The 112,635-nt window shown below is 73.8% G+C and carries 103 protein-coding genes, 1 tRNA gene and 1 pseudogene (1 of these 105 only partly in view); 47 read left to right on the plus strand and 58 right to left on the minus strand.

From position 1 onward, the window contains the following. Both GA0070560_RS29245 and thrB read right to left on the minus strand, forming a co-directional pair. A partial coding sequence (locus tag GA0070560_RS29245) for a Rho termination factor N-terminal domain-containing protein (protein WP_245675297.1) occupies positions 1–542 on the minus strand: 542 nt, incomplete at its 3' end. A gap of 298 nt (positions 543–840) precedes the next feature. After that, positions 841–1,785 (minus strand): homoserine kinase, encoded by a 945-nt coding sequence (gene thrB, locus GA0070560_RS00180; protein ID WP_091289777.1) that lies wholly within the window; start codon positions 1,783–1,785, stop codon positions 841–843. 105 nt (positions 1,786–1,890) lie between these two features. Here thrB and GA0070560_RS00185 point away from each other — a divergent pair, with 105 nt between their 5' ends. Continuing rightward, positions 1,891–2,379 carry a hypothetical protein gene (locus GA0070560_RS00185; protein ID WP_091289779.1) on the plus strand — a complete coding sequence of 163 codons (489 nt, stop codon included), beginning with the start codon at positions 1,891–1,893 and terminating at the stop codon, positions 2,377–2,379. A 10-nt stretch (positions 2,380–2,389) separates the two neighbouring features. Here the strand turns inward: GA0070560_RS00185 and GA0070560_RS00190 are convergent, their stop codons facing one another. The 6 genes from GA0070560_RS00190 to argS all read right to left on the minus strand — a co-directional run bounded on the left by GA0070560_RS00190 (position 2,390) and on the right by argS (position 12,922). Beyond that, a complete protein-coding gene (locus tag GA0070560_RS00190; protein ID WP_091289781.1) occupies positions 2,390–3,634 on the minus strand; it encodes an MFS transporter in 1,245 nt (414 codons plus the stop codon). A 163-nt stretch (positions 3,635–3,797) separates the two neighbouring features. Then, entirely contained in the window at positions 3,798–7,061 is a 3,264-nt protein-coding gene (locus GA0070560_RS00195) for an efflux RND transporter permease subunit (protein WP_091289783.1), read from the minus strand. Positions 7,062–7,297: 236 nt separating this feature from the next. After that, complete coding sequence (gene thrC / locus GA0070560_RS00200) at positions 7,298–8,347, minus strand: threonine synthase (RefSeq protein WP_091289786.1); 1,050 nt, start codon at positions 8,345–8,347, stop codon at positions 7,298–7,300. Between the two features lie 115 nt (positions 8,348–8,462). After that, positions 8,463–9,776: a homoserine dehydrogenase gene (locus GA0070560_RS00205; protein WP_170839248.1), complete on the minus strand. Its 1,314-nt coding sequence runs from the start codon at positions 9,774–9,776 to the stop codon at positions 8,463–8,465. A gap of 8 nt (positions 9,777–9,784) precedes the next feature. Continuing rightward, a complete protein-coding gene (lysA, locus tag GA0070560_RS00210) occupies positions 9,785–11,197 on the minus strand; it encodes a diaminopimelate decarboxylase (RefSeq protein WP_091289790.1) in 1,413 nt (470 codons plus the stop codon). Between the two features lie 60 nt (positions 11,198–11,257). Then, entirely contained in the window at positions 11,258–12,922 is a 1,665-nt protein-coding gene (argS, locus tag GA0070560_RS00215; RefSeq protein ID WP_091289792.1) for an arginine--tRNA ligase, read from the minus strand. 100 nt (positions 12,923–13,022) lie between these two features. On the opposite strand from argS, the gene GA0070560_RS00220 reads away from it, so the two are divergent. The 4 genes from GA0070560_RS00220 (at position 13,023) to GA0070560_RS00235 (ending at position 15,615) form a co-directional block, all read left to right on the plus strand. Next, positions 13,023–13,838 carry a thioredoxin-like domain-containing protein gene (locus tag GA0070560_RS00220; RefSeq protein WP_091289794.1) on the plus strand — a complete coding sequence of 272 codons (816 nt, stop codon included), beginning with the start codon at positions 13,023–13,025 and terminating at the stop codon, positions 13,836–13,838. 9 nt (positions 13,839–13,847) lie between these two features. Then, positions 13,848–14,504: a DUF305 domain-containing protein gene (locus GA0070560_RS00225; protein ID WP_091289796.1), complete on the plus strand. Its 657-nt coding sequence runs from the start codon at positions 13,848–13,850 to the stop codon at positions 14,502–14,504. 168 nt (positions 14,505–14,672) lie between these two features. Further along, entirely contained in the window at positions 14,673–15,368 is a 696-nt protein-coding gene (locus GA0070560_RS00230; RefSeq protein ID WP_091289799.1) for a winged helix-turn-helix domain-containing protein, read from the plus strand. A gap of 175 nt (positions 15,369–15,543) precedes the next feature. Continuing rightward, a tRNA-Arg gene (locus GA0070560_RS00235) sits at positions 15,544–15,615 on the plus strand. A 223-nt stretch (positions 15,616–15,838) separates the two neighbouring features. On the opposite strand, the gene ligD is transcribed toward GA0070560_RS00235, so the two are convergent. Together ligD and GA0070560_RS00245 are read right to left on the minus strand one after the other, a co-directional pair. Further along, positions 15,839–16,798, minus strand: a complete 960-nt coding sequence (gene ligD / locus GA0070560_RS00240; RefSeq protein ID WP_091289801.1) for a non-homologous end-joining DNA ligase — start codon at positions 16,796–16,798, stop codon at positions 15,839–15,841. Positions 16,799–16,846: 48 nt separating this feature from the next. Beyond that, complete coding sequence (locus GA0070560_RS00245) at positions 16,847–17,593, minus strand: isocitrate lyase/PEP mutase family protein (protein WP_091289803.1); 747 nt, start codon at positions 17,591–17,593, stop codon at positions 16,847–16,849. A gap of 53 nt (positions 17,594–17,646) precedes the next feature. Here GA0070560_RS00245 and pdxR point away from each other — a divergent pair, with 53 nt between their 5' ends. The 3 genes from pdxR (at position 17,647) to GA0070560_RS00260 (ending at position 22,001) form a co-directional block, all read left to right on the plus strand. Beyond that, positions 17,647–19,053 carry a MocR-like pyridoxine biosynthesis transcription factor PdxR gene (gene pdxR / locus GA0070560_RS00250; protein ID WP_091289805.1) on the plus strand — a complete coding sequence of 469 codons (1,407 nt, stop codon included), beginning with the start codon at positions 17,647–17,649 and terminating at the stop codon, positions 19,051–19,053. A gap of 178 nt (positions 19,054–19,231) precedes the next feature. Continuing rightward, a complete protein-coding gene (locus tag GA0070560_RS00255; RefSeq protein ID WP_091290786.1) occupies positions 19,232–19,810 on the plus strand; it encodes a TetR/AcrR family transcriptional regulator in 579 nt (192 codons plus the stop codon). A gap of 13 nt (positions 19,811–19,823) precedes the next feature. Then, complete coding sequence (locus tag GA0070560_RS00260) at positions 19,824–22,001, plus strand: MMPL family transporter (protein ID WP_091289807.1); 2,178 nt, start codon at positions 19,824–19,826, stop codon at positions 21,999–22,001. A 51-nt stretch (positions 22,002–22,052) separates the two neighbouring features. Here GA0070560_RS00260 and GA0070560_RS00265 read toward each other — a convergent pair whose 3' ends face one another. Then, positions 22,053–23,309: an erythromycin esterase family protein gene (locus GA0070560_RS00265; RefSeq protein ID WP_091289809.1), complete on the minus strand. Its 1,257-nt coding sequence runs from the start codon at positions 23,307–23,309 to the stop codon at positions 22,053–22,055. A gap of 105 nt (positions 23,310–23,414) precedes the next feature. On the opposite strand from GA0070560_RS00265, the gene GA0070560_RS00270 reads away from it, so the two are divergent. Further along, positions 23,415–23,606, plus strand: a complete 192-nt coding sequence (locus GA0070560_RS00270; RefSeq protein WP_091289811.1) for a DUF2795 domain-containing protein — start codon at positions 23,415–23,417, stop codon at positions 23,604–23,606. Between the two features lie 118 nt (positions 23,607–23,724). Here the strand turns inward: GA0070560_RS00270 and erm are convergent. Beyond that, a pseudogene (gene erm, locus GA0070560_RS00275) lies at positions 23,725–24,516 on the minus strand (ErmE/ErmH/ErmO/ErmR family 23S rRNA (adenine(2058)-N(6))-methyltransferase); the annotation flags it as partial. 472 nt (positions 24,517–24,988) lie between these two features. Beyond that, positions 24,989–25,888 carry a Gfo/Idh/MocA family protein gene (locus GA0070560_RS00280; RefSeq protein WP_170839249.1) on the minus strand — a complete coding sequence of 300 codons (900 nt, stop codon included), beginning with the start codon at positions 25,886–25,888 and terminating at the stop codon, positions 24,989–24,991. Between the two features lie 175 nt (positions 25,889–26,063). Between GA0070560_RS00280 and GA0070560_RS00285 the strand changes: the two genes are divergently transcribed. Further along, on the plus strand, positions 26,064–26,459 hold the full coding sequence (locus GA0070560_RS00285) for a hypothetical protein (protein WP_170839225.1): 396 nt from the start codon (positions 26,064–26,066) through the stop codon (positions 26,457–26,459). Then, positions 26,452–26,868: a hypothetical protein gene (locus tag GA0070560_RS00290; RefSeq protein ID WP_091289817.1), complete on the plus strand. Its 417-nt coding sequence runs from the start codon at positions 26,452–26,454 to the stop codon at positions 26,866–26,868. Before GA0070560_RS00285 ends, GA0070560_RS00290 begins: the two co-directional genes overlap by 8 nt. A gap of 191 nt (positions 26,869–27,059) precedes the next feature. Here the strand turns inward: GA0070560_RS00290 and fabG are convergent, their stop codons facing one another. Together fabG and GA0070560_RS00300 are read right to left on the minus strand one after the other, a co-directional pair. After that, on the minus strand, positions 27,060–27,818 hold the full coding sequence (gene fabG / locus GA0070560_RS00295) for a 3-oxoacyl-ACP reductase FabG (RefSeq protein ID WP_091289819.1): 759 nt from the start codon (positions 27,816–27,818) through the stop codon (positions 27,060–27,062). A 69-nt stretch (positions 27,819–27,887) separates the two neighbouring features. Next, positions 27,888–29,540, minus strand: coding sequence for an alpha-amylase family protein (locus GA0070560_RS00300; protein ID WP_091289822.1), 1,653 nt, complete (start codon positions 29,538–29,540; stop codon positions 27,888–27,890). 205 nt (positions 29,541–29,745) lie between these two features. On the opposite strand from GA0070560_RS00300, the gene GA0070560_RS00305 reads away from it, so the two are divergent. Further along, positions 29,746–30,411, plus strand: a complete 666-nt coding sequence (locus tag GA0070560_RS00305; protein WP_091289824.1) for a DedA family protein — start codon at positions 29,746–29,748, stop codon at positions 30,409–30,411. Between the two features lie 62 nt (positions 30,412–30,473). Here GA0070560_RS00305 and GA0070560_RS00310 read toward each other — a convergent pair whose 3' ends face one another. The 3 genes from GA0070560_RS00310 to GA0070560_RS00320 form a co-directional block, all read right to left on the minus strand. After that, positions 30,474–31,877, minus strand: coding sequence for a chitinase (locus tag GA0070560_RS00310; RefSeq protein WP_091289826.1), 1,404 nt, complete (start codon positions 31,875–31,877; stop codon positions 30,474–30,476). Positions 31,878–31,941: 64 nt separating this feature from the next. Continuing rightward, entirely contained in the window at positions 31,942–32,730 is a 789-nt protein-coding gene (locus GA0070560_RS00315; protein WP_091289828.1) for a YidC/Oxa1 family membrane protein insertase, read from the minus strand. Between the two features lie 123 nt (positions 32,731–32,853). Continuing rightward, positions 32,854–33,168 (minus strand): DUF6412 domain-containing protein, encoded by a 315-nt coding sequence (locus tag GA0070560_RS00320; protein WP_245675298.1) that lies wholly within the window; start codon positions 33,166–33,168, stop codon positions 32,854–32,856. A 153-nt stretch (positions 33,169–33,321) separates the two neighbouring features. On the opposite strand from GA0070560_RS00320, the gene GA0070560_RS00325 reads away from it, so the two are divergent. From GA0070560_RS00325 to GA0070560_RS00335, 3 genes are all read left to right on the plus strand, one after another. Continuing rightward, positions 33,322–34,458, plus strand: coding sequence for a carboxylate-amine ligase (locus GA0070560_RS00325; protein WP_091289831.1), 1,137 nt, complete (start codon positions 33,322–33,324; stop codon positions 34,456–34,458). Between the two features lie 24 nt (positions 34,459–34,482). Then, the gene (locus GA0070560_RS00330) at positions 34,483–35,853 is read left to right on the plus strand and encodes an FAD-dependent oxidoreductase (RefSeq protein ID WP_091289833.1); all 1,371 of its coding nucleotides are present in this window, start codon (positions 34,483–34,485) and stop codon (positions 35,851–35,853) included. Positions 35,854–36,013: 160 nt separating this feature from the next. After that, positions 36,014–36,880 (plus strand): aminoglycoside phosphotransferase family protein, encoded by an 867-nt coding sequence (locus GA0070560_RS00335; RefSeq protein WP_091289836.1) that lies wholly within the window; start codon positions 36,014–36,016, stop codon positions 36,878–36,880. Positions 36,881–36,892: 12 nt separating this feature from the next. Here the strand turns inward: GA0070560_RS00335 and GA0070560_RS00340 are convergent, their stop codons facing one another. Beyond that, on the minus strand, positions 36,893–37,702 hold the full coding sequence (locus GA0070560_RS00340; RefSeq protein ID WP_091290794.1) for an Fpg/Nei family DNA glycosylase: 810 nt from the start codon (positions 37,700–37,702) through the stop codon (positions 36,893–36,895). 138 nt (positions 37,703–37,840) lie between these two features. On the opposite strand from GA0070560_RS00340, the gene GA0070560_RS00345 reads away from it, so the two are divergent. The 3 genes from GA0070560_RS00345 (at position 37,841) to rocD (ending at position 40,932) form a co-directional block, all read left to right on the plus strand. Beyond that, entirely contained in the window at positions 37,841–38,548 is a 708-nt protein-coding gene (locus GA0070560_RS00345) for a DMT family transporter (protein ID WP_245675299.1), read from the plus strand. 318 nt (positions 38,549–38,866) lie between these two features. Next, complete coding sequence (gene ddaH, locus GA0070560_RS00350) at positions 38,867–39,721, plus strand: dimethylargininase (RefSeq protein WP_342670409.1); 855 nt, start codon at positions 38,867–38,869, stop codon at positions 39,719–39,721. Next, on the plus strand, positions 39,718–40,932 hold the full coding sequence (gene rocD, locus GA0070560_RS00355) for an ornithine--oxo-acid transaminase (protein ID WP_170839226.1): 1,215 nt from the start codon (positions 39,718–39,720) through the stop codon (positions 40,930–40,932). The genes ddaH and rocD overlap by 4 nt, the downstream gene beginning before the upstream one ends. Before the next feature lie 137 nt (positions 40,933–41,069). On the opposite strand, the gene GA0070560_RS00360 is transcribed toward rocD, so the two are convergent. Both GA0070560_RS00360 and GA0070560_RS28975 read right to left on the minus strand, forming a co-directional pair. After that, positions 41,070–42,221 (minus strand): FHA domain-containing protein, encoded by a 1,152-nt coding sequence (locus GA0070560_RS00360; RefSeq protein ID WP_211565718.1) that lies wholly within the window; start codon positions 42,219–42,221, stop codon positions 41,070–41,072. Beyond that, positions 42,218–42,511 (minus strand): 4a-hydroxytetrahydrobiopterin dehydratase, encoded by a 294-nt coding sequence (locus GA0070560_RS28975; RefSeq protein ID WP_211565720.1) that lies wholly within the window; start codon positions 42,509–42,511, stop codon positions 42,218–42,220. Before GA0070560_RS28975 ends, GA0070560_RS00360 begins: the two co-directional genes overlap by 4 nt. Before the next feature lie 214 nt (positions 42,512–42,725). Here GA0070560_RS28975 and GA0070560_RS00365 point away from each other — a divergent pair, with 214 nt between their 5' ends. Then, positions 42,726–43,496 carry a hypothetical protein gene (locus tag GA0070560_RS00365; RefSeq protein ID WP_091289841.1) on the plus strand — a complete coding sequence of 257 codons (771 nt, stop codon included), beginning with the start codon at positions 42,726–42,728 and terminating at the stop codon, positions 43,494–43,496. Positions 43,497–43,600: 104 nt separating this feature from the next. On the opposite strand, the gene GA0070560_RS00370 is transcribed toward GA0070560_RS00365, so the two are convergent. Genes GA0070560_RS00370 through GA0070560_RS00385 form a run of 4 tightly spaced genes read right to left on the minus strand, consistent with a single transcriptional unit; the run spans position 43,601 to position 49,518 of the window. Next, positions 43,601–47,269, minus strand: coding sequence for an SCO7613 C-terminal domain-containing membrane protein (locus tag GA0070560_RS00370; protein WP_091289844.1), 3,669 nt, complete (start codon positions 47,267–47,269; stop codon positions 43,601–43,603). 48 nt (positions 47,270–47,317) lie between these two features. Beyond that, positions 47,318–47,635, minus strand: a complete 318-nt coding sequence (gene cutA / locus GA0070560_RS00375) for a divalent-cation tolerance protein CutA (protein WP_091289846.1) — start codon at positions 47,633–47,635, stop codon at positions 47,318–47,320. A 9-nt stretch (positions 47,636–47,644) separates the two neighbouring features. Further along, entirely contained in the window at positions 47,645–48,688 is a 1,044-nt protein-coding gene (locus GA0070560_RS00380) for a 1-acyl-sn-glycerol-3-phosphate acyltransferase (protein ID WP_091289849.1), read from the minus strand. After that, entirely contained in the window at positions 48,688–49,518 is an 831-nt protein-coding gene (locus GA0070560_RS00385) for a patatin-like phospholipase family protein (protein ID WP_091289851.1), read from the minus strand. The genes GA0070560_RS00380 and GA0070560_RS00385 overlap by 1 nt, the downstream gene beginning before the upstream one ends. A gap of 169 nt (positions 49,519–49,687) precedes the next feature. On the opposite strand from GA0070560_RS00385, the gene GA0070560_RS00390 reads away from it, so the two are divergent. Then, positions 49,688–51,142 carry a serine/threonine-protein kinase gene (locus GA0070560_RS00390; protein WP_091289854.1) on the plus strand — a complete coding sequence of 485 codons (1,455 nt, stop codon included), beginning with the start codon at positions 49,688–49,690 and terminating at the stop codon, positions 51,140–51,142. Between the two features lie 11 nt (positions 51,143–51,153). Here the strand turns inward: GA0070560_RS00390 and GA0070560_RS00395 are convergent, their stop codons facing one another. From GA0070560_RS00395 to GA0070560_RS00425, 7 genes are all read right to left on the minus strand, one after another. Further along, entirely contained in the window at positions 51,154–52,209 is a 1,056-nt protein-coding gene (locus GA0070560_RS00395; RefSeq protein ID WP_091290803.1) for a glycosyltransferase family 4 protein, read from the minus strand. A gap of 139 nt (positions 52,210–52,348) precedes the next feature. Then, positions 52,349–53,020, minus strand: a complete 672-nt coding sequence (locus GA0070560_RS00400) for a BON domain-containing protein (protein WP_091289856.1) — start codon at positions 53,018–53,020, stop codon at positions 52,349–52,351. A gap of 164 nt (positions 53,021–53,184) precedes the next feature. Further along, the gene (locus GA0070560_RS00405) at positions 53,185–54,738 is read right to left on the minus strand and encodes a S1C family serine protease (RefSeq protein WP_091289859.1); all 1,554 of its coding nucleotides are present in this window, start codon (positions 54,736–54,738) and stop codon (positions 53,185–53,187) included. A 62-nt stretch (positions 54,739–54,800) separates the two neighbouring features. After that, a complete protein-coding gene (locus GA0070560_RS00410; protein ID WP_091289862.1) occupies positions 54,801–56,357 on the minus strand; it encodes a sensor histidine kinase in 1,557 nt (518 codons plus the stop codon). Continuing rightward, the gene (locus GA0070560_RS00415; protein ID WP_088979374.1) at positions 56,354–57,055 is read right to left on the minus strand and encodes a response regulator transcription factor; all 702 of its coding nucleotides are present in this window, start codon (positions 57,053–57,055) and stop codon (positions 56,354–56,356) included. The genes GA0070560_RS00410 and GA0070560_RS00415 overlap by 4 nt, the downstream gene beginning before the upstream one ends. An 87-nt stretch (positions 57,056–57,142) precedes the next feature. Next, the gene (locus GA0070560_RS00420; protein WP_091289865.1) at positions 57,143–58,162 is read right to left on the minus strand and encodes a lysophospholipid acyltransferase family protein; all 1,020 of its coding nucleotides are present in this window, start codon (positions 58,160–58,162) and stop codon (positions 57,143–57,145) included. Continuing rightward, positions 58,159–58,938 carry a GNAT family N-acetyltransferase gene (locus GA0070560_RS00425; RefSeq protein ID WP_091289867.1) on the minus strand — a complete coding sequence of 260 codons (780 nt, stop codon included), beginning with the start codon at positions 58,936–58,938 and terminating at the stop codon, positions 58,159–58,161. Before GA0070560_RS00425 ends, GA0070560_RS00420 begins: the two co-directional genes overlap by 4 nt. A gap of 150 nt (positions 58,939–59,088) precedes the next feature. On the opposite strand from GA0070560_RS00425, the gene GA0070560_RS00430 reads away from it, so the two are divergent. The 7 genes from GA0070560_RS00430 (at position 59,089) to GA0070560_RS00460 (ending at position 69,200) form a co-directional block, all read left to right on the plus strand. Then, entirely contained in the window at positions 59,089–59,760 is a 672-nt protein-coding gene (locus tag GA0070560_RS00430) for a hypothetical protein (protein WP_091289869.1), read from the plus strand. A 149-nt stretch (positions 59,761–59,909) separates the two neighbouring features. Beyond that, positions 59,910–60,842, plus strand: a complete 933-nt coding sequence (locus GA0070560_RS00435) for an ABC transporter ATP-binding protein (protein WP_091289871.1) — start codon at positions 59,910–59,912, stop codon at positions 60,840–60,842. Next, entirely contained in the window at positions 60,839–61,663 is an 825-nt protein-coding gene (locus GA0070560_RS00440; protein ID WP_091289873.1) for an ABC transporter permease subunit, read from the plus strand. The genes GA0070560_RS00435 and GA0070560_RS00440 overlap by 4 nt, the downstream gene beginning before the upstream one ends. A gap of 259 nt (positions 61,664–61,922) precedes the next feature. After that, complete coding sequence (locus tag GA0070560_RS00445; protein ID WP_091289875.1) at positions 61,923–65,654, plus strand: multifunctional oxoglutarate decarboxylase/oxoglutarate dehydrogenase thiamine pyrophosphate-binding subunit/dihydrolipoyllysine-residue succinyltransferase subunit; 3,732 nt, start codon at positions 61,923–61,925, stop codon at positions 65,652–65,654. Between the two features lie 86 nt (positions 65,655–65,740). Continuing rightward, a complete protein-coding gene (locus GA0070560_RS00450; RefSeq protein WP_091289876.1) occupies positions 65,741–65,920 on the plus strand; it encodes a DUF6104 family protein in 180 nt (59 codons plus the stop codon). Between the two features lie 77 nt (positions 65,921–65,997). Next, the gene (gene pta / locus GA0070560_RS00455) at positions 65,998–68,082 is read left to right on the plus strand and encodes a phosphate acetyltransferase (protein WP_091289878.1); all 2,085 of its coding nucleotides are present in this window, start codon (positions 65,998–66,000) and stop codon (positions 68,080–68,082) included. After that, positions 68,079–69,200, plus strand: coding sequence for an acetate/propionate family kinase (locus GA0070560_RS00460; protein ID WP_091289880.1), 1,122 nt, complete (start codon positions 68,079–68,081; stop codon positions 69,198–69,200). The genes pta and GA0070560_RS00460 overlap by 4 nt, the downstream gene beginning before the upstream one ends. A gap of 13 nt (positions 69,201–69,213) precedes the next feature. Here the strand turns inward: GA0070560_RS00460 and GA0070560_RS28530 are convergent, their stop codons facing one another. Continuing rightward, positions 69,214–69,387, minus strand: a complete 174-nt coding sequence (locus GA0070560_RS28530; RefSeq protein ID WP_170839227.1) for a hypothetical protein — start codon at positions 69,385–69,387, stop codon at positions 69,214–69,216. A 207-nt stretch (positions 69,388–69,594) separates the two neighbouring features. On the opposite strand from GA0070560_RS28530, the gene GA0070560_RS00465 reads away from it, so the two are divergent. Further along, a complete protein-coding gene (locus GA0070560_RS00465) occupies positions 69,595–70,563 on the plus strand; it encodes an alpha/beta hydrolase family protein (RefSeq protein WP_091289882.1) in 969 nt (322 codons plus the stop codon). A 106-nt stretch (positions 70,564–70,669) separates the two neighbouring features. Here GA0070560_RS00465 and GA0070560_RS00470 read toward each other — a convergent pair whose 3' ends face one another. The 3 genes from GA0070560_RS00470 to GA0070560_RS00480 all read right to left on the minus strand — a co-directional run bounded on the left by GA0070560_RS00470 (position 70,670) and on the right by GA0070560_RS00480 (position 73,378). Further along, positions 70,670–71,632, minus strand: a complete 963-nt coding sequence (locus tag GA0070560_RS00470) for a zinc-binding dehydrogenase (RefSeq protein ID WP_170839228.1) — start codon at positions 71,630–71,632, stop codon at positions 70,670–70,672. A 75-nt stretch (positions 71,633–71,707) separates the two neighbouring features. Further along, entirely contained in the window at positions 71,708–72,886 is a 1,179-nt protein-coding gene (locus GA0070560_RS00475; RefSeq protein ID WP_091289884.1) for an NAD(P)-dependent malic enzyme, read from the minus strand. Positions 72,887–73,027: 141 nt separating this feature from the next. After that, positions 73,028–73,378 carry a S24 family peptidase gene (locus GA0070560_RS00480; RefSeq protein WP_091289886.1) on the minus strand — a complete coding sequence of 117 codons (351 nt, stop codon included), beginning with the start codon at positions 73,376–73,378 and terminating at the stop codon, positions 73,028–73,030. 84 nt (positions 73,379–73,462) lie between these two features. On the opposite strand from GA0070560_RS00480, the gene sodN reads away from it, so the two are divergent. From sodN to GA0070560_RS00495, 3 genes are all read left to right on the plus strand, one after another. Next, positions 73,463–73,867 (plus strand): superoxide dismutase, Ni, encoded by a 405-nt coding sequence (sodN, locus tag GA0070560_RS00485; protein ID WP_088975876.1) that lies wholly within the window; start codon positions 73,463–73,465, stop codon positions 73,865–73,867. A gap of 65 nt (positions 73,868–73,932) precedes the next feature. Further along, the gene (locus GA0070560_RS00490) at positions 73,933–74,388 is read left to right on the plus strand and encodes a GNAT family N-acetyltransferase (protein ID WP_091290808.1); all 456 of its coding nucleotides are present in this window, start codon (positions 73,933–73,935) and stop codon (positions 74,386–74,388) included. 32 nt (positions 74,389–74,420) lie between these two features. After that, positions 74,421–74,825, plus strand: coding sequence for an ATP-binding protein (locus tag GA0070560_RS00495; RefSeq protein WP_091289888.1), 405 nt, complete (start codon positions 74,421–74,423; stop codon positions 74,823–74,825). A 28-nt stretch (positions 74,826–74,853) separates the two neighbouring features. On the opposite strand, the gene GA0070560_RS00500 is transcribed toward GA0070560_RS00495, so the two are convergent. After that, positions 74,854–75,243: a hypothetical protein gene (locus tag GA0070560_RS00500; protein ID WP_091290811.1), complete on the minus strand. Its 390-nt coding sequence runs from the start codon at positions 75,241–75,243 to the stop codon at positions 74,854–74,856. A gap of 43 nt (positions 75,244–75,286) precedes the next feature. Here GA0070560_RS00500 and GA0070560_RS00505 point away from each other — a divergent pair, with 43 nt between their 5' ends. Then, a complete protein-coding gene (locus tag GA0070560_RS00505) occupies positions 75,287–76,237 on the plus strand; it encodes a diacylglycerol/lipid kinase family protein (RefSeq protein WP_091289890.1) in 951 nt (316 codons plus the stop codon). A gap of 445 nt (positions 76,238–76,682) precedes the next feature. Beyond that, complete coding sequence (locus GA0070560_RS00510; RefSeq protein ID WP_088975879.1) at positions 76,683–76,940, plus strand: WhiB family transcriptional regulator; 258 nt, start codon at positions 76,683–76,685, stop codon at positions 76,938–76,940. A 115-nt stretch (positions 76,941–77,055) separates the two neighbouring features. Here the strand turns inward: GA0070560_RS00510 and GA0070560_RS00515 are convergent, their stop codons facing one another. From GA0070560_RS00515 to GA0070560_RS00525, 4 genes are all read right to left on the minus strand, one after another. Beyond that, entirely contained in the window at positions 77,056–77,775 is a 720-nt protein-coding gene (locus GA0070560_RS00515) for a sirohydrochlorin chelatase (RefSeq protein ID WP_091290814.1), read from the minus strand. Positions 77,776–77,879: 104 nt separating this feature from the next. Beyond that, positions 77,880–78,641, minus strand: coding sequence for a phosphoadenylyl-sulfate reductase (locus GA0070560_RS00520; RefSeq protein ID WP_091289891.1), 762 nt, complete (start codon positions 78,639–78,641; stop codon positions 77,880–77,882). A gap of 53 nt (positions 78,642–78,694) precedes the next feature. Then, positions 78,695–78,853, minus strand: coding sequence for a hypothetical protein (locus tag GA0070560_RS28535; protein ID WP_170839229.1), 159 nt, complete (start codon positions 78,851–78,853; stop codon positions 78,695–78,697). Beyond that, positions 78,850–80,553, minus strand: coding sequence for a nitrite/sulfite reductase (locus GA0070560_RS00525; protein WP_091289893.1), 1,704 nt, complete (start codon positions 80,551–80,553; stop codon positions 78,850–78,852). The genes GA0070560_RS28535 and GA0070560_RS00525 overlap by 4 nt, the downstream gene beginning before the upstream one ends. A gap of 483 nt (positions 80,554–81,036) precedes the next feature. On the opposite strand from GA0070560_RS00525, the gene GA0070560_RS00530 reads away from it, so the two are divergent. Next, complete coding sequence (locus GA0070560_RS00530) at positions 81,037–82,767, plus strand: glycosyltransferase family 39 protein (RefSeq protein ID WP_091289896.1); 1,731 nt, start codon at positions 81,037–81,039, stop codon at positions 82,765–82,767. A 49-nt stretch (positions 82,768–82,816) separates the two neighbouring features. On the opposite strand, the gene GA0070560_RS00535 is transcribed toward GA0070560_RS00530, so the two are convergent. Further along, positions 82,817–84,364, minus strand: a complete 1,548-nt coding sequence (locus GA0070560_RS00535) for a PAS domain-containing sensor histidine kinase (protein WP_091289898.1) — start codon at positions 84,362–84,364, stop codon at positions 82,817–82,819. Positions 84,365–84,389: 25 nt separating this feature from the next. After that, entirely contained in the window at positions 84,390–85,421 is a 1,032-nt protein-coding gene (locus tag GA0070560_RS00540) for an SIS domain-containing protein (protein WP_091289901.1), read from the minus strand. Between the two features lie 188 nt (positions 85,422–85,609). Between GA0070560_RS00540 and GA0070560_RS00545 the strand changes: the two genes are divergently transcribed. Beyond that, on the plus strand, positions 85,610–87,427 hold the full coding sequence (locus GA0070560_RS00545) for a tetratricopeptide repeat protein (protein WP_091289903.1): 1,818 nt from the start codon (positions 85,610–85,612) through the stop codon (positions 87,425–87,427). Positions 87,428–87,531: 104 nt separating this feature from the next. Here GA0070560_RS00545 and GA0070560_RS00550 read toward each other — a convergent pair whose 3' ends face one another. Then, on the minus strand, positions 87,532–89,118 hold the full coding sequence (locus GA0070560_RS00550; protein WP_091289905.1) for an MDR family MFS transporter: 1,587 nt from the start codon (positions 89,116–89,118) through the stop codon (positions 87,532–87,534). A gap of 108 nt (positions 89,119–89,226) precedes the next feature. Between GA0070560_RS00550 and GA0070560_RS00555 the strand changes: the two genes are divergently transcribed. Continuing rightward, positions 89,227–89,838 carry a TetR/AcrR family transcriptional regulator gene (locus tag GA0070560_RS00555; protein ID WP_170839251.1) on the plus strand — a complete coding sequence of 204 codons (612 nt, stop codon included), beginning with the start codon at positions 89,227–89,229 and terminating at the stop codon, positions 89,836–89,838. On the opposite strand, the gene GA0070560_RS00560 is transcribed toward GA0070560_RS00555, so the two are convergent. Further along, positions 89,829–90,341 (minus strand): GNAT family N-acetyltransferase, encoded by a 513-nt coding sequence (locus GA0070560_RS00560; protein ID WP_091289908.1) that lies wholly within the window; start codon positions 90,339–90,341, stop codon positions 89,829–89,831. The two genes, GA0070560_RS00555 and GA0070560_RS00560, sit on opposite strands and share 10 nt — an antisense overlap. Beyond that, on the minus strand, positions 90,338–90,553 hold the full coding sequence (locus GA0070560_RS00565; RefSeq protein ID WP_088973021.1) for a biotin/lipoyl-binding carrier protein: 216 nt from the start codon (positions 90,551–90,553) through the stop codon (positions 90,338–90,340). Before GA0070560_RS00565 ends, GA0070560_RS00560 begins: the two co-directional genes overlap by 4 nt. A gap of 326 nt (positions 90,554–90,879) precedes the next feature. On the opposite strand from GA0070560_RS00565, the gene GA0070560_RS29990 reads away from it, so the two are divergent. Next, positions 90,880–90,954 carry a 50S ribosomal protein bL37 gene (locus tag GA0070560_RS29990; protein ID WP_369700219.1) on the plus strand — a complete coding sequence of 25 codons (75 nt, stop codon included), beginning with the start codon at positions 90,880–90,882 and terminating at the stop codon, positions 90,952–90,954. Between the two features lie 122 nt (positions 90,955–91,076). On the opposite strand, the gene GA0070560_RS00570 is transcribed toward GA0070560_RS29990, so the two are convergent. Beyond that, entirely contained in the window at positions 91,077–91,844 is a 768-nt protein-coding gene (locus GA0070560_RS00570; protein WP_139131425.1) for a helix-turn-helix transcriptional regulator, read from the minus strand. Between the two features lie 228 nt (positions 91,845–92,072). Between GA0070560_RS00570 and GA0070560_RS00575 the strand changes: the two genes are divergently transcribed. Beyond that, positions 92,073–94,034, plus strand: a complete 1,962-nt coding sequence (locus tag GA0070560_RS00575) for an AfsR/SARP family transcriptional regulator (RefSeq protein WP_091289914.1) — start codon at positions 92,073–92,075, stop codon at positions 94,032–94,034. Here the strand turns inward: GA0070560_RS00575 and GA0070560_RS00580 are convergent. The 6 genes from GA0070560_RS00580 to GA0070560_RS00605 all read right to left on the minus strand — a co-directional run bounded on the left by GA0070560_RS00580 (position 93,947) and on the right by GA0070560_RS00605 (position 98,869). Beyond that, a complete protein-coding gene (locus tag GA0070560_RS00580) occupies positions 93,947–95,266 on the minus strand; it encodes an FG-GAP-like repeat-containing protein (RefSeq protein WP_091289916.1) in 1,320 nt (439 codons plus the stop codon). The two genes, GA0070560_RS00575 and GA0070560_RS00580, sit on opposite strands and share 88 nt — an antisense overlap. A gap of 153 nt (positions 95,267–95,419) precedes the next feature. Then, a complete protein-coding gene (gene rsrA, locus GA0070560_RS00585) occupies positions 95,420–95,707 on the minus strand; it encodes a mycothiol system anti-sigma-R factor (RefSeq protein WP_091289919.1) in 288 nt (95 codons plus the stop codon). 1 nt (position 95,708) lies between these two features. Continuing rightward, positions 95,709–96,527, minus strand: a complete 819-nt coding sequence (locus GA0070560_RS00590) for a sigma-70 family RNA polymerase sigma factor (RefSeq protein WP_091289922.1) — start codon at positions 96,525–96,527, stop codon at positions 95,709–95,711. A 336-nt stretch (positions 96,528–96,863) separates the two neighbouring features. Then, complete coding sequence (locus GA0070560_RS00595) at positions 96,864–97,478, minus strand: alpha/beta hydrolase family protein (RefSeq protein WP_091289924.1); 615 nt, start codon at positions 97,476–97,478, stop codon at positions 96,864–96,866. Between the two features lie 94 nt (positions 97,479–97,572). Further along, positions 97,573–97,965 (minus strand): WhiB family transcriptional regulator, encoded by a 393-nt coding sequence (locus GA0070560_RS00600; protein ID WP_091289927.1) that lies wholly within the window; start codon positions 97,963–97,965, stop codon positions 97,573–97,575. 202 nt (positions 97,966–98,167) lie between these two features. After that, positions 98,168–98,869, minus strand: a complete 702-nt coding sequence (locus tag GA0070560_RS00605; RefSeq protein WP_091289930.1) for an SOS response-associated peptidase — start codon at positions 98,867–98,869, stop codon at positions 98,168–98,170. A 103-nt stretch (positions 98,870–98,972) separates the two neighbouring features. On the opposite strand from GA0070560_RS00605, the gene aroA reads away from it, so the two are divergent. Genes aroA through GA0070560_RS00625 form a run of 4 tightly spaced genes read left to right on the plus strand, consistent with a single transcriptional unit; the run spans position 98,973 to position 103,189 of the window. Continuing rightward, positions 98,973–100,274: a 3-phosphoshikimate 1-carboxyvinyltransferase gene (gene aroA / locus GA0070560_RS00610; RefSeq protein ID WP_091290820.1), complete on the plus strand. Its 1,302-nt coding sequence runs from the start codon at positions 98,973–98,975 to the stop codon at positions 100,272–100,274. A 19-nt stretch (positions 100,275–100,293) separates the two neighbouring features. Beyond that, positions 100,294–101,382 (plus strand): ribosome small subunit-dependent GTPase A, encoded by a 1,089-nt coding sequence (gene rsgA, locus GA0070560_RS00615; RefSeq protein ID WP_245675317.1) that lies wholly within the window; start codon positions 100,294–100,296, stop codon positions 101,380–101,382. A 58-nt stretch (positions 101,383–101,440) separates the two neighbouring features. Further along, positions 101,441–102,259 (plus strand): histidinol-phosphatase, encoded by an 819-nt coding sequence (gene hisN, locus GA0070560_RS00620; RefSeq protein ID WP_091289932.1) that lies wholly within the window; start codon positions 101,441–101,443, stop codon positions 102,257–102,259. A gap of 27 nt (positions 102,260–102,286) precedes the next feature. After that, on the plus strand, positions 102,287–103,189 hold the full coding sequence (locus GA0070560_RS00625; protein WP_091289935.1) for a hypothetical protein: 903 nt from the start codon (positions 102,287–102,289) through the stop codon (positions 103,187–103,189). A 9-nt stretch (positions 103,190–103,198) separates the two neighbouring features. Here GA0070560_RS00625 and GA0070560_RS00630 read toward each other — a convergent pair whose 3' ends face one another. Further along, positions 103,199–104,398: a glycosyltransferase gene (locus GA0070560_RS00630; RefSeq protein ID WP_091289937.1), complete on the minus strand. Its 1,200-nt coding sequence runs from the start codon at positions 104,396–104,398 to the stop codon at positions 103,199–103,201. Positions 104,399–104,596: 198 nt separating this feature from the next. Between GA0070560_RS00630 and GA0070560_RS00635 the strand changes: the two genes are divergently transcribed. From GA0070560_RS00635 to GA0070560_RS00645, 3 genes are all read left to right on the plus strand, one after another. Next, positions 104,597–105,598 (plus strand): SDR family oxidoreductase, encoded by a 1,002-nt coding sequence (locus GA0070560_RS00635; RefSeq protein WP_091289939.1) that lies wholly within the window; start codon positions 104,597–104,599, stop codon positions 105,596–105,598. A 56-nt stretch (positions 105,599–105,654) separates the two neighbouring features. Beyond that, a complete protein-coding gene (locus GA0070560_RS00640) occupies positions 105,655–106,392 on the plus strand; it encodes an ATP-binding protein (RefSeq protein ID WP_245675301.1) in 738 nt (245 codons plus the stop codon). 73 nt (positions 106,393–106,465) lie between these two features. Continuing rightward, a complete protein-coding gene (locus tag GA0070560_RS00645) occupies positions 106,466–107,038 on the plus strand; it encodes a DUF5709 domain-containing protein (protein WP_091289941.1) in 573 nt (190 codons plus the stop codon). A 4-nt stretch (positions 107,039–107,042) separates the two neighbouring features. Here the strand turns inward: GA0070560_RS00645 and GA0070560_RS00650 are convergent, their stop codons facing one another. Continuing rightward, complete coding sequence (locus tag GA0070560_RS00650; protein WP_091289944.1) at positions 107,043–107,708, minus strand: response regulator; 666 nt, start codon at positions 107,706–107,708, stop codon at positions 107,043–107,045. Next, the gene (gene macS / locus GA0070560_RS00655) at positions 107,705–108,832 is read right to left on the minus strand and encodes a MacS family sensor histidine kinase (RefSeq protein ID WP_091289946.1); all 1,128 of its coding nucleotides are present in this window, start codon (positions 108,830–108,832) and stop codon (positions 107,705–107,707) included. Before macS ends, GA0070560_RS00650 begins: the two co-directional genes overlap by 4 nt. A gap of 121 nt (positions 108,833–108,953) precedes the next feature. Between macS and GA0070560_RS00660 the strand changes: the two genes are divergently transcribed. Next, positions 108,954–109,412, plus strand: a complete 459-nt coding sequence (locus GA0070560_RS00660; protein ID WP_091289948.1) for an ATP-binding protein — start codon at positions 108,954–108,956, stop codon at positions 109,410–109,412. A 21-nt stretch (positions 109,413–109,433) separates the two neighbouring features. Here GA0070560_RS00660 and GA0070560_RS00665 read toward each other — a convergent pair whose 3' ends face one another. Beyond that, positions 109,434–110,372 carry a ribose-phosphate diphosphokinase gene (locus GA0070560_RS00665; RefSeq protein ID WP_091289949.1) on the minus strand — a complete coding sequence of 313 codons (939 nt, stop codon included), beginning with the start codon at positions 110,370–110,372 and terminating at the stop codon, positions 109,434–109,436. Between the two features lie 64 nt (positions 110,373–110,436). Here GA0070560_RS00665 and glpK point away from each other — a divergent pair, with 64 nt between their 5' ends. Continuing rightward, entirely contained in the window at positions 110,437–111,921 is a 1,485-nt protein-coding gene (glpK, locus tag GA0070560_RS00670) for a glycerol kinase GlpK (protein ID WP_091289952.1), read from the plus strand. Here glpK and GA0070560_RS00675 read toward each other — a convergent pair whose 3' ends face one another. Continuing rightward, positions 111,922–112,635 carry the 3' portion of a phosphoribosylaminoimidazolesuccinocarboxamide synthase gene (locus GA0070560_RS00675; RefSeq protein ID WP_091289954.1) on the minus strand. It continues 120 nt past the right edge of the window, so the window shows 714 of its 834 coding nt (coding positions 121–834); its start codon lies off the right edge, out of view; its stop codon occupies positions 111,922–111,924.

Consider the following 112,635-nt stretch of genomic DNA (forward strand, 5'->3'; position numbering starts at 1 on the left):
CCACGCTCGGCCCGGTCACCACGGTCGGCGCGCTCGCCACGCTCGGCCCGGTCACCACGCTCGGCCCGCTCGCCACGCTCGGCCCGGTCGGCCGTCTCGGGGGCGGCCTCCTCGGTCCGGGTCTCGGCGGCACGGGTCTCGGCTGCGGCAGCTCGGCTGCGGCGGGTGCGGGTACGCCCCTCGGGCTCGGCGGCAGCCGGAGCGGCCGGCGCCTGCTCAGCAGGTCGCTCCGGGGTCTCCCGTACCTCGGCGTGGACCTCTTCACGGACCGGAACGGTCGCGGCCGCGACCCCGGCCCGCGGTCGAGGGGTGCCGGTGGCGGCGGCGCCACCCTGCTGCCGCTCGGTGATCGCGCTGATCAGCTCGCCCTTGCGCATGCGAGCCGTACCGGAGATGCCGAGCGACGCGGCCAGGCTCTGGAGCTCCGGCAGCAGCATCGCCGACAGGCCGGTACCGCTGCGCCGACGACGGGCAGGGGCGGCAGTGGTGGCATCGCCAGCGACGTTGGAAACATCCGACGTCACGTCGGTGGTGTCGCTCAATGGATTCCTTCCCTCGATAGGCCGGGACTGCCCGGAGTCGACAAGCTCAGGTGGCCGGGCGGCCTCGGTGCACCCGCCTCGCATGGACGCGTCGCGGGAGTCTGTGGCACAGCAGCCGGGCGGTCTCCCGACTCACCAACCTCGGTGAGCAGGTCTCGCCGTCTGCGGCGACCTGTGGAAACTGCGGTGCGGCGTGGGCCTTTGGCAGGGGTGACGGGCTGACCGCCGAGAGCTTCGGGGGTGCGCCGACCCGCAGGGAGATCGCATGCGTCGCGGCTGTGCTGAGTCTAGAGCGTAATCAACTCTTCCGACCTGCGGCAACAGGGCCCCGCTCGGCGTGTCCCAGTCTACCCCGCGCGACGGTCGCACCGCTCGCCTCTATCGCCAACCGCCAGACCTGCCATTCTGTTCCCGGCGCGAAGTCGGCGGGCGGTTCGGTCAGGGCCAGCACGGTCGGCCCCGCCCCACTGACCACGGCCGCCACACCCGCCGCACGCAGGGCCGCGACCAGGGCCGCCGTCTGCGGCATGCCGGGGGCGCGATAATCCTGGTGCAGCCGGTCGACAGTGGCCGGCAGCAGCAGCGCCGGCGCGGCGGTCAGGGCGTGCACCAGCAGGGCGGCCCGGCCGGCGTTCACCGCGGCGTCGGCGTGCGGGACGGTGGGCGGGAGCGCCGCCCGCGCCGTCTCGGTGAGACCGTGCTCGGCCGGGACGAAGACGGTGGGCCGGATCCCCTCGGCGACGGGCAGCGAGACCGCGCCGGCCCCGGACGGCTCCGTCCAGGCGATCGTGAAACCGCCCAGCAGGCAGGGGGCCACGTTGTCCGGATGGCCCTCGATCTCGGCCGCCAGCCGCAGCGCCCCGGCGTCGTCGAGCCGCTCGACGCCGTCGGTCACCAACGCCCGGGCCAGCAGCACCCCGGCCACGATCGCCGCCGAGGAGGAACCCAGCCCGCGCGCCTGCGGGATCCGGTTGACGCACTCCAGCGCCAGCCCGGCCGGTTGCCCGCCGAGCACGTCGAAGGTACGGCGCATCGACCGGGCCACCAGGTGCCGGTCGTCCCCCGGCAGCTCACCGGCGCCCTCGCCGCGCACCACCACGCGTACGCCCCCGGAGGTCACCTCCGCCGCCACGTCGTCGTGCAGCCCGAGGGCGAGACCGAGGGCGTCGAAGCCCGGCCCGAGGTTGGCGCTGGTGGCGGGAACCCGGACCCGGACCGGCCCGGCGGCGAAAGTCAACGGCACCGGCTCATGCTAGGGCCCCGGGCCGCCGTCGCGGAGCGTCGCCCGGACCGTGGGACTTGATCGTCACGGCTAGCCTGGCCCCCGACATCGGCAGGCGGAGGCGGCATGCAGCGGTACGGTTTCTCGATCCTGACTCTCCTCATGGAGTTGCCCACCGTCGCGGTGCTCGTGACCGCCCTGGTGCTGGCCGCGACCCGCCGTGACCGGCTGCCGCGCCGGGCCCGGGTGCTGTTGTCGTACGGCACGCTCGTGCTGCTGGGGGCCGGGCTGGTCTCCCTGCTCTGGAGCCTCGCCTTTCCGCATGTGGTCGGCACCGACTGGATGCGCGAGGACGGCTACCAGCGAATCAGAATGATCAGCTACCTGGTGACCGCGGTGACCTCGGTGGGTTACCCGATCGGTATCGGGCTGCTGGTCGGCGCGGTGTTCGCCGGTCGCAGGCCCACCGCCGCGCCCGCCAACCCCTGGGGCTCATGGACCCCGTCGGCGTCCGCCGCGGTGCCCTCCGCCACGCCGGGCGCGGCCGGCCCCACGCCGCCCACCACCCAGTGGGGCGCCACCGACCTGCCGTCGCCCGCCCCTGACCGGGACTGACGCCGCCGGATCAGGTCGTCGCCGTCGGCTGCGGTTCGACGGTCGGCTCGGAGAGCGAGAGACGGCGGGTGGCGATCCGCCAGCCCACCGCGTACACCAGGGTCACCAGGCCGCAGCCGGCCAGCACCACCCGCTCGTCGACCACGTCCACCACCGAGGCGACCACGAGCTGGCTGACCGAGATGGCCAGCGTCGCCAGCATCATGTCGGTGGCGAAGACCCGGCCACGCAGCCGGTCCGGCACCTCGCCCTGGAGGGCGAAGTTGGAGAGCACCCAGTTGCTGCCACCACCGAAGTGGGCGACGAAGACCAGCAGCAGCACCAGTGGGAACCAGCCGGCCACCGAAGCGCCCAGGTAGGACAGGCCGTACAGGGACATCGACACCGCCAGGCCGGGCAGCAGCCAGGCCCGGTTGGTGAGTACCCGACGCATCAGGATCGGCCCGACCAGCGCCCCCGCGCCCCGGGCGGCGAAGAGCAGGCCGGTGCCGACGGAACCCGCCCCGTACACGGCGGCGAGCAGCGGGAAGACGGTGAGCACGCCGTTGCCCAGGCCGACCGCCGACTTCACCGTGACCAGCGCGAGCACCCGGGGGCGGTGCCCGATGTGACCGAGGGCCTCCCGGATCGCCGCCCAGGTGCGCGGCATCGGCCGGTCGGCCTCGCGGGATGCCTGCAACGGCCGGCGGATCAACGCGGCCAGGCCCGCCGCCAGCGCCAGGCCGACCGCGGCCACCCAGAAGCTGGTGTACGGCCCGGTGGCCGCGCTGAGCACGCCGCCGAGCGAGGCGCCGACCACGGTCATCGTGCCCCATGCCGAGCCGGCGACCGCGTTGCCGGCGGCCAGTTCCTCCGGATCGAGCACATTGGGCAGGGCGGCCTGGGCGGCGGGCGAGTAGAACGCCTTGGCGACCGCCATCACGGCGATGCCCGCCATCGCCAGCCAGGCGGTGCCGGCGTCGCGGACGCCGAGCAGGAGCAGCACGCCGGCCAGGGCGGCCAGGTTCGCCGCCATCATGATCTTCTTGCGGTCGAAGCGGTCCGCGATCGTGCCCGTGTACGGCAGCAGCAGCGCCACGACACCGGTGTCCAGAGCCAGCACGAGGGCGCCCCAGACGCCGCTGCCGGTCAACTCGGGCAGCAGCACGAGCAGCGGCACCATGACGAACCAGTCGGCCCCGAAGACCACCAGCTCGGCCAGGAAGAGGTTGCGGAAGTCCCGGTTACGGGTCAGGACCGAGAGGGTGGAGGACACGTGCCGAAACCCTACCCCGCCGGTCACCGCTCGACCCTCCTGCTCGAGCAGCGGCCGACGGTGCGGTCCCGCTCGCGCAGCCCGTGGACGCGCTGTCCGGCCGCCGGACGCACGCGCCCCCGGCCGGTCGTACCGGTCCGGGGGCGCGTCACGGCGCTCGGGGCTACTCCGTCGGGGGCAGCGGCGACTTGCGGCTCTTCGGCAGGCGCAGCACCTCGAACTGGTCGGTGCCGTCCACCAGCGCCGCCGAGGGCGTCGGCCGGGCCGGGGGCGGCGCGTCCGGCGCACCGTCGGCGGCGCCGGCACCCACCGGGACCGGGACCGCGGCGGGGGCCTCGACCCCGGCGGTGGCCTGCGGACCCGGCGCCGACCCGCCGGAGCGCCCGGCGCGGCGCTCCCGCAGCGACTCCTTGGTCCGCTCCACCATCGTGTAGAGCGTCGGCACCAGGACCAGGGTCAGCAGCGTGGAGCTGAGCAGACCGCCGATCACCACCACCGCGAGCGGCTGGGAGATGAACCCGCCCTGACCGGTCAGCCCGAGGGCCATCGGCAACAGCGCGAAGATGGTGGCGATCGCGGTCATCAGGATCGGCCGCAGCCGACGCCGGCCGCCCTCGACCACCGCCTCGGTCACGCCCATCCCCTGCGCCCGGTACTGGTTGACCAGGTCGAGCAGCACGATCGCGTTGGTCACCACGATGCCGACCAGCATCAGCACACCGATCAGCGCCGGCACGCCGAGCGGGGTGCCGGTGGCCAGCAGCAGGCCGATCGCGCCGGTCGCGGCGAACGGGATGGAGATCAGCAGGATCAGCGCCTGGGTGATGCTGCGGAAGGTCGCCACCATGATCAGGAAGACGATGGCGATCGCCGCGAGCACGGCCAGCCCCAGGTCGGCGAAGGCCTCCTGCTGGTCGGCGCTGGCGCCGCCGACGGTGACGGTCGCGCCCGGCACGTCGATCGCGTCCAGCCGCTTCTTCAGCTCGTCGGTGGTCGCGCCGAGGTTCGAGCCGGTGGCCGAGCCGGTCACCGAGACGCTGCGCGCACCGTCGATCCGGGTGACCTGCTGCGGCCCGGTGCCCTCGGTGACATCGGCGACGGCGTCCAGCGTGACCGGGCCGACCCGCAGCGCACGCAGCTGCTCCACGGTCAGCGGCGGGGTGGCCGCCGTACGCAGGACCACGTCCTGCTGACCACCGTCGAGCGTCACCTGCCCGAGCGGGGTGCCCCGGTACGCCTGGGCCACGAGCTGCCCGACCGCCGCCTCGCTCAACCCGGCCTGGGCCGCGGCGAGCCGGTCGACCACCACGTCGACCCGCGGCACCCGAGTCGCCAGGCTGGACTGCACGTCATCGACGCCGGGCGTGCCCTCCATCGCCGCGCGGGCGGCGTCGGCGGCCCGGGTCAGCGTCTCCTGGTCGGCGGCCTGGACGACCACCTCCAGCTTGTCGCCCTGCCCCTGCCCGAAGGTCAGCTCACCGACCTGGTCGCCGAGGGGTGCGAACTGCTTCCGGAGGACCTCCTTCATCTCCTTGGCGTCGGTGCCGTCGCCCAGCGCCAGCGACCAGCGGGCGAGGTTGTTGCCGCTGTCGCCCTCCCACGGCCGGTCGCTGCCGCCCACCGTCACCTGGTACGTCTCGACGCCGTCGGTGCGGGCCAGCACCTCCTCGACCGTGCGGGCGGCCTGGTCGGTGGCGGCCAGACCGGCGCCGGCCGGCAGCTCCTGGGTCATGGTGAGGGTGTCCTGGCCGGAGTCGTCGAGGAAGTTCGTCTCCAGCTGCCGGGAGAGGCCGAAGGTGCCGAGCAGCACCAGCAGCCCCACCGCCACGGTGATCCAGCGGGTCGCCCGGGACCGGATGGCGAACCCGATCGCCGGCAGGTACGCCCGCTGCAACGGGCTGCGCAGCTCCTTGGCCTCGGCGACCCGGCGCACCTCGGCGTCGTCCGCGCCGGTGCGGGGCTTCAGGAACCAGTACGCCAGCACCGGGATCACGGTCAGCGAGACCAGCAGCGACGCGAGCAGGGCCACCGTCACGGTGATCGCGAAGGGCGCGAAGAGCTGCCCGACGAAGCCACCCACCAGCGCGATCGGCGCGAACACGGCGACCGTGGTGAGGGTGGACGCGGTCACCGCGCCGGCCACCTCGCGGACCGCGGTGACGATCGCGTCCCGCTTCGGCTCGCCGTACTCCAGGTGGCGTTTGATGTTCTCCAGCACCACGATCGAGTCGTCGACCACCCGGCCGACCGCGATGGTGAGCGCGCCGAGGGTGAGCAGGTTGAGCGAGTAGTCGCCGATCCAGAGCGCGATCAGCGCCACCACCACCGACAGCGGGATGGAGACCGCGGTGACCACCGTGGAGCGCACCGACAGCAGGAAGACCAGGATCACCACCACGGCCATCACCAGGCCGAGCAGGCCCTCGGTGGTGAGGCTCTCGATCGACTTCTCCACGAAAGGGGCCTGGTCGAAGACGACGGTCAGCTCGGTGCCCGACTCGGCACGCAGGTCGGCCAGCCGGTCGCGGATCTCGTGGGAGATGCGGACCGCGTTGCCGTCCAGGGTGGCGGTGACCTCGACGCCGATGCTCTCCTTGCCGTTGGTCCGGGTGATCGCGTTGGCCGGGGCGGTCTGCTGTTCCACCGTCGCCACGTCGCCGAGGCGGACCGGGGGCGCCTTCGGCGCGGTCGGGGTCAGCACGATGCCGCGCAGCTCGTCCAGGGTGGTGACCGGGGCGCCGACCTGCACCGGGAGGGCCCGGGTGCCGTCGGTGACCGCCCCGGCGGGGACCGAGACGCCGTTGGTCTTGAGCGCCGTGCCGATCGCGGTGGGAGCGAGCCGGGCGGCGGCGAACTTCGCCGGGTCCGGGGTGATCGTCACGACCTGGTCGCGGGTCCCGGTCACGGCGACCGTGCGGACGCCGTCGATCCCCTCCAACTCGGGTACGACGGTGGCGCGCAGCTTCTCCGCCAGCGCCTGCTCGTCGCCGCCGCCGCTCGCGGCGAGCACCACCGCCGGCAGGTCGTCCGTGCTGCCGGTCAGCACCTGCGGGTCGACGCCCTCGGGCAGCTGTGCCTGGATCCGGCCCAGCGCGGTCTGCATCTTGTTGGCCGCGTCGTCGGTGTCGGTGCCGAAGGTGAACTCGACGGCGACCGTGGCCGAGCCCTCACGCGAGGTGGAGGTGACCTTCTCCAGCCCGGGCAGGCCCCGGAGGCTGTTCTCGATCGGCTCGGTGACCTGGGACTCGACGATCTCGGGGCCGGCACCGGGGTAGACGGCGACGACGAACGCCCCCGGGAACTCCAGGGACGGCAGGAGCTGCTGCTTGAGCGAGGGCACCGCGAACGCCCCGAACAGCGCGGTGACCACCGCGATCAGGGCGACGAGACCCCGGTTGGCGAGACTGGATCTGGCGAGCAACGACATCGGCGTGACTCACTCCTGGGAAGGCGACGACGAGTACGCAAAGTCTGCCCGACCGCCACTCCCCCACCCGCCCCCACCCCCGTACCCACCCTCCCACCCCATCCCACCACCCCATCCCGCCACCCCATCCCCCCTCAGGCGCCGTCGATCATGAAGTTACTGCCCCCGGAAAGCGCGCTCCGAGGCAGTAACTTCATGATCAACCCTCAGGCGGGGGTGGGGGTGGGGGTGGGGGGTCAGGTCAGGTCTAGGGAGCGGGCGGCGGCGAGGGGGTCGTTGGCGATGGTTATCGGGGAGGGAGCCGTGGAGATGGCCCACTCCGGGTCCTTGAGGCCGTGACCGGTGACCGTGCAGACGACCGTGGAGCCGGCCGGGATCCGGCCCGCCGCGCCCTGCTGGAGCAGGCCGGCGACGCTCGCCGCGCTGCCCAGCTCGACGAAGACCCCCACCTCACGGGCGAGCAGCCGGTACGCCGACAGGATCTCGCGGTCGGTGACCGCCGCGATCAGCCCCTGCGAGGCGTCCCGGGCGTCGACCGCCTTCGTCCAGCTGGCCGGGTTGCCGATCCGGATCGCGGTGGCGATGGTGGACGGCTCCGGCACCACCTGGCCGGTGACGATCGGGGCCGCCCCGGCGGCCTGGAAGCCGTACATCCTCGGGGCCCGGGTGGCGTTGCCCGCCGCCAAATCCTCCGAGTAGCCCATCCAGTAGGCGGAGACGTTGCCGGCGTTGCCGACCGGCAGGCAGTGGATGTCCGGGGCGTCGCCGAGCGCCTCGACGATCTCGAAGGCGGCGGTCTTCTGCCCGTGCAGCCGGTCCGGGTTGACGGAGTTGACCAGGGCCACCGGGTAGTCCTGGGCGAGCTTCGAGGCGAGCGCGAGGCAGTCGTCGAAGTTGCCCTGCACCTGGAGCAGTTTCGCGCCGTGCACCAGCGCCTGGGCCAGCTTGCCCAGCGCGATCTTGCCCTGCGGCACCAGCACCGCGCAGGTGATCCCGGCGCGGGCCGCGTACGCCGCGGCGGAGGCGCTGGTGTTGCCGGTGGACGCGCAGATGATCGCCTTGTCACCCGCCTCGACCGCCTTGGAGACCGCGACCGTCATGCCCCGGTCCTTGAACGAGCCGGTCGGGTTGGCTCCCTCGACCTTCAGCCAGACGTCGGCGCCGAGCCGGGCCGAGAGCACCGGCGCGGGCAGCAGCGGGGTGTTCCCCTCGTGCAGGGTGACGACGGGAGTCGCGTCGGTGACCGGCAGCCGGTCCCGGTACGTCTCGATCAGACCCCGCCACATGTCGCTCTCCTCGCCTTCGTCGCCCCGGGTCACGCCGGGCCCCTTCCCAGAGTGGACCAGCCGCCCGGACCGGCCGACGGCACACCCGCCCGTAACCACCAGGCGAGACGCCGTGCTACGCGCCGCCCTCGACCCGCAGCACGCTGGCCACCGACCGGACGATCTCCAGCCCGCGCAGCTCCCGCACGGTGGCGGCGAGCGCGGCGTCCGGGGCGACGTGGGTGACGATGACCAGCTCGGCGTCGGAGCCCCGACCGGCCGGGCCGCCGCCCGCCGGCCCCTGCCGGACGGTGGCGATGGAGACCTCGTGCCGGGCGAAGACCCCGGCCACCGCCTCCAGCACACCGGGACGGTCGGCCACGTCGAGGCTGATGTGGTAGCGGGTCAGCGCCTCCCCCATCGGCCGCACCGCCAGGTCGGCGTACGCGGACTCGCTGGCCGCGCGCGCCCCGGCGAGCCGGTTACGGGCCACCGCCACCACGTCGCCGAGCACCGCGCTGGCGGTCGGCGCGCCACCGGCGCCCCGACCGTAGAACATGAGCTGCCCGGCCGCCTCGGCCTCGACGAAGACCGCGTTGAACGCGTCGGAGACGCTGGCCAGGGGGTGGGTGAGCGGGATCATCGCCGGGTGCACCCGGACGCCGACGGTCTCCCGGCCCTCGGCGTCGGCGCCCCGGGCGGCGATGCAGAGCAGCTTGATGGTGCAGCCCATCGCCTTGGCGCTGGCCACATCCGCGGCGGTCACCTCGGTGATGCCCTCGCGGTGCACGTCGGCGGCGGTGACCCGGGTGTGGAAGGCGAGCGAGGCGAGGATGGCGGCCTTGGCGGCGGCGTCGAAGCCCTCGACGTCGGCCGTCGGGTCGGCCTCGGCGTACCCCAGCTCGGTGGCCTCCTCCAGCGCCTCGGCGAAGCCGGCGCCGGTGGCGTCCATGGCGGAGAGGATGAAGTTGGTGGTGCCGTTGACGATGCCGGTGACCCGGTTGATCCGGTCTCCGTGCAGCGACTCGCGCAGCGGACGCAGCAGCGGGATCGCCCCGGCCACGCTGGCCTCGTAGTAGAGGTCGGCGCCGCCCTCGGCGGCCGCGTCGTGCAGGGACGCGCCGTCCTCGGCGAGCAGCGCCTTGTTGGCGGTGACCACGCTCTTGCCGGCCCGCAGCGCCTCGACCAGCCAGCTCCGGGCCGGCTCGATGCCACCGACCACCTCGACCACGACGTCCACGTCCTCGCGCTTGATCAGCCCGAGCGGGTCGGTGGTGAAGAGCGCCGGGTCCACCGGCAGGTCGCCGCGGTCGCGCCCGACCCGGCGTACGGCGATGCCGGCGATCTCCAGCGGAGCGCCGATCCGGGCCGCGAGGTCGGCCGACTGCTCGTGCAGCAGCCGGACCACCTCGCTGCCCACGGTCCCGCAGCCGAGCAGCGCCAAACGCACAGGTGACGTCATCCCACATCCAAAGCGAGCAGGTCCTCTTCGGTTTCCCGCCGGACGATCAGCCGGGCCGCGCCCTCGCGCACCGCGACCACCGGGGGCCGGGGCACATGGTTGTAGTTGCTGGCCATGCTGCGGCAGTAGGCGCCCGTGCCGGGCACCGCCACAAGATCTCCGGGCTGCACGTCGGCGGGCAGGAATTCATCCTTCACCACGATGTCCCCGGACTCACAGTGCTTTCCCACCACGCGGGCGAGCCGCGGCTGGGCCGCCGAGGCCCGGTTGGCCACCGTCGCCGAGTACGAGGCGTCGTAGAGGGCGGTGCGGATGTTGTCGCTCATCCCCCCGTCCACGCTGACATAGGCACGACGGCCGTCGGCCGCATCACCGCCAGCGCCGATCGGCACGGACTTGACGGTGCCCACCTCGTACAGGGTGAAGACCGCGGGGCCGACGATGGCCCGGCCCGGCTCGATCGACAGGTGCGGCACGGCCAGCCGCTCGCTGGCACACTCCGAGTCGACGATCTTGCGCAGCCGCTTGGCCAGGTCCTGCGGGCTGGCCGGGTCGTCCTGCGTGGTGTACGCGATGCCGAATCCGCCGCCGAGGTCCAGCTCGGGCAGCTCCACCCCGCGCGCGTCGCGGATCTGCGCCTGCAGGGCGAGCACCCGGCGGGCGGAGACCTCGAAACCACTGGCGTCGAAGATCTGCGAGCCGATGTGCGAGTGCAGGCCGCGCAGGTCGAGCACGCCCTCGTCGAGGATCTTGAAAGCCGCCGCCGCGGCGGCCCCGCCCGCGAGGGAGAAACCGAACTTCTGGTCCTCGTGGGCGGTGGCGATGAACTCGTGGGTGTGCGCCTCGACGCCGACGGTGACCCGGATCAGCACGCCGGGGCGTACCCCGCGCTCGCGGGCGAGCGCGGTGAGCCGGTCGATCTCGGTGAACGAGTCGAGGATGATCCGCCCCACCCCGGCGTCCAGCGCCCGGGTCAGCTCCGCCACGGACTTGTTGTTGCCGTGGAAGCCGATCCGCTCGGGCGGCATCCCGGCAGAGAGCGCGGTGGCCAGCTCACCGCCGGTGCAGACGTCGAGGTGCAGGCCCTCCTCGGCGATCATCCGGACCACCGCGCGGCAGAGGAACGCCTTGCCGGCGTAGTAGACGTCCACGTCGCTGAAGGCGTCGCGGAAGTCGCGGCAGCGCGAGCGCAGGTCGTCCTCGTCGAGCACGTACACCGGGGTGCCGAACTCGGCGGCGATGTCGCGGACACCGAGGCCGGCGACGGTGAGCGCGCCGTCCGCGGCACGCGCGACGTTGCGCGGCCACAGCTGCGGCACCAGGGCGTTGACGTCGGCCGGGGGACGCAGCCACGCCGGCCCCCGGTGGCCGATGTCGCCGTGCAGGGCGCCTGCCTCGTGCGCGCGCATCAGCTGTCTCCGCTTCGCGACTGCGGGGCTCGCAAGCTCACTCCTCGGGCTCGCACGAGGTCACATCCTCTCCGGGGCGGAGACGCCGAGCAGCCGCAGGCCGTTGGCGATGACCACCCGGGTCGCGTCGTTGAGCCAGAGCCGGGCACGGTGCAGATCGGTGACCTCCTCCTCGCCGCGCGGCAGGATCCGGCAGTTGTCGTAGAACCGGTGGTACGCCCCGGCCAGGTCCTCCAGGTAGCGGGCCACCCGGTGCGGGCCCCGCAGCTCGGCCGCCGTGGCCACCACGTCGGGGAACTCGGCGAGCGCCTTGAGCAGCTCGTTCTCCTTCTCGTGCCCGAGCAGCTCGGCCCGGAAGTGCGCGCCGTCGCCCCGGTTCAGCCCGATCTCGGCGGCGTTGCGGCCGACGCTGGCGGTACGGGCCGCCACGTACTGCACGTAGTAGACCGGGTTGTCGCGGGTCGCCCTGGTCCACAGCTCGACGTCGATGTCGATCGGGGAGTCGCTGGAGTAGCGGGCCAGCGCGTACCGGGAGGCGTCCACGCCGATCGCGTCGACCAGGTCCTCCAGGGTGACCACGGTGCCGGCCCGCTTGCTCATCCGCACCGGGGCACCGTCGCGGACCAAGTTGACCAGCTGGCCGATGAGGATCTCCAGGTTGCGCTCCGGGTCGTCGCCGAAGCAGGCGGCCATCGCCTTCATCCGGCCGATGTAGCCGTGGTGGTCGGCGCCCAGCATGATCACGACCCGCTCGAAGCCGCGCTCGCGCTTGTCGAGGTAGTAGGCGCAGTCGGCGGCGAAGTAGGTCCACTCGCCGTTGGACTTGCGCAGCACCCGGTCCTTGTCGTCGCCGAAGTCGGTGGTGCGCAGCCAGGTCGCGCCCTCGGACTCGAAGACGTGGCCCTGCTCCCGCAGCCGGTTGAGGGCGAGGTCCAGCTCACCCCGGTCGTGCAGGTCCTTCTCGTTGAAGTACGTGTCGAACTCGACCCCGAAGCCGGCCAGCGAGGCCTTGATCTCGGCGAACATCAGCGCGACGCCCTCGACCCGGAAGACCTCCTGGGCCGCGGCGTCGGCCAGCTCCAGCACGTCGGGGCGGGTCCGCCGGACCGCCTCGGCGATCTCCGCGATGTACGCCCCGCCGTACCCGTCCTCGGGGGCGGGCTCGCCCTTGGCGGCGGCCAGCAGCGACCGGGCGAACCGGTCGATCTGGGAGCCGGCGTCGTTGAAGTAGTACTCCGTGCCGACCTGCGCGCCGGTGGCCCGCAGCAGCCGGCTGAGCGCGTCGCCGACGGCGGCCCAGCGGACCCCGCCGATGTGCACCGGGCCGGTCGGGTTGGCCGAGACGAACTCCAGGTTGATCTTCAGGCCGGCGAGCCGGTCGCTGCGGCCGTACTCCTCGCCGGCCTCGACGATCACCCGGGCGAGCTGGCCGGCGGCGGCCGCGTCGAGCCGGATGTTCAGGAAGCCGGGGCCGGCGATCTCCACCGACTTGACCCCGGCGGCCCGGCCGAGCTGCTCGGCCAGCGCGCTGGCCAGCTCGCGTGGCGGCACCCCCACCTTCTTGCTGAGCTGAAGCGCCAGCGTCGAGGCGTAGTCCCCGTGCTCGGGATTGCGCGGTCGCTCGACCGCGGTCTTCGCCGGGAGCGCGGCGGGGTCCAGCCCTCGCTCGGTGAAGACGGCGTGGGCTGCGGAGAGGACGACCTCGGCGAGTTCTGCGGGAGTCACCGAACCATGCTAGCGGGGGTAGACTCGGTCCCCGCGGCGGCGACCCAGCATGTGAACCCGGCCCGCCAGATCCCCTGACCGACCGACCTGACGAGGCACGATGAGCATCAGCACCCCGGGCGGCCCGGAGCGCCGCCCGACCGTGGTCAGCACCGGCAAGAAGCCGGCGGCAGGCCGGCCCGCGTCCGGCGCCAAGCCGGGGGCCGGCAAGTCGACGGGCACTCCCCGCCAGACGGCGGGCGGCAAGGGCCCCCGCAAGCCGATCACCCCGGTGAAGGTGAGCCAGGGCCGCTCCTGGGGCCCGATCGCGCTCTTCGTCGCCGTCGGCGTGCTCGCCGTGGCGATCGTCGGTGTGGCCGCCTGGGCGACCTTCCAGGGTTCCAAGCCGTGGGAGAAGCGGGCCGCCGGCATCGCCGGCGTCGTCGACTTCCGGGCGAAGGACGCCAAAATGGTCCAGGGCGGCCAGCACCAGCAGGGCCCGGTGAAGTACGACATCAACCCGCCGGTGGCCGGCGCCCACAACGCGGCCTGGCAGAACTGCATGGGTGACGTCTATGACGCCCCGATCGCCAGCGAGCACGCGGTGCACAGCCTGGAGCACGGCGCGGTCTGGATCACCTACCGCCCCGACCTGCCCGCCGACCAGGTGGCGAAGCTGCGCGAGAAGGTCCAGGGCAAGGAGAAGCTGATGCTCAGCCCGTTCGAGGGGCTGGACAAGCCGATCTCGCTGCAGGCCTGGGGTTACCAGCTCAAGGTCGACAACGCCGACGACGGCCGGATCGACGAGTTCATCAAGACGCTGCGGGTGAACGCCTCCGTCGAGGGCCCGAACGCCCTCTGCAGCCGTGGCATCACCGCCACCGGCACCACGCCGCGCGACGACCTCGGCAACCAGATGCCCGGCCAGCCCCAGTAAGGGATGACGATGACTGCACCCACGACGACGGAGGAGACCCCGGTCCCCGATCCCGGTGACCGGCGGCCGACCCGCCGCTTCGGCACCCTGGCGCTCGCGGCCGCCGTCGTGGTCGGCCTCCTGCTCGGGTACGCGGGCGGCCTGCTCACGCCGACGTTCACCCGCCCGGGTGACACCTCGGCGGAGGCGGGCTTCGCCCGGGACATGACCAGCCACCACGCCCAGGCCGTGGAAATGGGGCTGATCGCCTTCCAGCAGGGCACCGACTCCGAGGTACGCCAGGTCGGCGTCGACATCGCCACCGGCCAGCAGGGTGAGATCGGCACCATGCAGACCTGGCTGCGCTCCTGGGGGCTGGACCCGACCGGCTCCGAGCCGGCGATGGCCTGGATGCCGGACGGCAAGGCCGGCGTGCAGAACGGGCTGATGCCGGGCATGGCCACCCCGGACGAGATGGCGAAGCTGCGCGCCGCCCAGGGCACGGAGCTGGACCGGCTCTTCCTGCAGATGATGATCAAGCATCATCTGGGTGGGATCCACATGATCCAGGGCATCCTCGACGCCGGCGGCGAGGACGACGTGCTCAAGGTCGCCCAGACGATGAAGAACACCCAGCAGACCGACCTGGTCAACCTCCAGAACGCCCTCAAGCGCCTGGGCGGCTGACCGAGCCCTGCTGCACCACGAGGCCCGCGTACCGCTCCGGCGGACGCGGGCCTCGCCGCGTTCGGTGCGACCGAAGTCCGTTTAGCACTATCTGACCCATTGCGCTGGTTGGAGACTTTTCTACCCACATATCGTGACCAGTAGCGATTCGGGCTCGTTGCGCAGGACGTGGGGGTTGCACTGAGAGACGCGCGGCGTTCGGTCACCAGCTGGTGCCGACGCCACACCATCGGCGGTGACGGAGCGGTGGCAGCCGTCCGTCGCGGACACCGGCAGGGCGAGCCCGGAACGCTCAGCCGCGAACAGGAACTCGAACTGATCGACGTCCTGCGGGGCGTCCACCCCGACGCGTTCGGGCTGGACGAGGAGCTCTGGACGCGACAGAGCCTCACCACGCTGATCCAACGCCAGTTCGACCTGGCGATGGACGCCGGCACGGTCGGGGCGTACCTGCGGGCCTGGGGACTGGGTCCGCGGGAACCACGGGAGCGGGCCTGCGGGCTCTGTGTGGGCGCGGTCGAGCGCTGGGTACGCAGCGACTACCCGGCGATCACCCGGGCCGCCCAGGAACATTCCGCGGAGGTCTACTGGATCGGCCGGGTACGCCTGCGTGGCACCATGCCGGCCGCCGACGTGATCTCCGCGGTCTCCTCGCGGGGCCGGGTGCGGTTCATGGTGACCACGCCGAGCGTGGACCCGCCGCTCCCCCGCGAGTTCGTGCTGCGGCTCAGCGGCGCCGACGAGCGCACCGTGCACCTGATCGTCGACGGCTCGTGGCCCAAGAACGAGTGGCCCCGCCGGCTGCCCCGACGCATCGTCCTGCACCCGCTCCCCAGCTGCGGCCGCACCCTCCTCGCCGCCTGATACCCACCCCATCGGCCCCGGTGATCATGACGTTGGCCGCACTGGTGGCGATCCACCCCGCCGCCACCGTCATGATCACCGCAGGTCGTCGCGGGGGCGGGTGACACGGGTGGGCGTCGGGAGATACCGATTGGGTGATCGGGGAAGGGGTTTGCTACTCTTTCCGGGTCGCTGAGCCCCCGTAGCTCAGGGGATAGAGCACCGCCCTCCGGAGGCGGGGGCGCAGGTTCGAATCCTGCCGGGGGCACAGACACGAGAAGCCCGGGCCATCGGCCCGGGCTTCTCCGCATTCCCGACGGGTTCGGGAATGCGGAGAAGCCCGAAGAGGGCGCGGCCCGTTCCCCGACCGGCTGAACCGTCCCGCGATCCACCGCGGTCGCGGCGAACGGCGCTCCCGGCGGGCCGAAGAGTGCGAGCCCGGCGCGGCGCGAGCCGACGAGGCGCGGCGGGCGCCACCGTCACGCGCCGGATCAGCCGGCCTCGCGCCGGGCCCGGGCCCGGCGCTTCCCCTCGTGCATGGCCTGCACCCGGGCCACCGGGATGGCCCGGCCCTCGGTGACCAGGTCGGCCGGGAGTCGCTGCGGCGCCGGCATCGCCGCCGCCCACGGATCGCGGTCGGCCACCAGAGCGGGAACGGTCCGCACGGTGAAGTCGGCGGGGGTGACCGCGTCGAGGTCGTCCCAGGTCACCGGGAAGGAGACCGGCAGGCCGGGCCGCACCCGGGGGCTGTACGCGGCGACCACGGTCGCCCCGCCGGCCCGGGTCGGGTCGACGAAGACCCGGCCGCCCCGGTCCTCGCGGATGAAAGCGGTGGTGGCCAGCGCCGGGTCGAGCCGTTCGGTGTGCACGGCGAGCGCCCGGGTCGCGGCGGCCGCCTCCTCGGCGGTGGTCTCTCCGACCACGGGTACGAAGACGTGCAGCCCCTTCGCGCCGCTGGTCTTCACCGCCCCGGCCAGGCCCACGTCGGCCAGCGCCTGCCGGACCAACGCGGCCGTCCGGACGACCGGGCCGAACGCGTCCCCCTCCGGCGGGTCGAGATCGAGCACCAGGTGGGTGGGGTGCTCCGGCCGCGCCATCGTGGACAGCGTCGGGTGGTACTCGATCGCCCGCTGGTTGGCGAACCAGAGCAGGGTGCGCCGGTCGTCGCAGAGCGCGTACCACACCTGCCGGTGCGACGCCTCCGCCCACACCGAGGTGCGGCGCACCCACTCCGGCGTGTACTTCGGCAGGTTCTTCTGCATGAACGGGTCCTGACCGCGCAGCAGCCGGATCACCGACAGCGGCCGGTCGGCCAGCCCGGGCAGGATCCGCTCCCGGACCGCGTCCAGGTAGTCGACCAGGTCGCGCTTGGTGACGTCACCGCCGGCGAGCAGCGGCTGGTCCAGATTGGTCAGCCCGACCCCGTCCCGGGTCTCGTCCGCGTCCCCCATCCGACCACCCTCCCGGCCGGGCCGTCCCGCCGCAAGCCGGCGCGGCGGTCAACCGGGGAACGGGTCTTCGCCGGCGGCCAGCGCGGTCAGCATCGCGCCGACCCGGGCCCGGGCGGCGGCGTACACGCCGGAGCCGAGGCTGATCCGGGCCACCCCGAGCCGGGCCAGCTCGGCGACGGTCGGCGTACCGGGGCGGAGCAGCACGTTCACCGGGCCGCCGACCGCCGCCACGAACCGGCCGACCAGCGCCGGGTCGGCCAGCAGGATCGGGTAGACGCAGTCCGCGCCGGCCTCCCGGTACCGGCGGGCCCGGCGGACCGCCTCGTCGAGTCCGCCGGCACCGTGCAGGAAGACGTCGACCCGGGCGTTGACCACCAGGGCCTCCCCGGCCGCCGCGCGCACGGCCGCGAGCAGGTCGGCCTGCTCGTCCACGTCGCACATCCGCCCGGTACGCGGGTCGGAGTCCTCCAGGTTGAGTCCGGCCGCCCCGGTGGCGAGCACCCGCTCGACCAGCTCGGTCGGGCGCAGCCCGTACCCCCGTTCCAGGTCGGCGGTGACCGGGACCGCGACGGCCCGCACCACCCGGGCCACCGCGTCGAGCACCTCCCCCACCGGCGTGGCCTCGCCGTCGGCGTGGCCCAGCGACTCGGCCACGGCGGCGCTGCTGGTGGCGACGGCGGGGAAGCCGGCGGCGGTCACGGCGCGGGCCGAGCCGGCGTCCCAGGCGTTCGGCAGGAGCAGCGGATCACCCGGGCGGTGCAGGGCGCGCAGGGCGGCGGTGCGGGTCGGCGTCATGGCCCGATTCTCAGCTGGTGACCGGTCCACCCCTAAGCTCCAATCCCGTGCCGATGGACTGGGCCGGTTTCGGCGTCGACCTGCACCTGGAGCTGGACGCCACCGGCGGGCGCCGGGCCGGCCTGGAACGTGCCCTGCGGGCGGCGATCCGGGACGGCCGGCTGCCGCCGTCGACCCGGCTGCCCGCGACCCGCGCGCTCGCCGCCGAGCTGGGCCTGGCCCGAGGCACGGTGAGCGCCGCCTACGACCAGCTCGTCGCCGAGGGCTGGCTGGTGGCCCGGGTCGGCTCCGGCACCGAGGTGAGCCCGCTGCGGCAGGCCCCGCCGCCCTCCCCCGCCCGGCCGGCGGGCCCCGCCACGCCCCGGTACGACCTGCGGCCCGGCAGCCCCGACGTGGGGGCCTTCCCGGTCACCGCCTGGTTGCGGGCGACCCGCCGGGCGCTGGCCGTCGCGCCGGCCACCGCCTACGGGTACGGCGACCCGCGCGGACGGCCCGAGCTGCGCACCGCGCTCGCCGGCTATCTGGGCCGGGCCCGTGGCGTGCTCGCCGACCCTGAGCGGATCGTGGTCACCACCGGGTACGCGCAGGCGCTGGTCCTGCTCACCACCGTGCTCCGCCGGACCGGCCCGCCGGTGCTGGCGATGGAGGACCCGGGACTGCCCTTCCACCGGGAGGTGGTCCGCCGCCAGGGCGGCCGGGTGCTGCCGCTGCCGGTGGACGACCGGGGCGCGCGGGCCGACCTGCTCGGCGTCGGCGCGTTGGCGGACGTCGCCGCCGCCGTGGTCACCCCGGCGCACCAGTACCCGACCGGGGTGACCCTGCACCCGTCCCGCCGACACGCGCTGACGGGCTGGGCACGCGACGCCGACGCCCTGGTGGTGGAGGACGACTACGACGGCGAGTTCCGCTACGACCGGCAGCCGGTCGGCGCGGTGCAGGGCATGGCCCCGGAGCAGGTCGCCTACGTCGGCACCGCGGCCAAGACCCTGGGGCCGGGGCTGCGGCTGGCCTGGCTGGTGCTGCCGGCCCGGCTGGTCGAGCCGGTGGTGGAGGCCAAACGGCACCTGGACGTGCAGACCGAGGTGGTCGGGCAGCTCGCCCTCGCCGACCTGATCACCACCCACGGGTACGACCGGCAGGTCCGGACCGTCCGCCGCCGCTACCGGCAGCGTCGCGACCTGCTGCTGGAGCGCCTGGGCGGGTGGGCGGCCGTGGGTGGGGTCTCCGCCGGGCTGCACGCCACCGTGGCGTTGCCGCCGGACGGGCCGGCCGAGGTGGAGGTACTGGCCGAGGCGAGCGCCCGAGGGCTGGCGCTGGCCGGCCTGGACGCGCACCGGCACCATCCCGGCGACGGCCCGCCCGGGTTGGTCGTCGGGTACGCCACCGCACCGGCGCACCGGTACCGGGCCGCCCTGGACGTGCTCGCCGACGTGCTGCGTACCACCGGCGGCCGGGGCTGACCGCGACCCCGGCAGCCGCGCGGCGGCCCTCGGCACCGGATGGCGATCAGCGCGGCGCGTGCGGCGTTCGACCGGCAGCACGCCGCAGGTGACGACTGAGCGTCGTGTGGCGAAGGCCACGCGATCGCTCTGACCGATCGGTCAGGATCTGACCGATCGGTCAGGCATGCTGGTGGGCATGGCTCGCGTGACCCCGCAGACGCACGGCGACATCCTGGCCGCCGCGGCACGGCGGTTCGCGGTGACCGGCTACAAGGGCACCTCGTTGCAGGACATCGCCCGGGAGGTCGGCTGCTCCAAGGCCGCGGTGCTCTACCACTTCGCCAACAAGGAGGCCCTGCTCGCCGAGCTGATGGCGAAGCCGCTCGACGTGCTGCGTCAGCTCGACGAACAGCTCGCCACCCTCGACGGGGCGGACGCCCAACGGGCCGGCGCGGAGGGCTTCGTCGACCTCGCGGTGCGCTTCCGCCGCGAGATCGCCCTGCTCCGCGGCGAGTTCCCCGAACTGCTGGCGCAGCCGGCATTCGCGCACGTCCAGCGGATCTCCGAACGGCTGATCGACGCGCTCACCGGGCACACCGACCGGCTGGAGGCACGGATCGCGGCCCTGGTGCTGCTCGCCGGCATCTCCGAGGCGTGCGCCGAGTTCGTGGACGTGCCCGACGACGAACTGCGTCCCGCCCTGCTGGCCATCGCCCGACGGACGCTGGCCCCGCTGGACCCGCCACCACCACTCGACCCACCCGTCAACGATTGAGGACAAGGATCTGATGGCGACCCTGCTGTACCGGCTCGGCCGGGCCTCGTTGCGCCGCCGGCGACTCGTCGTCGCCGCCTGGCTCGTCGTACTCGTCGGCCTCGGCCTCGCCGCGGCGACGCTGAAGGGCCCGACGGCGAGCAACTTCACCATGCCCGGCACCGAATCGCAGCAGGCGCTCGACCTGCTCGCCGAGCGGTTCCCGGCGGCCAGCGGCGCCACCGGCACCATCGCGGTCAAGGCCCCCGCGGACGGTCAACTCGGCACGCCCGAGGGGCAGGCCGTCGTCCGGCAGGTCGTCCAGGAGGCCGCCACGCTGCCCGGCGTGGTCGGTGCCGTCGACCCGTTCCAGGTCCAGGCGATCTCCCCCAACGGCCGGTACGCCCTGATCCAGGTGCAGTTCGCCGAGGGCGCGGACGCGGTGACCGACGACCAGCGCGAGGCGTACGAGAAGATCGGCGCGCAGGCCGAGACACAGGGCTGGCAGATCGCGCCCGGCGGTGAGGTGCTCAACGCCGAGCCCGAGGTCGGCTCCACCGAGGCGCTGGGTGTGCTGGTCGCCGCGATCGTCCTCGTCATCACCTTCGGCTCGCTGGTCGCCGCCGGCATGACCATGCTCAACGCGCTGATCGGCGTCGGCGTCGGCATGGCCGGCCTGTTCGCCCTCAGCGGCGCCGTCGAACTGACCAGCACCGCGCCGATCCTGGCCCTGATGCTCGGCCTGGCGGTCGGCATCGACTACTCGCTCTTCATCACCTCCCGGCACCGGCAGAACCTGCTCGACGGGCTGGAGCCGGACGAGGCGGTCGGCCGGGCCGTGGGCACCGCCGGTTCCGCAGTGGTCTTCGCCGGCGCCACCGTGGTCATCGCGCTGGCCGGCCTGGCCGTGGTCAACATCCCGTTCCTCACCGTGATGGGTCTCGCCGCGGCCGGCACGGTCACCGTCGCGGTGCTGGTCGCCATCACCCTCGCCCCGGCGCTGCTCGGCTTCGCCGGCCGTCGGGTGCTCCCCCGCAAGCTGCGCGGGCGCGAGGCGGTCGAGTCCGACGCCACCGGCTCGGAGGACCGCTCCGGCTTCGGCTTCCGCTGGGCGCACTGGGTGACGAAGCTGCGCATCCCGGTCATCCTGGTCGGCGTGCTCGGCCTCGGCCTGCTCGCGCTGCCCGCCCAGGACATGCGGCTGGCCCTGCCGGACGCCGCCACCGCGCCGGAGGGCACCCCGGCACGGGTCAGCAACGACGTGGTCCGGGAGGGCTTCGGCCCGGGCTTCACCGGCCGGCTCGCGGTCGTCGTCACCTCCGACTCGCCGCAGACCACCCAGGCCGCCGTGCCGCAGGTGACCGCGCTGATCCAGCGTACGGAGAACGTGCTGGCCGTGGCCCCGCCGCAGGTCGACCCGTCGGGCCGTACCGCCCTGCTCGGAGTCATCCCGAAGACCGGGCCGACCGACGCGGCCACCGAGACGCTGGTCAACGACATCCGGGCGGAGGTCGGCTCGATCGGCGGCGCGCAAGTGCTGCTCACCGGGGTCACCGCGATCGGCATCGACGTCTCCGAGAAGCTCTCCGACGCGCTGCCGATCTACCTGCTGCTCGTGGTCGGCCTGTCGATCCTGCTGCTGATGCTGGTGTTCCGCTCGATCCTGGTGCCGGTCAAGGCGGCGCTGGGCTTCCTGCTCACCGTGGCCGCCACCTTCGGCATCACCGTCTGGGTGTTCCAGCAGGGCAACCTGGCCGAACTGGTCGGGCTGGACACCCCCGGCCCGCTGATCAGCTTCCTGCCGATCCTGCTCATCGGCATCCTGTTCGGCCTGGCCATGGACTACGAGGTCTTCCTGGTCTCCCGGATGCGGGAGGACTTCGTGCACGGCGACACCGCCCACCAGGCCACCATCAACGGGATGGGCCACGGTGCGCGGGTGGTCACCGCCGCCGCGCTGATCATGATCTCGGTCTTCGGCGGCTTCGTCTTCCTCGACGACCCGGTCATCAAGTCGATGGGCTTCGCGCTGGCCATCGGCGTCGCCATCGACGCGTTCGTGGTCCGGATGACCATCGTCCCGGCGGTGATGTCGCTGCTCAACAACTCCGCCTGGTGGCTGCCGCGCTGGCTGGACAGGGCCCTGCCGAACGTGGACGTCGAGGGCGAAGGGCTGCGGGCCCACCTCGACCGGGAACCCGCGAACGTCTGACCGACGCGTGACAGGGCCTCCGCCGCACCGGCGGAGGCCCTGTTCGTCGTCCTAGACACCCGCCGGGTAGGTCTCCATCTCGCCCAACGCGGTCAGGGCGGGCAGCGGGTGCAGCGCCGTGGTCTCGTCGCACCAGATGAACGCGTCGTACCGGTCGGCCAGCCGGGTCGGCACATAGTTGCCCCAGGATTCGAAGCTCGGGTCGTAGACCACCCCGATGGCACGGTGGTCGAGCGGGCCGGTGGCCCACTCCGGCTGGTCGCCGCCGCCGAGGACGAGCACCGCCCGCTCCGGCATCAGCTCGTGCAGCCGCCGCTCCAGCGAACCCTCCCGGGCCGGTGGCACCACCATCGCCTCCGCCGGAGAGCCCCAGCGCGGCGCGGCGATCACCGTGCCCCGGTAGCTGCCGAAGCCGACCAGCGCGACCGCGTCGGGGCCCAGCCGCTCCCGGGCCAGCTGGCCGATGTTGACCATGCCGTCGTCAGTCATGTCGGTGGCCCGGGCGTCGCCGACGTGGGTGTTGTGCGCCCACACGATGCCCCGGGAGCCCGGGCCGTAGTGCTCCAGCAGCCGGTCCAGGGTGTCGGCCATGTGGATGTCCCGGACGTTCCACGACTCCGGGCCGCCGTGCACCATCGCCCGGTAGTAGCGCTCCGCGCCGGCCACCACCTGCGCGTTCTGCCAGGCCGCGAAGGCCGCCGGGCCGTCCGACACGGCGTGTTCGCGGGTACGCGCCAGCAGACGCACCACCTCCTCCTCGCACCGGGCGGAGACGAACCGGCTCGCGGCGCCGTACTCCTCGACCCGCTTGCCGTACGGCTCGAAGCACCGGTAGGCGTCCTGGGCTGCCTCCAGCGAGCGCGGATCCTCCTCGCCCAGGTAGTCGAAGATGGCCTGCATGGACTCCCAGAGGCTGTAGACGTCCAGCCCGTGGAAGCCGGCACGCCCACCCTCCGGACGCTCGACGTTCCACGCCTTCAGCCAGCGGCAGAAGCGGTCCACCTCGGCGTTGGCCCACATCCAGGTGGGCCAACGCTCGAACCGTTCCAGCGCGGCGCGCGGGTCCGCCGCCCCGCCGGGCGTGCCGGTCACCGACCGGTTCACCCGGTCGCAGTCCGGCCAGTCCCCCTCCACCGCGACGAACGAGAAGCCCTGCTCGGCGATGAGCCGCCGGGTGAGCTGCTCACGCAGCCGGTAGTAGTCGTAGCTGCCGTGGGTGGCCTCGCCGATCATCACCACCCGGGCGCCCCGGACACGCGCCAGCAACGGGTCGAAGTCGCTCGGCGCGCCGAGCCGCTGAACCAGCATGCGAGCGGCTACCCCGGCGGCCCGGCGGGCAAACGCGCCGCCCCGGCGGGCCATCCGTCGCGGGGGCGGCGTGTGTGGGGCGGGCTGAGCGGGTAGCCGGGCGGCATGACCGTCACCGGGGTGCAGTTGCAGGAATACCTGGCCGGGCTCGACTACCCGGTCTCCCGCGAGGACCTGGTCCGGTGGGCCCAGGAGAACGGGGCCAGCACGGAACTCCTCCAGATGCTCCGGGCCCTGCCCGCGGAGCAGTTCAACGACCCGGCGGAGCTGCACGAGTCGCTCGCCACGCTCGCCTGAGGCCGTCCGGTCACCGGCGGTGTCGCCGCGGGTCGTCCGGCCCGGCCCTCCGTCCGCTCCTGCTGCCGGCACGGTGGTCATTCGGCGCGGACACCGGATCGGACGGGTACGGGTCGGCGGCGTGCAGCAGGCGGAACAGCACCAGCCACTGCTCCGGCCAGACCAGCCCGACCGGTGTCGCCGGGTCGAGCCGGGCGGCCCGCAGCGCCCCGTCCACCCGGGCGCGCCGATGGGCCGTCCGCAGTGAGGCCGCCAGTGAGCCGCCGGCGCCGCCGAAGCCCAGCTCCACCATCCTCCGGTACGCCGGCAGCGCCGCCGGGGGCAGCAACGGTTCGGCCCGGCGCTCGACGCGCAGGATGCCGCCGTCCACCCCCGGCACCGGGCGGAACACGGTCCGGGGTACCCGCCCGGCCAGCCGCCAGTGGTGCTCCGGCCAGGTGAGGACGGTCAGCCGGCTCCACCGGCCGTGGTCGCCGCTGCGCTTGCGGGCGTACTCCAGTTGGGTGAGCAGGGTCGCCGCTCGCAGGCCGGGCGCGGCCAGGCACCAGCGGACCACCGCCGCAGTCAGTGACCACGGGATGTTCCCGACGACGTGGAACGTCTCGTCGGGCGGGACGGTGGTGAGGAAGTCCGCCTGCCGGTGGGTGGTCCGGGGCAGCTGCGCGCAGACGGCGGCGAGCTCCGGCGCGACGGTCGGGTCCACCTCGTAGGCGACCAGCCGGCCGCAGCGGGCGGCGAGCGGGCGGGTCAGTTGACCGCGTCCGGCCCCCACCTCCAGCACGAGGTCGTCGGGGGACAGTCGGGCCGCCCGGACCAGCCGTGCGACGGCGGCCGGGTCGGCGAGGAAGTTCTGGGACAGCACGCGACGGGACCGGTCGCGTGCGGTGGTACGGGTTCGGCGGGGCGCCACGGGATCGTCCTGTCTGTCGCCGGTCGGCGACGGTCCGGACAGGCGGCGCGCGGGCGGGCCTGTCCGAGCGGATCGGGACTCGGACGACCCTGGAGATCGGCGTGGGGACGCGGGCGCGCGGCGGCGGCCGCCGGGTCGCGTCGGCGGGTGCAGAGCGCTCTGCACCCGGCTACGCGACGGTCCGCCCCGGTCGAGGACCAGCCCGACGGCGAGGCTCGGCAGGAGGCGGACGGCGGCACCGGGTCGGTGCACGGCGCACCGGCCGGCCCGGTGGCCGGCGGCGGTGCGCGTGGGTCAGGTCAGGCGCGGTGGGCGTCCCGGCCGGCCAGGGCCGGACGCCGGACTCGCGGACGGGAAACCTGGAGGAGGCCCCGCGCGGCCGGCGCGACGGCCACCTCGATCAGGGCATGCGTGAACATGGCGGCCAGCGTAGCGACCGGCCGTCGTGTCGGCGACGGATTTCCCCGGGCCTTCAGAGTTCGAGGGTGCGGCCGGCACGGCGGGCGGCCTCGGCGGCGGCCAGGATCTCCACCACCTCCCGGCCGAAGCGCACGTCACAGCGATGGTCCCGGGTGCCGGCGTCGATCTCCTCGACGAGCTGGTCGATCGCCGTGCCGAAGGCGGTCAGCGCGCTGCCGTCGCCCGGCGGGACCGTCTCGATGCCGTTCTCCCCGAAGAAGACGACGTCGCGGGTCATCGCCTCGCGCGGCGAGTCCAGGGTGAGCGAGAGCGCGCTGGTCGCGCCGCCGTCGTGGGTGAGCAACAGGTGCACCAGGCCGCCCGGCCCGTCCATCGCGGCGACCCGGGTCACCCGGCCGAGCACCGGCAGGATGATCGACAGCGCGTGCGGGCCGATGTCCCACAGGGCGCCGTGCTCCCGCCGCCACTGCGAGTCGCCGTACGGGTTGCCGGGCTGGTAGATGGAGGCGAACATGGTCGCCCGCGCGTGCTGCCAGCCCCCCGCCGCGGCGGTCGACGCGAGGAAGCCCGTGACGTTCGGGTGGAAGCGCTGGGTGAAGAAGACCACCGAGGCGACCCCCGACTGCTGCGCGGCGGCGACCACCCGGTCGGCGTCGGCGAGGTTGAGCGCGAGCGGCTTGTCCAGCAGCAGGTGGCGGCCGGCGGTGGCGGCGCGTACCGCGATGTCGGCCTGCACGTCCGGCGGGAGCGCCACGGCCACCACGTCGCACGCGTCGAGCAGCGCGTCGACATCGTCGTACGCCGGCACGCCGTGCCGGTCGGCGAGCGCGGCGGCCCGCTCCGGGTTGCGCCCCCAGACCCCGACGAGGTCGGCACGCGGGTGCGCGTCGATCGCCGCGGCGTGCGTCTCCGCCGCCCAGTGGCCGGTGCCGAACAAGCCGAACCGCAGCACGAGGTACCCCCGGGTGTCGTCCTCCGCCGCGGCGGCACCGCGGCCGTGATCCACGCTAGTCGCCGGCCCGCCCCGGCGCAGCCGACGTGGCCGGGACGCACCGACCGGCCGACGGCGAGTACTACGACGGTTAGTAGGCTGTGCCGGTGACCGAGACCGGGACCGGATGCCCCCGATGACCAGCGCAGCCTCAGCCGGAGCGCCGGTGGACGGGATCCTCGCGACGGCAACGATCGTGCTGTCGCTCGTACTCGCGCTCTGGAGCCTGGTGGCGGCGGTGCGCCACCGCGCGCCGGACCGCCTCCAGTTCGTCGGCCTCGCGGTCCTGGAGGTCGCGCTGCTCGCGCTGGCCGTGGTGGCGCTGGTCGCGCTCGGTGGCGGCGAGCGGCCGGGCGAGCCCGGCGCGTTCTTCGGCTACCTGGTGACGCTGGTCTGCCTGCCGCCGCTGGCCTGGGTGCTGGCGAAGATGGAACCGACCCGCTGGGGCTCGGCGATCGTCTGCGCGGTCTGCCTGGTGCTGCCGGTGGTCGTGGTCCGGCTCCAGCAGACCTGGGAGGTCGCCGGTGGCTGACACCGGCACCTCGGCGCCGACGACCAACTCCGGGCCGGGGCGGCTGCTGATCGCGGTCTACATCCTGTTCGCGATCGCCGCGACCTCGCGGGCCGCGCTCCAACTCGCCACGAGGTTCGACGAGGCGCCGGTGGCGTACCTGCTCTCCGCGCTCGCGGCGCTGATCTACATCGTGGCCGCCGTGGGGCTGGCCCGGGCCGGGCACGCCGGCCGCCGGGTCGCGCTCGCCTGCTGCTCGGTGGAGCTGGTCGGGGTGCTCGGCGTCGGCGTGCTCAGCCTGGCCGACCCCGAACTCTTTCCGGACGAGACGGTCTGGTCGGGCTTCGGCAGCGGGTACGGCTACATCCCGCTGGTGCTGCCGGTGCTGGGCCTGCTCTGGCTCTGGCGCACCCGCCACACCACCCGCTGACCCTCCCCGTCCACCCGCCGCCCCGCACCCGAGCCGGACCCCCGCACGCCGGCTCGTCCGGTCCGGCGTCCGCGCAGTTTCACGGAAAGAGTGGCCATGGAACGCGGAATGGCCACTCTTTCCGGGAAAGAGCGGCCATTCGCGGCACGCGACGCCCCGCGTACGCGCGGCACGCGTGGGGCGGGGCGGGGTCAGTCCTTGGGGCCGCCGGCGACGTAGATGACCTGGCCGGACACGAAGGACGCCCCCTCGCTGGCCAGGAACGAGATGGTGTGCGCGACGTCCTCGGGGCGGCCGGGGCGACGCACCGGGATCTCCGAGGCGGCGTGCTGCTGGAGCGCGTCGAAGTCGACCTTCATCCGGGCGGCGGTGGCGGCGGTCATGTCGGTGACGATGAAGCCCGGCGCGACCGCGTTGACCGTGACGCCGAACGGGCCCAGCTCGATGGCGAGGGTCTTGGTGAAGCCCTGCAGGCCGGCCTTGGCGGCGGAGTAGTTCGCCTGACCCCGGTTGCCCAGCGCGGAGGTGCTGGAGAGGTTGACGATCCGGCCCCACTTCCGCTCGACCATGTGCTTCTGCGCGGCCTGGCTGAACAGGAACGCGCCCCGCAGGTGCACGCCCATGACCGTGTCCCAGTCGCCGTCGGTCATCTTGAACAGCAGGTTGTCGCGGAGCACACCGGCGTTGTTGACCAGCACGGTCGGTGCCCCCAGCTCGGTGGCGACCCGCGCCACGGCGGCCTCCACCTGGGCCCGGTCCGAGACGTCGGCACCGACGCCCAGGGCGCGACCGCCCGCGGCGACGATCGCGTCCACCGTCTCCTTGGTCGCCGACTCCTCGATGTCGACCACGGCGACGGCCATGCCGTCGGCGGCCAGCCGGCGGGCGGTGGCCGCGCCGATGCCGCGCGCGGCTCCCGTCACGATGGCGACGCGGGGCTCCTCCGACATGATTACCTCCCGGTAACTTGGGCTCGATCGAAGGAGCTTAACCCAGCGGTACGCCGGCCGGCCCCGGCCTCAGAACGCGGCTCCCCGGCACAGCCGGATCCAGCGGTAGCCGTAGCCGGCCAGCTTGAGGCTGTCGAGCTTGCCCACCTCGCCGTAGCCCCGGTCGGTGAGGACGTCGATCGGCAGGTCCGCCTCCGGGGCGAGCGAGCTCAGGTCGACCTCGACGTCCTCGGTGCCGAGGTTGTGCAGGAAGATCATGGTGCCGGTGGGCCCGTCGGCCCGGTGCGCCAGCACCCCCGGCGGCATCGGCACGTCGATGTGGGTGGTGGAGCCCGAACCGATCTCCGGGGCCTCCCGCAGCGTACCGATCATCCGCTCGAACCAGGCCAGCAGCGACTTCGGGTCACTGCGCTGGGCGGTCACGTTGACCTTCTGGTAGCTGAAGTCACCCTTGTCGATCACCGGGCGGACCAGCTTCTCCGGCTCCGCCGTGGAGAACCCCGCGTTCTCCTTGTACGACCACTGCATCGGCGTACGGATGGCGTGCCGGCCGGGCAGCGACAGGTCCTCGCCCATGCCGATCTCCTCGCCGTAGCGCAGCACCGGCGTGCCGCGCAGCGAGAACTGGAGCGCGTACGCCAGCTCGACGCGCCGGCGGTCGTTGCCGAGCATCGGGGCGAGCCGGCGGCGGATGCCCCGGTCGTAGATCCGCATCTCCTCGTCGGGGCCGAACTCGGCGTACACCTGGTTGCGCTGCTCGGCGGTGAGCCGGGAGAGGTCGATCTCGTCGTGGTTGCGCAGGAAGGTGGCCCACTGGCCGCCGGTGGGCAGCGTCGGGGTGTCCCGCAGCGCCTCGATCACCGGCTCCGGGTCCTGCCGGGCCAGGGCCAGCATGAGCCGCCCGTTGAGCATGAAGTCGAAGAGCATGTGGAGGCGGTTGCCGGAGCCGGATCCGTCACCGAAGAAGGTGGGGAGCTGGTCGGGCTCCACGTTGGCCTCGGCGAGCAGGACGGCGTCGCCGCGGCGCCACTGCACGTGCTGGCGCAGCTCGGTGAGGAACTCGAAGTCCTTGGGCGAGTTCGGGTTGCCCGGCTCGGTCAGCTCGATGATGAACGGCACCGCGTCCATCCGGAAGCCGGAGACGCCGAGCTGGAGCCAGAACGAGACGATCTTCTTGACCTCCTCGCGGACCTTCGGGTTCGCCATGTTGAGGTCGGGTTGGTACCGGTAGAACCGATGGTAGTACCAGGCCTTGGCGGTCCGGTCGTAGCTCCACGTCTCGTGCTGTTCGCCGGGGAAGACCATGCCCTGGTGTCGGTCGTCCGGCTCGTGGTCGGACCAGACGTACCAGTCCCGGTAGGGCGAGTCGGGCGAGGAGCGGGCGGACTGGAACCAGGGGTGCTCGTCCGAGGTGTGGTTGACCACCAGGTCGATGATCACGCGGATGCCCCGGTTCTGCGCCTGGTGCAGCAGCTCGGCGAAGTCGCCGAGGGTGCCGAAGCGGGGGTCGACGTTGTAGAAGTCGGTGACGTCGTAGCCGTCGTCGCGGTTGGGCGACGGGTGGATCGGGTGCAGCCAGAGGCAGGTCACCCCCAGCCGGGCCAGGTAGTCGAGCCGGCCGATCAGCCCACGGATGTCACCCACCCCGTCGCCGTCGGAGTCCGCGTACGTGTCGATGTCGAGGCAGTAGACGACCGCCTCGGAATACCACCTGTCACCCATGCCGACCTTATGTCTCCGATCGGCCGCCCCGGCAAACGTGAAGACCCGCCGGCCCGATCGCCGGCTGACGGCGGGGCCGGCCGACCGCGCCCTGCCGCCGGAGGGCTGAGCACGCCGATCGGTGGGCGCGGTCACCGCGAGGTGTGGCCGAGGGCTGCGGGGGTACCACCTTCCGATCCCCGGCAGCACCTGCGGAAGGACGCCCATGGCGCATGCCCAGAACGTCGACCCGAACCAGTTCAGCGGGGTGACCGGGTGGGTGGCCGGGGTCATCGACTCGCTCGGCGCGTTCGGGGTGGCCTTCCTGGTGGCCCTGGAGAGCATCATCCCGCCCATCCCCAGCGAGATCGTGCTGGCGATGGCCGGCTACCTGGCCAGCGAGGGCCGGTTCAACCTCGTGCTGATCGTGCTTGCCGCGACGGCCGGCTCGCTGGCCGGGGCGCTGGTGCTCTACTGGGTCGGTGCCGCCCTCGGGGAGGATCGGCTCAAGCACTGGCTGGACCGGCTGCCCCTGGTCGACCTGGACGACCTGGAGAAGGCCGACCGCTGGTTCGAGCGGTACGGCCGCTGGGCGGTGCTGATCGGCCGGGTGGTGCCGGTGGTCCGCAGCCTGGTGTCGGTCCCGGCCGGGGCGAACCGGATGCCGACGGGTGAGTTCGTCCTGCTCACCACGCTGGGCAGTGGGGTGTGGAACTCGCTGATCGTCGGGTTGGGCTACGCGCTCGGCTCACGCTGGGAGGACGTGGACCGGTACAGCAGCTGGTTCAACTACGCGATCTTCGTGGTCTTCGCCTTCATGATCGCCAGTTGGGCGGTGAAGAAGGTGCGTCGACGGCGGGCCCGGCGGGAGTCGGTGCCCACCGGCCGCTGATCCGGACATGGCCTCGGCCGGGCCGCCACCGACGGTGACGACCCGGCCGACGGTCGGTCCGGTCAGGGCAGGGTGGCCAGGTGCGGCTTGACCGTGCGGGCGAAGCCGTTGCCGTTGCTGACGTCCCAGTTCACCGACCAGGTCATCGCGCCCCGGATGCCGGGGTAGGTGCGCGGCGGCCGGAAGCTGCCGCAGTTGGTGCCACGCGCCAGGCAGTCCAGCGCGGCGTTCACCACGCTCGGTGCGACGATGCCGCCGCCGGCCGCGCCCGGCCCGGCGGGCAGGCCCAGGCCGACCTGGTCCGGCCGCAGGCCGTTCTCCAGCTGGATGCAGGCGAGCGCGACGATGAAGTTCACCGTCCCCTGCGGGTACGCGGCGTTCTGGTCGCAGCCGAGCATCGCCCCGGAGTTGTAGAACTGCGTGTTGACCACGGTGAGGATGTCCCGGATGTCCAGCGCGAGCTTGAAGTAGCCGGCGGCCGGGTTCTGCATGTCGATGGTCTGCGGGGCCATCGCGATGATCAGGCCCGGGCCCACCTTCGCCCGCAGGGCGCGCAGGGCCTGGGCCATGTACGTCGGGTTCAGGCCGTTCTCCAGGTCGATGTCGACGCCGTCGAAGCCGTACCGCTGGATCAGCGCGTGCACGGTGTCGGCGAAGGCGGTGGCCGAGGCGGCGTCGTTGACCGCGACCCGGCCGGCCTCGCCGCCGACGGAGAGGATCACCTTCTTGCCCCGCGACCGCAGGGTCTGCACGTCGGCGGTGAACTGCGCGTCGGTGTAGCCGCCGAGGGAGGCGGCCAGCCCCGGGTCGACGGCGAAGGTGACGGCGCCCGGGGTGGTGGTGGCCTCGCCGAAGGCGACCGCCACGATGTCGTACTCGCCGGGCACGTCGCGCAGCCGAAGTTCGACGGCGGGGTTGTCGAAGTTGTGCCAGTAGCCGGTGAGCAGGTGCCGGGGCAGGTCGTCGGTGGGCGGGGGCGGGGTGGTGGTCGGTGGTGGCGTGGTCGGCGACGGTGACGGGCCGGTGGGGGTCGGTGTGGGGGTGGTGGGCGTCGGGGACGGGTCGGTCCCGTCGCCGCAGGGAGCGCCGTTGAGCAGGCAGTTGGCGGGTACGCCGGAGCCGCTGGCGAGGAAACCGAAGGAGACCTGGGCGCCGGGGGCGATGGTGCCGTTCCAGGACCGGTTGGTGAAGGTGTGCCGCTGGCCGTTGCTGGTCAGCAGGGCGTCCCAGTAGGTGCCGAGGGTGGTCCCGGCGGGCAGTTCGAAGGAGAGGGTCCAGCCGGTGACGGTGCTGGTCCCGCCGTTGGTGATGGTGTACCTCCCCTCCCAGCCGCTGCCCCAGTCGGACGTCCTGGTGAAGGTGGCGGTGGGTCCCGCCGCGTACGCGGGCAGCGCGGTCCAGACCGCGCCGACGGTCGCCGCGAGCACGGTGACCAGGGAGATGACCAGTGAGCGGGAACGCGTCATGCGACCCTCCGGGGAAAGATGAAGATCCATGGTTGTCGACGCTGGCGCCCTATTATTAAGATTGTTAACTATTTCTGTCCAGAGGTTCTCCGGGCCCCGCCCGCAGTTGTCGACGAACGCCGACGTGCGGTGGCCGGGGACGGCGCAGCACCACCTGCTCCAGCACGGTCCACGCGGTGGTGGTGACCAGATAGAGCACCGCCGCCAGCGGCACCACCAGCGCCACCGGCACCACCCCGTACGGCAGCAGCGGGACCAGCCGGCCCAGGACGGCCGCCCCGGGGCCCTCGGTCGGCGTGCCGGCCACCGTCCCGGTCGCGGCCAGGGCCCGCTTCGCCCGCCGGGACAGCGACCAGGCCGACCCGAGCAGCACCACCAGCAGCCCGCCGAAGACCACCACCACCGGCCCGGAGAGCCCGTCGCCGAGGTGCCAGCCCAACGGCACCCCGGCCAACGTCTCGTCGAGCAGCCCGACGCTGCCGTCGCCGGTGACGAAGAGGCGGTACATGACCAGGAAGAACGGGGCCTGGAGCAGGGCCGGCAGGCAACCCGCCAGCGGGGACGCGCCCGCCCGCCGGTAGAGCGCGAACAACTCCTGCTGGAGCTTCGCCGGGTCGTCGGCGTACCGCTGCTGGAGCCGGCGGACCTCGGGGGCGAGCGCCGCGCGACGCCGCTCCCCGCGGACCTGGGCGAGGGTGAGCGGCGAGATCAGCAGGCGGACGGCGACGGTGAACAGGACGATGGCGGCGGCCGTGGCGGCCCCGCCGGTCAGCGGTGCGAGCACGCCGGCGAGCCAGGTGACGGCGGCGCCGGCGGCGCCCACCGCGTCGTGCACGGGAGAGAAGGCGAGCATGAGACCCCTCGGTGGCGATTCCGGACGTCCCAGCGCGACGGTCGGCGGCAGCTCGTGCGGGACGGCTGCCGAGATCGCCTGCGGGACGGATGGCGACGGAACCGGTCGGGCGGCGGCGCGGGCTCAGCCCGCGGCCGGACGCCACCCGACCGAGAGGACGCGACCCGGTGCCCGGGGCCGGGGCCGCCCCGCCGCGTCCGGGTCGACCTGGCGCGGCACCCGGCGACGCCGGGCCCGCTCCCGCAGGCCGGCGGCCCACCGGCCACCGCGCGACGCGCCGCCGCCGAGCCGGGGCCGGGCCGCGACCAGCGCCGCGAGCAGCAGCGCGGCCACCAGGGCAGCGCCGGCCAGGAACTCGGCCGGACGGTCCGCGAGCAGCGTCAGCGCAGTGAGCGCGTACACCCACCGCCCCGTCACCGCCACCAGCAGACCCGGCACAGGCCCAGCCTAGGACCCGGCGTCCACCGATCGGCCGGATCGCGACACGCCACCGACGCGCCACAGCCGAGTTTCCCGCAGTCGCCACCGTGGGTAACCGGAACCCGACCGACACGGACGGCCCGTGATCGGCGGGAACGGACGGTGGTGGCAATGACCAGCCAGGTGGCGGAGGCGACGCCGACGACCCCGGAGGGCACCGACCTGCTGACCGTCGGCGTCGAGGAGGAGTTCCTGCTCGTCGACCCGCACACCGGCGCCGCGGTGCCCGCCGTCGACCTGGTCATGGAGCAGGTGCCGCCGGAACTGCGCGGCCAGGTGGAACGGGAGTTCCAGACCAGCCAGATCGAGATCGGCAGCCCGCCCGGGCTGGAGCTGAGCTCCATCCGGCACTCCCTCGGGGTGCTGCGCGCCGCGCTGGCCGACGCCGCCGAGCGGGCCGGCGTACGGCTGCTCGCCATCGGCACCGGTCCGGTGGACGGCCCCGTCCCACCGGTGGTCGACAAGCCCCGCTTCGACCGGATGATCGAGCGGTTCCGGCTGCTCGTGCCCGGCCCCGGCAACAACGGCATGCACGTGCACGTCGGGGTCCCCGACCCGGAGACCGGCGTGCAGGTGCTCAACCACGTCCGTTCCTGGCTGCCGGTGCTGCACGCGGTGACCACCAACTCCCCCTTCGCCCGGGGCGAGGACACCGGCTACGCGAGCTGGCGCTCGGTCGAGTGGGAGCACTGGCCGTCGGTCGCTCCCACCCCGTTCCTGGCGTCCCACGAGCACTACGAGCGGCTGATCCGACAGCTCGTCGCCAGTGGCGTGATGCTCGACGAGGGGATGCTCTACTGGTACGCCCGGCTGTCGGCGAAGTACCCGACGGTGGAGTTGCGCATCGGCGACGTCTGCCCGTCGGTCGACGACGCGGTGCTGGTCGCGGCCCTGGTCCGGGCCCTGGTGGCGACCGCCCTGACGGACATCGCCGAGGGGCGGCCGGCCGTCAACTCCGACCACCACCTGCTGGTCGCCGCGCACTGGCGGGCAGCCCACGACGGGTTGGAGGGCGACGGCGTCGACCTCGGCAACGGCGAGCTGCGCCCCGCCTGGGAGCTGCTGGACCGGCTCGTCGACCGGATCCGCCCGGCCCTGGAGGAGCACGGCGACCTCGCCGAGGTCACCGACCTGCTCGGCGGGTTGCGCCGGCACGGCAGCGGGGCCGCCCGGCAGCGGGCCGTCTTCGCCCGGTCCGGCCGGCTGGAGGACGTGGTGGCCGACGTGGCGCGGCAGACCCGTGGCTGATCCTTCCGTGGAAGACTGGGCACCGTGGCGCAACGGCTGATCGTGATCGGTGGGGACGCCGCCGGGATGGCGGCGGCCTCGCAGGCCCGTCGTCGCCGGGGTCGCGACGACCTGGAGATCGTCGCCTTCGAGCGGGGGCACTTCACGTCGTACTCGGCGTGCGGCATCCCGTACTGGATCAGCGGCGTGGTCGAGGAGCGCGACGAGCTGATCGCCCGCGCCCCGGAGACCTTCCGCACCGACTACGACATCGACGTGCGGCTGCGCACCGAGGTCACCGGCATCGACCTCGACCGCCACGAGGTCCTCGCCCGGGACCTGGACCGCGGCGGCGAGGTACGCGAGCGGTTCGACACCCTGATGTACGCCGCCGGCGCCGTCCCGGTCCGCCCCGCCTGGGCCGACGGCGACGTCGCCGGGGTCTTCGGCATGCAGACCCTCGACGACGGCGCGGCGCTGCGCGAGTGGCTGGACGCCGAGCCGAAACCCAGCCGCGCGGTGGTGGTCGGCGGCGGCTACATCGGGGTGGAGATGGCCGAGTCGCTGATCAAGCGCGGGCTCTCCGTCACCCTGGTGGAGCAGGCCGAGCAGCCGATGTCGACCGTCGACCCGGACATGGCGACACTGGCCGTCGACGCCATGCGCGAGGTCGGCATCGACGTCCGTACCGGGGTGGAGGTGACCGGGGTCGACGAGCGCGACGGCCGGGTGTCCGCGGTCGTCACCGCCGACGGGTCGCTGCCGGCGGACGTCGTGGTCCTGGGCCTCGGGGTACGCCCCAACGCCGCGCTCGCCGAGGCCGCCGGCCTGCCACTCGGCCCCACCGGCGGGATCCGGGTGGACTGGCGGATGCGGGTGGTCGGGGTGCCGGACGTCTGGGCGGCCGGCGACTGCGTGGAGACGCTGCACCTGGTCAGCGGGCTCCCGGTGCACGTCCCGCTCGGCACCCACGCCAACAAGCAGGGCCGGGTCGCCGGGATCAACATCGGCGGCGGGTACGCCACCTTCCCCGGCGTGATCGGCACCGCCGTGACCAAGGTCTGCGACCTGGAGGTGGGGCGGACCGGTCTGCGCGAGCGGGACGCCGCCGCCTCCGGCTTCGAGTTCGTCTCGGTGATCACCGAGTCCACCAACCGGGCCGGGTACTACCCGGGCGCCCGGCCGATGACGATCAAGCTGATCGCCGAGCGCCCCACCGGCCGGCTGCTCGGCGCGCAGATCGTCGGCCGTGCCGAGGCGGCCAAGCGGATCGACGCCCTGGCCGTGGCGCTGTGGAACGGCATGACGGTGGACGAGATGACCGCCCTCGACCTCGGCTACGCCCCGCCGTACGCGCCGGTCTGGGACCCGGTGCTGATCGCCGCCCGCAAAGCGGTCGACGCCCTCGCCCGCTGAGGGTCTTCACCGCTTCACCGCCTTCGACGTCCGCCGCCGACCGGACGAGGTGGCCGGGCAACTCCGTGCCGCGCTGACCGCCGCCGGCTGGCGGCCCTGAGGTCGTGGCGGAACCACAACCCGGCCCACGGACAGGTGGTCGTTCGTCCAGGATGGTCGGATGGAGATTCCCGACCAGTTGTCGTGGGTGCGCAGGGTGCCGGCCGGGCGGGAGTGGCTGGCGGTGCTGCCCGAATGGCGTGACGAGTGCGCGCGGCGTTGGTCGCTGCGGCTCGGCCCGCCCTTCCCGTACGCCTTCGCGTCGCTGGCGATGCCCGCCGAACTGCCCGACGGCACGCCCGCCGTGCTGAAGCTCCAGTACCCCGACCAGGACAGTCTGCACGAGCCGGACGCGTTGGACGCCTGGGCCGGCGACGCGGCGGTACGCCTGCTCGCCCACGACCCGCACCGCCGGGCGCTGCTGGTCGAGCGGTGCCGCCCCGGCACCCCGCTGTACGACCTGCCACCGGACGAGGCGCTGGACGTGGTCGCCGGGCTGCTGCCCCGGCTGTGGCGTCCGGCGGGTGCCCCGTTCACCCCGCTCGCCGAGGAGGCGGCCGGCTGGATGGCACGGCTGCCGGAGAAGTGGCAGCGGGCCGGCCGGCCGTACGAGCGTCGGCTGCTGGACGCGGCGCTGGGCCGGCTCGCCGACCTGGCCGGCACCCAGGGCGAGCAAGTGCTGGTCAACCAGGACCTGCACGCCGGCAACGTGCTGCGGGCCGGCCGGGAGCCGTGGCTGGTGATCGACCCGAAGCCGCTGGCCGGCGAGCGGGAGTTCGCGGTGGCGCCGATCGTGCGCGGTCCCGAGCTGGGGCACTCGCCGGAGGCGGTGCACCGCCGGCTGGACCGGATCACCGGGGCGCTGGGGCTGGACCGGGAGCGGGTGCTCGGTTGGACGATCGGCCAGACGCTGGCCTGGAGCCTGGGCGGGGACACGTTCTTCCCGAACCAGGTCGAGGTGGTCCGCTGGCTGGTCGACGGTGCGTGACGCCGGGCCCGGTCAGCCGGCCTGGCAGGTGGGGCACCAGTAGAGGTTGCGCCCGGCCAGCCCGCCCCGGCTGACCGCCGACCCGCAGACGTGGCAGGGCGCGCCGGGGCGGCGGTAGACGTACACCTCGCCGCCGTGCCGGTCGACGCGGGCCGGGCGGCCCATCGCCTCCGGCAGGTGGGCGTCGCGGACCGTGTCGATCCGCCCGTGGGCGACGGCCCGCGTCATCAGCTCGACCAGGTCGGCCCAGAGGGCGTCCCAGCCGGCCCGGGTCAGCGCTCGGCCGGGCAGCGTCGGCGGCAGTCCGGCCCGGAACAGTGCCTCGGTGACGAAGATCAGCCCGGTGCCGGCCACCACCGACTGGTCCAGCAGCAGCGCGGCGAGCGGGGTGCCGCTGCGGCGGATCCGCGCGTACGCCCGCTCCGGGTCGGCGTCGGCGCGCAGCGGGTCCGGGCCGAGCCGGCCGCGCAGCGCCGCCACCTCGGGCGGGGTGAGCAGTTCGCAGGCGGTGGGACCGCGCAGGTCGAGCCAGTGCCGGTCGCTGGTCAGCCGCAGCCGCACCTGCCCGACCGGCTCCGGTGGCTCGCCGTCGCCGTCGGTGAACCGGCCGTAGAGGCCGAGGTGCACGTGCAGGGTGGTGGAGTCGGCGTAGTGGTGCAGCAGGTGCTTGCCGTACGCCTCGCAGGTGTCGAGGACGGTGCCGGAGAGCCGGGCGGCGCCGTCGGTGAACCGACCCTGCGGGCTGACGGCGATGACCTTGTCGCCGGCGAACAGCTCGGCGTGCCGGGCCGCCAGGCGGTGGATGGTGTGTCCCTCTGGCACCGGTCCACGGTAGCCGGGCCGGCGGCCCGTCCCCACGACGAGTGTGGTCGATCGCCGCGCCGGGTACATCCCCACCGTTACCGCGTGGCTGCCACCGATCCTTCCGAGGCCTCCACGCACGGACAAGGAGGTGTTGTGGTGAACATTCCCTCGCTCTCGCGGCGGCGCTCCCAGCCGACGCAGGACACCGACGGCGACGGGCGGATCGACGAACGCGACGGGCAGCCGGTGGTGACCGGCCGGGACGCCGACGCGGCGACGTACCGCAGCAGCACGTCGGCCACCGACAGCGAGCGCGACGCCGACGCGGCACGCCGGGCCGCCGACCGTGGCGCGCCGGACCGCCCGGCGCCCGCACGCCCCACGGACGCGCCGCCCCCGCGCGGACCGTCCGGCCGGGTGGCGCCGATCGACGACGAAACCCGACGGACCCCGCTGGCCGACCCCACGGCGGAGCGGACCGTGGACCTGGACCGGGCCGGCGTGCCGGACCGGGAGGAGACCCGGGTGGTCGCCGGCCCGAAGCCCCGGGCCAGCCTGCTGGCCACCCTCGGGCTGATCGTCTCGGTGGCCGGGGCGCTCTTCGTGCTCACCGGCACCCTCGCCGGGTACGGCATCGCGCTCGGCGCGGTAGGGGCGGTCCTGGCCGTCCTCGGTCTGCTGGCCACCCGGCGGCGGCACGTGGCCGGCAAGACCGACGCGCTGATCGGCATGCTGGTCGGCCTCGCCGCCGTGGTGCTCGGCGTCGTCGCGTTGACCGGACAGTTCGACTGGCCGACCACCGACGGCGACTGGGTGGCCCGGCTCCGGGAGTGGCTCGACTCACAGTTTGTGGATCGCCTCTGACGGGCACTGTCCCGCTCGCCGGTGGGATGCCGGCGACGCCCGAGGGATCTGGTGGTTCACCAGCGGGCACATCCTCTTCCGGGGGCGGCGTTCGCGCCGCCCCCGAAGCCTGTCCGGACCACCCGGTGACGCCTCCCGGGGCGGTCACGTCCGCCGGACCACCCGGGGCGCTGGCGCCCGGAGCGAACGCCGGCACAACGATCCGTCGGCCGAGGCTGCTCAGACGCAACGTTTCGACGGCCTACGCAAGCCTCGGCGGTGGATGTCGTCGGCGGGTGCCGCATACCGTTGACCAACGGCGCCAGCCCGTGGGCCACGGTGGCCGGGCGCGCCCGACCCCAGGAGCAGGACATGACGATGGACGCCACCAGCCAGCGCTTCCTGATGTGCCGGCCGACGTACTTCGCCGTCGACTACGCGATCAACCCGTGGATGGACCCGACCGCGCCGGTCGACGCCGGCCTCGCCATCCGGCAGTGGGAACAGCTGCGCCAGACCTACCTCGACCTGGGCCACTCGGTCGAGCTGATCGACCCGGTCGCCGGGCTGCCGGACATGGTCTTCGCCGCCAACGGCGGCACGGTGATCGACGGCAAGGCGATGGCCGTGCAGTTCCGTGACCCGCAGCGCGCCGACGAGGCCCCCGCGTACCGCGACTGGTTCGAGGCCGCCGGCTTCGAGCTGTACGACCCGAAGCACGTCAACGAGGGTGAGGGCGACGTCCTGCTGGCCGGCGACCACCTGCTCGCCGGCACCGGGTTCCGCACCGCGCACGCCTCGCACGCCCAGTTGCAGGAGGTCTTCGGCTACCCGGTGATCACCATGCAGCTGGTGGACCCGCGCTTCTACCACCTGGACACCGCACTGACCGTGCTCGACGAGCGGACCGTGGCGTACCTGCCGGAGGCGTTCTCCCCCGGCAGCCAGGCCGTGCTGCGCCGGCTCTTCCCCGACGCGGTGCACGCCACCATGGCCGACGCGGAGGTGCTGGGCCTGAACGCGGTCAGCGACGGCCGGCACGTGGTGCTGCCCGCGCAGGCCACCGACCTGGCCGCGAAGCTGCGCGACCGGGGTTACGAGACCATCGGGATCGACCTGTCCGAGCTGCGCAAGGCCGGCGGCGGACCGAAGTGCTGCACGTTGCGACTCCGTCAGGGAAAGGCGAGCAAGTGATCGAGGACATGCTGCGGACTCCGGCCGCGGTACGGGACGCGGAGCGCCACACCGCGCACAACTACCACCCGCTGCCGGTGGTGATCTCCTCCGCGGAGGGTGCCTGGCTGACCGATGTGGACGGCCGCCGCTACCTGGACTGTCTCGCCGGCTACTCGGCCCTCAACTTCGGCCACCGGCACCCGACGCTGATCCGGGCCGCGCACGAGCAGCTCGACCGGCTGACCCTCACCAGCCGGGCGTTCATCCACGACCAGTTCGCCGACTTCTGCCGGGAGCTCGCCGAGCTGTGCGGCAAGGAGCTGGTGCTGCCGATGAACACCGGCGCCGAGGCGGTGGAGACCGGCATCAAGGTCGCCCGCAAGTGGGGCTACCAGGTCAAGGGCGTCGCCCCGGGCCAGGCCAACATCGTGGTGGCCGAGGGCAACTTCCACGGCCGTACGACCACCATCGTCAGCTTCTCCACCGACGAGGACGCGCGCGCCGACTTCGGGCCGTACACCCCGGGCTTCACGATCGTCCCCTACGGCGACCTGGCCGCGCTGGCCGCCGCGATCGACGAGAACACCGTGGCCGTGCTGCTGGAGCCGATCCAGGGCGAGCAGGGTGTCGTGGTGCCGCCCGAGGGCTACCTGCCGGGCGTACGCCGGGTCTGCACCGAGCGGAACGTGCTGTTCATCGCCGACGAGATCCAGTCCGGCCTGGGCCGGACCGGCGCCACCTTCGCCTGCGAGCACGAGGGCGTCGTGCCGGACATGTACCTGCTGGGCAAGGCGCTCGGTGGCGGCATCGTGCCGGTCTCGGCGGTCGCCGCGAACACCGACGTGCTCGGGGTGCTGAAGCCGGGCCAGCACGGCTCGACCTTCGGCGGCAACCCGCTGTCCTGCGCGGTCGCCACCGAGGTGGTCCGGCTGCTGGCCACCGGCGAGTTCCAGCACCGCTCCGCCGAGCTGGGCGCCCGGCTGCACGCCGGCCTCCAGTCGCTGGTCGGCAAGGGCCTGGTCGCCGTCCGGGGCCGGGGCCTCTGGGCCGGCCTGGACATCGACCCGGCGCTGATGACCGGGCGTCAGGCCTGCGAGCGGCTCATGGAGCGGGGCGTCCTCGCCAAGGACACCCACGGCTCCACCATCCGGCTGGCCCCGCCGCTGGTGATCACCGAGGAGGAGATCGACCACACGGTGGCCCAGCTCGCCGCCGTGCTGGCCGGCTGACCTCCGTACGCCGAGGCGGGCGCCGGGACCCTCGGTCCGGCGCCCGTCGCGCTCTCCGCCGCTCCCCCGAACGCGACGACGACGTCGGCCCGTCGCGCGGCCCACCGCCTGACCGCCTCGGGTCGGCAGCGGGACTGTCAGGGGCGGGGCAGGCGCATCGCCATGGTGGGGGCCTCGGCCATCACCGAGGTGGGGGTGAACGGGGCGCCGGTGGGCAGCTCGTCGGCCCGGCCGACCTGGACGCCGGGGTAGAGCTCCACCATGTCGGCCCCGGCGAGCACCCGGGACTGCTTGGGCGCGAGCGCGATCCGCTCCGACTCGGTCATCGAGCCGTTGGGACGGATGCCCGAGCCGTTGGTGCTCACGTCGGTCACGATCACCTCGCCGACCCGCAGTTCGAGCCGGATGTGGTTACGGCTGATCCAGCGGCGTGCCTCGTCGTTGAGCCACTGGCCGAGCATGATCCCGCCGCTGCCCTCGGGCGCCCGGCCGACCATCACCGGCTGTTCCTCGGTCAGCACGAACCGGCGGCGGATCAGCCCGCCGATGCGTACCGCGAGCACCTCGCTGCGCGGGCGCGGGCCGGCATCGGAGAGCCGGGTGCCGTGCCGGGGGCAGGTCGGCGCCCCGTTGCGCAGCGACGGTGGCGGCTGACCGGCCGGGGCCCGTTCCACCCGGGCCAGGTCGGCGAAGGCGCCGCCGCCCCCGCCGCCGCCGAAGAGCGCGCAGCCCGGCTCGGGGCAACGCCACTGCCGGGCGAGCAGCTTCTCGCCGACCGGCGACCGGTCCCCGGCGACCGGCTTCGGCCCGCCGCCGACGTGGGCGACGAAGACCGGCCCACCCGCGCCGGGCACCGAGGCGAGCACTCGGCCCGGCTGCTCCACCAGCCAGGGGAAGCGGCCGCGCAGGCCGTCGAAGCGGACCCGGGTGAGTACCGGCAGGCCGAGCAGGTCGGCGACCTCCAGCATCCGGTCGCCCGGATTGTCCAGCACCTCGACCAGCCCGTCGTCGGCCCAGCGCCGGACGACCATGCGCTCGTTGGAGGTGAGGTCGGCGTCGGAGAGCAGGGCCCGGTGCACCACGGCGTAGACCGGGACGCTGTCCTCCTCCAACTGTCGGGACAGGGCGTCGATGACCATGCCCAGCCGCAGCAGGCTGGCCGGCCGGCCACCGTCGAGGTCCTGGTAGCGGATCACCTCGGCGAGGTCCAGGACGGCCCGGGCCAGGGAGGGGTCGGTGCAGACCCGCCCCTCGATGGCGTCCAGCACCTTGCTGATCTCGAATCTCATCGGACGCTCCGGACGATGTCGTCGATGTGACGCGCCAACTCCACGTCACGGTGGGTGACCCCACCGGCGGAGTGGGTGACGCAACGGAAGGTCAGGGTCCGCCACCGGATGTCGATGTCGGGATGGTGGTCGAGCCGCTCGGCGACCACCGCCACCCGGTCGACCACGGCGATGGCGTCGGGGAAGCTGCCCAGCTGCACGGTACGGCCGATCCCGGTCGGGTCGCCCGACCACTCCGTCAGCCCGCCCAACTCTTCTCGCACCGCCTCCGCGGTGAGCAGGTCCGCCATGCCCCGAACCCTACCGGGAGCCCGCGCGGGCGGCCGGAGGCGTCGGCCGCCACCACCACCTGCGTACGCAGCGTGAGCATCCGTCACGGAAGGCGACGCGCGGACGGCGCGGGTACACCCACTGTCGCGCCTCACCGTTACGCTGACCGACGGCCCGGCCGGGGCAGGCGCATCGTGTCCCCCCGGCCCACCCTTCACGAGGAGACACTCCACGATGAACACTCGACGGCTGGCGACCACGGGGGTCGCGCTCGTCGCCGCGCTGGGTCTGCTGACCGGCTGCGGCAACCAGACCGGAGCGGACGCTCCAGCCGGCAACGGAAGCGCCACCGGCGTCGCCCCGAGCAGCAGCGCCCCGGCGGACCCGCTCGGCGAACTGACCGCCGCCGCGCTCAAGCTCAACGAGGACAGCGTCCGGGCCACCATCACCTCGTCGGCGCTCAAGGGCGGCGGCCTGATGGACCCGCGGACGAAGTCCATGGACATGACCATGGACATGGGCGCCCAGGGCAAGGTCCGGATGATCACCATCGGCGGCGACGCCTGGATGAAGATCAGCGGCATGTCCGGCGCGCCGAAGCAGTGGCTGCACCTGGACGCCACCCGGCTCGGCGCCGGCGGCCAGATGAACCTGATGCCGGACGGCGACCCGGGCGGCGCCAAGCAGATGATCAAGGGGGTGACCGAGGTGGAGAAGACCGGCGAGCACAGCTTCGCCGGCACGCTGGACTACTCCAAGGCCAAGCCCGACGACAAGAGCATCCAGGCGCTCGGCGCCAAGGCCGAGGCGGTCCCCTTCACCGCGAAGACCGACGACCAGGGCCGGCTGGTCGAACTGGTCGTCGACACCACAGTCCTGCACCCGGCGGCGGGCAAGCTGACCACCACCTACACCGACTTCGGCGCCCCGGTGCAGCCGGAGAAGCCGGCGGCGAGCCAGACCATCGAAGCTCCGGAGGCGCTGATCAAGGCGTTCGGAGGCTGACCCCCGCATGACCCACGGACGGGGCGGCACCGATCGGTGCCGCCCCGTCGCGCGTGCCGCCCCCGTCGCGCGTGCCCGCTCCGGGGTCGTGCCCCGCGGGAGGATCAGCTCATCCGCCCGATCGCCGCCCGCAGTCGGGCGAGGTCGCGGCGACGCCGCTCGTAGGTGGCGGCCAGGGCGATCAACGCCAGCCCGCCGACGGCCAGGAAGATCCACCAGGGCAGCCGGTCCCAGCCCCGGACCAGCTCGTGCAGGGCGAGCAGGGTCAGGGTGGACCCGCCGAGCACCACCGGGGCCTGCCAGCGGCGGGTGGCCCCGGCGAGGACCACACCCAGCGCGGCGACCCCGAGCAGCAACCGCCGCCACGGCTGGGGATCCGGGGCGACCAGCACCGACACCAGGCCGGGCAGCAGCCCCGCGGCGAGCCCCGGGCCGAGCGCGAGCCAGCTGTTCAGCCCCGGCCGGGTACGCAGCGCCACCAGGCCCGCGACGAGCGCCAGCCCGGCCGCCGGCAGGGTGTACGCCTCCAGCAGCACCACCCCACCGGCCGCGAGCAGCAGCCAGGCGCCGAGCAGTTCACTGATCCCGGCGATGCCCGCGAAGGCCCACCGCCCGGCGGTGGACTCGCCCCGGCGGATCACCCGCAACGCCACCGCCACGCCCCACAGCACGCAGATCGCGGCGGCGTGCCGCAGCGCCGGCATGCCGAACAGCAGCGCCACCAGCGCCACCGCCTGGGCCGCCGCCTCCATCGCCCGACCGGCCAGAGCCGCCCGCCGGCCCAGCGGCGGGGCGAGGAACAGCACCACCGCCGCCACCGCCAGCACGGTGAACCCGGCGGTACGCAGGGGCAGCCCGGCGGCGAGCGGCGCGGTCACCGCGAAGCCGATGGCGGCGGCGACCGCCACGAGAACGCCCAGCACCCGTACGCCGGGCCGCCGCCCCACGGCAGCGACCACCACCGCGGCGACCACGAGCAGGGCCAGCCCGGCGAGGGTGCCGGCCCGGGTGGCGAGCAGCCCGGCCAGCCCCGAGACGGTCCAGAGCACCCCGACCGGCAACAGGACCAGGCCGCGCGGGAGACCCGCACCCGGCCGGCCCGCGGAGGCGGCCGAACCCGCCGGGACCGGTGAGCCGGCCGAACCCGCCGGGACCGGTGAGCCGGCCGAACCCGCCGGGACCGGTGAGCCGGCCGGTCGCGGTGCGGCCGGAGTCGACGAGGTCAACGAGACGACCAGCAGCGCGGCGACTCCGGTGAGGAACACCGCCGCCGGCACGATCGGCCAGGGCGCGCCGAGCGCCACCAGCGCCAGCGGGAGCGCGGCCGCCCCGAAGGCGGCGCCGGCCAGCAGCCGGGTGGCCCGGTCGGCGTCGGCCCGTCGGGTGAGGACCTGAACGGCGGCGGCCAGCACCAGCAAGGCCGCCAGCGCGGTCCACGCGCCCGGCAGCGGCTCGGCCGAGGGCACGCCGGACCAGGGCCGTGCCGGCCCGTCGTACGGGGTGAAGACCGCCTCCACCGTCGCGGGCAGGACGGCCAGCCCGGCGACCACGGCCAGCGCGGCGGCGACCACCCGGCCCGCCATCGACACGTCGGTGCCCCGGTCGACGGCGACCAGCAGCAGCGCGGCCGACGCCGCGTAGAGCGCCAGCGGTTCGGCCGGTACGACCAACGGCGACAGCGCGAGCACACCGAGCGTCGCGGCGGTGGCGGTCGAGGCGTACCCGTCGAGGTCCGGCCGGTGGCGGCGGAGCGCGACGAGCACGACGAGGGTCAGCGCGGCGGCGGCGAACCCGCCCCGGGCCGACCATTCGGGGGCGGCTCCGGCGGCGACGAGCGCGACGACCGCCTGGGCCGGTACGGCGAGCAGCGCCGCGACCAGCGCGACCCCGCCGACGACGTGCTGCGCCGGGCTGCCCCGGCGGGACAGGGCCGCCGCGGTGAACCCGGCGAGCAGCACGACACCGAGCGCGGCGAGCGTCCCGGACCGGGCAGCCAGGGCGACGAGCAGCCCGTGCCCGGCCAGGGTGGCGGCGGCCAGCGAGCCGACCAGCACGGTCGGGGTCCGGCGGCCCGGCCGCAGGACGACGGCCAGGAGCACCACCGCGAGGGTCAGGTCCACGGCGACGGTCGCCGCCCACGGCGTGGCGGCGACGGCCGGCAGCGCGAACCCGGTCACCGGCACGCCGAGCAGCACGGTCACCGGGCGGGCCGTTCGGGGCAGCAGCAGCACGAACACGGCGACGGTGAGCAGGACGGCGACCGGGAGCTGCCAACCCCAGTCCGGCGTCGGGCCGGGCTGCGCGCCCCGCCACGGCGGTTGCGAACGGGCCACCGCGCCGGCGGCGAACAGGAGGGTGGCGAGCACGCCGACCTGGGCGAGACCACCGGTGACGAGCAGCGCGCCGACCCGGGGACCGGAGCGCACGCCGGCCGGGAGCGCCCGCACCGCGCCGGCCAGCGCGGTGGTCACCAGGGCGGCCGCCACCAGCAGCAGGCCCGGGCGCAGTTCGGCGACCGGACGCAGCAGCGCGGTGGCCAGCACCGGCACCAGCAGCCCCGCCGCGATCCGGCGGAGCATCCGCTCCCCGGAGGCCCCCGCCCCACCGAGCACGACCAGCGCCACCAGCAGCATCGGCGCGCCGGCGAGCAGGGGCTGTCCGGCGGCCCGTCCCCAGGCGAGCGGCACGAGGGCACAGCCCGCGGCGAGCAGTGTGGCGGCGCCGAAGCCGAGCCAGGCGAGCACCCGTCCGGCCAGGACGGCGCCCGGCACGCGCGGTGCGGCGACCGGCCCCCCGCCGGCCGCCGACCCCCCGCTCCGCGTCCCCACGGCGGTGGCCGGCGCGCCCACGCCGACCACCGCCGTCCCCCCGGACGCCCCGGCCGCCGACGCCGTGGCGACGGGTACGGCCGGGTACCGGCGGCGCAGCGCGACCACCACCACGAGGTCGAGCAACGCCACCCCGAGCAGGACCAGGGTCCACCCGCCGGCGTCCGGCCGGGCCTCGGCCGCGGCCAGCGGCAGCACCGGCTGCGCGACGAGCAGCGCCGCGAACCACGGCACCGTCAGCCGGCTGAGCCGGGCGTACCCGGCGGCGACCGCCGCGCTGGCCCCCCCGACCAGCGCGGCGTACCGGGTGCCCGGCCAGCCGGCCGCGCCGAACAGGTCGACCGCCCAGGCGGCGTACCCGTCGAGGACCACCAGCAGCAGTCCCACCGCGGCGAAGGTCTCCGCCGTGCCGCGCAGCCCTCGCCGGGCCGCGACCAGCGGCACGGCCAGCGCGAGAACGGTGAACGCGGCCAGGATCAGGGCCCGGCCGGCGACCCCCACCGCCGCCCAGGCGACGGCGGTGAAGACCACGGCGGCGGTGCCGAGCAGCACTCCACCGAGGACGAACAGCACCCCCTGCACCGTCCGGGTCGACGTCTCCGGCCGCCCGGGCGTCGCCGGCACCGGCCGCGGCGGGACCGGGACGGCCGGCCCTCCGCCGACCCCCGCCGGCGCCGGCCGGACCGCCGGCGCCTGCCGGGGCACCTCCGCACGGACCCGGGCCGCCAGCTCCGCCCGCCGGCTGCGCGCCGCTTCGTACCGGCCGGAGACCTCCCGGTACGCCTCGCGCGTCCGGTCCACCTCCCGGGCCAGCACGGCGATCTCCCGGTCCAGCCGGATCACCTCTGCCGCGGGCGGGTACGGCGGCCGGCCGCAACCGGAGCACCCGCGAGCGAGGTCGGCGGGCGCCCCGCAGGCGGGGCAGGGGTAGGCGCTGTTCTCCACCCGGCCATCCTCACGGCCCAGGTGGGATTCCCGACAGAGTGCGCGTACCTAGACGTGGGTGTTCTCGCGCACCCAGGCCGCGTACGCCGGGTCGCACTCCACCCGGCTCACCAGGATCTCCGGCACGTCGTACGGGTGGTCGGCGCGGATCCGGTCGACCAGCTCGCTCACCCGGTCGGGGACGGTCTTGAACTGCACCGACCACTCGGTGGCGGTCTCCACCTCGCCGCGCCACCGGTAGGTGCTGTCGACCTGGCCGCCGACCTGGGCGCAGGCGGCCAGCCGGTCGGCGACCGATGCGGCCGCCAGCCCGTCCGCCACCGGGCGCGCGTCCACCACCGTCGTCACCACGCAGATCTGCTCCACCAGCGCACCCTACGCAACGTCGTCGGCGTCGGAGCTGACGTCCACCCCGTCGCGGTTGGTGGCGATCCACGCGTCGATCCGACCCCACCAGTCGAAGAGCCAGTCGATGCGTTCCTGCTGCCCGGCCGGGATCTCCTCCGGCGGCACCGACCAGAACCGCATCACGATCCGTTTGTCCATCGGCAGCTCGCGCCAGACGTCCGTGACAGTGAGCATCTGGTCCAGTCCGGTGTGCGCCACGAAGATCACCCCGGCGTCCGGGGACGCCTCCAGCGCGGCGAGCAGTCCGCCGGGCTGCGGGGCGAGCACGTGCTGCATCCGTTCGGCGCGCAGGGCCATCCGTTCCAGGCCCAGCGCGCGCAGTCGGGCGATGGCCCGTAGCCGGCGGTGCGGGGTGAAGTTGCCGCCCTCCGGGAAGATCACGAACGCGTCGTCGTCGTCCAGGTCGGTGGCGAGGTGGCCGATCTGCCGCACCGCCGAGTCACGGCCGTCCGCGCCGGGTGCGATGAACCGGTTCGGCAGCCGGTTGAGCAGCACGTCGATCGCCGGGTCCCACTGGAGGCTCTCCTTGAGCACGATCCGCGGCTCGCGCTGGAACCAGTTGACCAGGGCGTGGATCAGGATGAACGAGTCCCCGGGCCCGGCGTGCCGGCAGAGCACCAGCTCGGGGCGGCCGGGCAGGGCGGTGTCCGGGTCGGTGCCGACCACGTCGATGCGCAGTCGCAGCGTCCACCGGGCCTGCCAGAAGAGCACCTGGAGGAACCGGCCGGCGAGCACGTAGTGGGCGCGCTGGAAGGCCGGCGAGCGCTTGCGCGCCCCGAAGCCCGAGGCCAGCCAGAGCCCGAAGAGCGCGATCAGCGCCGCCGCGTCCCAGACCAGGTAGACGGCGCCGATCCAGAGCAGCCGCAGCGGCCGCAGCCGGCCCGGGACGAACGGCGAGACGGCCAGGCCGAGCAGCGCCCAGACCGGCACCGTGGTGACCATCAGCACCGCGAGCAGCACCACGCCGGGGGCGAGCAGCAGCCGGCGGACCCACCGGGGTGGCAGCGGCATCAGCGGTCCAGCGTGGCCAGGTAGTGCCGGGAGGCGGTGTAGGCGCGGCTGATCCGCCGGCCCACCGCCGCCATGTCCCGGTACGCCCACGGGCTGTCGTCCCGGGGCTCCAGCCCGCCGGTCGGCAGCACGTGCACCTCCACCCCGTCCGGCAGCGCCGCCATCTCCCGGGCGAACCGGTGCCGCCGGGCGATCTCGAACGCGACCTGGGCGATCTCCCAGGGCCGCCGGGGCGGGGTCAGCTCCCGCTCGATCCGACCCACCTGGAGTACGAAGATCCGCTCCGCGCCGACCGCGACCGCCTCGCCGATCGGGATGGAGTTGACGATCCCACCGTCGACGTAGTGCTGCCCGTCGATCTGCGCCGGCGGCAGCAGTCCCGGCACCGAGGCGGAGGCGAGCACGGCCGGCACCAACGGTCCCTCGTGGAACCAGTGCTCGGCGGCCCGCTCGATGTTCGCGGCGCAGCACCGGAACGGCACCTTCAGGTCGGCGAAGGTGGTCTCCGGGCCCAACTCCCCCTCCAGCAGCTTGCGCAGCGGCCGGGGCGAGTGCAGGTGGGTACGGGCGGCGAAGCGACGCAGCTGGCGGGCCACCGAGTCGCCGTACACCTCGCTCGCCTCGGGCGAGGCCCAGAGCCGGACCAGCCGGTCGGTCACCGCCTCGGTCGGGTCGGCGGCGACCAGTGCGCCGTTGACCGCGCCGATCGAGGTGCCGAGCACGACGTCGGGACGGATCCGGGCGCGGAACAGGGCACGCAGCATGCCCACCTCGACCGCGCCGAGCACTCCCCCGCCACCGAGCACGAACGCCACCGGACCGCCACCCATGTCGCCCATCCTGGCACGCGCGCGCCGCTCCCCCCGCCGCAGACGCTGGTCGTCGCGCCGGGCACACCGCTCGGCGCGGAGGGTCACCGGGAAAGGGACGACCGTTGACACGGCGGACACCTTCCCGCAACCTGATACCGCCCCCACCCCGAGGCAGGTGCGATCACTGATGGCAGCGCTGCAACCCGGCCGGTTGCTGGCCCGCCGATACCGACTCATCGACCAGATCGGGGCCGGTGGGATGTCGGTCATCTGGCGCGCCCGCGACGAGGTCCTGGACCGGGTCGTCGCGGTCAAGGTCCTGGCCCCCTCACTGGCCGCCGACGCCCGCTTCCGTGACATGGTGCGCGAGGAGGCCCGCTCGGCCGCCCAGCTCGTGCACCCGCACGTCACCGCCGTACACGACTACGGCGAGACGCTGGCCCCGGACGGCGAGATCACCTCCTTCGTGGTGATGGAGCTGCTCAACGGGGAGGAGCTGGAGAACCGGCTCAGCGAGGGGCCGCTGCCCTGGCCGGAGGCGGTCGAGGTGGGCGCGCAGGTGGCCGAGGCGCTCGCCGCCGCGCACCGGCTCGGCATCGTGCACCGGGACATCACCCCCGCCAACGTGATGATGACCAGGGTCGGCGCCAAGGTGCTGGACTTCGGCATCGCCACCCAGGTCGGCGCCCCGGACGAGGACGAGGACGGCGGCACCTTCGGCACCCCGGCGTACGTCGCGCCGGAGCGGCTGGACGGGTCGCCGGCCCAACCGGCCACCGACGTCTACTCCCTGGGCGTGCTGCTCTACGAGACGCTCACCGGGCAGGTGCCGTACCCGGCGGACACCTGGGAGGAACTGGGCACGGCGTTGCAGTCCGACGAGGCGCTCTCGCTGGACGGCGTACCGGGGTTGCCGCCGGCGGTGGCGCGTACCTGTCTGCGCTGCCTGGCCCGTGACCCGCGGGACCGGCCCACCGCTCACCAGGTGGCCGCGGCGCTGCGCGACCAGATGCTGCCCGGCGACCCGCAGGCGGCCACGATGCTCTCGCCGACGGTGACCCTGCCCGCGCTCGCCACCGCGCCGGAGGCCGCCGAGCCGGCCCCGGCCGCCCGGCCGGGGACCCGCCGGCCGCTCGTGGTGGTCGGCGCGCTGGCGCTGGTCGTCGCGGCCGCGGTGCTGATCGCCCCCACCCTGACGCCCCGCTCGCCGGCGCCGCCGGTGGACGCGTTGCCGACCACCACGCCGGCCCCCGAGCTGCCGGTCGTCCCGGACGACGAGGTCACCGTGCCGTCGGCGGGCCCGACCACCACGGCGACCAGCACGTCGCCACCGCCCCGGCCGCGGCCCGCACCGGACGGCGGACAGGGCGCGGGCGGGCTCACCGAGGCCGCCGAACGGTTGCGCACCCTGATCGACGACGGGGTACGCAACGGTGACATCCGCGGCGACGTCGGCGTCGACCTGCGCAACGTGCTGGCCAACCTGACCCGGGAGGCGGCCGACGGTCGCTCCGACCTCGCCGAACCGGTGGCCCAGTTCCGGGAGAAGGTCACCCGGCGGGTGCAGGAGGGCGCCATCACCCCGGCGTTCGCCCGGCACCTCGACGCCGCCATCGTGGGTCTCGACACCAGCCAGGGCTGAACCCGGCCAGGTCAGCGGGCGGCGATCGGCGCCGGCTCCCGGACCACCGTCGTCCTGCCGAGGGCGAAGCGCCGGTACACGTCCTCGTAGCCGGCGGCCATCCGCTCGGTCGAGAAGTTCTCCACCGCGTGCGCGACGCAGGCCGCCGGGTCGAGCCGGTCCACCTCGCGCAGCGCCGCCGGCAGTTCGTCCGCGCGGTCCCGCACCAGCCCGGTCACCCGCTCCACCACCAGCTCCGGTACCGCACCGCGGCGCAGCGCCACCACCGGCGTGCCGGTCGCCATGGCCTCCACCATGACCATGCCGAACGGCTCCTCCCACTGGATCGGCATGATCAGGCAGCGGGCGTCGACCAGCAGCCGCAGGGCCGCCGCCCGGTCGGCGTTCATCACCACGGTGACGTCGGAGTCCAGCATGGGCTCGACGACCTCGGCGTAGTAGCGCCGCTCGGCGGGTTCGTTGCACTTGCCGGCCAGGGTCAGCGGCAGCCCCGCCGCCCGGCAGGCACGGATGGCGAGGTCCGGGCCCTTGTCCGGGCTGAACCGGGCGAGCCAGAGCACCGGCCCGCGGCCGGGGGCGCGCTTGCGCGGCAGGTCCGTGGCGTCCATCGCGTTGTGCACCGTCCCCACCCAGGGCAGGCTCGGGTTCGCCCGCCGCTGCGCGTGGGAGATGGCCACCAGCCCGACGCCGTGGTCCGTGTCGCTGAGCACCGTGCCGTACTCCCCCACCGGGTTGCCGTGCACCGTCGCGACCGTCGGCACCGCCCGCCGGCCGGCGACCAGCGGGCCGATCGTGGTGTGGTCGTGCACGACGTCGAAGTCCGCCGGTGTCACGAGATGGTTCACCCGGGCCAGGTGGGCCAGCTCGGGCAGTGACTCGCCGAGCCGGTCGTACTGCAGTTCGGGGACGGTCGAGACGAAGTCGGCGGCGGTGCCGTGCTGCCGTCCCGCGCCGAAGAGGGTCACCGCGTGCCCCCGCCGGACCAGGGTGTCCACCAGCCCGTGCACCACCTGCTCCAGCCCTCCGTAGCCGGGGGGCGGCACCGACAGCCACGGCGGCACCACCATCGCGATCCGCAGCGGCCCCGCGGGCGGGCTTTCCGACGGACGGTGGGTCACGGCCACAGGTCCTCCCCGTTGGTCCCCGGTGAGCGCGATCGGCGGCGATTTCCCCCTGCGGGCGGGGTCAAACGGTACGACGGGACGCTCATCCGGTGACGACGAGCCGGTCGTCCACGGCCCGCACCCCCGGGGCCGACCAGGCGACCCGCTCCGCCTCGTCCCGCTCCCACCAGGAGCGCACCTCGCCGTGCAGCACCACGGTGCCACCGGCCAGCTCCACGGTGACCGCCTCGGTGCCGGTACGGCGGCGCAGGGCCCGGCGCAGGTCCGCGGCGGTCTGCTCGGCGCTCGGCGGGGCCGGCGGCACCACCTCGACCAGGTTGGTCACCCCGCGTACGCCGCGCAGGCGACGCAGTTCCTGCTCGGCGGTACGCCGCTGGTAGCCGAACTCCACCTCGCCGCGCAGCATCAGCCAGCCGTCGGCCACCGTCACGTCCAGGCGCTCGGCGGGCACGAAGCTGTCCCACTCCAGCGCTCGGACGGCGGCGAGGGCCAGTTCGGCGTCGTCCTGGCCGTCCAGCCCGGGCAGGCGCACCTCGACGTCGTCGGCGACCGCCCGCACGCCCCGTACCCGGTGCGCGCAGCGCTGGGCCGCCCACTTGCGGGCGTAGCTGTCCACCCGGCCGGTCAACGTCACCACGCCGTCGGCGACGACGACCCCGATCTCGTGCGGCTGCGCCTGGGGATCCCAGGCCAGCTCGTCGAGGACGTCGCGCTGGATGTCCTGGTCGGTGCGGACGGCCGCTGCCGTGCCCATGGCGTCCCCCTCCGTACGTTCGGTTCCCGGCCAGGATGCCGGCGCGGAGGGTGAGCCCGGGTCACCCGCACCGGGTGACCCGGGGGCACGAAAATGGCGGCGGGCGGTGGAGCCAACCCCCTTGGCTCCACCGCCCGCCGCCCGTGGAGGAGGCAGGTCTGTCTCTATGACGTCTCGGCGAGCGTGACGGTTGCCGTCGCCTCGGATCCGTTTCGCTGGTAGGTCACCTCGACCCGGTCGCCGACCTTGCCGGCCTGCACCGCGCCCACCAGGTCGTTGGAGTCGTTGACCACCTTGTCGCCGAACTTCGTGATCACGTCACCCCGCTGGAGGCCGGCCTTCTCGGCCGCGCTGCCCGGCACGACCGCCGAGACCAGGGCGCCGCCGTTCTCGGCCGGGGTGACGCTGACGCCGAGGGACGGGTGGCTGACCTTCTCGCCGCGCTGGAGCTTCCCGGCGACATCCTTGGCCTTGTTGCTCGGGATGGCGAAGCCGACACCGATGTTGCCGCTGCTGCCCTGCCCGGCGGTGGCGATGGCGGTGTTGATGCCGATCACCTCGCCCCGGGTGTTGACCAGCGCGCCGCCCGAGTTGCCGGGGTTGATCGGGGCGTCGGTCTGGAGCAGTCCGGAGATCGAACTGGCACCCTGCCGCGGGTCCTGCTGCTGGCCGTTCCCGCCGGCCTGGATGGTGCGGTCCCGAGCGCTGAGGATGCCGGCGGTGACCGAGCCCTGCAGGCCGAGCGGGCTGCCCAGGGCGAGCACCTGGTCGCCGACCTGCATGGCGTCACTGTCGCCGAACTTCGCGGCCTTCAGGTCGCTGACGCCGCTGGCCTTGAGCACCGCGAGGTCGGTCTTCGGGTCGGTGCCGACGATCTTCGCCTGCGCGGTCTTCCCGTTGGCGAAGATCACCCGGACGGCGTCGCCGGACGCGGAGGCGACCACGTGGTTGTTGGTGAGCACGAAGCCGTCCGCGCTGAGGATCACGCCGGAGCCCTCACCGCTGTCGGTGGTGATCGAGACCACGCTGTCCTGCACGGCGGCGGCGATCTTGGGCAGGTCCGCGCTGTTGATCACCGGGGCGGCCGAGTAGGTGCGGGTGATCCCGCCGGAGTTGCCGTCCACCGCGAGCACGAGCGCGCCGCCGGCCACGCCCGAGCCGAGCATCAGGGCGAAGACCGCGACACCGGCACCGACGAACTTGGCCACCTTCGAGGGGCGGGGCGGGGCCGCCCACGGCGGTACCGGCTGCCCGGGGTGCTGCGGCGGGACCGGACCGCCCGGGTGCCCGCCCGTCCAGCCGGACGGGGCGTAGCCGGGCTGGTAGCCGGCGGCCGGATACGAGCCGGGCTGGTACGACGAGGCGGGCTGGTAGCCGCCCTGCGCCCTCGCCGGGTACGGCGCGGCCGAGGACTGCCCGTACGGCGCCGCCGAGGACTGCCCGTACGGCACGGCCGAAGACTGCCCGTACGGCGCCGCCGAGGGCTGCCCGTACGGCGCGGCCGGGGACTGCCCGCCGCCGGACGGCGGGTACGGCGCGGACGGGGCGGACGGGGTGCCCACCGGCTCCCCCGCGGTGCCGGCGGGGCGGTCGGTCGGGAGGCTCCCGGTCGGGTCCGACTGCCCGGGCTCGACGCGGGACGGCTCGGCGGTGGGGTGCGACGGCTCGGCGTCGGAGGCGGCCGGCCGCCGCTGCGGGTCGGTCTCGAACTCGTTCATTGCTCCACCTTCTCCCCTCGCACTGTCACCAGCCTGGAATGAACCTGGACGTTTTCTGAAAGTCACTCCGCTTCACTCTCCGCGCCCGGCAGCAGCGGCAGCCTGACCCGGAAGGTCGCCCCGCCGCCCGGCGTCGTACCCACCTCGACCGTTCCGTGGTGCGCGGCGACCAGCGCGGCGACGATGGCCAGCCCCAGCCCGGTGCTGGTGATGCCGCTCGCCCGGCGGGTCCGGGCGGCGTCGGCACGGTAGAACCGCTCGAAGACCCGTTCGGCCTGCTCGGGGGTGAGGCCGGGGCCGGTGTCGGCCACCTCCACCACGGCCAGGTTTCCCGGCTCGCTGCGCAGCCGCAGCGTCACCGCAGCCTCCGACGGGGTGTGGGTGAGCGCGTTGGTCATCAGGTTGCCGATCACCTGCCGCAGCCGGGCGTCGTCCCCGTACACCACCAGCGGACCCGAACCGGGCTCGATGTCCAGCTCGATCCGGCGGTCCGGGGCGACCACCCGGGCGGCCTGCACGGCATCCGAGGCGAGCACCGGCAACTCCACCGGGGCCAGCGAGAGCGGCCGCTCCCGGTCCAGCCGGGCGAGCAGCAGCAGGTCCTCCACGAGCAGCCCCATCCGGGCCGCCTCGTCCTCGATCCGGCGCAGCAGGTCGGCGGTCTGCTCCGGCGTGCGGGCGGCGCCCTGCCGGTACAGCTCGGCGAAGCCGCGAATGGTGGTCAGCGGGGTGCGCAGCTCGTGCGAGGCGTCCGCGACGAACTGCCGCATCCGTTCCTCCGAGCGTCGGGCCCGCGCCTCGGACGCCTGCGCGGCGTGCGCGGCGTCGCGGGCGCCGGCCTCGGCCGACCGGGCCGCCGCCTCGGACGCCGCCCGGGCGGTGAAGGCGGCCTCGATCTGGGTCAGCATCGCGTTCAACGCGCGGGACAACCGCCCCAGCTCGGACGTGGCGCAGGGCTGCCCGTCCTCCGGGTCGGGCACCCGTCGGGTCAGATCACCCCCGGCGATCGCGGCGGCGGTGCGCTCGATCTCCACCAGTGGCTTCAGGCTGGTCCGGACGATGGCCGCGCCGATCGAGGCGAGCAGGACCAGCACCGCGCCACCGACCAGGAGGTCTATCCAGACCAGCCGCTTCACCGCCAGGTCGACGTCGGTGAGGTGCTGCCCGACCGCCAGCACCCGACCGTCGGGCAGGTCCCGGTAGAGCATCCGCCAGCGGTCCCGCCCGTCCTCCGAGCGGACGTCGAACGGCTCGCGCCTCTCCTCCCGGAAGCCGGCCAGGTCGCCCGGCACGGGCGGCAGGTCGTCCAGCTCCAGGTTCGGGTCGTAGGCAATGATCTTGGTCTGTCGTTCGTTGGCGAGCGCCACCACGTAGTCGGTGGGCAGGGTGGCCGAGCGGGCGCTGCCGTTCTCCAGCGCCGGCAGCACCCTGCTCAGGTAGTCGCTGGCGCCCTGGAGTTCGCCGTCGACCTGCGCGACCAGGTAGTTGCGCAGGAAGAACGTGGTCAGCGAGCTGATCACCAGCAGCGCGGCGGCGACCAGCGCCAGCACCGAGGCGACCAGCTTGACCCGGAGCGGGACGCTGCGGAGCCGACCCTTCGCGTCGTCGAGGACGCTCACGCCGCCGGCTTGCGTAGCACGTAGCCCACCCCGCGCAGGGTGTGGATCAGCCGGGGCTGGGTGTTGTCCACCTTGCGGCGCAGGTAGGAGATGTAGGACTCGACGATGTTGTCGTCACCACGGAAGTCGTAGTTCCAGACGTGGTCCAGGATCTGCGCCTTGGAGAGCACCCGGTTGGCGTTGAGCATCAGGTAGCGCAGCAGTTTGAACTCGGTCGGCGAGAGCTGGACCCGCTGGCCGGCGCGGTGCACCTCGTGGGTCTCCTCGTCCAGCTCCAGGTCGGCGAAGGTGAGCCGGGAGGGGGCCTGCTCGCCGGTGGCCGTACGCCGGAGCACCGCCCGGATCCGCGCGGTGAGTTCCTCCAGGCTGAACGGCTTGGTGACGTAGTCGTCGCCGCCCAGGGTGAGGCCGCGGATCTTGTCGTCGGTGGCGTCCCGCGCGGTCAGGAAGACCACCGGGGTACGCGTGCCGCCCTCGCGGAGCATCCGGATGACCTCGAAGCCGTCGAGGTCGGGCAGCATCACGTCGAGGACCACCAGGTCGGGGCGGTGCTCCTTCGCGGTGCTCAGCGCCGCGCTGCCGCTGGTGGCCGTCGCCACGTCGAAACCGGCGAAGCGCAGGCTGGCGGAGAGCAGTTCGAGGATGTTGGGGTCGTCCTCGACGACGAGCAGTCGCGCCTCGGTCTGGGTAGCGGCCATGTCCGCCATCATCCGTGACGTCGCTGCGGCGGCGCTGGACGCTTCCTGAAAAGACCCTGTGAGCGGCGACCGTCGGGGTCCGGGGCGTCAGGCCGCCAGTTCGAGCCGCTCCCCCGCGCCGTCCGCCGACCCGACCTCCGCCGAGCGGCACACCATGGACGTCAACGGGTCCGGTTGACGTCCGTGCCGTTCCACCGAGCACTCCCCGCCCGCCTCGGCGACGCCGACTAGGGGGGCGGCGGCCGACGGCAGCGCAGGGGGGAGGGCCGGCGCGGCGGCACGGGCCGGGACCAGGTGCACCGCCGACTCGGCGGCCCGGGCGAGGGCGCGCCGGTCCGCGCCCCGGGCCGGGTGCAGCGCCGCCCCGATCCGCACGGTCAGCACCAGGTCCCGTGCGGCGAGCACCCGGCGTGCCGAGGCCCAGAGGGTCTCGTCGCCGAGGAAGGCGGCGGCCGTGGTGGCCTCGCCGGTGGCGGCGCAGCGGTAGGTCAGCCGGAGCGGCACGACCGGCACGCCGGCGTCGATCGCCGCCTGGAAGGCCGCCGGCCGGAAGCCCCGCCCCGGCCGGCAGGCACGCGACGCAGCCGTCCCGCACCAGGTCGTGCCCTCCGGGAAGACCGCCACCGCATCGCCGCGGCGCAGCGCCGTGACCAGCCGGTCGACGGTCGCCGGCAGCTCGCGGGGGCGCGCTCGGTCGACGAAGAGCGCACCGGCCGCGCGGGCCAGCACCCCGACCAGCGGCCACCCCCGGACATCGGACTTGGCCAGCAACCGGGCCGGCGCCACCGCCAGCACCGCCAGCACGTCCAGCCAGGAGACGTGGTTGGCGACCAGCAGCGCGGGTCGCCCCGGCGACCGGCCACGCACCTCCAGCCGCACCCCGAGGACGCGGGCCGCCCCCCGCGCCCACCGGCGCACCGCCACCGCCCGCCGCGCCACCGGCAGCACCGGCAGCAGGCCGACCAGGCCCACCCCGGCCAGCAGCATCCCGAGTACGCCCAGCAGCCGGGCAACCCGCCACGGCACCGGTACGGACGGCGCCTCACCCGACCCGGGCAGGCACCCCGGGCCGCAGCCGGAGACGGGCCGCCAGAGCGGGGCGCTCACCGCTGTTCCCCGCCCAGGAAGTGCCGCAGGTACCGCGGGTTCATCCGGTCCAGCGAGAACAGGACGTAGAAGTCGGCCACCCCGAAGTCCGGGTCGTACGCGGGCTCCCCGGCGATCCACGCCCCGAGCCGGAGGTACCCGCGCAGCAGCGGCGGGATCAGCGCATGGCCGGCCGGGCCACCGGCGGCGGTCTCCGGGTGGGCCGCCACCGGCTCGGCGAACCAGGGGCGGCGGGGCCGGACCCGCAGCAGCGGCGGTGCGAGGTGCTTCGCCCGGGCCAGCGCCCACGCCTCGGCGGCGGCCCGGCCCCCGTCGGCCACCGGCACCGAGGCGCAGCCGCCGAGCCAGCGGGATCCGCGCAGGTGCAGATAGCGGGTGATACCCGCCCACATCAGGTTGATCACCGCGCCGGAGCGGTGGTCGGGGTGGACGCAGGAGCGGCCGGCCTCGACCAGCACGTCACGCAGCGGGTCGAGGGCGGCCAGCTCGAACTCGCTCTCGGCGTACCGGCGGTCGACGCGGCCCGGCGGCAGCAGTCGGTACGTCCCGACCACCGCCCCGCTGCGCTCCTCGCGGACGATCAGGTGATCGCAGTGGGCGTCCAGGTCGTCGACGTCGAGCCCGCCCCCGGCCGGGTGCAGGCTCGCGCCGAGTTCGGTGGCGAAGACCTCGTGGCGCAGGCGTTGCGCGGCCGCGACCTGGGTCGGGTCGTCGGCGATCAGCAGGGTGTATCCGCTGGTCGTCAGGGGTGCGCCAGCGGCGTGCAGAACGGCCATGGGTCCTGTGTAGGTGCCCGGGGTTGCCGCCTGCCCGGTGACGGGTGTCGATCCGGTGAACGCCGGTCGGCCGTCCCCTGCCGGCGGCTGCGGGTCGGCGTGCGAGGCTGCCCGGGACCGGCGACGACGCCGGACGCACGGAGGTACCCGATGATCATCGAGTCCCGGTTCAACGGACCACCCGGTTCGGGCAACGGCGGATGGAGCGCCGGGGTGTTCGCGACCGCGTACGGCGCGGACCGACCGGTCGAGGTGACACTGCGCCGCCCGCCACCGCTGGACACCCCGCTGACCGTGGCCGATGGCGACGTCCTGGACCCGCAGGGGCGGCTGGTCGCCCAGGTCCACCCGACCGACGACCTGCCCCCGGCGGTGCCCGGGGTGGACCCGGCGACGGCGAGGGCCGCCTCGACCACGTACCCCGGTCTGGTGGACCACCCCTTCCCCGGCTGCTACGTCTGCGGCCCGGACCACCCGGACGGGCTGCGGATCTTCCCCGGCCGGCTGCCCGACGGCCGGACCGCCGCGCCGTTCCGGGCCCCCGCCCGGGTGGTCCCGGCGACGGTCTGGGCCGCGCTGGACTGCCCAGGCGGCTGGGCGGTCATCGGGCCCGGCCGGCCGTACGTCCTGGGCCGGATCGCCGCGGTGGTCGACGCGCTGCCCGAGCCGGGCGACGAGTGCGTGGTGACCGGCGCGACGGTCGGCGGCGAGGGGCGCAAGGCGTACGTACGCACCAGCCTGTACGGGCCGACCGGCACGCTGCTCGGCCGGGCCCGGGCCACCTGGATCGCGCTGCCGCCGGAGCCCGCGCCTCGTCCCTGAGGATGACCCCCTCCTGCCCGGGAGGGAGACCGGAATGGCGAGCGGGTCCGATGGCGTAGGTTGACCGCTCTTGACAGGCTGGGCCCGGCGCCTCCGCGACGGCGCCGTACGCCGCGGCGCACGACGCGCCGCCGCACGGGAGGAGAACGATGTCCGACGGGCAGTGGAGCCCCAGCACCGGCCAGATCGTCGTGTCCGGACTGACCAAGGAATACAAGAACGTCCGGGCGGTCGACAACCTGTCCTTCACGGTGGAACCGGGGCGGGTGACCGGCTTCCTCGGCCCGAACGGCGCCGGCAAGACCACCACTCTGCGCATGCTGCTGAACCTGGTGACCCCGACCAGCGGCACGGCGACCATCGGCGGCCGACGGTACGCCGACCTGACCGACCCGCTGCGGCACGTCGGCGCGGTGCTGGAGGCGTCCAGCGCGCACAAGGGCCGCACCGGGATCAACCACCTGCGGGTGATCTGCGCGGCGGCCGGGCTGCCGAAGCAGCGGGCCGACGAGGCGCTGGCCCTGGTCGGGCTGACCCCGGCGGCCAAGCGCAAGTTCAAGGGGTACTCCCTGGGCATGAAGCAGCGCCTCGGCATCGCCGCCGCGATGCTGGGTGATCCCCGGGTGCTGATCCTCGACGAACCGGCCAACGGCCTGGACCCGGAGGGCATCCGGTGGATGCGCGGCTTCCTCAAGGGCCTCGCCCACGAGGGCCGCACGATCCTGGTCTCCAGCCACCTGCTCTCCGAGATGCAGCTGCTCGCCGACGACGTGGTGATCATCGCCGCCGGCCAGCTCGTCCGGCAGGGCCCGGTGGAGCAGGTGATCGGCTCGATGGCCCAGGGCCAGCGGGTCCGGGTCCGCACCCCGAACGCCGAGGAGCTGACCACCGCCCTGAAGGCGCAGTCGGCCACCGTCGCCGTCGACGAGCACGGTGTCCTGCAGGTCGACGGGGTGGACGCCCCGACGGTCGGCCGGACCGCGCTGGCCGCCGGCGTGGAACTGCACGAACTCACCACCGAACGACCCGACCTGGAACGGGTCTTCCTGGAGCTGACGGCCGGGAAGGCGGGCATCCGATGAAGCTGGTTCGATCCGAACTGCTGAAGATCCGGACCACCAACACCTGGTGGATCTTCGCGCTGATCATGCTGCCGCTCTGGGCGCTCACCCTCGGGATCAACTGGCTGCAGACCGACGCGCTGGCCGCCGGGAACACCGAGGGCGTGCCGCCGGAGCAGATCGACCAGGTCCGGGCGTTGATGGACCAGGACGCCCTGGCCGCCAACCTCTACACCAACGGGCAGCTCTTCGGCCTGCTCATCGTGATGCTGCTCGGCGTCGTCGTGGTCACCAGCGAGTTCTTCCACCAGACGGTGACCACCACCTTCCTCACCGCGCCGCACCGCACCGCGGTGATGGCGGCGAAACTGGTCGCCGCCGCCGCCCTGGGGCTGGTCTTCTGGCTGCTCTTCACGCTGCTCAACATCCCCGCCGGGGCGGCGATCCTGGGCAGCGTGGACGTCGGGCCGCAACTCGGCAGCGGCGCGGTCTGGCGGGCGATCGCGCTCAACGGCCTGGCGTACCTGCTCTGGGCGATCCTCGGCGTCGGCCTCGGGGTGCTGATCCGCAGCCAGATCGGTGCCACGGTCACCGGCATCCTGCTCTACCTGGGCGGGACCATCGGCGCCATCACGGTGCTGAGCCTGCTGGCCAACCGGTTCGGCGAGTGGATCAACAAGCTCCAGCTCCTGGTGCCCTCGCTGGCGTCGAGCCTGATGGTCAGCGGGGTGGAGATCCCCGGCAACCCACCCCGCTGGGCGGGAGCCGCGGTGCTGATCGGGTACGCGGCGGTGGCCGGCGCGATCGGCGTGCTGACCATCCGGCGGCGCGACATCTCCTGACCCGCCAGCGGGTAGGCGACGGCCCCGGACGGTGACGGAGACGTCACTGTCCGGGGCCGTGTCGTCTAGCAGGAATCAGCGGGACACGCAGCGTTTGCTGAACTTCTGGCATCTTCTGTGAAACGGACCACCCGCCGGAGGCGGAAATGCCTGCGGCATTCGCACGGCGTAGCCTGGGACCCGTCTTCCGTGTGCCCGGATCCGGGCGCGGAGGCCAACGCGAGCCATTCAAACCGGGTGAAAGAGGCGATCAGCGGCCGTGTCGACCCAGCAGACTTCGCAGGAGAACCCACTGGCGGGTTTCGGCCCGAACGAGTGGATCGTCGAGGAGATGTACCAGCGCTACCTCGCCGACCCCTCGAGCGTCGACTCGGCCTGGCACGACTTCTTCGCCGACTACCGGCCGGCGGCGGGAGCCGCCACGCCGCGCCCGGCTGAGGGGAAGGCCCCGGCGAAGCCGGCCGCCGCCGAGCCGGCCGGGCAGCAGGAGGCCGCCGCGACCGTGGCCCAGCCGGCGACGAAGCCCGCGCCCGCCGTGTCGAAGCCGGCCGCGAAGCCCGCCGCCGCGCCCGCCAAGCCGGCGCCGGCCGCGAAGGCCGCTCCGGCCAAGCCGGCCGCCAAGGCTCCGGCCGTGAGCGCCGCCGGCACCACCCCGCTGCGCGGGATCGCCGCCAAGATCGTGCAGAACATGGACGCGTCGCTGGCCGTCCCGACCGCGACCAGCGTCCGCTCGGTCCCGGCCAAGCTGCTGGTCGACAACCGCATCGTGATCAACAACCACCTCGCCCGTGGGCGTGGCGGCAAGGTCAGCTTCACCCACCTGATCGGGTACGCGATGGTCCGGGCGCTGGTCGAGCACCCGGAGATGAACAACTCCTTCGCCGAGGTCGACGGCAAGCCGGCGCTGGTCCGCCCGGAGCACGTCAACCTGGGCATCGCGATCGACCTGACCAAGCCGGACGGCTCCCGCAACCTGGTGGTCCCCTCCATCAAGGCGTGCGAGCAGATGGACTTCCGCCAGTTCTGGCAGGCGTACGAGGACGTGGTCCGGCGTGCCCGCCGCAACGAACTGACCATGGAGGACTACTCCGGCACCACCATCTCGCTGACCAACCCGGGCGGCATCGGCACGGTGCACTCGATCCCCCGCCTGATGCAGGGGCAGAGCGCCATCATCGGCGTCGGCGCGATGGAGTACCCGGCGCCGTACCAGGGCATGAGCGAGGCCACCCTCGCCGAGCTGGCGGTCAGCAAGATCATCACGCTGACCAGCACGTACGACCACCGGATCATCCAGGGCGCGCAGTCCGGCGAGTTCCTGAAGGTCATGCACGAGCTGCTGCTCGGCGAGCGCGGCTTCTACGACCAGATCTTCACCTCCCTGCGCATCCCGTACGAGCCGGTGCGCTGGATGCGGGACGTGGCTGTCGACTCCGAGGGCCAGATCAACAAGACCGCCCGGGTGCACGAGCTGATCCACGCGTACCGGGTGCGCGGCCACCTGATGGCCGACACCGACCCGCTGGAGTTCAAGATCCGCAAGCACCCGGATCTGGACGTCCTCCAGCACGGGCTGACCCTGTGGGACCTGGACCGGGTCTTCCCGGTCAACGGCTTCGCCGGCCGGCAGCGGATGAAGCTGCGCGAGATCCTCGGCGTGCTGCGCGACTCGTACTGCCGCCGGGTCGGCATCGAGTACATGCACATCCAGGACCCGGAGGAGCGACGCTGGATCCAGGAACGGATCGAGCGCCGGTACGAGAAGCCGGCGGCCGACGAGCAGAAGCACGTGCTCAACCGGCTCAACGCCGCGGAGGCGTTCGAGACCTTCCTGCAGACCAAGTACGTCGGGCAGAAGCGGTTCTCGCTGGAGGGCGGCGAGTCGCTGATCCCGCTGCTCGGTGAGGTGCTGGAGGCCGCCGCCGAGGGTGGGCTGGACGAGGTCGTCATCGGCATGGCCCACCGCGGCCGGCTCAACGTGCTGGCGAACATCGTCGGCAAGCCGTACGAAAAGATCTTCTCCGAGTTCGAGGGGCACCTGGACCCACGCTCGACGCAGGGCTCCGGCGACGTGAAGTACCACCTCGGCCAGAACGGCAAGTTCACCACCCCGGACGGCGACCACGCGGTCAAGGTGTCGGTGGTGGCGAACCCGTCGCACCTGGAGGCCGTCGACCCGGTGCTGGAGGGCATCGTCCGGGCCAAGCAGGACCGGATCGACCTCAAGCTGGAGGGCTACACCGTGCTGCCGCTGGCGGTGCACGGTGACGCCGCCTTCGCCGGCCAGGGCGTGGTCGCCGAGACGCTCAACCTCTCCCAGCTGCGCGGTTACCGCACCGGCGGCACCGTGCACGTGGTGGTCAACAACCAGGTCGGCTTCACCACCGCCCCGGAGTACAGCCGGTCCAGCCTCTACAGCACCGACGTCGCGCGGATGATCCAGGCGCCGATCTTCCACGTCAACGGCGACGACCCGGAGGCCGTGGTCCGGGTCGCCCGGCTGGCCTTCGAGTACCGGCAGGCGTTCAACAAGGACGTCGTCATCGACATGGTCTGCTACCGCCGGCGCGGGCACAACGAGGGCGACGACCCGTCGATGTCCAACCCGGAGATGTACAAGATCATCGACTCGAAGCGCTCGGTGCGCAAGCTCTACACCGAGGAGCTGATCGGGCGGGGTGACATCACCGTGGAGGACGCGGAGGAACTGCTGCGCGACTACCAGGGGCAGCTGGAGCGGGTCTTCAAGGCCACCCGCGACGCCGCGACCACGCCGCGCCAGCTCTCCCGCCCGAAGCGCGAGGACGAGCCGGAGCCGCAGGTGGAGACCGCCACCGACGCCGCCGTCGTCCGGGCCGTCGGCGAGGCGCACGTCAACCTGCCGGAGGGCTTCACCCCGCACAAGCGGATCCAGCAACTGCTCGACCGCCGCGCCAAGATGTCCGTCGAGGGCAACATCGACTGGGGCTTCGGCGAGATCATCGCGTTCGGCTCGCTGCTGCACGACGGGGTCACCGTCCGCCTGGCCGGCCAGGACTCCCGCCGGGGCACCTTCGTCCAGCGGCACGCCTCGATCGTCGACTCGAAGACCGGCGACGACTACCTGCCGCTGAAGTCGCTCACCGGCGACGGCGAGCGGTCCCGCTTCTTCGTCCACGACTCGCTGCTGTCCGAGTACGCGGCGATGGGCTTCGAGTACGGCTACTCGGTCGAGAACATCAACGCGCTGGTCTGCTGGGAGGCCCAGTTCGGCGACTTCGTCAACGGCGCCCAGTCGGTGATCGACGAGTTCATCTCCTCCGGCGAGGTGAAGTGGGGCCAGCGCTCCGCCGTCACCCTGCTGCTGCCGCACGGCCACGAGGGGCAGGGCCCGGACCACACCTCCGGCCGCCCGGAGCGCTTCCTCCAGCTCTGCGCCGAGGACAACATGCGGGTGGCCGTGCCGACCACCCCGGCGAACTACTTCCACCTGCTGCGTCGCCAGGCGCTGTCGCCGAAGCGCAAGCCGCTGGTGGTGTTCACGCCGAAGTCGCTGCTGCGGCACAAGCTCTGCGTCTCCCCGGTCGAGGACTTCACCACCGGCACCTTCTCCCCGGTGCTGACCGACCCGGCCGGGCCGGCGCCGGAGCAGGTGAAGCGGGTGCTGCTCTGCTCGGGCAAGGTCTACTACGACCTGTTCCAGGCCCGGCAGGAGCGCGGCACGACCGACACCGCGATCATCCGGATCGAACAGCTCTACCCGATGCCGGTGGAGGAGATCCGGGCCGCGCTGGCGGCGTACCCGAACGCCGAGGACTTCGCCTGGGTGCAGGAGGAGCCGGCCAACCAGGGTGCCTGGTCGTTCGTCGCGCTCAACCTGCTGGAGCACCTGGCCGACGTCCGGCTGCGGCGGATCTCCCGCCCGGCCGCCGCGGCCCCGGCGGTCGGCTCGGCCAAGATGCACGAGGTCGAGCAGACCGCGCTGATCGAGGCGGCTCTCCCCCGCCCGTGACCTGACCGCACCGCGACCCGGGGCAGCGTCGTCCACCTGACGGCCCTGCCCCGGTCCGCGTCGCGGCCCTTCGCGAGAGGAACACCGTGTACTTCACCGACCGTGGCATCGAGGAACTGGTCGAGCGCCGGGGCGAGGAGCAGGTCAGCGTCGAGTGGCTGGCCGAGCGGCTGCGTGACTTCGTCGACCTCAACCCGGAGTTCGAGACCCCGATCGAGCGCTTCTCCACCTGGCTCGCCCGCCTCGACGACGAGGACGAGGGGTAGGCCCGCCACGCCGCATGATCAACGGCCCGGGTCCGCGGGACGAAGGTCCCGGGCGGACACCACCACGATCTTGTAGCGTGAGGTTCGTGGCCCGCAGCGTCTACCTGACCAGCGTGGGGTCCGGCGGGGGTAAGTCGACCATCGCCCTCGGCCTCGCGGAACTCCTCTCCCGACAGGTCGAGCGGATCGGCGTGTTCCGGCCGCTGGTCGCCGGCACCGAACCCGACCCGATCCTCGCCCTGCTCACCGACCGCTACCGGATCGACCTGCCGCAGGACGCCCTGACCGGCACCACGTACGCCGAGGCGAGCGCGCTGGTCGCCGACGGCCGTCGGGAGGAACTCATCTCCCGGATCGTCGAGCGGTACCGGGACCTCGAACGGCGCTGCCCGGCGGTGGTCGTGGTGGGCAGCGACTTCGCCGACGGCGGCGACGGGGCGGGGCCCCGGGAACTGGCCTTCAACGCCCGGCTCGCCACCGAGTTCGGCAGCGTGGTGGTGCCGGTGCTCGACGGCTTCGGGCAGTCGCCGGAGGCGGTCGCGGCGGCGGCGCGCGGGGCGTACCACGATCTGGAGGACCTGGGCGCGACGGTGCTGGCGGTGATCGCCAACCGGGTCCCCGCGCCGATGACGCTGCCCGAGCTGCCCGTTCCCGCGTACGCCATCCCGGAGGTGCCGGCCGTGTCGGCGCCGACGGTGGCCGAGGTGGCGACGGCGCTCGGCGCCACCCTGCTGGCCGGGGACGACGCCGCGCTCGGCCGGGACGTGCTCGACTACGTGGTCGGCGCGGCGCATGTGCCCACCCTGCTCGGCCACCTGACCGAGGGCGCGTTGGTGATCACCCCCGGCGACCGGGCGGACCTGCTGGTGGCGGCGAGCGCCGCACACGTCGCCGGGCAGGTCTCCGTGGCCGGTGTGGTGCTCACCCTCGGCGAGCAGCCCGACCCGCGGGCGATGCGGCTGGTCGAGGGGCTCAACACCGGTCTCGCCGTGCTCTCGGTGACCAGCGACAGCTATGACACGGTGGCCGCGTCCAGCCGGATCGAGGGCCGGCCCGGCCCGGCCAACCCGCGCAAGGTCGAGGCGGCGCTCGGCGCGTTCGAGAGATGCGTGGACACGGTCGACCTGGCCCGCCGGCTGCGGGTCACCCGCTCGGCACGGGTCACCCCGCTGATGTTCGAGTACGACCTGATCGACCGGGCCCGGGCCACCCGTCGGCGGCTGGTGCTGCCGGAGGGGACCGAGGAGCGCATCCTGCGGGCGGCGGAGATCCTGCTGCAACGGGGCGTCGCCGACCTGACCCTGCTCGGCCGCCCCGACGACGTCGCCCGACGGATCCGGGAACTCGGCATCGACATCACCGGCGCGGACGTGGTGGACCCGATCGCCAGCCCGTGGCGCGACGAGTTCGCCGAGGAGTACGCGAAGCTGCGCGCCCACCGGGGCCTCACCGTGGAGCTGGCGCACGACATCGTGGCCCAACCCAACTACTTCGGCACGATGATGGTGGCGACCGGGCACGCCGACGGCATGGTCTCCGGGGCCACCCACACCACCGCGGCCACCATCCGTCCCGCCTTCGAGATCATCCGGACCGTGCCGGGGGTCTCGGTGGCCTCCAGCGTCTTCTTCATGCTGCTGGCCGACCGGGTGCTGGTCTACGGCGACTGCGCGGTGAACCCCGACCCGGACGCCGCCCAGCTCGCCGACATCGCCATCTCCTCGGCGGACACCGCCGCCCGGTTCGGCATCGAGCCACGGGTGGCGATGCTGTCGTACTCGACCGGCGACTCGGGCTTCGGCGCGGACGTGGAGAAGGTCGCGGCGGCCACCAAGCTGGTCCGCGAGCGCCGGCCGGACCTGCTGGTCGAGGGCCCCATCCAGTACGACGCGGCGATCGACCCGCAGGTCGCGGCGACGAAGCTGCCCGACAGTCCGGTGGCGGGGCGGGCGACGGTCTTCATCTTCCCGGACCTGAACACCGGCAACAACACGTACAAGGCGGTGCAGCGCTCGGCGGGGGCGGTGGCGGTCGGCCCGGTGATGCAGGGCCTGCGCCGGCCGGTCAACGACCTGTCCCGGGGCGCGACCGTCGCCGACATCGTCAACACCGTGGCGATCACGGCCATCCAGGCGGCCGGCTCGCCGGAGGAGGGTTCGTGACCGACCGCGTGCTGGTGCTCAACTGCGGCTCGTCGTCGGTGAAGTACCGGCTCTACGACGGAGAGACCGTGCGCGACAAGGGCATCGTGGAGCGGGTCGGTGAGCCGGGCGGCGGGCCGGCCGACCACGCCACCGCGGTCCGGGAGATCATCGACCGGGTCGACCTCGCCGGGCTGGGCGCGGTGGGCCACCGGGTGGTGCACGGCGGCCGCCGGTTCAGCCAGCCGGTGCTGGTCGACGACGAGGTCTTCGCCGCCATCGAGGACCTCGTCCCGCTCGCGCCGCTGCACAACCCGGCGAACCTGGCCGGGATCGAGGTCGCCCGCCGGGTGATGCCGGGCGTCCCACAGGTCGCCGTCTTCGACACCGCCTTCCACCACACCCTGCCGGAGGCCGCCGCCACGTACGCCATCGACCGGGACACCGCCGAGCGGTACGGCATCCGCCGGTACGGCTTCCACGGCACCTCGCACGCGTACGTCTCGAAGCGCACGGCGGAGCTGCTGGAGCGGCCGTACGAGCAGCTGCGCACCATCACCCTGCACCTGGGGAACGGGGCGAGCGCCTGCGCGGTCGACGGCGGCCGCAGCGTGGCCACCTCGATGGGGATGTCGCCGCTGGAGGGCCTGGTGATGGGCACCCGCAGCGGCGACCTGGACCCGACCGTCATCTTCCACCTGCGCCGCGAGGCCGGGATGGGGGTGGACGAGATCGACGACCTGCTCAACCACCGCAGCGGGCTGTTCGGGCTGACCGGCGTCAACGACATGCGCGAGGTGCAGGCCCGGCAGGAGGCCGGGGACCCGGCCGCCGCGCTGGCCCTGGCCGTCTACTGCCGCCGGATCACCGGCTACGTCGGCGCGTACTACGCGCTGCTGGGCCGGGTGGACGCGGTCACCTTCACCGCCGGGGTGGGCGAGCACTCCCCCGAGGTCCGGGCCGCCGCGCTGGCCGGGCTGGAGCGCCTCGGCATCGCCGTCGACCCGGCGCGCAACGCCGGCACCGGGGACCGGGTCATCTCGCCGGACGACGCCGAGGTCGCCGTCTGCGTCATCGGCACCGACGAGGAGCGGGAGATCGCCCGGGAGACCCGGGCGGTGGTCGGCGCCGGCCGCTGACCACCGCCGGAGATCAGCCCAGGGCCAGCCAGGTGGCCACGGCGACCAGCAGCACGGCGACCACGCCCGCGCCCACCGCCAGCGGCAGCCGGGACGGTGCCTCCGCGGCGGCGGCGGAGTCCGGGGAGTGGGCGAAGGCACGGAACTGCTCGGTGTTGCCGCTCGGGTCCACGTACTCGTCAGACATGCCGGAGACCCTAGCGAAGCCGCGCACCCCGCACCGCCCCTCGCGTACCGAGCGTGACGCCTCGATCCGTAGCGGTGGCCCGGACCGGCCGAGTGGCGGACGCCACCGGTCCGGACGGCCGGCAGCGGCCGCACCCGGCGTACGGCACGGGTCACGGTGCGTCCGAGGGTGCCCGGTCGGCCCGTGGAGGCAGGCACAATCGGTGCCATGTCCCGTCGCCGTACCCCGGTCCTGCTCGCCGCCGTCCTGTTCACCGTCGGCCTGGTCGGCTGCTCGGCCGCGCCTGCCCCGACCGTCCGCCCGGCCGCCCCGGTGGAAACCCCGAAGGCCGCCACCCCGGCGCCGCGCGTTCCCGCCGGCAGCGCGCCGACGGAGGCCTTCGCGGTCGGCGTACGCCAGGTGAAGCTGAACCGGGACGGCGACCGCCCCCTGCCGGTGACCCTCTGGTACCCGGCCCGGGGTGAGGCCGGCGGCACCCCGCAGCGCGGGGCGGCCACGGCGACCGGCCGGTTCCCGGTGGTGATGTTCAGCCACGGCCTGGGCGCCCGGCCGGAGGACTACGCGGCGCTGCTGACCCGGTGGGCGGCGGCCGGGTTCGTGATCGCCGCGCCCACCTTCCCGCACACCAGCCGGGGCACCGACAGCAACGTGCTCGACGTGCTGAACCAGCCCGCGGACGTCTCGTACGCCCTGGACACGGTGCTGGCGCTGGACGGCAGGGCCGGTGACCCGCTGCGTGGCCGGCTGGCCACCGACCGGGTGGCGGCGGCCGGGCACTCGGCGGGCGGGGTGACCACGATCGGGCTCTTCACCGCCGGCCGGGACGAGCGCCTGGACGCCGGGGTGGTCTTCGCCGGCACCGGGCTGGGGGTCGGCACGGCCTTCGCCGGGGCCGCCGCGCCGCAGCTCTTCGTGCACGGCCAGGCGGACGAGGTGGTCGAGTACTCGGCCGGCAGGGCGGTCTATGACGCGGTGCCGTGGCCGAAGGCGATGCTCAGCCTGCCGAAGGGCGACCACGGCCGGGCGCTGCTCAGCGACGGCGCCGCCCTGCGGGTGGTCTCCGACACCACGGTCGAGTTCCTCCGCTGGACCCTGTACGGCGACGCGAAGGCCAAGGCCCGCCTCGCGGCGGATGCCGCCCGCGCCGACATCGCCACCCTCGACAACCGCCTCTGACCCACCACCTCTGGACCTCGGCCCGGGACGCGCATGCCGAGGAGGAGTGGCTGTTCCGGGTCGGACAGCCACTCCTCCTCGGAAAGTGCGCGGGGACGGGTGGGGGTCAGGCGGTGTGGTCGATGACGACCTTGCCGAAGACGTCGCCGGAGTGCAGGCGGGTGAAGGCGTCCTCGACCCTGCTGAAGGGCACGACGCTGTCCACCACCGGGTGGATCTCGTGCTCGGCGCAGAAGCCCAGCAGCTCGGTCAGCTCGTCCGGGGTGCCCATCGAGGTGCCCAGGATCTCCAGCTGCATGGCGAAGACCCGGCGCAGGTTGACCTTGGGCTCGTGCCCGGCGGTCGCGCCGGAGACGACGATCCGGGCCATCGGGGCGGCGGACTTCAGCGAGTGGTCGAAGGTGGCCGCGCCGACCGTCTCGATCACCACGTCGACCCGCTCGGGCAGCCGCGCGCCGGGCTCCAGCGCGGTCGCCCCCAGCTCGGTGATCCGCTCCCGCTTGCCGGCGTCCCGGCTGGTCGCGTACACCCGCTTGCCGAGTGCGACGCCGAGCGCGACGGCCGCGGTGGCGACACCGCCGCCGGCCCCCTGGACCAGCACCGACTCGCCCTCGTCCACCCGGCCCTTGGTGGTGAGCATCCGCCACGCGGTGAGCCAGGCGGTGGGCAGGCAGGCCGCGTCGGTGGCGGCGAGGCCCGCCGGCAGCGGCACCAGGTTCATCCGGGGTACGGCCACCCGCTCGGCCAGGGTCCCGGGGAAGTGCTCGGAGAGGATGGAGACGCCCCGCGGGTCGCCCGGGGTGGGCACCACCGGGTAGATGACCACCTCGCGGCCGTCGGGGTCGGTGCCGACGGCGTCGCAGCCCAGGATCATCGGGAGCTGGTCGGCGACGAGTCCCACGCCGCGCAGCGACCAGATGTCGTGGTGGTTGAGCGAGCTGGCCCGCACCTGCACGGTGACCCAGTCGGAGTCCGGGTGGGTCGGCTCGGGACGCTCGCCGACGCCGAGCGCGGTGAGCGGGTTGTCGGCGTCGAAGCGGGAGGCATAGGCGGCACGCATGATCGGCACCGTAACAAGGGAAACGATCGTTAAGAAGGGCCCGCACCGGACGCCGCGTGCCGGCCCGGGCCCTTCCTCACATGGTCAGGCGCGGGCGACGCCGTCGCGCCGGGCCGCCTCGGCCACCGCCTCCGCCACCGCCGGGGCGACCCGGGGGTCGAGCGGGGAGGGCACGATCGCGTCGGCGGTGAGCGACTCGGCCACCACCGCGGCGATCGCGTCGGCCGCGGCCACCTTCATCCCGTCGGTGATCCGGGTGGCCCGGGCGTCCAGCGCGCCCCGGAACACACCGGGGAAGGCCAGCACGTTGTTGATCTGGTTGGGGTAGTCGCTGCGGCCGGTGGCCACCACGGCGACGTGCCGGGCCGCCACCTCGGGATGCACCTCGGGGTTGGGGTTGGCCAACGCGAAGACGATGCCGCCCGGGGCCATCCCGGCCACCGCCTCCTCGGGGATCTGCCCGCCGGAGACGCCGATCAGCACGTCCGCGCCACGCAGCGCCTCGGTGACGTCACCCTGACGGTTCTCGGCGTTGGTCGTCTCGGCGAGGTACGCCTTGGTCTCGGTCAGGTCGGCGCGGTGCCGGCCGATGATGCCCTTGGAGTCGCAGACCACCACCTGCTCCGGGTTCACGCCCCCGGCGACCAGCATCGCGGTGACCGCCACCCCGGCCGCGCCGGCGCCGCTGACCACCACCCGCAGGTCGCCGAGCTTGCGGTTGAGCAGGGTCGCCGCGTTGCGCAGCGCGGCCAGCACGACGATCGCGGTGCCGTGCTGGTCGTCGTGGAAGACCGGGATCGGCAGCGCCTCGTCCAGCCGGCGCTCGACCTCGAAGCAGCGCGGGGCGCTGATGTCCTCCAGGTTGATGCCCCCGAAGGAGGGGGCGAGTGCCTTCACCGTCGCCACGATCTCGTCCACGTCCTGGGTGTCCAGGCAGATCGGTACCGCGTCCACGCCGGCGAACTGCTTGAACAGCACCGCCTTGCCCTCCATCACCGGCAGCGCGGCACGGGGGCCGATGTTGCCCAGCCCGAGTACGGCGGAGCCGTCGGTGACGACCGCGACGGTGTGCGACACCCAGGTGTAGTCGTCGGCGAGGGCGGGGTCGGCGGCGATGGCCTCGCAGACCCGGGCCACACCCGGGGTGTACGCGAGGGAGAGGTCCTCCCGGCTGGTCAGCGGGACCGTCGAGGCGACGGCCATCTTGCCGCCGACGTGCAACCGGAAGACAGGATCAGCGGGATCCACGGTGGACGCAGACATGGTGACTCCAGGATCTGTCGAGCAGACGGAGCGGCCGGCGCGGGCGCGAGGTGAGGCGTCGAACGGCGGCACGCGGTGCGGGGGGTCACCCGGGCACTTTCCGAGCATAGTCAGCTGACGGGCGCTCGGATGTGAGCAGGGTCATAATGACCGACGGGACACCCGGCCGGGGCGCGGCCAGTAGCGCAGCACCACCCGGCCCAGCACGTCGGCCACGCCGTACGCCCGGGAGTCGTCGGTGACCAGATCGTTGTCCCCGCGTACCCACCAACCGCCGTCCTGCGGACGGACCGCGCGCTTGACCACCAGCAGCTCCGGGCGGCTGCGGAAGACCGCGACCACGACGTCACCGGGGCGGGCCGGCCGACCGCCGACCCGGACCAGGACGGCGTCGCCGTGCCGCAGCGTGGGCGACATGGACGGGCCGGTCACCCCGACGGCGGTCAGCGGCCGGCGCAGTCGCGCCCCGGGAGCGCCTCCGTCGACCGCCATCAGGTTTCCCCTCCGCCCCTGTCGGGGACGTCCCCAGGAGTAATGTCGGCTTGGATCATCGCAAACATCCCGTGGAGGACTCTGATGCGACTTCCCCGCATCCTTTCGCCCCGTCTGACCGCCAGCGCGCACTGCGACCTGCCGTGCGGCGTCTACGACCCGGCGCAGGCCCGGATCGAGGCCGAGTCGGTGAAGGCGATCTGCGAGAAGTACCAGGCCAACACCGACCCGGAGTTCCGCACCCGCGCCATCCTGATCAAGGAGCAGCGCGCCGACCTGGTCAAGCACCACCTGTGGGTGCTGTGGACCGACTACTTCAAGCCGGCCCACTTCGAGAAGTACCCGCACCTGCACCAGCTCTTCAACGAGGCCACCAAGCTGGCCGGCGCGGCCGGCGCCAAGGGCGGCACCGACCCGTCCAAGGCCGACGAGCTGCTCCAGAAGATCGACGAGATCTCGAAGATCTTCTGGGAGACCAAGAAGGCGTGACCCTGGTTCCCCAGGCGCCGTCGATCCGGCCGGCACGTCCCGAGGACGTGCCGGCCGTCGTCGCGATGGTGCACGAACTCGCCGACTACGAGCGGGCCCCCGAACAGTGCCACCTCACCGAGGGGCAACTGCACGCCGCGCTCTTCGGGCCGTCGCCCGCGCTCTTCGGGCACGTCGCGGTGGACGCCGACGACCGGCCGCTCGGTTTCGCCCTGTGGTTCCTCAACTTCTCCACCTGGGAGGGCGTGCACGGCGTCTACCTGGAGGACCTGTACGTGCGCCCCGAGGCGAGGGGCACCGGCGCCGGTCGGGCGTTGCTCGCCACCCTGGCCGCGATCTGCGTCGAGCGCGGCTACCGGCGCCTCGACTGGTGGATGATCCACTGGAATCCCGCCGCCCACTTCTACGCCTCGATCGGGGCCACCTCGATGGACGAGTGGGTGCCGTACCGGCTGGCCGGGCCCGCGTTGCACTCGCTCGCCGCGCAGGCGGAGACGGCACCCGCCCGGCCGGACGCCTGAGGGGGTAGAGTCCCCGACCGGGGGGATGAGGCGTGACTCAACTGACCGGCCAGCCGACGACCGACGACGACGTCGTGCACCTCACCGTGCCCGCCGACGGCGGATACCTCGGCGTGCTCCGTACCGCGACGGCGGGGCTCGCGGCCCGTCTCCAGTTCGCCCTCGACGAGATCGAGGACCTGCGCATCGCGGTGGACGAGGCCTGCGCCATGCTGCTCGCCATCGCCACCCGCGACGCCGAGCTGGAGTGCCGCTTCTCTGTCACCGAGGACGCGCTCACCGTCGAGGTGACCGTGCCGACCGTGCGCGGCGCGACGCTGCCCTCGGAGTCGTCGTTCGCCTGGAAGGTGCTCACCGCGCTGACCACCGCCGCCTCGGCGGACGCGGCCGCCGGTCGGGCCACCATCTCGCTGCTGACCCGCCGCTCCGGCTACTGACCGGCTCCCGGCCGCCCGGCCGGGGGCGTCACTCGAACCCCAGGGCCCGCGTCGTGGGCGGGCTGAGCAGCAGCGCGCAGACCCCGAGGCCGAGCGCCATCAGCGGTGCGCCGAGCCAGCCCATGCCGGCCTGGAGCATGAACCAGCCGACGGGCAGCAGCATCAACTCGAGGACCATCGCGGGCGCCCGGGCACCGGCGCGTCGACGGGCCAGCGCCCCGCCGAGGGCCCAGAGCGCGGCGGCGCCGGCGATCGCGAACCCGGTCACGAAGAGTGCCGACACCAGGTCGGTCTTGGTGGCGGTCAGGTCGGCCCAGATCAGCCAGCCGGCGAGCAGCGCCAGCGCGACCGCCTCGGCCCGCAGCAGCCGTACCGCCCAGCGGAGAGTGTCGGGCCCGGCGTCGGAGTCGATGGTCACGCGGGCCACGATACCGGTGGGCGGTCGCGGTACAGTGCCGCCCATGCGGGCCGTCCTGGTGGTCAATCCGAAGGCCACCACCACCAGCGAACGCAGCCGGGACGTCCTGGTCCGGGCACTGCGCAGCGAAGTAGACCTGTCGGTGCGGTACACCCGCCGCCGGGGTCACGCCACCGACCTGGCGCGGGAGGCGGCCGAGGAGGGGGTCGACGTCGTCGTCACCCTCGGTGGTGACGGCACGGTCAACGAGGTGGTGAACGGCCTGATGACGGCCGAGCCACCGACCTTCCGCACCGACGGTACGCCCGCCGAGCGGCTGCCCGCGCTGGCGACCGTGCCGGGCGGCTCGACGAACGTCTTCGCCCGCGCCCTGGGCCTGCCCCGGGAGTGGCCGGAGGGCACCAGCATGATCCTGGAGGGGCTGCGGCTGGGCCGGTCCCGGACGATCGGGCTGGGCCGGGCCGACGACCGCTACTTCACCTTCTGCGCCGGCTTCGGGGTGGACGCGGCGGTGATCCACCGGGTGGAGCAGGCCCGCAAGCGTGGTCGGGTCTCCACGCCGGCGCTCTACTTCCGCGCCACGCTGAGCCAGTACTTCCTCGACTCGGACCGCCGGCACCCGGCGATCTCGCTGGAGCGGCCGGGCGAGCCGGCCGAGGGAGAGTTGGCGACGGTCATAATCCAGAACTGCGCCCCGTGGACGTACCTGGGCGAGCGGGAGATCAACCCGAATCCGGAGGCGTCGTTCGACCTCGGCCTCGACGTGCTGGCGCTGCGTCAGCTCCGCGTGGCCAGCACGACACGGACAGTGACGCAGTTCCTCTCCCGGGAGCCGGATCCGCATGGCAAGCAGGTGCTGCGGTTGCACGATGCGCCCGAGTTCACGCTGGTCAGCGCCCGTCCGCAGGCGTTTCAGCTCGACGGCGACTACCTTGGCGAGCGGAAAAAAGTCAGATTCACATCCATTCCCGCGGCACTGAGAGTAATCTGCTAGGTCTCGGGTAACGCCCTAGGTCGGCGGTCGTTACACCGCACGACGGCGGTGGCCGCCGGAATGAAGGGTGGTGCCGGAAATGTCAGCAATGTCACGCGGACTGTACTATATTGATCCTCGACTGTGGTACGCCGGGTAACCAGGGACGCCTCAAACCCGGGCAAAAGGGTCGTGAGCTTGCTCACCGTGCGGAGTTTTTCCTCGCGTCACCCTTGACATCGACAGGGTTCGTGAAAGTATTCACAAGCGAACTTGAGTTACCGGGACATTGCCTGGACATGCTCGACAGGTTGAGTCTTTCCAGCAGGTCCCGGGGCTGAACGACCCCGCTCACGCACTGCTGAATAGTCGGACGCGAACCGTCACGACCGGCATTGCGGATGCACATAAGGAAAAGCAACAAGCGTTGTCTGCCGCCCATCTCAGAATGAGGAGAGTTGCCGCCATGGACTGGCGCCACGATGCCGTCTGCCGCGACGAGGACCCGGAGCTGTTCTTCCCGATCGGGACGTCCGGTCCGGCCCTCCTGCAGGTGGAACAGGCGAAGGCCGTCTGCCGGCGCTGCCCGGTGACCGACCACTGCCTCCAGTGGGCACTGGAGTCCGGTCAGGACGCCGGTGTCTGGGGGGGAATGAGCGAGGAGGAGCGTCGCGCGGTGAAGCGCCGCGGCGGCCTCCGGGTGCTGCGCGCTCACTCCGCCTGACCGACCACACACAGCCGTACGCCCCGGCCGGGTCCGCCCCGCCGGGGCGTTCTGCTGTCCGCACACCGTCCCACTACCCCGCCACCCCGATTTCCGATCATGGTGGCGGGCCACGTCACACCGGCGTCGCCGCGTCCACCCGGCGCAGCACCAGATCGGCCAACTCCGGGGCGTCGGTCAACGGCCCGCTGACCGCCACCGCCCCGGCCGCCCGCGCCGCCGCCACCACCCCGTCGTGGAAGAACCCGGGCGCCAGGAAGTACGCCGCCACGGCCACCCGCCGGGCCCCCGACGCCCGCAGCCGGGCCACCGCCACGTCCGCCGCAGGCGGGGCCGCCGAGGCGTACGACACGGTGCAGGACACGCCGAACTCGGCGGCCAGCGCCACGGCGACCCGCCCCACCGAGCCCCGCGCCCGGGCGTCCCGGGTCCCCGCCGCCGCCAGCACCAGCGCGTCGACGCCACCCGGCTCCGCCTCCGCCAACCGCCGGCGCAACCCGGCCAGCAGCCCGGCGTCCACCGTCCCGTCCGCCGGCCCGAGCACGTCGGTCACCCGTACCGCCAGTTCCGGGGCCGTCTCGCGGGCCGCCGCCACCGCCGCCGGCACGTCCACCCGCCGGTGGTACGCCGCGGTGAGCAGCAGCGGTACGACCACCGCCTCGGCGTGCCCGTCCGCCGCGAGTGCGCGCAGCACCTCCGTCGGCCCCGGGTCGGTGTGGTCCAGCCAGCTCGGCAGCACCCGGCTGCCGGGACGGGCCGCCTCGACGGCCCGGGCCAGCGCCCGGGTGGCCGCCGCCGCCCGGGGATCACGGCTGCCGTGCGCGACCAGCACCACCGGCGTACCGCCGGCCGACGCCGACGCGGACCGGTCGACAGCGGGTGTGCCGAGGGCCGGCGCGGGATCACCCGCGCCGGCCCCCGGGGAGGTGCCCGGGCCGGTCAGACGTGCAGGCCGCACTCGGTCTTCTCGAACATCGCCCAGCGGCCGGCCCGCGGGTCCTCCCCCGCCTTGGTGCGCCGGGTGCAGGGCCAGCAGCCAATCGAGCCGTACCCGCGGCTGAACAGCTCGTTGACCGGAATGTCGTACCGGGAGATGTAGCCGTCGACGTCGGCCTGGGTCCAGGCGGCGATCGGGTTGACCTTCACCTTGCCGCGCCGGGCGTCGAAGGTCACCACCGGCGTGTTCGCCCGGGTGGGCGACTCGTCCCGGCGCAGCCCGGCGGCCCAGGCGTCGTACCCCGCCAGGGCCCGCTCCAGCGGCTCCACCTTGCGCAGCTGGCAGCAGTCGTCGGGCGAGCGGTTGAACAGCCGGGGGCCGTACTCGCCGTCCTGCTGGCCGACGGTCAGCCGGGGCCGGACCGAGCGGACGTTCACCGGCAGCCGGCGGGCCACCTCGTCGCGGACCTTCAGCGTCTCCGGGAAGTGCAGTCCGGTGTCGAGGAAGACCACGTCCACCCCGGGGGCGACCCGGGAGACCAGGTGCGCCAGCACGGCGTCCGCCATCGAGCTGGTCACGCAGAACCGGTCGCCGAAGGTCGCGGCCGCCCAGCGGGCGATCTCCGGCGCCGGAGCGCCCTCCAGCTCGCGGCCGGCCGTCTCGGCCAGCTCGCGCAGCTCCTCCGGGTCGCGCCGGTCCTCCTCGACCGGCGTCGGGCCACCGGGCCCGACCAGCCGCAGGTCCGCTGCGGAAACGAGGTTCATCCGTGCCGGCCTCTCGTTCGTGACTGCGGGGCTCGCCAGCTCGCTGCGCGCGCTCACCGGACCACCGCCGTGCTGAGCAGGCCGGTGAACTTCACCGTGAAGACACGGGCGCAGGCATGGCACTCCCAGGCGCCGTGCCCGGCCTCGCTCGGCCGCAGGTCCTCCTCCCCGCAGTACGGGCAGTGGAGAGGTGCGGAACGGGCGTCACTCATCGCAGCTCCTCCTCGTCGACCCTGATCACCCAGTTGGCGAACGTCTCGCCGTCGGTCCGGCTCGCCAGGTAGCGGCGGGCCAGTCGTTCCACGTACTCCGGCAGCTCGTCGGCGGTGGTCTTCAGGCCGCGCAGCTTGCGCCCGAAGCCGGCGGTCTGTCCCTCCGCCATGCCGAGACCGCCGCCGAGGTGCACCTGGAAGCCCTCCACCTGGCGGCCGCCCGGGCCGACCACCAGCTGCCCCTTCAGGCCGATGTCAGCGACCTGGGTACGGGCGCAGGCGTTCGGGCAGCCGTTGAGGTGGATGGAGATGTCGGCGTCGAAGTCGCGCAGCCGCTCCTCCAACCGGGCCACCAGTTCCTCGCCGCGCCGCTTGGTCTCGACGATGGCGAGCTTGCAGAACTCGATGCCGGTGCAGGCCATGGTGCCGCGCCGCCAGGCCGACGGCCGGGCCTCCAGGCCGATCCCGCGCAGCGCGTCGACCAGGGACTCCGTCCGCTCCGGCAGCACGTCGAGGACCAGCAGTTTCTGGTACGGGGTGAGCCGCACCCGGCCGCTGCCGTGCGCCTCGGCCAGGTCGGCGAGTTGGGCGAGCTGCGTGCCCGAGACCCGCCCGACGACCGGTGCGGCGCCGACGTAGTGGCGGCCGTCGCGCTGCCGGTGCACGCCGATGTGGTCGACCGGCCTGCTCGGCAGTTCCGGGGCGGGCCCGTCGAGCAGGGTCCGGCCCAGGTACTCCTTCTCCAGCACCTCCCGGAACTTCTCCACGCCCCAGTCGGCGACCAGGAACTTCAGTCGGGCCCGGTTGCGCAGCCGGCGGTAGCCGTAGTCGCGGAAGATGCCGACCACGCCGGCCCACACGTCCGGCACCTCGGCCAGCGGCACCCAGACGCCGAGCCGCTTGGCCAGCATCGGGTTGGTGGCGAGGCCGCCGCCGACCCAGACGTCGAAGCCGGGGCCGTGCTCCGGGTGGTCCACCCCGAGGAAGGCGACGTCGTTCGCCTCGTACGGGGTGTCGACCAGCCAGGAGATCGAGGTCTTGAACTTGCGGGGCAGGTTGGAGAACCGCTTGTCGCCGACGTACCGGCTGACGATCTCGTCGACGGCCGGGGTCGGGTCGACCAGCTCGGCCTCGGCCACCCCGGCGACCGGGCTGCCCAGCACGACGCGCGGGCAGTCGCCGCAGGCCTCGGTGGTCTGCAGGCCGACCGACTCCAGCCGGCGCCAGATCTCCGGCACGTCCTCGACCCGGATCCAGTGGTACTGGATGTTCTGCCGGTCGGTGATGTCGGCGGTGTCCCGGGCGAACTCGCGGGAGATGTCGGCGACCACCCGCAGCTGGGCCAGGGTCAGCTCACCGCCGTCGACCCGGACCCGGAGCATGAAGAACTCGTCCTCCAGCTCGTGCGGCTCCAGCACGGCCGTACGACCGCCGTCGATGCCCGCCTTGCGCTGGGTGTAGAGGCCCCACCAGCGGAACCGGCCGCGCAGGTCCTGCGGGTCGATGGAGGCGAATCCGCGGTGGGCGTAGATGGTCTCGATCCGGGCCCGCACGTTCAGCGGGTCGTCGTCCTTCTTGATCCGCTCGTTGGCGTTGAGCGGCTCGCGGTGGCCCAGCGCCCACTGGCCCTCGCCACGGGGGCGGCGAGGCGCCCGCGCGGGCGGGGTGTCGGGGCGGGCCGAGGTGCTGGTGACCGCCATCGCGGCGTCCTCCGTTGTCTGCTGTGCCTCGGTGGGTGCGCGGACGCGGCGGCCGACCCGTGGGACGGGCCGAGGACAACGGTGTCAGAACGGCCGGCGCGGACTACGCGCCCGAGACAGATGGGTCGGGCGTCGTCAGTGGGCCGGACAGATCGCGCTGCGCACGCGGCCGTAGTCGACGTGGCGACGGGCCACGAAGCGGCGGACGACAGCGGCGGTCATGCGCTCATGCTGCCACACGCCGACAGGCCCGGCCAACGACCGCGTGCCGCATCCCACATCACGGACGACGCCCCCAATCCATCGAAGATCGACTCTGCACCCCGCACCCCGCACCCGCGCCCCGCAGGTGCTACTTCCTGGATGTAGTGGCATCCCACTCGCCCGAGGCCACTACATCCGGGGTCGAGCACCCTCCTGCGAGCCGGGTCGCTACGACCCCGGGGCCGGAGCGGGTGTGGAAGGCTCGGATCTGTGAGCGATATGTCCGTAAGGCGGCACCCGGCGGTCTCGGGTCGGCGGGCGGAGACGCTGGTCTGGCTCGTGCCGACGCTCGCCACCCTGGCTGTCGGGCTGGCCGGGATCGGCCGTGCGCAGCCGTGGCGGGACGAGCTGGCCAGCTGGAGCGCCGCCACCCGGCCGCTGCCGGACCTGTTCCGGCTCACCGGCACGGTGGACGCCGCCACCGGGCCGTACTACCTGCTGCTGCACGGCTGGGTACGACTCGTCGGCGACTCGCCGGCCGCGCTGCGGCTGCCCTCGGCGCTGGCCATGGCGGCGGCGGCCGGACTCGCCGCGGTCCTCGGGCGACGGCTGTTCGGGGCCCGCGCCGGCCTGCTCGCCGGCCTGCTCCTCGCGGTGCTCCCGGGCACCTCCCGGTACGCCCAGGAGGCCCGCCCGTACGCCCTGGCCACCCTCTTCGCGGTGCTGGCCACCCTGCTCCTGGGCCGGGCGCTGGACCGCCCCGGCCCGGCCCGCTGGGCGGGCTACTCCGCCGCCGTGGCCGCGCTCGGCCTGACCCACCTGCTCGCCCTCAGCCTGCTCCCCGCGCACGCCCTGGCGGTCCTGGCCGCCACGTGGGCGGGTCCCGACGCTGCGGCGGGTCCGGATGCTGCGGCGGGTCGGGGTGCTGCGGCGGGTCCGAACGCTGCGGCGGTGGCGGGTGCTTCGCCGGCGGCGAAGGTCCGGGGCACCGTGGCGAACGCGCGTGACGGCCGGGCGAACGGTGCCCGGGACCGCCGGCTGCCGCTGCACTGGGTGCTCGCCCTGCTGCCGGCGCTGGTCGTGCTCACCCCGTTGCTCCTGCGCACCCGCGGGCAGCACTCCCGGCAGCTCGACTGGGTCGAACCGGCCCGCCTGGCGGACCTGGCGGCGTTGCCGGGCGGCGTGGCGCAGAGCAGCGTGGTCGGAGGGCTGGTGGTCGGCCTCGCCGCGCTCGGCGCGGCCCGGGCGGGGCGGCGGGCGTTGCTGCCCGGGTCGTGCGTGCTGCTGCCGGTGCTGCTGATCTTCGCCGCCGGGCTGGTGGTGCCGCTCTGGGTGCCGCGCTACCTGCTCTTCACCGTGCCCTTCGCCGGCGTGCTCGCCGGAGCGGCCCTCGCCGCCGCACCAGCGACGCCCGGGCCACCGGCGGTCGCCCCGGGGTCGACCACCGACCCGGTGCCGCAGACGTCGCGGACGACAACCGCCGCGTCGGGGACGTCGCCGGCGGTGGCGGGCACGCCGGCCGCCGCCCGGTTGCGGTCGCTCGTGCCGGGGCTGGCGGTGGTGGCGCTGGCCGGGCTGCTCGGCCTGCCCGACCAGGTGTCGCTGCGGCAGACCCACGGCTGGCCACGCAGCGCCGCGGTCGACTACCGGGGCGCTGCGGAGATCGTCGGCGCGGGCCGGGAGCCCGGCGACGCGATCGTCTACTGGCCCCGGGACGGCTGGCTCTTCCTCGACCTCGGGCTGGCGTACCACCTGGGTGGACAGCGGCCACGCGACGTGCTGGTGGTACGCGACCAGCGGCAGCGCGCGGACCTCTGGGTGACCGAGTGCGCCCGGCCGGCGGAGTGCCTGGCCGGGGTACGACGGGTCTGGCTGGTGGTGGCCGGCCGGCGGTCCGACCCGCTGGGCGCGGTCGGCGGCGCGAAGGGCGACGCCCTCCGCGACGGCTACACCGTGGCCCGGGTGTGGCAACGCCCCGGCCTCACCGTGGCCCTGCTCACCACCACCTGAACCCCTCTACCGGGCAGTCCCCGAAGAGGGTCGCCCGGGATCGGGCGGGTCAGGCCGACTGACGGTCGCCGCCCCGGGCCAGTGGGACGACGAGCACCGCCTCGGTGCCACCCTCGGCCCCGTTGCGCAGCTCGATGCTGCCGCGCAGCTCCCCGGTGGCCAGCGCCCGGACGATCTGCAACCCCAGCCGCCCACCGCGCTCGGCGTCGAACTCGGTCGGCAGGCCGCGCCCGTTGTCGGCCACCGACACGTGCAACTGCTTGCGGAACCGGTGCGCGGTGACCACCACCTCCGGCTTCGCCGCGCCCTCCGGGACGGCGGCCGCGCCGTCCTCGCCGGCCGGCGGGAAGCCGTGCTCGACCGCGTTGAGCAGCAACTCGTTCAGCACCATCACCAGCGAGGTGGCGATCTCGGCGGGGAGCACCCCGAAGCTGCCCCTGCGCCGCATGCCGACGGTCACCTCGGTCGCCGCCACCTCGGTCGCCGCACTGGCCACCCGGTCGACGATCCCGTCGAACTCGACCGCCTCGTCGCTGGACATGGAGAGGGTCTCGTGCACCAGGGCGATCGAGGCGACCCGGCGTACCGACTCCTCCAGGGCGACCCGGGCCTCGGGCATGGCGACCCGCCGGGCCTGCAGGCGCAGCAGGGCGGCGACGGTCTGCAGGTTGTTCTTCACCCGGTGGTGGATCTCGCGGATGGTGGCGTCCTTGGTGATCAGGGCGCGGTCCCGACGGCGTACCTCGGTGATGTCGCGGACCAGCACCAGCGCGCCGATCGGCACGCCGGCCGGCATCAGCGGCAGCGACCGGGTCAGCATGGTCGCGCCCCGGGCGTCTATCTCCCGCCGGGGCGGAGCCTCACCGCGCAGCGCGGCGAGCACGCCGTTGGCCGCGTCGGTCCCTTCCAGGGGGTCGCTGGCCAGCCGGCGGTGCAGCTTGGCCAGGTCCTCGCCGACCAGGTGGGAGGCGTAGCCCAACCGCCGGTACGCCGACTGCGCGTTCGGGCTGGCGTAGGTGACCTTGCCATCGGCGTCCAGGCGGACCAGACCGTCGCCGACCCGGGGCGCGGAGGTGGTCTCCCCCGGGTGCCGGGGCGGCGGGAAGGTGCCGTCAGCGATCATCTGGGCCAGGTCGTCGGCGGTGGTGAGGTAGTTCAGCTCCAGCTGGCTGGGCGTCCGGGCGGTGGACAGGTTGGTGTCCCGGCCGACCACGGCGACCACCTCGCCGGCCTCGCCGTCGACGGTACGCAGCCGCACCGGGATCGCCTCGTGCCGGGCGGGCACGTCGCCGTACCAGACCGGGTCACCCTCCCGCCAGATCCGCCCCTGCCGGTACGCCACCTCCAGGTGCGCCACCTCGGGCCCGCCGACGATCCGCCCCACCTGGTCGTCGAGGTACGCGGTGGGGGCGGTCGTCGGGCGGACCTGGGCGACGCAGAGGAACGTCCCGTCGCCGTCGACCGGCACCCAGAGCAGCAGGTCGGCGAAGGACAGGTCGGACAGCAGCTGCCAGTCGCCGGCGATCCGGTGCAGGTGGTCGATGTCGGCGGGGCGGAGCTGGGTGTGCTCCTCGGCGAGGTCGCGCAGCGTGGACACGCCTCACAGCGTGCCACGTTCCGGCTCACATCGTCGCGGTGACCTTCTTGAGCCCGCGGGGTGCGTCCGGGTCCTCGCCCCGGGCCAGCGCCAGGGCGAGGGCCAGCCGCTGCAACGGCAGGATGTCCAGCAGCGGGGCGTACCGCTCGTCAACCTCCGGGACGGCCATCCGGGTGGCGCCCTCGATCTCGGCGGAGCCGACCACGACCACGTCGGCGCGGCGCTCGCCGAGCCGCGGCAGCACCTCGCCCATGGACCGTCCGCCGGGGCCTGAGCCGACGACGGCCAGCACCGGCACGTCCGGGTCGGTCATGGCGAGCGGGCCGTGCAGCAGGTCCGCGCCGGAGAAGGCGAGCGCGGGCAGGTAGGAGGTCTCCATCAGCTTCAGCGCCGCCTCCCGGGCGGTCGGGTACGCGTACCCCCGGCCGGTGGTGACGAGTTGGCCGGCGAAGCGGTAGCGGGGTGCGAGCTGTGCCGGGGTGGGGTCGGTCAGGGTGTGCTCGGCCAGCTCGGGCAGGGCGTCGAGGGCGGCCCGTTCCTCGGCCGGCAGCGTTCCCTCGCCCGCCCGGATCCCCTCCACGAGCATCAGCAGGGCGAGCAGTTCGGCGGTGTACGTCTTGGTGGCGGCGACCGCCCGCTCGTGCCCGGCGGCGATGTCGACGCTCAGCTCGGCCGCCTCGACCAGCGGCGAGTCGGGGTTGTTGGTGACGGCGAGGGTGAGCGCGCCGGAGGCGCGGGCGGTGCGCAGCACCTCGGTCAGGTCGGGCGAGCCGCCGCTCTGGCTGACCCCGACGACCAGGGCGTCGCAGAGGTCGGGGCGGGCCCCGTAGATGGTGACCGCGCTCGGCGAGGCGAGCCCGGCGGGCAGGCCGAGCCGGATCTCGGTGAGGTACGCGCCGTAGAGGGCGGCGTGGTCGGAGGTGCCCCGGGCGGTGAAGACGACGTGCCGGGGGCGGCGCCGGGCGATGGCCGCCGCGACCCGGGCGATCGACTCGGTGTGCTCGGCGGAGAGCAACCGCGCGTAGCCGGCCGGCTGCTCGTCGATGTCTGCGGCCATGCCGGCCCCTGGGCGTGTCACGAAGGCTCCTCCCCTGCGCGATTCCCGCGCGTTTCGTGATCAGTCTTGCATCATTGGCCGCTGCTGGGCAATCGAACGAGCAGCAATGAGCAGTCGATCACCAATGTGCAGCCTCATCCCCTAGGCTTGCCCAGCCCTGGCAACCCACCTGCGAGCGGAAGGCGAACGTGTCCGAGGACGATCCCGCGCTCTCCGCGGCGGAGGAACTCGCCCTCGCCCGGCTGGCCCTCGACTCCGGCGACCTGCCGCACGCCGCCGGTCATCTGGCCGCCGCCCTGGCCCAGGCCCCGACCCTGCCCGAGGTGCACGAGACGCTGGCCCGGATCGCGGCGGCCTCCGGCGGCGACCTGGACCTCTTCCCGCTGGGCCAGCGGGCCTTCGTCGGGGCGGTGGTGGCCCGCGCCCACCTGCTCGCCGCCTCCGGACGCCCGGCCGAGGGGCTCGACCTGCTGGTCGCCGCCACCGCGCACGCGCCCGGCACGGACTGGGCCGGCGTGCCCTGGGTGACCGCTCCCGAACTGGCCGGACGGCTCGACCCCGAGCGCACCGCCCGGATCCTCATGCAGGTCTGTGCGGCGGTGCCCGACCCGGTGCCCCGGGCCGCTCGCCCCCCGCTGTCGCCGTACCTCACGCTGGCCCGCCACGCCGTCGACGCGAACCCTCGGCACCCGCTGCTGCTCGGCGCGGCGTCCGCGCTGGCCCGGCGACTCGGCGAGGTCACCCTCGCCGTCACCTGGGCCGGCCGGGGGGTACGCGAGGCACCGTCCAAACTGGGCGAGGTGTGGCTCGGGTACGCGTACCGCAGCGCCGGCCGGACCCGGGAGGCCCTCGCGGCCCTGGAACGAGCCGTCGCCCACGACCCGGACGACCTCGCGGTGTACGCGGACATCGCCGGCACCCTGGCCGACACCGGCCGCCTTCACGAGGCCCTCGACTGGATCGACCGGGCCCTGGACCGCGACCCGGCCTTCGACTGCGCGGTGCACACCGCCCACCGGCTGCGTTTCCTGCGCGACGGCGACGTGGCGCACCTGATCGCGCTGGCCGACTTCGTCCGTGACCACCCGGACGACAGTCACGAGCACGGCGACCTCGCCGAGTGCTGCCGAGGTCGGCCCTGGCTGGGGCAGGTCACGCCGGCCGTCGGCGCGATGGTGGACGCGCTGCGCGGCTCGTCGGCGACCGACGGTGGACCCGGTACGGCGGTGCGCCTCACCGCCCCGGAGCCGCCCAGCGCGATGCGGGCCGGCGCGGCGGCCGGCCTCGACGTCGAGGTCACCGGGATGGCGGAGCCGGACCCGCGCGAACCCCGCCGGGCCACCACCTGCCAGCTGTGGCACTACGAGGGCGGTACGGCCGCCCCCACCGTGCCGGCCCCGTCCGCCGACGCGGCGCAGCGGGTACGCCAGCTCGCCCACCCGGCCTGGCCCCACCCGCCGGCCGCGTACGACGCCGCGGTCGGGCTGGCCACCCTGGAGCTCACGGACCTGCTGGGACTGCTGGTGCACCCGCCCGAGCCGCCCGCCACGGCGCTGGGACGGGTGCTCGGCGGGCAGGACCCCTCGCTCTGGGTGCGCTGCGTGCAGGTCTGGGCCTGCCTCGGGCTGCTGCACCACCGCACCGACGAACCGTGGGCGTCCTCGACCCGACGCCGGGTGCTGGTGGAACTGGTCTGGGGCGTCGAGGACTGGATCACCGAGGCCGCGCTCTTCGCCCTGGTCACCGCCGCCTGGGTCGACCCCTCGGTACGCCCCGACGTGGCCGCGGTGGTGGCCGAACGCCTCGCCGATGTGGCCGAGGTGACCCGGGAGCGGCCGGTGCCGATCGCGGTGTCGCTGGCGTACCTGGCGCTGGCCGCTCCGGCGCTGGACGAGGGGACCACCGCCCTCGCCCACTCGCTGATCGACGGCGCTTCGGCGGCGTCCGGCCCCGGCCCGCTACGCCGTCTCTGGCGGCGCCTCACCGCCCTCTTCCCCCGTCCCTGAACCACCGCACCGCTCCATGCGCTTGCGGAGAATGAGTGGTCGTCGCGCCCGGACCAGCCACTCATTCCTTGTCAGTGGGCGGATCTTGGGGCGGGCGGGGCGGATCAGGCGGCCGAGGGCTTGCCGAGTGCGACCTCGGCCTGCTCCTCACCGGTGGCGTCCGGTGGGGCGTCGTTGGTCGAGCGCAGCGGGATCTCCCGGATGAACCAGGCCAGCACCGGTACTGCGACGGTGAGGAACACCGCCCAGACGAAGACGTGCGAGACGGCGTCGGCGAGCCCGCCCAGGACCGTCTCGCGCAGTTGCGGCGGCAGTTGCCGCAGCTTCTCCAGGTCCATGTTCCGGCCCTCGCCGGTGCCCCCGCCGAACGCGCTGCCGGCCGGGGAGTCGGCGATTCGGTTGGCGAAGATCGCGCCGAAGAGCGAGACCCCGATCGAGCCGCCGATGGAGCGGAAGAAGGTGGCCGCGCCGCTGGCCGCGCCGAGATCCTTCTGCGCGACGCTGTTCTGCGCGATCAGCATCGAGGTCTGCATGAGAAAGCCCATGCCGATGCCGAGCACGATCATGTAGAGCGAGGACTCGGTCTTGCTGGTGTCCAGGTCGAGCCGGGTCAGCAGCGCCACGCCGGCGGCCATCACCACGCCGCCGACGATCGGGTACGCCCGGTACCGGCCGGTCCTCGTGATCGCCCGGCCGACGGCCGGCGACACCACCAGCATCCCGAACATCATCGGGAGCAGCAGCAGGCCGCTGTTGGTGGCCGACGCCCCCTGCACGGTCTGCTGGTAGAGCGGCAGGAAGTTCATCGCGCCGAACATGGCGAACCCGAGCAGGAAGCCGATCACCGAGATCAGCGCGAAGTTGCGGTTGGCGAAGAGACCGAGCGGCAGGATCGGCTCGGGGGCACGCCGCTCGACGAGACCGAAGGCGACCAGCGCGACGACGGCGAGCACGGCCAGGCCGAGGATCTGCGGCGAGGTCCAGTCGTGGGAATTGCCGCCCCAGGTGGTGACCAGCACGACGGCGGTGATGCCGACGGAGAGCAGGGCGGTGCCCAGCCAGTCGATCCGGTGCTCGGTGCGGTACTTCGGCAGGCGCATGGTGGTGGCCAGCACGAACAGCGCGATCCCGCCGAGCGGCAGGTTGACGTAGAAGGCCCAGCGCCAGGAGAGGTTGTCGGTGATGAAGCCGCCGACCAGCGGCCCGGCCACCATGGCGGTGGCCATGATGCCGGCGATCAGGCCCTGGTAGCGGGCCCGCTCCCGGGGCGGCACGAGGTCGCCGATGATCGCCATGACACCGACCATCAGGCCACCGGCGCCGAGGCCCTGCACCGCGCGGAACGCGATCAGCTGGATCATGCCGTTGTCGGCCCCGCCGAGCAGGTCCGAGCCGGACATCCCGCAGAGCGCGGAGCCGACCAGGAAGAGGACCACGGAGGTCAGGAAGACCTTCTTGCGGCCGTACAGGTCTCCGAGCTTGCCCCAGATCGGGGTGGAGACGGTGGTGCCGAGGATGTACGCGGTGACGATCCAGGTGAAGTGGTCCGCCCCACCGAACTCCAGCGTGATCCGTGGCAGCGCGGTGCTGACGATCATGTTGTCGAGCATCGCGAGCATCAGCGCGATCATCAGACCGAACAGCACGACCCGGATGTTCGACCGCACCGCCCCCTGGTTTTCCTGACTCATCGGTAAGCTCCCCCCACGAGACGTGATCGGCTTACTTGCCGGCCGGCTAGTAAGCTTACTGGCCGGCCGGCAGGTTGGTGCGAAGTTCGGCCGACGAGACAGCAGGTGGTGCAGGTGAGGGAGAGCACGGGCGGCACGCCCCAGCGCATCCAGGCCGTCGCGCTGGAGCTCTTCACCGAGCAGGGGTACGAGAAGACCTCGCTGCGGGAGATCGCCGAGCGGCTGGGCGTGACCAAGGCCGCGCTCTACTACCACTTCAAGAGCAAGGACGAGATCGTCAACAGCTTCGTCGAGGACCGGCTGCGCCGGATGGACGAGCTGATCGCCTGGGCGCGGGCGCAGCCCACCTCCCGCGACACCCGGCACACGCTGATCGACCGGTACGCCGAGACGATGTTCGCCACCGACCAGGCCTCGGTGATGCGCTTCTTCGAGCAGAACCAGACCGTGCTGCGGAGTCTGACCGCCGGCCAGCAGATGCGGGAGCGGATGTTCCAGCTCGCCGACGAGCTGTGCCGGGGCGACGACTCCCCCGCCGCCCAGCTGCGCGCGGCGCTGTCGCTCTTCGCCGTGCACAGCAGCTGGTTCGTGGTGCACGCACCGCACATCACCGACGACGAACGCAAGAAGATCGCCCTCGACGTCGCCGACGAACTGCTCGCCGGGATCGGCGACCGGCCCGCCGCCGGTGACTCCGGCGGCGGCGCGACTCAGGACTGAACGGGCAGTTCCAGACGCAGGCCCAGCAACTGGACACCGGGCGCCGGGGACCAGTCCTTCTCCGGGGTCCGGACGAAGCCCATGCGCTGGTAGAGCCGGTGCGCGGAAACGGCGAAGCCGCCCCGGACGCAGATCACCACCGCCGAGCAGCCCAACGCGGTGGCCCGGTCGACGCACGCCCGGACCAGGGCCACCCCGGTGCCGAGACCCTGGGCGGCCGGGTCCACGGCCAGCATCCGGAACTCGGCCTCGCCGGGACCGGACAGCTCGGCGTACGGGGTGCCGGGCAGCACGAAGGTCACCGACCCGAGCACCGCCCCGGTCACCGGGTCCACGGCCACCAGCACCTCGCCGACGGCTGCCCGGGCGGCCACGTCGGCGAGCACCTCGGCGTACCCGTGTTCACCCTTGAGCTGCCCGTCCGCCTCGTACGCGGCGACCGTCAACCGGGCGACCGCGGCGAAATCGGCCGGGGTCGCCGGGCGGACCGTCGGGCCGGTCAATCGATCACGGCGATCAGGTCGCCGTCCTGCACGACGTCGCCCTCGTTGACAGCGAGCTGCTTGACCACGCCGTCGGACTCGGCGACGACCGGGATCTCCATCTTCATCGACTCGAGGATGACCAGCGTGTCCCCCTCGGACACGGTGTCGCCCGCCGACGCGACGACCTTCCAGACGTTGGCCACCATCTCGGCGCGAATCTCCTCGGCCATGTCCGGCCCTCCCTCTCGCGAATACCTGCCGACGTATCCAATCATGCGGGCGTACGGCGCGGGTGGGGAGCGGCGTCCGTGCCCTGTTGGTTCCGCCGCCGGGCGGGGGTGGCCGCCTCGAAGATCGCGCCCGCGCCCGGCAGCCGGGCCTGCCTGCGCCGGGCGGGTTCGGCGGAAGGCCGGTCCCGACGCGCCGCCCCGGCGGACGATGGCGGGGCCCGGCCGCACTAGCATCAGCGGGTCGGACCCGGGCGCCGGGACGACCGGTGCGTGCACCGGCGTCGGGGTCGCCGCGGCAGGGATCCGACCATCACGAGGAGGTCAGCATGGCGAAGAAGGCCCGCAAGAAGAAGGCCCGGAAGAAGAGCGGCGCGAACCACGGCAAGCGCCCCAACTCCTGACCGGCACGGCGGATCTCCGCCGGCCGCTCAGCAGCTCGACCCGGCCCTTCGGCCGGCACGCCGGCACCCGGGTCACTCCGACCCGGGCGCCGGTGCTCACCTCCCGTCGGCGACCAGCGGACTCAGGAGCCCATCCGGCCGGTGAGGCCCGGGGGGCACGCCCGCCCGATGGCCATCCCCGCCTCCCACCGCGTGGCCACCCCGAAGGCGTCCATGAGCTTTCCGATGTCCGAGGTGACCGTTCGCAGCGAGACCCCCAGCAGCCGCGCGCTCGTGGCGTCCTTGGCCCCCCTCGACAGCAACGCGGCGACGTCGAGCTGACGCTCGGTCAGCCGGACGACCCCCGGCATGTCGTTGATCGGGACGGCGAGCCGCTTCACGTCCTCCCAGATCCCGCAGAACTCCGCGATCAGATTTCGGTCGGTGCTCAACCAGGCCGTCGGAAGCCCTTGCGGGCTCGGCGGCCCGGGAAAGAGCGCGAGGCGCTCGTCGACGGCGAGGCCGGCGATCCGCACCGGGGCGACCCAGGTGTCCGGATGACAGGCGGCGACGAGCGACAGGTGCTCGGACGGAGCGACGATCAGGTGCCCGTTGATCTTGCGTATCCGGGTGCGGAGGTTGAGCTCCCGCTCCCTGCGCAGCGGGTCGAACGGTATGACCTGTTGAAGGTTGTGGACCACCCGCTTCGTCGCACTCTCCAGCATCGGCAAGCGGCTCAGGATGGCCGGCAGCCCTTCGGCGAAGAGCCGTAGCCCGCTGTCCGGCACCCCGGAGCGTTGGGCGTCCAGGATCCTGCCGATGACCGCCGACCGCAGGGCATGTGCCCGGCGTCCCAGTTCGTCGGCAGCCGCGAGGTCACTTCCCGCCGCCGACACCAGGGTCGTTCCCACCACCACACCCCCAGCGCTGTGTCCCACCGCGCCCGCCGCCCGCGTCGCGATTCCCCGAGCCGCCCGTGCGATCCGGGGAATCGCGACGCCGCCGGACTGTCAAGCGGGTCTGCCGGAACGCGCAACCCGCTAACGCCGCCACCCTCGCAAGCTACACGGTGAACCGGCCCCGGTCAGGCACGGCGAGCACGCGACGAGAGCATCCTTGCGGTCAGGAGGCAGGAGCCGATGAGATGCGGTCTACTGGGTCCACTGCTGTGGGAACCGGCGGAACGCCCGGTCCGGGTCAGCCCGGCCAAGCCCCGCGCCGTGCTGGCGATGCTGATGGCCAACCGCACCGCCCCGGTGCGGATCGACCGGATCGTCGGGGAGTTGTGGCCGGACGATCCGCCCGCCTCGGCCGTCGCCAACGTCCGTACCTACGTCTCGGCCTTGCGCGGGGCGCTGGGGTCCGAGGGTGACCGGCTGTCGACCCGCCCCGGCGCCTACCTGCTCCACGTCGCCGACGACGAGTTCGACGCGGCACTGTTCGAGAAGACCGTACGGCTGGCGAGAAAGTGCCGCCGGGAGAGGGACGTCACCACCGCGCTCGCCCTGTTCGGCGAGGCCCTGGCACTGTGGCGGGGAGCCCCACTCGAGGACGTGCCGGCCGGACGGATCCTGAGCTCGTACGGAGCATCGCTGGCCGAAGCGCGACTCAAGGCCGTGGAGGACCAGCTCGACGCCCGGTTCGAGGCGGGCGACGTGGACGGGTCGATCGTCGGCCTGCGGGAACTGACCGCCGTCCTGCCGACCCGGGAGACGGCCTGGCACCTGCTCATCCGTTCGCTCTACCGGGCCGGCGACCGGGCCGCCGCGCTGGACGCGTACCGGCAGGCCAGAGTCGCTCTGGCGCAGAACCTGGGCCTCGACCCCGGCCCCGAGCTCCAGGCGCTGCACGCCGCCATCCTCAACGGACGACCGGCGGTCCCCGCGGCTCCGGCCGGCACCGTTCCCCCCGCGCCCCTGCCCCGCCAGTTGCCGAGAGCGCCCGGGCTCCTGGTCGGCCGTACCGCCGAGCTGTCCCGGATCCGGGCGGCGCTGACCCGTGCCTACGGCGACCGCCCTCCGGGCGTCCCACGGGTCGTCGCCGTGGTCGGCACGGGCGGCATCGGAAAGTCCTGCCTCGCGGTCGCCGCCGCGCACACCCTGGCCGACGCCTATCCGGACGGTCAGCTCTACGTCGACCTCCAGGGCAGCTCGCCCGGCGTGCGGCCGCTGGAGGCGGTCCGGGTCCTCGCCGGATTCCTGCGCGCTCTCGGTGCCCCCGAGGAGCGGATCAGTTCGGACCCGGAGGAGGCGGCCGCGTGGTTCCGCACCTACTGTGCGGACCGGCGACTCCTCGTCGTCCTCGACAACGCGGTCGACCACCGACAGGCGCGGGCCCTGTTGCCGTCGGGCGCCGGATGCGCGGCGCTGATCACGAGTCGGCACCCGCTGGACACCCTCGACCGTGCCGACCGGATCGCGCTCGCCGGGCTGCGGTCCGAAGCAGGGGTGCACATGCTGCGCGACCTGGCCGGTGCCCGACGGGTGGACGCGGAACCGGCCGCGGCGCGAGACATCGTACGGCTGTGTGGCCTGCTCCCGCTGGCCATCCGGGTGGCCGGAGCCCGGCTGGCACGACACCCCGGGCTGGCGCTGAGCGCACTGGCGGACCGGCTCCGCGGGGCACACTCCCGGCTCGACGAACTCGGCTTCGCCGACCTCGACGTACGGTCGACCTTCGAGCTCGGATACCACGCGCTGGCGAAGTCGGACCCGAACGGCCAGGCCGCCCGGCTGTTCCGACGGATGGGTCTGCTGCCCACCACGACGTTCCCCACCATCGTCGCCGCCGGGCTCCTCGGCGTCGACGAATCGGCCGCCGACCGCGCGCTGGACATCCTGCTCGACCACGGTCTCGTGGAGCGGCACGGGCCGAGTCATCAGATCCCCGACCTGCTCCGGGTGTACGCCGGCGAGCTGGCCCGGGCCCACGAGACGCAGGCGGACGCCGAGGCGGCGCTCGCCCGGGTGGCCGGCCGGGGCCCGGTCCCACCGGAACCGGGCCCCGAACGCTGTCAGCTGTTGATGAGACGGAAGGCGCCCCAGCCGCCGCCGACGCGACCACCCCAGCTCGCGAGGGTGCCGTCGGACTGGCCCGCGTAGCGGTAGAGGCCACCGTCGTCGAGCACGGCGAGCAGGTCGGTGCGACCGTCGTTGTTGTAGTCGGCGGAGTTGATCAGCCGGAAGCTGCCCCAGCCGCGATCCCAGATCTTCACCGCACTGGCGAACGTACCGTCGCCCTTGCCCAACCAGCGGTAGAGCGCGCCGTCCGTGCCCACCGCCAGCAGATCGGCCTTGCCGTCACCGTTGACGTCACCGGAGGTCAGCAGACGGAAGCCACTCCAGCCACCCCCCACGGCGCCACCCCAACCGACCACGGTGCCGTCCGCCGTGCCGGCGTAACGGTAGAGGCTGCCGTCGTTGTGGACCGCCAGCACGTCGGCACGCCCGTCGTTGTTGAAGTCCGAGGAGGTCAGCAGACGGAAGTTGCCCCACCCACCGCCCAGCACCACACCAGCGGCGAACGTGCCGTCACCCCGGCCGAGGTACCGGTAGAGCGAACCATTGCTGTGGATGCCGAGGATGTCGGAGACACCGTCACCGTTGACGTCGGCCAGGCTGGTCAGGCGGAAGTTCCCCCAACCGGTCCCGATGCTGACGCCGGGGTCGAAGGTGCCGTCACCGTTGCCCGTGTACCGGTAGAGCGCACCGGTGTCGTGGATCGCGACCAGATCCGACCGGCCGTCCCGGTTCACGTCACGGACCACCCCGTTACCGCCACCGCAGTTGTACGACCGGATCCGCTGGGCGGGGTAGCCGAACCTGACGCCGTTGAAGTAGGCCGGTTGGATGTTGCCCGGGTAGCCCGTGCTGCCGTAGCGGACCTCGTAGTGCAGGTGCGGACCGAAGTTGCCGTTGGCGCTGGTGTTGCCCACGTGCCCGATGAGCTGCCCCTGCCGGACGCTGTCACCGACGCCGAGCCCGGGAGCGAAGTCATTCAGGTGCGCGTAGAAGGTGTAGTAGTTGCTACTGCCATGGCGGATCTTGACCAGTCTGCCGAACCCGCCGCTGGTCTGGTAGCTCGCGATTTCGATGGTGCCCGCCGCCGCGGCCAGCACCGGCTTGCCGAGGTCACCACCCTCGTAGTTGAAGTCGAGCTCCCAGGAGCTCTGGTGCCGGTCGCTGATGGGGTTGCTTCCGTCCCAGTACTCCCCGCAGGTGAACGGCAGCTGGAACAGCGGCATCGCCGCCTGCGCGGGTGCGCCGGTGACGGCGAGGCCGGTCAGACCCAGCGCGACGACGGCACCGATCCGGAGCAGCTTTCGTAGTGACACAACGATCGTCCCCTCGTGTCGCCTCCGCGACCTGCGGAGTACGAGGAGATTCGCAAGGGCATGTACAGCTGGACGTACAGCGTGGGTGTCCGGCGCGCGCCGGTACGCCGGTGGCCCGGGTCGATTCGACCCGGGCCACCGTCGTGTCCGTGTTCAGTCGGCGAGTTCGCGCGACTCGCTGGCCTCGAAGACCACCAGCTCGGTGAGGCGTACCCGCAGCCGCTCGCGCAGCTGGTCGGGGGCGGTCTCGTTGCCGCAGCAGCGGGCCACGAGCGCCCTGACCTCCTGCTCGATGCCGTACTCGCGCAGGCAGGGCCCGCACTCGTCGAGGTGGTGGCGGATCAGGTCACGCCGTTCCTCCGCGCACTCCAGGTCGAGGTAGAGGTAGACCTCCGCCAGGACCTCACGGCAGTCCGTCTCGTGCGGCTCTCCACAGCTCACGTCACACCTCCCGGCCGGCGGCGGCGGTCGAACCCTTCGACGACGGCGCGGAGGTGAAGCCCCGCTCCGCGGCGTACCGCTCGAGCAGCTTGCGCAGATTACGTCGACCGCGGTGCAGCCGCGACATCACCGTGCCGATCGGCGTGCCCATGATGTCGGCGACCTCCTTGTAGGAGAAGCCCTCGACGTCGGTCAGGTAGACCGCCAGCCGGAACTCCTCCGGCAGCTGCTGGAGGGCATCCTTGACGTCGCTGTCCGGCAGCCGGTCCAGCGCCTCGGTCTCGGCCGAACGCAGACCGCTGGAGGTGTGCGACTCGGCCTCGGCGAGCTGCCAGTCGGTGATCTCCTCGGTCGGCGCCTGGATGGGCTGACGCTGCCGCTTGCGGTAGGAGTTGATGTAGGTGTTGGTCAGGATCCGGTACAGCCAGGCCTTCAGGTTCGTGCCCTGCTCGAACTGGTGGAAGGCCGCGTACGCCTTCAGGTACGTCTCCTGGACCAGGTCCTCGGCATCCGCCGGGTTGCGGGTCATCCGCAGCCCGGCAGCGTAGAGCTGATCGACGAAGGGCATCGCGTCCCGCTCGAAGCGGGCCCTGCGCTCGTCCGTCTTCTCGGTGGTCAACCGCACATCCCCTCGCGTCGGATGCTTTCCCGCCGAGGATACGCGTACGGACCTGCCCGCAGATTCAGTTCCGGCGGGTGTGCCCGTGCTCACCGCTGCCGCGCCGCCCACCGTCGCGGGCCACGCCGGGGCGCCGAGCAGCTGCCTGAGCTGCCACGCCTCCCGTTCGTCCCGTTCCCGGCTCCGTGTCTCGGTCGGCACCGGTCACCCCCCTCACCAGATGTCGTCTCCGGTGGTGGTAACGCCCGGTCCGGGGCCGGACATTCCGCCGGTCACCCCCCGTTCCTGGTCCCGGCCTCGGCGGAGACCGACGCTGGACGCCTCGGCGGAGCCGACGCTGGGACCAGGAAGGGCCTGGGAGGGACGGTGCGGTCGCCCGAACCGGGCGGCCGACACCATCCGTTGCAACGACGACCCACCGCGACCGGAAACGGTCCCGGCCATGGGCAGGATCACACCGGCGGGCGCGGGCGGTCGCCACCCGCCGGCCGGCGATGCCGTCACCGCCGCGAGCAGGTGCCCGGGCGCCGGCCACCGTCAGGCCGTGGCCCACCCGTGTCCGCGCAGCCAACCGAGCACCGCGTCGGCCACCCCGGCCGGATCGCCGCGCAGGTCGTGACGCTCTCCGGGGCGAACCACCACCTGCACCGGGCCCTGTGCGGCGGGCAGGCCGAACGGGTCCCGGTCGCCGTTGACCACGAGGGTGGGCAGCCCGGTGGACAGCTCCGCCGCCCGTGACCGCTCGGGGCGGCCGGGCGGGTGCAGCGGGAAGGCCAGCGCGACCACCCCGGCGGCGCCCACGGCAGTCGCGGTGCGGCAGGCCACCCGCGCGCCGCTGGACCGCCCGCCCACCAGCAGGGGTACGCCGGAGAACCGCCCACGCAGCACGGTCAGCGCCGCCGTCCACGCCTCGTCGAGGTGTCCCGCCGGAGCCGGCGCGCGCCGGCCGGCCACCCGGTACGGCTGGGTCACCCGCGCGACCGCCACCCCCGCCCCGACCACGCCGTCGCGGACGGCGACCAGGTCCGGGGCGTCGACGTCGCCGCCCGCGCCGTGCCCGAGCACCAGCAGGGCGACCGGCGGGCCGGCCGGCAGGTCGGTCTGCACCCGCGCGGGTCCGCGTGGCGTGGCGATCTCGTCGTGGTGCGGCATCCGACCATTCTGGGGCAGCCTCCGCCACCCACCCGGCCGGAACCCGCACCGGCCCGCGCCACCGGCCGATGTGCGAGGTGGCGCGGGCGGGCGGTCAGCTCAGCGGGACCAGGGTGAGCAGGCGGTCGCGCACCGGCGGACCGGCGTCGTCGGCCGCGTCCGGATCCGGCTGGACCTCGCTGCGCCAGGCGACCAGCATGGCGCGCCGCTCCCGCGGCGTGGTGCCGCCCCAGACCCCGTGGCAGTCACCCACCTCCAGCGCCCAGGCCAGGCAGGAGCCCTGCACGTCGCAACTGCGGCAGAGCGCGACGGCGGCGTCGGCCGGTTCGTTGGGTGCCGGAAAGAAGGTCTCCGGGTCCACGCTCCGGCAGGTTCCCCTGGTCCGCCAGGCCTCGTCCTGTCGCCGTTCCCGCAGTGCCCGCAGCAGTCGCGGATCTCGTCGTGCGGCGGCCACCTCGTGCGGTCGGGGCATACGCGCCCGGGTCATCACACCCACCTCCCCCGTGGGACCGGCAAGATCGACGGGCGTCGTTCGCACCGCGCGAAGACGCTCCCAGTGCCGGCGCTCGGTTTTATCGCACCCGTGGAGGCGGGGACAAGGGGCTGTGCGCAAAGATGACTGAAGATCCGACCGACGTTTCGCCCGGAACTCTGGCAATTGGTACGCGACAATGTCGCATGAACGACATTCAGAACAGCGTGATTTCCTCCCCGGCCCGCTCACCATCGGGCAACGACACCCGTTCGATCAGCCCGGGCCCGCCGTTGCGGACGTCGCCCACCGCCCGCCCGACCGGCCGGATCTCCAACCCGGCGAGCCACCGCGCCGGGGGCGGGGTGAGCAGCGCCACCGGGTCGTCGGCCGGGGCGAGCCAGTCGTCCCAGCGTTCCCGGGGCAGCAGCAGCGGCATCCGGTCGTGCACCTCGGCCAACTCACCCACGGCAGCGGTGGTCAGCACGCTGAAGGTGAGCAGCGACTCCCACCGCGACCAGATGCCGGCGAAGGCCAGCACCGAGCCGTCCCGCGGGGTCATGTAGTAGGGCTGCTTGCCACCGCCGGGGCGGCGGACCCACTCGTACCAGCCGTCGGCGGGGACGAGACAGCGTCGGCGGGCGAACGGGTCGGCGTACGCCCGGCTGGTGGCGACCGTCTCGGCCCGCGCGTTGATCATGCGGGCGGCGCCGGCCGCCGAGCGGGACCAGTGCGGCACCAGCCCCCACCGACCCACCGACAGCACCCGGCCCGCCTCGGCGTCCACCCGGACCAGGGGCACCGGGTCGGTCGGGGCGACGTTGTGGTCCGGCCCGAGCCGACCGCCGGTGTCGTCGTACGACTCGAACAGCGCGCTCAGGTCGCCCGCGCTCCGGGTCGTCGCGTACCTCCCGCACATGGCGCACACGCTAACGCCCCACGCGCCGGTCGGCTGTCCCGCCAGCCGGGAGCAGCGCCGCCGCCCGGGTCCCACGGGCCGACGGACTTGGCAGAATGTGACCGTGGGGAATCTGACCGCGACCCGGCCGCCGCAGCCGTGGACCGCACCGACCGCCAGCGACCCGGTGTCGGCGACGCTGCGCCTGCCCGGCTCCAAGTCGATGACCGCCCGGGCGCTGGTGCTCAGCGCGCTGGCCACCGGCCCGTCGACCCTGCACGGGCCGCTGCGGGCGCGGGACACCGAACTCATGGCGGGCGGGCTGCGCGCCATGGGCGCCCACGTTTCGGTCTCCGACGACGAGCGCTGGCTGATCCGGCCGCACCCGCTCGTCGGCCCGGCCCACGTCGACGTCGGGCTGGCCGGCACGGTGATGCGCTTCGGGCCGCCGGTCGCCGGCCTGGCCGAGGGACGGGTCACCTTCGACGGCGACCCGCAGGCCCGGGTCCGCCCGCTGGGCCCGCTGATCGACGCGCTGCGCGCCCTCGGCGTCCGCATCGACGCCCCCGCGACCGGCAGCCTGCCACTGGTGGTGCAGGGCGCCGGTCGGGTCACCGGCGGCGAGGTGGTGATCGACGCCTCGGCCTCCAGCCAGCTCGTCTCCGGGCTGCTGCTCGCCGGGGCCCGGTTCGACCGGGGCGTGGTGGTCCGCCACGAGGGCCCGCCGGTCCCCTCCGCCCCCCACCTGCGGATGACCGTGCAGATGCTGCGTGCGGCCGGGGCGGCGGTCGACGACGGCACGCCGGACGTCTGGGTGGTCGAGCCCGGCCCGCTGACCGGCCGTGGCTGGGAGATCGAGCCGGACCTCTCCGGCGCGGTGCCGTTCTTCGCCGCCGCGCTGGTCACCGGCGGTGAAGTGACGTTGCAGGGCTGGCCGCGCAGCAGCGCCCAGCCGGTCGAGCAGCTCCGTTCGCTGCTCCAGCGGATGGGTGGCGAGGTCACCCTGGGCACCGCCGGGCTGACCGTGCGGGGCACCGGCACGGTGCACGGCCTGACGGCCGACCTCTCCGACGTCAGCGAGCTGACCCCGGCGCTGACCGCGCTGGCCATGCTGGCCGACTCGCCCTCCCGGTTCACCGGGATCGCGCACATCCGCGGTCACGAGACAAACCGGATCGCCGCGCTGGCCAGCGAGTTCGCCGCACTCGGCGCGGACCTCACCGAGACCGAGGACGGGCTGGAGATCCGGCCCCGCCCGCTGCGCGGCGGGACCTTCCGCACGTACGCCGACCACCGGATGGCGCACGCCGCGGCGGTGGCCGGGCTCGCCGTGCCGGGCATCGAGGTGGACGACGTGACGTGCACCTCGAAGACCATGCCCGAGTTCCCGGCACTATGGTCGGCGATGGTGACCAACAAGAGCTGAGGCGGAGACGGAGGCGGTCCTGGCGACCAGACGGCGGGAGTACGACGAGGACGACGTACGGGTCCGGCCCGGGAAGTCCTCGCGTCCACGCACCCGGACCCGGCCCCGACACGCCGACGCGGTCGACGGCTTCGTGATCGCCGTCGACCGGGGCCGCTACACCTGCGTGCTGTCCGAGGCCGCTGCCGACGCCCCCGTCGTCACCGCCATGCGGGCGCGTGAGCTGGGCCGCAAGTCGGTGGTGGTGGGTGACCGGGTGGGCCTGGTCGGGGACACCTCCGGGGCGGCCGGCGCGTTGGCCCGGATCGTCCGGATCGCCGAGCGCCGCTCGGTGCTGCGGCGCACCGCCGACGACGACGAGACCACCGCCGAGGGGCGGCTGGAACGGGTCGTGGTCGCCAACGCCGACCAGTTGGTCATCGTCAGCGCGCTGGCCGACCCGCCGCCGCGTACCGGGTTCATCGACCGCTGCCTGGTGGCCGCGTACGACGCGGACATCGAGCCGCTGCTCTGCCTGACCAAGGCGGATCTGGCCGGGCCGGACCAGGTCGTCGGCTACTACGCCGAACTGGAGCTGCCGTACGTGCTGATCCGGCCGGACTCCGACCTCGACGCGCTGCGGTCGCTGCTCGCCGGCCGGGTCTCGGTCCTGGTGGGCCACTCCGGGGTGGGCAAGTCGACGCTGGTCAACCGCCTGGTGCCGGACGCGGCGCGGGCGGTCGGCACGGTCAGCGCGATCGGCCGGGGCCGGCACACCTCCACCAGCGCGGTGGCGTTGCCGCTGCCCGCTGCCCCGGGGGTCGCGCCGGGTGCGGTCGCGGGCTGGATCGTCGACACCCCGGGGGTGCGCAGCTTCGGGCTGGCCCACGTCTCGGCGGAGAGCCTGCTGCACGGCTTCCCCGACCTGGTGGAAGCCACGGTGGACTGCCCGCCGAACTGCCCGCACACGCCCGACGAGGCCGACTGCGCGCTGGACGCCTGGGTGGCCGCCGGGAAGGCCGACCCGCGCCGGCTGGCGTCGTACCGCCGGCTGCTGGCCTCCCGGTCCGGCGAGGGCGACGTGCGGGAACCCGAGCGCAACCCGGGCGATCCGCTCGCCGGGTCGTGACCGGCTCCGCGCGACCCGGCCGGCGGGTCCGGCCCGGCCCGGCACTACCGTTCCTCCCATGACCGGGTACGCCGACGACATCGCCCTCGCCCACCGGCTCGCCGACGCCGCCGACGCCATCTCGGCGGCCCGGTTCCGCGCGCTCGACCTGCGGGTGGAGGCCAAGCCGGACCTGACCCCCGTCTCGGACGCGGACACCGCGGTCGAGCGGGCGATCCGCGCGCTGCTGGCCGAGCACCGGCCCGGCGACGGCCTGCTCGGCGAGGAGTACGGCGAGCAGCCCGCCGCCGGGCCGGACGGGCGACGCTGGGTGGTCGACCCGATCGACGGGACCAAGAACTTCGTCCGGGGCGTGCCGGTCTGGGCGACCCTGATCGCGCTGTTGGAGGGCGACCGGCCGGTGGTCGGCCTGGTCTCCGCCCCGGCGCTGGGCCGGCGCTGGTGGGGCGTGGCCGGCGAGGGCGCGTACGCCGGTCCGGACGCCGCCTCTGGCGCGCCGGTCCGGGTCTCCGCGGTGCAGGACCTCGCCGACGCCAGCTTCTGCTACTCGTCGCTGACCGGCTGGGAGGAGGCGGGTCGGCTGGACGCCGTGCTCCAGCTCATGCGGGACGCCTGGCGCAGCCGGGCGTACGGCGACTTCTACGGTTACATGCTGCTGGCCGAGGGCGCACTGGACGTCATGGTGGAACCGGAGTTGTCGCTCTGGGACGTTGCCGCGCTGGTGCCGATCGTCACCGGCGCCGGGGGCATGATGACCACCCTCGACGGCCGCCCCTCCCCTGGCGGGAACAGCTCCGACGAGGTCAGCGCGATCGCCACGAACGGTCACCTGCACCCGGACGTCCTCGCCCGGCTGGCTCGGCCGACCGCGCGCTGAACCCGGAGCACCCTCTATCCTCGCCAGGTGGTGTCCTCCGGTTGGTGTTTCCTCGCGGCCATGATCGTCGCGTACGGCTTCGCCAACATGCTGCAGTCGGTGGCCGCGGCGCGGACGACGGTGCACCACACATTCGATCCGGGGCTGCTGCTGCGGCTGGCCGGGCACCGCACCTACCTGATCGGGCTGTGCTGCCAGGTGGCCGGGTTCGTGCTGGCCTTCCTGGCCCGCCGGGACCTGCCGCTGTTCCTGGTACAGGCGAGTGTCGCCGCAGGTCTCGGGGTCACCGCCGTGCTGGGGGTGGTGGTGCTGAAGTGGCGGCTGCCGGCCGCCGAGGTGGCGCTGCTGGTGCTCCTCTTCGGCGGGATCACCGCGCTGGTGCTCTCCGCCCAGCCGGCCCCGTCCAAGGGGCTCGGCACCGCCGGCCTGGTCGCCCTGGCGGTCGCGCTCGGTGGCATCGCCGTGCTCGGGTTCTTCGCGGTACGCCTGCACGGTTCACCGGGCTCGGTGGCGCTCGGTTCGCTGGCCGGGCTGGCCTTCTCCGCCGCGGCGGTCGCCGCCCGGCCGCTGGCGTCGGCGTCCTCGCCCGAGGCGTTCGTCCGGGACCCGCTGCTCTACCTGCTGATCGCGCACTCGATCGTGGGGCAGCTGCTGCTCGGGCTGGCCATGCAGCGCGGCTCCACCACCGCCGCCGTCGCCGCGATGGACGCCGCCGGCGCGGTGCCGGCCGCGATCATCGGCCTGCTGCTGCTCAACGACAAGATCTGGCCGGGGCGGGAGTGGCTGGCCGCCGTCGGCTTCCTGGTCACCCTGGCCGCCGTGATCGGCCTGACCCGGTACGCCGAACCCCAGCACCATCACGCCGTGGCGGGAGAGCGGGAACGGGCCGTGGTCGGGGCTGCCCGGGGTCGGGCGGTGCCGCCCAGCTGACCGGCGCCCTCAGGCCTCGACCGGCTTGCGCCTGCCCACCACCCGCTCGTAGAGGCGTTCCAGGGCGCTCGCGGTGCGTTCCCAGGTGTAGCTGCACCGGACCCGGTCGACCGCCGCGTGCCCGTACGCGAACCGCCCCGCGTTGTCGGCGAGCAGCCGGCGCAGCGTCACCCCCAGGGTCCGGACGTCGCCCGGCGGCACCAGCCGGCCGGTCACCTCGTCCACCACCGCGTCGGCGATGCCGCCCATCGCGTAGCCGACCACCGGCACGCCGCAGGCCATCGCCTCCAGCGACACCCGCCCGGCGGACGAGTAGTGCGCGGTGCAGGCCACCACGTCGGCGGAGCGGTACCAGGTCGGCATCTGCTCGTGCGGCACCGCGCCGACCAGTTTGACCTGATCGGCCACCCCGGTCCGCTCGGCCAGCTCACGCAGCCGGCGGGCCTCGGCGTGGGTGGCGAGCTGTTCGGGCGGCGGACCGCCGGCGATGACCAGTTCGGCGTCGCCGACCAGCCGCATCGCCCGGATCAGGTCCTCCTGGCCGTGCCCGGGGGACAGTCCGCCGACGGAGAGGATGCGGGCCCGCCGCTCGCGCGGGGCGGCCTCGCCGTCGGGGTGGAACCGGGTGATGTCCACGCCGGCCGGCACCATCGCCACCGAGGTGCGTTGCACGCCCATCCGGGTCAGCTCGTCGACCTCGTCGTTGCACTGGGCGACCGCGATGTCCACCACCCGGGTCAGCGCCCGCTCCAGCGGGATCCGCTCACCCGGGCCGTCGTAGCCCTGGCCGAGGTGGCGCAGCTGTTCGACCCCGAGGGAGTGGAAGGTCTGCACGACCGGGATGTCCGTCTCGCGTACGGCGTGGGCGGCGGCCAGGCCGCCGATCCAGTAGTGCCCGTGCACCACGTCCGGGGTCCACTCCCCGGCCCAGCGGTCGGCCAGCCAGCGACCGAACTCCGCCACGTATCCGACGAGTTCGGCGGTGGGGGTGGGTCGGGGCGGCCCCACGGGCACCCGTTCGACGCGGTAGCCGTCCAGCTCGACGATCTCCGGCAGGGCCGGGTCCGCACGGCGCTCGTAGACCCGCACGTCGTGGCCGCGCCCGGCCAGCTCGGCGGCGACCCGCGCGATGTGCTCGTGGGTGCCGACGGCAGGGCCGTCCGCATGCCGGGTGGGGCCGGCGTGCGCGAAGACGAGGCCGACGCGCATGGTGCACCTCCATGCGTACTGCGAGGGATGGGTCCTCCGGTCAGAGGGTCCCATTAACCCGGGCCCGACGAGCCGAAACCTGGCAGATCGGGACCAGTCACTCCCCTGCCCGACCAGCGCCGCCCCACTGCGCGCACCGGCACGGGATCGGCGGGGTGTGGGCCGCATGACCGGGCCCGGTCGGGGTACCGACGAGGAATGCCGCTGACCCGCACTCTCGCCGATGCCACCGTGGTGATCACCGGCGCCTCCAGCGGAATCGGCACCGCCACGGCCTACGCGCTCGCCCGCCGGGGTGCCGACGTCGTGCTCGCCGCCCGCACCGAGCCCGCCCTCCAGGAGGTCGCCCGTCGCTGCCGCGAACTGGGCGGCCGGGCACTGGTCGTACCCACGGACGTCACGGACCCGGTGGCGGTGGAGGAGCTCGCCGTCCGCGCGGCGTCCGAGTTCGGCCGGATCGACGCCTGGATCAACAACGCGGCGGTCAGCGCGGTCGGGCTCTTCGACGAGATCCCGGTGGCGGAGTTCCGCCGGGTGGTCGAGGTGAACCTGCTCGGGACCACGTACGGCACCCGGGCCGCGTTGCCGTGGCTGAGCGCGTCCGGCGGCGGCGTGCTGGTCAACAACGCCTCGGTGCTGGCCGAGGTGGCGATGCCCTACCAGTCGGCGTACAACGCCACCAAGCACGGCATCCGTGGGCTGGCCGACACCGTCCGGCAGGAGCTGCGGGTGACCGGGCGGGGCAACATCTCGATCTGCACGGTGCTGCCGGCGACCATCGACACGCCGTTCTTCCGGCACGCCGGCAACCACACCGGCCGGGAACTGGTCCCGCCGCCGCCGGTCTACCCGCCGGAGGTGGTGGCCGAGACGATCGTCCGACTGCTGCGCCGGCCCCGGCGCGAGGCGTACGCGGGCGGCGCGGCGCGGCTGGTCGGACTCCAGTGGCGGCTCGCGCCGGCGCTGGCCGAGCGGGTGCTGGGCTGGTACGTCCACCGCACCCAGTTCGGCCCCGCGCGCGCCCTGGAGAGCAGCGGGAACGTCTTCCGTCCCGACGCGGAGGCGGTCCGCGAGGGCGGCTGGGACGGCCGACGTCGGCAACTGGTCCGGATGACCACGGCGTTCGGTCTGGCCGCCGCCGGCACCGCCGTCGGCACGGTGGCCGCGATGGCCCGGCGAGCCCGGTCGGGCCGACGGTGACCCGCCCGGGCCGGCCGGGTGCGCGTCCGTCCGTCGGCATGCACAATGGGACGATCATGCCGACGGACGCGCGTTGCCTGGTGGAGTCGGACGAGTCGTCCGCGGTCGTGCGGCTGAGTGGCCTGCTGGAGCCGACCGCCGCCGACCGGGTGCGTGACGCCCTCCTGGCCCGGCTCAGCGCCCGACCCGGTCCGATCGTCGTGGACGTGGGCCGGCTCCGCGCGACGGGTGACACGGCTGTCCGACTGCTCGCCGAGGTGCGTCGTACGGTCGCCGACTGGCCGGCCGCCGATCTGCTCGTGCTCGACCCGACCGGGGCGGCCACCGGGGCCTCCGGTGACCTGCCGGTCTGCGCCAGCCTCGACGAGGCCACCGCCGCGTTGGCCCGTACGCCGATGGCGGCCCTGCTCACCGTGGACCTCACCCCCACCGTGGGAGCGGCCCGGCGGGCCCGGGAGCTGGTGGCCGACGGCTGCGCCCGGTGGGGTGTTCCCGAGCTGACCGAACCGGCGGCCATCGCGGTGACCGAAATGGTCAACAACGTGGTGGCGCACGCGGGCACCCCGATGACGGTCCTGGTCGCCCCACGGGACAGCTCCCTGCGCGTCGCGGTCCGCGACCACTCCCGGCGGCAGCCCGCGTACGCCGGGTTGGCCCCGCTCACCTCGACCGGGGGCCGCGGTCTGCTGCTGATCGACACGGTGGCCCGGCGGTGGGGCAGCACGCTGGTGCCGGACGGCAAGGTCGTCTGGTGCGTCATGTACGCGGAGGACGAAACCGGGAGCCGGGGCTGATTTTTCCCCTTTCGTCCTGATTGCGGGCCCCGGGGCCGGTTACCCGGGGGGTGGCAGTGGGTACGGATCAGCCATGCGCGACGACGAGTACCCGACCCCCGTGTCCGACCCCGAGGCGGAGGGCCTGCCCGACACCGCCGACGACGACTCGACGGCCAACGACGACGTCCTCACCGGCCGGGAGGCGGACGGCCCCAAGCCGGCCCAGCTGCCCGGTGACCGGACGCCGGTGGCGGTGGACCAGTTCGGGACCACCGCCGACGAGCAGCTCGACGGCGAGTCACTGGACTACAAGCTTCAGCGGGAGCAGTACGAACGCGCCGCCGACGACCCGCTGGCCGCCCCGGTCGACCCGGCGATCGCCGCCGAGGCGGACAGCGACGAGGCCGCCGCCCAGGCCCAGCTCGACGCCGACGTGATCGACCCGGGTCCCACCTCCGACCCGCACTCGCCGGTCTCCGTGTACGACCACGATCAGCTCGGCACCGCCGCCGACCATCAGGTCGGCCGACTGGTGGAGCCGGACGAGGGGGCGCACACCGACCAGGAGACCGACAACATCGCCTACGACGCGGGCGCGGCCGGCGGCGGCGCGAGCGCGGAGGAGCTGGCGATCCACGAGACCCGGCCCCCCGAGTCGCACTGAGTCGTCAGCCGTCCAGGCCGCGCTCGATCGCGTAGCGGGTGAGCTCCACCCGGTTGTGCAGCTGGAGCTTGCCCAGCGTGTTCTGGACGTGGTTCTGCACCGTGCGGTGCGACAGGCCCAACCGCTCGGCGATCTGCTTGTACGACAGCCCCTTGGCCACCAGGCGCAGCACCTCGGTCTCCCGATCGGTGAGCCGGGGTGCAGTGTCGTGCCGGCCGTCCGCCACCGACTGCGCGGGCGTGGCGGCGAGCCGGCGGTACTCGCCGAGGACCAGTCCCGCCAGGCCGGGCGTGAAGACCGGCTCCCCGGCGGCGGTGCGGCGCACCGCGTCGAGGAACTCCGCCGGGGCGGCGGACTTCAGCAGGTAGCCGGTGGCGCCGGCCTTCACCGCGTCCAGCACGCTCTGCTGCTCGCCGCTGGCGGAGAGCATCAGCACCCGCACCTCGGGCAGCACGGCGCGCAGCCCGTGGATCACCTCCACCCCGGAGACGTCGGGCAGTTGGAGGTCGAGCACCACCACGTCCGGCCGGGCGGCCGCCGCCACCCGGACCGCCTGCTGTCCCTCGCCGCTGGTGGCGACCACCTGGTGACCGGCCTCGGTGAGGTCCCGGGCCACCCCCTCCCGCCACATCGGGTGGTCGTCGACGACCATCACCCGGACCATGTTCATCCGCCCTTCCTGGGTACGACCATCTCGATCTCGGTGCCCTCACCGGGGGCGGAGACGATCCGCACCGTACCGCCGAGGTCGGTGATCCGGCCCCGGACGGACTGGGCCAGTCCGAGACGACCCTGCCGGGCGGCCTCGACGAGCCGCCCCTCTTCGATGCCCGGGCCGGCGTCACGCACCGACACGGTCACCATCGCTCCCTCGTCCTCCACCAGCACCCAGGCACGGCCGTCGGCGTGCCGCTCGACGTTGTCCAGCGCCGCCGCGGTCGCCGCCGCCACCTCCCGGGCCACCGGGGCCGGCAGCGGAACCGGGGTCGCCGGGACGGAGACTGAGACGGTCGCCGAGGCGTACCCGCCGATCAGGGCGCACAGGTCCGCCGTGCCGGCCTGCGGGCCGGGGGCGGACGCCGGGGCGGCCCCGGCGATCAGCGCGCGCAGCGCCGCCTCCTGCTCGCCGGCGAGCCGAGCCAGCTCGCCGGCCTCCCCGTCGAGGTGTGCGCCGCGCCGCTGCACCAGCGCCAGCACCTGGAGCACCGAGTCGTGGATGCCCCGGGCCAGCCGCTCCCGCTCCCGGGTCGCCGCCTCCAGCTCCACCGCGCGTTGCAACCGCTCCTCGGCGGTCACCGCCAGCCGGGCCACGTGCCCGACGATCACCCCGGCGAGCAGCAGCAGGATCAGCCCGGTGATCGAGGAGGTGCCGAACCCGCGGGCGGCCAGGTCCGCCACGCCGAGCAGCAGCGCGGCCGCCGCGCCACGCCGCCGGCCGCCGGAGATCGCCCAGGCCAGCACCGGCCCGCCCTCCCAGACCACGGCCAGGGTCGGGGTGCCGGTGGCGAGCGCCGCCCGGCCGACCACCCACGGGGTCACGGCGAGGACGGCCAGCGCCACCGCCAGGTCGGCCAGGAGCAGCGGCCAGCCCCGGTTCGCCGGCCGCGCGTAGCCGACCGCGGTCGCCACGGACCAGGCCAGCATGGCCAGCAGGACCGCGCCGGCGGCCAGCGGATGCGCGAACCGGTCGGCGTCGCGGACCACCAGCACGCAGACGTACGCCAGGGAGGCGAAACGGAAGACGGCGAGCGACCGCCAGAGCGGGTCCTCGAATCCACCCGGCGGCGTCGGCATGGGCGACACGATGCCACAGTTCTCCCCGTCGCCCGGCGGGCCGCCCGTCGCGCGGCGGAGAACCCTGACGTACGGTGGAAATGTCGCGAAAAACTCCGAGACCCGCGGTCGGGACAGGGCCATGACGAACGCAGATCCGCCCACAGCGCGTACGGTTGTGCCCATCGAATCTTCCCTCCTCATCGCCGAGGCCTTCGATCAGGCGCAGGTGACCGAGCTGCGACACTCGGTCACCTCCTGCGCGCACGCCGCAGGGCTCGACGGGCAGCGCCTCGACGACTTCGTGCTGGCGGTCAACGAGCTGATCACCAACGCGGTCCGGCACGGCGGCGGCCAAGGCTGGCTGCGGCTGTGGTGGCGCTCCGGCGAGCTGGTCTGCGAGGTCGCCGACCACGGGCGCGGCATCAGCGCGCAGCGCCTCGGCGACCGGTCCCGGCCGGCGGCGGACACCGCGGGCGGGTGGGGCCTCTGGCTGGCCCGCGAGCTGAGCGACGCGATGGAGGTCGAGACCAGCGCGGCCGGCACCACGGTACGGATCAGCACCGCCGCGCCGGCCGGCCGGCGGGCCAGGGCGGAGTGACCGCCCCGGCACACCGACGCCTCAGCCGAAGAGCGCGCTGACCGACTCCCCGTTGTGGATCCGGCGCATCGCCTCGGCCAGCGCGGGCGCCACCGAGAGGACCTCCAGCTTCGGCACCCGCTTCTGCGCCGGGATCGGCACCGTGTTGGTGCAGACGATCTCCAGCACGCCGTCCTGCTCACTGAGCCGCTCCAGCGCCCCGCTGGAGAACAGACCGTGGGTGCAGGCGAGCCGGATCGAGCGCACCTTGCGCTCCCGCAGGTGGGCCATCAGCTCGATCACCGTGCTGCCCTTGGCGATCTCGTCGTCGAGGACGATCACGTCCCGGTCGGCGACATCGCCGATCACCGTGCTGATCTTGACCCGGTCGTCGCTGAACCGCTGCTTCGCGCCGGCCGCGACCGGGGTGCCGAGCATCCGGGCGAAGGCCGCCGCCTCCTTGGCGTTGCCCAGGTCCGGCGAGACCACGACGGCGTTGCTCAGGTCGTAGCGGCGGAAGTGCACGGCCAGCTCCCCCAGCGCGTGCAGATGGTCGACCGGGACGCTGAAGAAGCCGTGCACCTGCGGTGAGTGCAGGGTCAGCGCGAGTACCCGGTGGGCGCCGGCGGAGGTGAGCAGGTCGGCGACGAGCCGGCCGCCGATGGAGATGCGCGGGGCGTCCTTCTTGTCCGACCGGGCGTACGCGTAGTGCGGCAGCACCACGGTGATCCGGCCGGCCGACGCGCCCCGGGCAGCGTCGATCATGAGCAGCAGCTCGACCAGGTTCTCCTGCACCGGCGGCACCAACGGCTGGATCAGGAAGACGTCCCGCTCCCGGCAGTTCGCCTGCAACTGCACTTCCAGGCAGTCGTTGGCGAACCGGGAGACCCGCACGGGGTGCAAGGGCACGTCGAGGTGGGCACAGATCTCGGCGGCGAGGTCCGGATGGGCGGTTCCACTGAACACGGCGATGTCACGCACGTCTCGACATCGTACGGACGGCACACCGGTTCTTTCGGCGCGACCTTCCCGGTACGGTGCCCGGATGACCGGAGAGTACGTCGCCGCCATCGACCAGGGCACCACCTCGTCACGGTGCATCATCTTCGACCGGGCCGGGGAGATCGTCTCCGTCGCCCAGCGGGAGCACCGGCAGATCTTCCCCCAGCCGGGCTGGGTGGAGCACGACGCCGAGGAGATCTGGGCCAACGTCGAGCAGGTGGTACGGGGCGCGCTGGAGGACGCCGGGACCGGTCCGGAAGGGCTGGCCGCCGTGGGCATCACCAACCAGCGGGAGACCACCGTCGTCTGGGACCGGGTCACCGGCCGCCCGGTGGCCAACGCGATCGTCTGGCAGGACACCCGCACCGGCCCGCTGCTGCGCGAGCTGGCCCACTCGTACGGGGAGCAGCGGCTGCGCGAGCGGACCGGGCTGACCCTGGCCACCTACTTCGCCGGCCCGAAGCTGCGCTGGCTGCTCGACCACGTCGACGGGCTGCGCGAGCGCGCCGAGCGGGGCGAGGTCCTCTTCGGCACCATGGACAGCTGGCTGATCTGGAAGCTGACCGGGCGGCACGTCACCGACGTGACCAACGCCAGCCGGACCATGCTGATGGACCTGGAAACCCTGGACTGGAACCCGGAGCTGCTGGAGGCGATGCGCGTTCCGGCGGCGATGCTGCCGGAGATCCGCTCCTCGGCCGAGGTGTACGGCACCGCCGAGGGGCTGCTGCCCGGGGTGCCGGTGGCCAGCGCCCTCGGCGACCAGCAGGCCGCCCTGTTCGGGCAGACCTGCTTCCAGCCGGGCGAGGCGAAGTGCACCTACGGCACCGGCAGCTTCCTGCTGCTCAACACCGGGGCCAGCCCGGTCCCCTCCTCGCACGGCCTGCTCACCACGGTCGCCTACCGGATCGACGGGCACCCGGCCGCGTACGCCCTGGAGGGGGCGATCGCGGTGACCGGGTCGCTGGTGCAGTGGCTGCGCGACAACCTGGGGGTGATCTCCTCCGCCCCGGAGGTGGAGGAGCTGGCTCGTACGGTCGACGACAACGGCGGCTGCTACGTCGTACCGGCCTTCTCCGGGCTCTTCGCGCCGCACTGGCGCAGCGACGCCCGGGGGGTGATCGCCGGGCTGACCGGCTACATCACCAAGGGGCACCTGGCCCGGGCGGTGCTGGAGGCGTCGGCCTGGCAGACCCGCGAGGTGGTCGACGCGATGAACGCCGACTCGGACGTGGCGCTGCGCCGGCTGCGGGTGGACGGTGGGATGACCGCCAACGGCCTGCTGATGCAGTTCCTCGCCGACGTCCTCGACGTGCCGGTGGTCCGCTCCCGGATCACCGAGACCACCTGCCTCGGCGCAGCGTACGCAGCCGGGCTCGCGGTCGGGTTCTGGCCGGACCTGGCCACGCTGCGCGCCCAGTGGCGCTCGGACGCCCAGTGGGAGTCGACCATGGCGCCGGAGCACCGGGAGCGGGAGCTGCGCCAGTGGCGCAAGGCCGTGCAGCGCACCCTCGACTGGGTGGACTGATCAGGCCCAGCGGTCGCCGGTCAGCTTCTCGTAGACGTCGACGTAGCGGGCCCGGGTCGCCTCGACCACCTCGGCGGGGACCTCGGGCGCCGGGCCCTGCTTGTCCCAGCCGCTGCCGGTGGCCCAGTCCCGCACGTACTGCTTGTCGTAGGAGAACTGGGCACGGCCCGGCTGGTACGACTCGGCCGGCCAGAACCGGGACGAGTCGGAGGTGAGCAGCTCGTCGCCGATGGTCAGGGTGCCGTCGGCCGCCCACCCCAACTCGATCTTGGTGTCGGCGACCAGGATGCCCCGGTCAGCGGCGAGCTCCGCGCCCCGGCGATAGACGTCGATGGTGATCTGCCGCAGCCGCTCGGCGATCTCGCCGCCGACCTTGTCCACCACCTCGGCGAAGGTGATCGGCTCGTCGTGCTCCCCCACCGGCGCCTTGGTCGACGGGGTGAAGATCGGCTCGGGCAGGATCGACGCCTCGACCAGGCCGCGCGGCAGCTCGACCCCGGAGACCTTGCCGGTGGCCTGGTACTCCTTGAGGCCACCGCCGGTCAGGTAGCCACGCGCCACGCACTCCACCGGCACCATGTCCAGCCGGCGGCAGCGGATCGCCCGGCCGGCGAACTCGGCAGGCACGTCGGTGGCCGAGATGACGTGGTTCGGCACCAGGTCGGCGAGCTGCCCGAACCACCAGAGCGACAGGGCGGTGAGCAGCTTCCCCTT

It is taken from the genome of Micromonospora halophytica (assembly GCF_900090245.1).
Classification (GTDB): domain Bacteria; phylum Actinomycetota; class Actinomycetes; order Mycobacteriales; family Micromonosporaceae; genus Micromonospora; species Micromonospora halophytica.

What these genes read in the sequence shown, in the direction of transcription:
- GA0070560_RS00525 (WP_091289893.1), bottom strand. Translation starts at nt 80,553, where the DNA reads ATGGCGGTCACCAGCACCTCGGCCCGCCCCGACACCCCGCCCGCGCGG.
- GA0070560_RS00645 (WP_091289941.1), top strand. Translation starts at nt 106,466, where the DNA reads ATGCGCGACGACGAGTACCCGACCCCCGTGTCCGACCCCGAGGCGGAG.
- fabG (WP_091289819.1), bottom strand. Translation starts at nt 27,818, where the DNA reads ATGTCGGAGGAGCCCCGCGTCGCCATCGTGACGGGAGCCGCGCGCGGC.
- GA0070560_RS00325 (WP_091289831.1), top strand. Translation starts at nt 33,322, where the DNA reads ATGACCAGCCAGGTGGCGGAGGCGACGCCGACGACCCCGGAGGGCACC.
- GA0070560_RS00650 (WP_091289944.1), bottom strand. Translation starts at nt 107,708, where the DNA reads ATGAACATGGTCCGGGTGATGGTCGTCGACGACCACCCGATGTGGCGG.
- GA0070560_RS00405 (WP_091289859.1), bottom strand. Translation starts at nt 54,738, where the DNA reads ATGAACGAGTTCGAGACCGACCCGCAGCGGCGGCCGGCCGCCTCCGAC.
- GA0070560_RS00305 (WP_091289824.1), top strand. Translation starts at nt 29,746, where the DNA reads ATGGCGCATGCCCAGAACGTCGACCCGAACCAGTTCAGCGGGGTGACC.
- GA0070560_RS00185 (WP_091289779.1), top strand. Translation starts at nt 1,891, where the DNA reads ATGCAGCGGTACGGTTTCTCGATCCTGACTCTCCTCATGGAGTTGCCC.
- GA0070560_RS00395 (WP_091290803.1), bottom strand. Translation starts at nt 52,209, where the DNA reads ATGGTGGTGCCGCCGTGGCTGTCGGTGCCGCCCCCCGGCTACGGAGGG.
- GA0070560_RS00315 (WP_091289828.1), bottom strand. Translation starts at nt 32,730, where the DNA reads ATGCTCGCCTTCTCTCCCGTGCACGACGCGGTGGGCGCCGCCGGCGCC.
- macS (WP_091289946.1), bottom strand. Translation starts at nt 108,832, where the DNA reads ATGCCGACGCCGCCGGGTGGATTCGAGGACCCGCTCTGGCGGTCGCTC.
- GA0070560_RS00365 (WP_091289841.1), top strand. Translation starts at nt 42,726, where the DNA reads ATGAACACTCGACGGCTGGCGACCACGGGGGTCGCGCTCGTCGCCGCG.
- GA0070560_RS00440 (WP_091289873.1), top strand. Translation starts at nt 60,839, where the DNA reads ATGAAGCTGGTTCGATCCGAACTGCTGAAGATCCGGACCACCAACACC.
- GA0070560_RS00430 (WP_091289869.1), top strand. Translation starts at nt 59,089, where the DNA reads ATGATCATCGAGTCCCGGTTCAACGGACCACCCGGTTCGGGCAACGGC.
- GA0070560_RS00640 (WP_245675301.1), top strand. Translation starts at nt 105,655, where the DNA reads ATGCCGACGGACGCGCGTTGCCTGGTGGAGTCGGACGAGTCGTCCGCG.
- GA0070560_RS00400 (WP_091289856.1), bottom strand. Translation starts at nt 53,020, where the DNA reads ATGGGCACGGCAGCGGCCGTCCGCACCGACCAGGACATCCAGCGCGAC.
- GA0070560_RS00635 (WP_091289939.1), top strand. Translation starts at nt 104,597, where the DNA reads ATGCCGCTGACCCGCACTCTCGCCGATGCCACCGTGGTGATCACCGGC.
- GA0070560_RS28535 (WP_170839229.1), bottom strand. Translation starts at nt 78,853, where the DNA reads ATGAGTGACGCCCGTTCCGCACCTCTCCACTGCCCGTACTGCGGGGAG.
- GA0070560_RS00595 (WP_091289924.1), bottom strand. Translation starts at nt 97,478, where the DNA reads ATGCCGCACCACGACGAGATCGCCACGCCACGCGGACCCGCGCGGGTG.
- GA0070560_RS28530 (WP_170839227.1), bottom strand. Translation starts at nt 69,387, where the DNA reads ATGTCTGACGAGTACGTGGACCCGAGCGGCAACACCGAGCAGTTCCGT.
- GA0070560_RS00565 (WP_088973021.1), bottom strand. Translation starts at nt 90,553, where the DNA reads ATGGCCGAGGAGATTCGCGCCGAGATGGTGGCCAACGTCTGGAAGGTC.
- GA0070560_RS00540 (WP_091289901.1), bottom strand. Translation starts at nt 85,421, where the DNA reads ATGGCCGCAGACATCGACGAGCAGCCGGCCGGCTACGCGCGGTTGCTC.
- GA0070560_RS00380 (WP_091289849.1), bottom strand. Translation starts at nt 48,688, where the DNA reads ATGCCGCTGCCACCCCGGTGGGTCCGCCGGCTGCTGCTCGCCCCCGGC.
- GA0070560_RS28975 (WP_211565720.1), bottom strand. Translation starts at nt 42,511, where the DNA reads ATGGCGGACCTGCTCACCGCGGAGGCGGTGCGAGAAGAGTTGGGCGGG.
- GA0070560_RS00260 (WP_091289807.1), top strand. Translation starts at nt 19,824, where the DNA reads ATGGCGACCCTGCTGTACCGGCTCGGCCGGGCCTCGTTGCGCCGCCGG.
- lysA (WP_091289790.1), bottom strand. Translation starts at nt 11,197, where the DNA reads ATGCGCGCGCACGAGGCAGGCGCCCTGCACGGCGACATCGGCCACCGG.
- ligD (WP_091289801.1), bottom strand. Translation starts at nt 16,798, where the DNA reads ATGGGGGACGCGGACGAGACCCGGGACGGGGTCGGGCTGACCAATCTG.
- GA0070560_RS00390 (WP_091289854.1), top strand. Translation starts at nt 49,688, where the DNA reads ATGGCAGCGCTGCAACCCGGCCGGTTGCTGGCCCGCCGATACCGACTC.
- GA0070560_RS00415 (WP_088979374.1), bottom strand. Translation starts at nt 57,055, where the DNA reads ATGGCCGCTACCCAGACCGAGGCGCGACTGCTCGTCGTCGAGGACGAC.
- hisN (WP_091289932.1), top strand. Translation starts at nt 101,441, where the DNA reads ATGACCGGGTACGCCGACGACATCGCCCTCGCCCACCGGCTCGCCGAC.
- thrC (WP_091289786.1), bottom strand. Translation starts at nt 8,347, where the DNA reads ATGTGGCGGGGTCTGATCGAGACGTACCGGGACCGGCTGCCGGTCACC.
- GA0070560_RS00550 (WP_091289905.1), bottom strand. Translation starts at nt 89,118, where the DNA reads ATGAGTCAGGAAAACCAGGGGGCGGTGCGGTCGAACATCCGGGTCGTG.
- GA0070560_RS00660 (WP_091289948.1), top strand. Translation starts at nt 108,954, where the DNA reads ATGACGAACGCAGATCCGCCCACAGCGCGTACGGTTGTGCCCATCGAA.
- GA0070560_RS00630 (WP_091289937.1), bottom strand. Translation starts at nt 104,398, where the DNA reads ATGCGCGTCGGCCTCGTCTTCGCGCACGCCGGCCCCACCCGGCATGCG.
- GA0070560_RS00480 (WP_091289886.1), bottom strand. Translation starts at nt 73,378, where the DNA reads ATGGCGGTCGACGGAGGCGCTCCCGGGGCGCGACTGCGCCGGCCGCTG.
- GA0070560_RS00310 (WP_091289826.1), bottom strand. Translation starts at nt 31,877, where the DNA reads ATGACGCGTTCCCGCTCACTGGTCATCTCCCTGGTCACCGTGCTCGCG.
- GA0070560_RS00435 (WP_091289871.1), top strand. Translation starts at nt 59,910, where the DNA reads ATGTCCGACGGGCAGTGGAGCCCCAGCACCGGCCAGATCGTCGTGTCC.
- GA0070560_RS00225 (WP_091289796.1), top strand. Translation starts at nt 13,848, where the DNA reads ATGACTGCACCCACGACGACGGAGGAGACCCCGGTCCCCGATCCCGGT.
- pdxR (WP_091289805.1), top strand. Translation starts at nt 17,647, where the DNA reads ATGGACTGGGCCGGTTTCGGCGTCGACCTGCACCTGGAGCTGGACGCC.
- GA0070560_RS00270 (WP_091289811.1), top strand. Translation starts at nt 23,415, where the DNA reads ATGACCGTCACCGGGGTGCAGTTGCAGGAATACCTGGCCGGGCTCGAC.
- GA0070560_RS00245 (WP_091289803.1), bottom strand. Translation starts at nt 17,593, where the DNA reads ATGACGCCGACCCGCACCGCCGCCCTGCGCGCCCTGCACCGCCCGGGT.
- GA0070560_RS00255 (WP_091290786.1), top strand. Translation starts at nt 19,232, where the DNA reads ATGGCTCGCGTGACCCCGCAGACGCACGGCGACATCCTGGCCGCCGCG.
- GA0070560_RS00475 (WP_091289884.1), bottom strand. Translation starts at nt 72,886, where the DNA reads ATGTCTGCGTCCACCGTGGATCCCGCTGATCCTGTCTTCCGGTTGCAC.
- GA0070560_RS00490 (WP_091290808.1), top strand. Translation starts at nt 73,933, where the DNA reads ATGGTGCACGAACTCGCCGACTACGAGCGGGCCCCCGAACAGTGCCAC.
- GA0070560_RS00575 (WP_091289914.1), top strand. Translation starts at nt 92,073, where the DNA reads ATGAGATGCGGTCTACTGGGTCCACTGCTGTGGGAACCGGCGGAACGC.
- GA0070560_RS00530 (WP_091289896.1), top strand. Translation starts at nt 81,037, where the DNA reads ATGTCCGTAAGGCGGCACCCGGCGGTCTCGGGTCGGCGGGCGGAGACG.
- GA0070560_RS00360 (WP_211565718.1), bottom strand. Translation starts at nt 42,221, where the DNA reads ATGAGATTCGAGATCAGCAAGGTGCTGGACGCCATCGAGGGGCGGGTC.
- GA0070560_RS00505 (WP_091289890.1), top strand. Translation starts at nt 75,287, where the DNA reads ATGCGGGCCGTCCTGGTGGTCAATCCGAAGGCCACCACCACCAGCGAA.
- sodN (WP_088975876.1), top strand. Translation starts at nt 73,463, where the DNA reads ATGCGACTTCCCCGCATCCTTTCGCCCCGTCTGACCGCCAGCGCGCAC.
- GA0070560_RS00300 (WP_091289822.1), bottom strand. Translation starts at nt 29,540, where the DNA reads ATGGGTGACAGGTGGTATTCCGAGGCGGTCGTCTACTGCCTCGACATC.
- GA0070560_RS00285 (WP_170839225.1), top strand. Translation starts at nt 26,064, where the DNA reads ATGACCAGCGCAGCCTCAGCCGGAGCGCCGGTGGACGGGATCCTCGCG.
- GA0070560_RS00195 (WP_091289783.1), bottom strand. Translation starts at nt 7,061, where the DNA reads ATGTCGTTGCTCGCCAGATCCAGTCTCGCCAACCGGGGTCTCGTCGCC.
- GA0070560_RS00510 (WP_088975879.1), top strand. Translation starts at nt 76,683, where the DNA reads ATGGACTGGCGCCACGATGCCGTCTGCCGCGACGAGGACCCGGAGCTG.
- GA0070560_RS00425 (WP_091289867.1), bottom strand. Translation starts at nt 58,938, where the DNA reads ATGGCCGTTCTGCACGCCGCTGGCGCACCCCTGACGACCAGCGGATAC.
- GA0070560_RS00600 (WP_091289927.1), bottom strand. Translation starts at nt 97,965, where the DNA reads ATGACCCGGGCGCGTATGCCCCGACCGCACGAGGTGGCCGCCGCACGA.
- GA0070560_RS00520 (WP_091289891.1), bottom strand. Translation starts at nt 78,641, where the DNA reads ATGAACCTCGTTTCCGCAGCGGACCTGCGGCTGGTCGGGCCCGGTGGC.
- GA0070560_RS00335 (WP_091289836.1), top strand. Translation starts at nt 36,014, where the DNA reads ATGGAGATTCCCGACCAGTTGTCGTGGGTGCGCAGGGTGCCGGCCGGG.
- GA0070560_RS00605 (WP_091289930.1), bottom strand. Translation starts at nt 98,869, where the DNA reads ATGTGCGGGAGGTACGCGACGACCCGGAGCGCGGGCGACCTGAGCGCG.
- GA0070560_RS00265 (WP_091289809.1), bottom strand. Translation starts at nt 23,309, where the DNA reads ATGCTGGTTCAGCGGCTCGGCGCGCCGAGCGACTTCGACCCGTTGCTG.
- GA0070560_RS00220 (WP_091289794.1), top strand. Translation starts at nt 13,023, where the DNA reads ATGAGCATCAGCACCCCGGGCGGCCCGGAGCGCCGCCCGACCGTGGTC.
- GA0070560_RS00465 (WP_091289882.1), top strand. Translation starts at nt 69,595, where the DNA reads ATGTCCCGTCGCCGTACCCCGGTCCTGCTCGCCGCCGTCCTGTTCACC.
- glpK (WP_091289952.1), top strand. Translation starts at nt 110,437, where the DNA reads ATGACCGGAGAGTACGTCGCCGCCATCGACCAGGGCACCACCTCGTCA.
- GA0070560_RS00385 (WP_091289851.1), bottom strand. Translation starts at nt 49,518, where the DNA reads ATGGGTGGCGGTCCGGTGGCGTTCGTGCTCGGTGGCGGGGGAGTGCTC.